Below are 115,343 nucleotides of genomic sequence, written 5' to 3'. Positions count from 1 at the left end.
ATCATCAATTCAATGGTTTCGTTCATTGCCATTCACTCCCAATCCTCGTAGTACGAATTCAATGGTTTGCTCGGCCAGCTCATCTTTATTCATGTGCTGATAGTCAAAGCTAAACCGTGAATTCTTGGCCCGTTTGTGCGCCAAAGCCACACCCATGACCTGAAGCATCGCATAAGACACGGACTCTATTTGGAACACACCCTGCTCCTTGCCTTCACGCAGCAATTCCCTAACTCTGGTCCAGACGGGGTCCAGAAAGCGAAACACGGTATCTGTGCGATGAGTACGAAGTGTAATTTCCAGCTGTACAATATCGCTCATCTCCCGGTCCGTCATCGTGAACTTTACGACTTCACCTATGATTCGTCGGATACCTTCCACGGGGGAGGACATGGACTCTTCAGCCAACTCGTTCATCATATGATCAGGAAAAAAGTGCTCAAATAATGCTTCGAACACCTTTTCTTTGCCGCCAAAATGATATGAGACCAGCGACACATTCGCACCCGCCTCATCACAGATTTGACGAACACTTGTCCCATCATACCCCTGCTGTGCAAAAAGTTTCTTGGCTGCAAGCAGAATCCTCGTCTTGATATCCAATTCCGGTTCCGTCATTCGTTCCGCTCCTCTTGTCCGTTCTATTCATATGCTCCAGCTCACCGGGCTGCAGCAAGACTGCTCTATCGTTTCATTATGAAAGTTTGTGCATCAAAGCGCAAGGTTTGCCGTCTGCAATCCTGCAAAGCTAACTATCTCAACCTACTATTAAACCAAGCACCCCGGTGAAAATCACCGGGGTGCTTGATCATATCCTATGAAGACCATTACGTCTGGAATATTAGCTTAGCTGTTCATTGGAGCCGGGCTTGGTACCCCGGCTGGCATGCGTTGTTTTTTCAACAACGTCACTACCAGGGAGAGGGCTACTGCAATGACCAGTACAATAGCAACCGATCCAGCTGCCGCTTGGACACCAGGTCCTCCGAGCTGAACGCTCAGAATACCTTGTACTGCATACGTTGCAGGCAGATATTGCCCAATGCCGCTGTAGAAGCTGTTCAGCAATTCACGTGGCACCATTGCACCGGAAGATACCAGTTGCAGAGACAGTGAAATGATATTGAACAGGCTTCCCGCCGGTCCGAAGCAGATCAGGAAGAACTGGGAGAAGAACATGAATGTGCAGAGGAACAACGCCTGGAACAACCAGAATGCGATAAATCCTTGCTCAATCTGTCCGCCCAAGGACACAATTAGTGACGATCCCAGCAGGGAAACCACCAGGGCAGACCCAATGTTAATAACCATTCTTGCACCGAACAAAGTCAAACGAGAGTATGTAGTGGACAGCATACCCATCACTGTCTGCAGGTTCATACCCATGATCATGGCTCCTACATAAGAAGCTAGCACCATCATCATCGGAACCATCTGGTTATTCATGCCGTTAACCGGATGGATTGAAGTGGTTGTACCTTCCACACGGGTAGTCAGGTTGGTAGCAGCTTCAGCAGCCTGATCCGCAGGCGCTCCTGCAGCCGTCAGCACGGTCTGTACACCCTGAGCTGTTGCTTGCTTGTTAATCGTGTTCGTCACGCTTTGCGACACGCCTTGCATCATGCTTTTAATCGTAACCGGGTTCGCCTCGTTAATGGTGTACTTAATTTCGGCGGTGGAACCGGCTGTCTGAAGCAGTTCATTAAACCCTGCCGGAATATTCAGCACCATATGAATCTTGCGATGGTCTAACTCATCCAGCGCTTCAGCGGCACTCAGATTAGATACGGTATGAAAAGGAAGCGTCTCGGCCATGCGATCTGCGATCCCCTTGGACTGCTCTCCATCCTCATTGACAACGGCAACCGTCAATTCATTCATCCGGTCATTCACTCCGGAATATGCTGTCATCCAGATCACGCTAAAGATCACTTGGAACATAAGTGCCGTCACGATCCCTACAATTACTGGTGGTTTTTTCAATAACACGCGTAAAGCCTGTAACATAAATAATATCCTCCATTACTAGATAGTTCTAATTTGATTTAAACGTTTGTTTGAATCAAACGATTGTTTTAAATTTTAAATCCATATGTCTATATTGTCAATTAATTTCTGAAAGGTTCAGAAAAAATAAAGATGTGTTTCGCAAACCATGGTCATTCTTTTCATAAAAGGACATCCCTTCATAAGCCCGCTTTCTACTAACAAGGAACTGACTTTTGCTTTAACCTGTTCAGGCCATTTTTTTCAACAAAAAAACACGATCCGTCGCAACGGACCGCGCTTTTATTTATGGTTTTTGAAGATAGAAACGTTGAGCCCTTCCATACAGGGTAATTAGTCATTTCGTTTCAGTTTCATTCGTTGCAGACGTAGCGAATTCAGTACAACCGACACAGAGCTGAAGGCCATTGCTGCACCTGCCAACCAAGGGGCCAGAAAGCCCACTGCTGCAATTGGAATACCAATTACGTTATAACCAAGTGCCCAGAACAGATTCTGCTTGATATTACCCATGGTCCGCCGACTCATCTCGATCGCATCTGCAATACTGTTCAGATCGCCACGCATTAGTGTAATATCCGCTGCTTCCATCGCTACATCAGTCCCGGTTCCAATCGCCATACCGATATCGGCTGTAGCCAGAGCTGGAGCATCGTTGATTCCATCCCCAACCATCGCTACCTTGAGACCGCTCTCCTGAAGTTTCTTCACTTCCGCCGCTTTGCCCTCTGGCAATACCTCAGCCAGTACTTTACCGATTCCAGCCTGTTCTGCCACGGCGCGAGCTGTTCGCTCATTGTCTCCCGTAATCATGATGACATCAATTCCCATGGCATGGAGCCGCTGAATGGCTTCCCGTGAAGTTTCCTTGATGGTGTCAGCCACAGCAACGATCCCTGCCCATTGACCATCCACCGCGATCAGCATCGCAGTGCGCCCTTGTTCTTCAAGGTTGTTCATCTGCTGCATGGTTTCCTCAGAGACATTCACCTTCGCATCAGTAAGCAGTCGGCGTGTCCCGACCAGGATCTCTTGTCCTTGAACCCGTGCCCGCACACCATATCCCGGAATGTTCTCGAATTGCTCTGGCTGGGTCAGTTCCAGCCCCTTACCTCGGATTCCTTCCACAATCGCTTCAGCCAAAGGATGCTCCGAACTCTGTTCTGCTGCTCCCACCCGCTGAAGCAGATCTGCTTCCGTCCAATGTGGAGCTGTTACTACATCCGTAAGGACGGGCTTCCCTTGGGTAACTGTACCTGTTTTGTCCAATACAACCGTCTGGATCTGCTGGGCCGATTCCAGATGTTCGCCGCCTTTGAATAACACACCATATTCAGCCGCACGTCCTGATCCAGCCATGATGGACGTTGGCGTTGCAAGGCCAAGCGCACAAGGACAAGCAATCACCAGTACAGCAATCGCCTTCTCCAGCGAACCGGCAAAATCACCCGGACTCGCGAACAGATACCAGATCAAGAACGTCACTGCCGCAATGCCTACAACAATCGGAACAAAGATACCGGAGATCACATCTGCAATCCGCTGAATGGGCGCTTTGGAGCCCTGCGCTTGCTCAACCACTTTAATAATCTGCGATAACGCCGTGTCCGAGCCTACTCGGGTCGCACGCAGTCTTAATACCCCATTTTTGTTCAGCGTAGCACCTGTAACGGTATCTCCCGGTTTTTTATCAACGGGCAGGCTCTCTCCGCTTAACATGGATTCATCGACAGAAGACTGTCCTTCCTCCACGACGCCGTCCACCGGAATACTATCTCCGGGTTTCACGAGAACCAGATCACCTACCGCGACATACGCCGACGGTACGACAACCTCCTGACCATCACGAATCACTCTGGCTTCACGTGGAGCAAGTTCGATGAGGCTTTTGATCGCCTGAGAGGAGCGCCCCTTGGCTACGGCCTCGAACCATTTTCCCAATAGAATCAGCGTAATCAGAATCGCACTCGTCTCATAATAAAGCTCTACTGTTGGCATGACTGCTGTAGTCATTCCCGCCCCGCCATGATCCATCATGGTCGAAGCTGTACTGCCACTGGTCAGGGTCAGATACAGACTGTAAAAGAAAGCTGCACTTGTACCCAAAGCAACCAGTACATCCATGTTGGCACTGCCATTACGCAGCGCTTTATAGGCGCCCACATAGAACTGCCAGCCAATTACAAACTGTACCGGAGTTGCCAGTACCAGTTGGAACCATGGATTCATGAACAAGTCGGGTACCCATATCCAGGATGTGAACGAGAAATGGCCTACCATCGCCCACAACAGGGGCAAAGATAACAAGGCAGAGATCATCCACTTCCATTTTTTGCGCTGCAACTCACGTTCACGCACCGATTTTGTCTCTTCTTGCGTCTGTTGCAGCTCGGCTCCATAACCAAGTTGCTTGATCTTCGCCGTAATATCGGATGCCTTCAATGCTCCGGCAACGTATTCCACATGCCCTTTCTCCAGTGCCAGATTCACGTTCGCACGGGTTACACCCGGTAAACGTGAGAGGCCCTTTTCGATTCGAGCAGAACAAGCAGCACAGGTCATCCCTGTAATGTCCAGATCCACCGATTCCGTTACTGTACCGTAGCCAAGCGCCTCCACCTTATCCCGCAATGCATTGATGTTCGTTGTCTTCGGATCATAGGAAACCGTTGCTTGCTCTATGGCGAGGTTAACATTCGCCTGATTGACCCCTTCCATTCGGGACAACCCCTTCTCAATTCGTGTAGAGCAGGCAGCACAGGTCATCCCTGTAATTTGCAGTGTTGTCTGTAATCCCGCTGCTTCCGGTGATGGTTCTGAGGCTGATGTGTTTTCCATTGCCGATGACTTATCCATGTTGTTAGCTCCTTTCTTAATAAAATATTTCTACGTGTTCAATACCCCCAAGGGGTATATAAAAGACAAAAAATCAGGCTTAAACAATGAACTCATTTATTGGAAAAGATCTGTTGAGTTCCTTTCCATACAAGGGGAAGTTCAGTTTAAGCCTGCAATGATTAGACTACGTCATACCCTTGATCTTCAATGGCTGCCTTGATCTGATCCACATTGACTTTTTGCTCGTCATATTCAACTGCGACAGTTCCTGCTGCCAGATCAACCTTACCATTCGCTCCCGCATTCTTCACGGCTTCTTCAACCGATTTCACACAGTGATTGCAAGACATTCCTGTAACGTTCAACGTAATATTAGACATGGATAGTTCCTCCTTGGATATATAAATGATGTGTTCATTCAAAAATAATTACTTCATTAACTTCCTTACCGTTACCAACAATTCATCCACGACCTCATGCTCTCCGGCCTGAATGCGCTCAACGATACAGCTCTTCATGTGACCTTCCAGCAACAGCTTGCCAACCGAATTGAGAGCTGACTGAGCCGCAGCGATCTGCGTCAGCACATCATCACAATAGGTGTCCTTCTCAATCAATCCCTTAATCCCGCGAATCTGTCCTTCAACGCGGTTCAAACGGGAAATCAGGTTGCCCTTCATCTCCTGGGAGTGATGGCTCTTGCGCACATGCTTTCCGTCACTTCCTGCCGTATGACATGAATTGGCTTGCTGATCATCTGTCAGTGAAACTTCGTTCACCTCTGTTACGGATGACTCCAAAGGTTCCATGGGATGGCTCTGATGTTCCATCACGAACACCCCTTTTCTTTCGTTCTGTTATAAGAGTAACATACCCCATGGGGGTATGCAAGATTATTTCATTATTTTATTCGAAATGGATGCTTACCATGCTTCCTACGATTGCAGTATTGCACCAGACATCCCCATTAGTCTTCGTACAGGCGGATTATAATATGTATTCCATTCTGCTGCTGCGCACAGCCAGGCCCAATTGCTCATAGAAAGCCTGAGCTCCGGTATTAAATGTAGACACCGTCAGTTCAACGCTGTCGACCTGAATTTCTTTGCCAAGTTCGATTAACTCCTGCATCAACCGTTTGCCTGTCCCATGTCCGCGATGCTTGCTGCCAACGATGATTTCATTGATGTACAGCATCTTTCGATCCTTTAACAAATCCACATTTTGAATAACATTCAGCTGTGCACTCGCATATCCAACAATCTCACCTTGATCCAGCAATTCCGCAACATAGAGATAACGATGATCCGTCTCCATGAGTTGTTCATATTCCTTTTCGCTCATTCTCGTCTGCAGCTCTCTGTAAACGTCTGGCCTAGCTTCTACATGCAACTGATGAAGCTCATCCATTAATGCAGATACTCCCGTGTAATCACCCATGACAGCCCGTCTAATATTAATCTCACTCATCTTCGTATTCTCCTTTCACAAACGTTTCCCATGATTATACAATAAAAAGCAGATACCTTAATGGTACCCGCTTTATTTCAAGCTATATTTGGTTCTACTATTCTTCAGATGATTTACCTTCATCAAATGCTACAGGTGACGGTTTGGCAGACCATTCGTCCGCTTGCGGCTCAATATCTACACCATTCAAAATTTTCTTTTTCTCCATCAAGGAATCCCCGTCTTCATCCAGCTTGTTACGAATTGCAGCCTCATCCTGAGGTTGATTGTTCTGTTGTGTCATGTTGGAGTCCTCCTTCTATTATTTCATCGTTATTATGATGTTCCTATATATAACTTACCCAATTTTTTCATTGTCATTCTGACAAGCAAGTATATCCTCTGATTTTTGTATTTTACTTTGATGAAAAGTGAAATTCGCGATGCAAATTGAATATTTGATTGAGCAGCATATTAAAGCCTATGAAAAGGAGAAAGGCGTTATTAATCGAAGTCCACCTGTTTATCCAAAGTGACTTCCTCCACTTTGTGTTCCAACTCTGGTATAGAAGGAATTAAAGAGAATTGAACGTTTTCCAGAGAAAAAGGCAGGGCAGGAACTACTCGGAAACTCAATTGTGTCTCCCAACCTCCTCCACGACTGCCGTGTCTCATAGTCATATGTCTCTGTCCGCTCAACACCTCAAGAGCCAAGTGTGGCACCAACTGTATACGTTCAGACTCATTTCCCTTATATTGAATTTCCACATATACGAGACTTTCGCCTTCATACTGCATCGAATGTGTAATGATGAACTCACACGAATCTTTAATCGTTTTCTTCATGATCGGCACAACACCTGTTAATTGAAGGGGCTCACGTGGAAAGTAATGCCGTTGTGGCATCGGCTGCACACTACGGAGAACATATCGAATATCTTCCTCCTTCATATCCAATAACTTTACCCATTGATCGATGGTATCTTGAGGGGGCTGATATTGGACAGCTCCGGTTATATTCTTTCTTGCCGCAACCAACTTCAGTAGTTGCCCATCAATCTGCTGTACTTCTTCATTGTATTCATTAGGGATTTCACGAAATTCACTCCAGCCCATATTCAATCACCCTCCTAATTTAATGAAATACCATGCAAATACAATTCGCTATGGTACCTGCATCCCCTCTTCTTTTTCTAGGTTTAACCAAAAAACGGTGAACCTTCCCTTTCAGCTGCAACAGCCGATTCGAGAAAGTTCACCGCATGGCTTTAGATTTTCGCCACCTTGCTGCCCTTTACTTTAACATTCACAAGCAGGATGCTGGCTATGATCATAACGAGACCTGCGATCAGATTAACCGTCACCGACTCTCCCAGGAACAGTACACTGCAAAACAGGGCAATCAGTGGAATCAGAAATGTGAATGATCCTACTTTGCTGGCCTCGCCAGAGCTGACCAGTTTGAAGAACGCGAGCCAGCCCAACGCAATGACGAACACCGAAATAAACAGCATATCCAGTATAAAAGGAAGCACCCACTGTACATCAGCCCAGCTCTCTGTGACCGTACCCGTTAAGGTCAGTACAACTCCACCGATTAGAATCGGAATGGCTGTCATCCAGATTCCATCGACCTTCATTGAAGTTCGCTTCATATATACGGTCCCGATCGCCCAGCTAATTGCACTAAACAGCCCCAGCATAACCCCTTCAGGTGAAACTTTGCCTGTCATGCCGCCTATACTGATCGTAGCCACCCCTGCAAAACCGAGCACCAATCCGGCGATTTTCATTCCATACATGGACTCGCCCAGCCACAACCAGGCCCCAATCCCAAGCAGCACAGGCTGTAGGAACACAATGGATGAAAATAATCCTGCCGGCACTTCCGTCAGCCCCACGGTCTGAAAGCCGTAGAAGAAGATAATATTAAGCACCGCAGATATGGCATAGATATGCCAAGTTTGTTTCAGTCTCAGCGTTTTGTAGCGGGGAAAAGCATACAGCCCAAGCACCAAGCCCCCAATTAACAGGCGCATGCCTGCGAATATAAGCGGCGGTGTAAAATTTAATGCGTATTTGGTCAGGGGCCAGTTTACTCCCCACATGAGTACCAGAAAAGCCAGGACCCAGCCTGCTTTTGCACGTGATAAAGCCATATGTCTATTCTCCTATCCGGCACACTTCTACAGGCGCAGTTTAATCAATCGTCACTTTATCCTGCGCTCTCTCGGTGCCTGCAAACCATTTGGAATCCGATCCAGACCCGTTATACATCTGTTCTTTGATCGTTCCGTTTCTCCATGATACAATAATCATTATAATAATTGAAATGCATGTTAATCATAAGGAGCATACCAAATCTGATATGAACAATTCACAGTTGCAGTTATTCGTGAAAATTGCAGAAACGGGAAGTTTCACCCGTGCAGGCCAGGAACTGAATATGACGCAGCCCGCAGTCAGTCGGGCCATTTCTTCGCTGGAGAATGAACTGGATGTCACACTAATCATACGGGATCGCAGAAATGGCATCGTGCTTACGGATGTGGGACAGCGGATTTTGGTCATTTTCCGCCGGATTTTACAGCAATTTGATAAGGTGCAGCAGGTCGTTGCCGCTGAAAAAGGTTTGGAGATTGGTACGATTCGCATTGGCTCTTTCCCCATGTCATCCGCCCATCTGCTGCCGAAAATTATCCGCTCCATTCGGGACCGCTATCCTCAGATACAATTTGAGCTGCATGAGGGAAACATTCTTGAAATTCAGGAATGGCTAAGCTCACGGGCTATTGATGTAGCTCTCATTATTGCAACCGACAAAGAGCCCATAGATACGGCTTATGAGACACTCCCGCTGTATAGCGAAGAGATGCTGGCTGTGTTTCGGGACGATGAGCCCTTTGCAAATCAGGAGGTATTGCCTGTACAAATGCTGGACAAGCACCCCATGATCATCTGCAAAGGCGGTTACGAAGTGCCGATTGTGGATCTGTTCCATCGAGCAGATGCCGAATTACATTTCGGATTTGTGGTGTATAACGTAAACACTTGTCTGAGCATGATTGAGCAGGGTCTTGGAGCCGCCATGCTGCCTGCCATTTCTCTATCCTGGCTGCCTCCGGGTGTCAAAGCACTCCCGACGGAGCCAAAAGCCTACCGTAATATTGAGATTGCCGTTCCTTCACTTGTTGATGCTTCCCCTGCATCCCGGTTATTTATTGAGACGGCGCAGCAATTGTTTGGACAAGGTTAACGGATCGATTGGCCTTCCAATGTTGAGCCAGTCGCTCCTTGTTGCCAATCAAAAAGGGCGTCCCATCGGTCATGAACATGACCTTATGGGACGCCCTTTTTATATTGTCCACCTCAGATGGACATCATTGAAGTGTTTTGCTTTTTACCAGCAGCAGCAGCACAAAATGCCCTGATGATCTCAGCTTTACGCCTGATCCTGGCGAGCGAGTGCAGCCAGCGCGCGCAGCGCCGCTTCGATCTCACGCTCAACCGCATCGGCTACCGCATTTGTATGCGGATCATACTCTGCCGCCAGGTCGCTGTCTGCAAAACCGTCGATAGCGACAATCGCCCCGGCACGAGCACCGCGCAGTGTGCTTACGATGTAGAGCGCTGCAATCTCCATCTCAGCGGCAAGAGCACCCGCCTGCTTGTACTTGCGGTGAGGAATCTCTTCCACCCCTGTGAAGAATGCATCCAGCGTAACGGTAATGCCCACGCCAACTTTCCCCGCACTCGAAGCATCCGTTCCACTTGCATGCTTACGAGTCGCCTCAATTAACGCTTGTGTAACGCCAAGGTCTGCTACCGCAGGAAAACCATCCGGTACGAGCTGACGTGTCAGCCCGTCCGTACGCACTGCGGCCGTGCTGACGATAACGCTGCCTGCTGGATAATCAGCGGTATACGAGCCCGCTGTACCTACACGAATCAGGGTCGTTACCCCTGCACGGATCAGTTCCTCGAAGCAAACAGCCGCTCCGGGTGAACCTACGCCGTGACTGACCACGGCCATGGGTACACCTTCGTACAATCCAACAAATGTGCGATACTCCCGGCTGAACGCCAGTTCTTTCGCCTGCTCCAGCTTACGGGAAATCTTCTCCGCACGTGCCGGATCACCACAGACAATGCCGTATGCAGGCATATCTTCGGAATGAATTTGCAAAATAGGCATCAACATCTTAATCAAACTCCTTCTTCGTCCATTCGTCTTCCGGAATCGGAATATCTTCACCCGAGAAGCGCTGCTCCTTGAACGGATCGGCAAAATGATGGAAACCATTAACTTCCCAGAAGCCATTGCGGTCTTCTTTCATGAATTCCAGACCCCGTATCCACTTCGCGCTCTTCCAGAAGTAGAGTTGCGGAACCACCAGGCGCAATGGATAACCATGCTTTGGTGTGAGCGGCTCACCGTTAAATTTAAAGGCAAGCAATACATCGTCATGCATCAGTTCTTCGAGCGGAACGTTCGTCTCGTAATCATGATCCGCATGGATCATGACGTATTTCGCTTCGGGTTTGACGCCAAGAAGCTTGATGAAATCCGAGAATCGGATGCCTTCCCACGGTGTATCAAACTTCGACCAACGAGTTACACAATGAATGTCGCTCACCGTGTTCACTTGAGGCATCGCCTGAAGCTCGGCGAAGGAGAACACCTTCTCCTCTTCAACCTCACCGAATACTTTCAAATCCCAGGTCGCGAGGTCGTATTCGGGTACTTCGCCTTCATGCAAAATCGGGAACTTCTCGGTCAGTACCTGCCCCGGCGGCAGCCGGTCTCCGTGCTCAGCACCCGCTTTGGGTGCCGGGCTTTTCGTTTTTTTCAGACGTTCAGCCTTATTATGCAAGTGTGATTCCTCCTTCTTTATATGCTTCCAGCATAACATTCAGGAATTAACGCGAGCTTCCGCCCGCTTTCAGTGCATCTTGTGCATAGGTACGATCTTTGAAAAAGAACATCGCCACCAGTGTCACAATATACGGCAGCATCATGGTAAAGTGAGTTGGCAGCGCGAAGCCCTGCAATCGGATACTAAGTGCTTCCATGAACCCGAACAGCACACTGGACCCCATAACGCCAAGCGGATTCGCTTGACCCAGCATGGTTGCTACCAATGCGATGAAACCGCGACCTGCGGTCATACCCTCAGTAAACATCGTAACCTGACCAAGTGATAGTTGTGCACCCGCCAAGGCGCACAGTACACCGCACATCAGGACTGCACCATATTGAATACCGCGCACCTTGATGCCGATGCTCTGTGCCGCTACCGGATTCTCGCCAACCGAGCGGAGACGGAACCCGGAGACACTTTTGAACAGATAAAATTGCAAGGCAATTACAATAATAATTCCAAGATACACGAGCGGGCTATGCCCTGAGATGACATCACCTACCCACGGAATGTCCTTAATAAGAGGGATATCCCATTTGGGGAGTCCCACCATATCTTTATCGTAGTAAGCACCCTTCACGTCAAAGATCGCCCGCAGTGCAAAAGTCGTCAGTCCCGTCGCCAGAAAATTAAGCGAGATCCCGACTACTATCGCGTTGGCCTTCAGATTAATACTGATAAAGGCAAATAGCGCAGAGAACAACATAACGATCAAAATCGAGAATATGACGGCCAGCAATACATTACCGAACAGATAGTTACCAACAATAGCGGAGAAAGCGCCGATCAGTACGAGTCCTTCCAGACCTACGTTGAACAGACCGACACGAGAGCATAAAGCCCCACCGAGCGCTGCAAGCAGAATCGGCGTCATAATCCGCAGAGTAGAGCCAAACATGGCTGCATCAAACAGTTGTTGCATTGGACTTTTTCTCCTTTCTCCGCTTCAGAAATGAATAACCGATCTGAGCCGATACAAATAACGTCAACACCGCTTGGATGACACTGCCGACTTCCAGCGGCACATCCGTATTCCGTTCCATCCCCATGGCACCTGTCTGCAACGCTGCAAGCAGAATTGCCGCCACAGCTGTTCCTAGCGGATGCGAGCGGGCAAGCAAGGTTGCCATGATGCCGCTCCATGCATAACTTGCGGAGGACAACGAGCCATCAAGGAAACGGTACTGTGTACCCAACACTTCCCCTGCACCCGCAAGACCTGCAAGTCCGCCACTAATGATCATGGACAGCATCATCATGCGAATGCGGCGCACGCCGCCATAGGTTGCAAAGGAAGGGTTACTACCCAGCATGCGGATCTCATAACCCGTTACCGTCTTGTGTGTGAACCAGTAGATGAGAAAAGCCGCTACGATAGCAATGATGAATCCGGCATGCAGTCCCATGCCCTGGAATAGCTTCGGCAGCCAGACACTCTGATCAATCATTGGCGTCTGGGCCATCGCCGCCGATCCGGTGCGGTCTTTGAACGGATAGGATACCATGTACCCTCCAAAATAAATCGCAATATAGTTGAGCAGCAGCGTTGTGATCAACAGATTCATGCCGAAGCGAGCATCCAGCCAACCGGCAAACAGCGACCACACTCCACCGGCAATGATCCCCGCCACAATGGCTGCAATACAGACAAACCAGCCTGGACCCGGCAGGTAGAGCGCCGTCAGCGCTGCACTAAGTCCGCCGAGAACCATCTGTCCTTCGGCACCCATGTTGAAAAATCCGGCGCGGAACGCCAGTGCTACGCCCAGTCCCGCAAGAATAATTGGCGTCGAACGCGCTAATGTGTTGGTGAAGAAGTAGAAGTTGCCGAAGGCCCCTTTCCACATCTCCGCATACGTATCCACCACGGACCCGCCTACGACCAGAATGGCTACAGCACCTGCCAGCAAACCGATGAATACGGCAAGCAGCGGCTGTACGAGTCCGCGAAGTGTTTCTTTTACCCGATTCATATCCGCTCTTTCCCTCCTGCCATCAACAAGCTGATCTGTTCTTCTGTTGCTTCATCTGCCTTCAGTTCCCCAGCGATTCCGCCTTCATACATAACAATGATTCGATCGGATAATTGCAAAATCTCGGACAATTCGGATGAAACGAGCAGAATTCCTGCACCTTCATTCCGTTTGCGCAGCAATTCGGCATGAATGGTTTCCATTGCCCCAATGTCTACACCCCGTGTAGGTTCAGCCGCAATGAGAAACGGTGTATCCTGGGCAAATTCACGAGCAGCAATCAGCTTCTGCAAGTTACCACCGGAAAGGAACTGTGCCTTCGTTTCCGCAGAACCCGTCTTGATGCTGAACTGCTTGATCCAGTTCTCCACCATGGTCCGTGCTGCCTTTGCTTTAATGATACCGCGTGATTGAAGCCGGTGATGATGGCCCATCAAGCCATTCTCACGAACGCTTGCATCCTTCGCCGCTCCCCACATATAACGGTCTTCCGGGATATGGGCAAGTCCAAGTTCACGAATGCGACGCACCGGCCAGTTCGTCGTATCCTGCCCTGACAACAGGACGCGGCCGCTATCCGACTTACGCAGTCCGGCAATGATCTGAATTAGTTCAGACTGACCGTTCCCGGAAATACCCGCGATTCCAACGACCTCACCTTTCCGAACTTCCAAATGAATATCCTTGAGTGCGGAACGGTCCTCTGCCCCTGACAGACTCACTGCTTCCACCTGAAGCACCGCTTCTCCCGGAACGGATGGCTGCTTGTCCATACGTACCAACTCACGTCCAACCATTAAGCGGGATAACTCCTCCACATTCGTATCTTTCGCTTCCAGCGTACCTGTCACCTGACCATCACGAAGAACCGTGATCCGGTCTGCCACATCCATGACTTCCTGCAGCTTGTGCGTAATCAATACAAAAGTTTTGCCCAGCTTGGCTAGAGACTTCATATTCGCGAGCAATTCTTTCACTTCCAGCGGTGTCAGTACCGCTGAAGGTTCATCCAATATAATGATGTCCGCACCTTGATGCAGCACCTTGAGAATTTCAACTCGCTGCTGCATACCCAGAGGGCACTCAAATACTTTTTTCCACGGATCAACTGGCATGCCATACGTTCTGCCCAGCTCATTCACCTGGGCCGCTGCCTGTTTGCGGTCAAATACACCTGCAGCAGACGGTTCACGGCCGATCACGATGTTCTCAGCAACCGTAAAGGAAGGAAACAGCATGAAATGCTGGTGCACCATGCCGATACCGCTTGCCATGGCCTGAGACGGGGTAGCGAAGCTTACCTCACGTCCACGAACTTTGATTGTGCCTGATGTCGGTTGCTCCATTCCATACAACATGCGCATCAGGGTTGTTTTACCGGCTCCGTTCTCACCCACGAGGGCATGAATCTCTCCTTCTCGCAAATTAAAACGGATGTCCCGATTAGCGGTGAAGCCGCCGTATTTCTTCGTAATCTGCTCCATCTCCAACAGCATCTCGCGTTCTCTCCTCTCGGTCTGTATACGTTCAACTAAAGCATATTTACACTAGCCACTACGATGACAGAACAACCTTCCGATCCCCGTTATCCCCAGATTTTTTTATTTTTTCTCCAAAGGGGAAAATCCGGGGATAAAGGCGAACGCTTCGCTTCTCCAGGTTTTTTCTGTCCTCTCCGTTATCGGGTAAATGTTTAGTTGAACATATATAGTTCATTGTAATAGCAGCAAAACCGGCTGCCTGATCGGGCAGCCGGCTGATCAACTCAATTAATCCATTCTATGGAACAAAGATTACTACTGTTGCAAAGGATCTTTCACAACGATTTTGCCGGATACGATATCATCCTTGATCGCTTTAACCTTGTCGATTACTTCTTGTCCAACAAAAGCATTCAATGGAGATTCGCTATCACGTGTTACATAAGTCAGGCCTACGCCATCCTCTTTCAAGCCATAATTTACAGCACCCGCTTTGAAGTTTCCTTCCACGAAATCCTTCACGGTCTGATAAGCAACCGTATCGGTCGACTTCAATTGAGACAATACGATATGTTCTGGATCTTCAACAGTACGGTCCGTATCCTGACCGGAAGTATAGAAGCCTTTTTCCTTCGCGGCTTCGAACACACCCAGATCGCCTACAGCAGATGCTCCAGCAATGAAGTCAGCGCCTTTGCCGAATTGTACTAACGCCAGCTCTTTTGCTTTGGCCGGGTCATTGAATCCACCAACATAGTTCACGAGGAATTCCGCATCCGGGTTAACCGATTCCAGACCGGCTCTGAAACCTTCTGTATATTTCTTGATTAATGGAACGTCCATCGCAGCAATCATGCCGACTTTGTCTGTTTTCGTAGACAATCCAGCAGCTGCACCAAGCAGGTACGCCCCTTCATATTCATGGAAACCAACGCTACGAACGTTAGGCAGGTCAACGGTTGTGTCTACAATGGCAAAGGACTTGTTCGGATTTTCGGCAGCAACCTTTTTCAATGCATCTTCTGCCTGGAAAGTTGCTGTAATAATCAGATCATAGTTCTCAGCTACTGCAGCACGCAGATTTTGCTCAAATGCAGCCGGGTCAGTCGATTCGATCGTTTTGGTGTCTACCTTGAATTCCTCGCCAGCTTTTTTGAAACCTTCATCCATCTGTACGAAGAACGGGTTGACCCCAATTTTTTCAGGAAGGACAAGTGCCATGCGCAGTGATTTTTCACTATCGCCACCTTGAGCCGATTGTTCGTCTTTGGAACCAGAATTTCCACAAGCCGCCAGCAAAATAGCCACCATCATGATCGATAAGACGAACGATAAACCTCTTTTCATTTTGAAATTTCCCCTTTTCACAATTCTTTTTTATAATCCTAGCGGATACTGTCGATCCTTGTCAATAAATCTTTGAGCGTATACACTAAATGGAATAAAATAGCTGATTTACATTCTACAAAGCGTCGGAAGGCGCTCTAAACCAAGGTTTTTTCCGTTGACATCCGAAGCCGCTCCATGCTAAAGTCAATCCAATTATTATATTCAGATAGGTTTTGTCAGAATTATAACGCAAGCTTGTTTATTTTCCTATCCTATTTTGAGGAGGCTATTCATTTGAAAAAAATCACCCAGATCACACTGGCCGCTCTGCTCGCTGCTCCGGTTACACTCGGCAGCCTCAGCTTGCCCGCTTCGGCATCCGCAGCTTCGGCTACTCCCGCCGGACAAACTACCTCACAGGCGGTTAAAGGACCGGTAGCACAAGCTCCTTCAGCCTATACCGAGAGTGCAGCCGATTACGCCCAATTCCTGCAGGCCAAATACAATATCCAATTGCCGCAGAAGTTAACCAAGGGTGACTTCATCAAGGCGATTGCTGCCATCCTTGAAGTCGATCAAGCTGCACCTGCTACAGATGAAACAAGTGACAGTGAAATTAAGGCTCCTGCCTTTACTGATTTGAACTCCAATGATTCTGCGTATAAAGCTGCCGTTTCCTTATATAACAACGGTATCCTGTCCGGTACGGAAGTGCGTGCCAATGACAAACTGAGCACTTATGCTGCAGTCTTCATCGCAGTCAAAGCAGCCGGATTCAAAGAGTTGGCCTATACATATCCTGAAGACAAAACAGCGAAGGCACTTGCTAAACTGGGCATTAGCTCAAGCCGCGTTCAGGGACAAGCCGCGCAGGAGCTTGCCGCTGCCATTGATACCGGTTTGATCCCGGAAAGCCTGTACCCCGCTCTCCGTAAGGGCGGCGAAGCAAGTTCTGATTTTGCCAACATCTTGCTTGGACGGGTATTGACCAGTCAGGGCAAATACAAAAATGAAATTGGTCGTTCCGGCGATACTGACATTTACTCCAAATTGTACGCTGCCTATCGCACCGCTGATCTAATAGAAGCACCAGAACTTCGGACCATTGTGGATCAAGCACTGCGGGATGATCTCGTCACAGGTTACAATCTTAAGGACAGTCGCTTCGACTCCAACTTCATCGATGAACTGACCTTAACTTACGGGCATGATGATATTAAACACGCGCTACAGTTAATTGGATTGTTGCGTAGTGAAGGCATCGATGCGGACGTACAATTCCAGCCGAAGACTTCTGCCTTCATTTATTTGAAGGAATGGGGAGAGCCCAAAGAAACACCGGACTACAAGGTTACCCAGATCGAGAATGGCAACTACATTGCCTATGCCAAAGAATATGACATTCAGTTTGAATTCAATAACACAGCGGACAAAGCCCGCTTCAACGACATTATATTGAAGTATGCCAAAAAGAACAGCGATGACGCCTCTGCCTTAATTCATGCTTCTTGGTGGCAGCCACTGTATTACTCACCAACCGCTCTGGCGGAATATCCAGTCATCGCCAACAATAAAATTTCGCTTGGCAACTATTATGCACAATCTTTCTCCCTTAAGGAGAATTCCAAGGCAATTCAAGAAGGATTCCGTAAGCTGGCCCCTGATGCGGACATTTCCAGTTACACCTTCTGGGTGGACCAGCCGTTCTTCAATTATCTGAACGGGGAATCAGAATAAACTGAACGTATACCAAGTGAATTAAAACTCGCAATTTGACATAATACAAAGCCGTCTTTACCGAACTTTCCCATGGATTCGACCCATTGGTTCGTAAAGGCGGTTTTTGTTTTATTTTTTTGCAAAATTCTTCTCAAAAAAAATAATTTCATTGCAGGATTTACCAGTAAAAGGTCGAATAACATAGGTACACAAACACGCAATTACATTTACACATATCTGTAAGACAGGAGTTAATCATGGTATACGATGGCATTCTGCTCGGCTTGATTGTTGGACTGTTCCGGGGAGGATTTCGGTATGGTCTCCACCAGTTTGCAGCTCTCAAGCTGCGAGGCGGCTGGATATTCCCGGTGCTGCTGCTGGCTCAGTTCTTCATCTTTTACTTGCAGGAAAGGCTTGATTGGGTTGCATCCATCAACGGATACCTGTTTGCTGCCGTTTATGTCACAGGCTTAGCATTTTTGTGGCTTAATCGACATTACAAGGGTTTCACGCTGATCTGGATCGGTGTTTTCCTCAATTTCATCGTCATGGCGGTAAATGGGGGGCGTATGCCGGTTTCCGTGGATGCCTCTGCTGTTCTTGGGCCCTATTATGTGGACATGCTGCGCGAAGGCGGAGCGGTATCCAAGCACTATATGATGGATGCTTCCACACATCTCTCGTTTCTGGGCGATATCATCCCGCTGTCCAGTCCTTATCCGAGGACACAGGTGATCAGCATCGGCGATGTGGTCATGAACATTGGCATATTCCTGTTTATCCAGTACATGATGGTGAATCGAACCGGAGAAGCTTTGAAGCCAGTGAATTCCATCAGGCCTGAAGAGATTCGGACAGACTCCAAGGAAGGGAGGTCTTTTCCATGAAAAAATTCGAAGGCATTAAATATTCTCGTCTCGTTATCAACGCAATCATCGTAGCTTCTGTCGTTGTTGCATTGACTTCGGGATACAAGCTGGGCGGCTAGTACATATACTCGCCAACCACGACAAACAGGCTGCCAGCGGCCTGTTTTTTCTTTCTGGATTTTTGGGAGGTAACTTGTTATGTTATACATCAATATAGTACAAGCCGATATATTCACATCAAGAGCAGACTAAACCAAGCAGGAGAATTTTTATGAACTTTATTCGTAACCTTATCCATAAAGCAGATCGGAGCACCATGTATGTTGTGTTGCTCAGCTGCACGGGCATCGGTATTTTTCTGTATATGAACAAGTTGTCCTATCTCCATCTATCCTCTGACGAATGGGTAATGGTATACACGATGCTCGGTGCGGCGCTGATTTTGGATTACTTCACGTTTCAGATTCCGCCCAAAGGCAATCAGCAATCCATGGACTCTTCCGTGTACCTCGCCTGTATCTTCATGTTTGGTGGTGCATTCAGTCTGTCTGTACTGCTGCCCGTTTCCCTCATACTGTTAATCAAGGATCGCAAACTCGCCTGGTGGAAGCATATCGTTAATTTCAGCATCTACAGCCTCATGATTGCTGGAGCTGCTTACGTATTCACTTGGACTGGAGGAATTCCGGGAGCACTGGATGGATATAACCTGCTGCCCTATTTTGCGGCACTTGCAGCCTACTTCATTATTAATACGATCACGCTAGGGCTGTTCTTTCATTTCTCGACAAAGGATGCATTACAGCAGATGAAGCGTGTGTTCGTCACCGAATCACTGCTCGTTTATTTATGTACATTGATTTTGGCGCTCGTGCTGACCATTCTCGTTGTGCACAACGGTGTTCTCGGCCTGCTGCTCTACCTCAGTCTTAGCATTCTGCTGTCGCATGCGTTCAAACAGCTGTTCGTGATGTATCAGAGTATTGAGGAAAAGGCGAATACGGATCAACGCACAGGTTTGTTCAACCACAGTCATTTTGAAAGTATGCTGGAGAGCGAGCTTGGTAACGCCCGTTCCCAAGGAACCCCGCTTTCGCTGGGACTCATCGATATTGATGATTTCAAAAAGTATAACGACCGCTTCGGTCATCTCCAGGGCGACAGTCTGCTGGCCCTGCTCGGAGATTTCCTCATCCGGAAAACGGAGGGCACTCAGGTCACCGCCTTTCGTTATGGCGGCGAAGAGTTCACCCTGCTTATGCCAGGTATGGATCTGGACGAGGCCTATGCGTTCATGAACAAGTTGCGCAAGCAGCTGAACGACACCCCTTTTGAAGGAGTTGAAGTGTTTCCGCACGGTTGCCTCTCCTTTTCGGCAGGTGTTGCGCGTTATGAGGTTGATATGTACAACAAGTCACAACTCGTGGATCAGGCGGATAAAGCGCTGTATTATGCCAAGAAACAAGGCAAAAACAATGTGCATCGCCACGGCAGCAATGACGGCATGGAGCATGAGATTGATCTGGTCCAGGATGTGCGCGATATTGAGCAGCAGCTCAACTTGTTCAGATATAAGGATATGGATACATTCAAACATTCCAAACGCGTATATAAATATGCCCTCGATTTAAGTGAGTTGCTGGAGCTCGATAATGTGGAAAAGCGAAATTTCGTGCTGGGTGCACTGATTCATGATATCGGAAAGCTCGAAATTCCGTGGTCCATCCTGAATAAGAAAGAAAAGCTTACCGCTGAGGAATGGGAAACGATCAAGGGCCATGTCACCTGGGGCAAAAAGATGGCTATGACCAACGAGCGTTTTGCCGATCTCATTCCCTATATCGAATTGCATCATGAACGGTATGACGGGGCAGGCTACCCTTATGGCCTGAAAGGCTCGGAGATTCCACGGTTGTGCCGGATGCTCACGGTAATTGATTCCTTCGATGCAATGACGACGGAGCGACCGTATCAGGAAACGAAAAATGTGGATGAAGCAATCAAGGAACTGCAGATGTGCTCCGGTTCACAGTTCGATCCCGAGCTAGCCGAGCTGTTCATCCGATATATTCAGAAACGAACCGTGCAACAGCAACTTTTGTAACGCTCACCGAATATCCCCTTATTAAAGCCAAAAGCGCTACCCCCGGTCTGATCGGGGATAGCGCCATTTTCATGTTCATCATGGAATGAATCATGCACGAGACTACTTCATTCTTGTGCAGATTCTGCGTTATCGAGTGGTATTCATTTCGTATGAAGTCTGATGCAGCTCTCTAATCATCTGCTGCAAAAACATGTTATCCTGACGACTGATTCCGTGCTGATTGTCTTGAAGAAGCATTTGATGAATGTTCTTCTTGAGCAACTCGCTGCGACGTTCCAATACCTCTTGATTCATGTTGTTGCGTTCACTCCTTAACATCTTTTGTAATGAATTTGTGTTCTATATAAGTATAGAGGACCTCCTCCAATAGGGAAAATGGATACAGCCCCGCTCATCTGTACTCATCAAGGCTCACCCTGCGTGACATAATTTCACCCCATGTTGTTCTTAGATATCCTTCTAAATGCTCCCTTATCCACCCGAGGTTCCCCCCGAAGAAAGCCAGACTAGGGTCTGAGGCAAGCATGCGTTATAATGGTGCCAACCCTCGAAACGGATACATATAAAGTGGACCTTATATCAAAGGAGTTCTGTATTCATGTCATACAAACAGATTAAATGGATGATTCTGCTGGTCCCCACATTCACGGTTGGCCTCTGGGAATACATCCGTCACCAATTCCTGATGCCCTACCTTTCCATGGATGCGGGTAACTGGCTTACTCCCCTTATCCTTTACCTCATAAGCGTCACCTTGCTAAGTCGCTTATTCAACATGCTGGAAAGTGCCAGGGCTGCTCTGGAACAGGAGCGTGCTTCCAAAGCGGCACTCGAAGCTCGGGATCAACTGGCTCGCGAGCTTCACGACGGCATCTCGCAGTCTCTTTTTCTCCTGTCGGTAAAAACAGACAAGGCCGAGCGCGGCTTGGCCGGCAGCGGTCATGAGAATGAAATCCAGGACATCCGCAAAACCGTACACGAGGTTAACGCCTATGTACGGCAGGCCATTGCCCAGCTTCGCTACGTCCCTGGACAAGCGGCAGTACCAGAGGGAACTTCCCTGCTGTCACAGGTAGAATTGCTTGTAGAAGAGACAGTGCCTTCGGCGCGTCTGGAGTGGAATCTGGACAGCACCTTCTTCTCCCCAAAGGAGCAGGTGGAGCTGCTCGCCTGCATTCGTGAAGCACTGCTCAATGTTCGCAAACATGCCCGGGCTTCAGATACTCGGGTGATTGCAGAAGGAACTCCTTTTGTCTGGTCGATCTTCATTCAGGATAACGGTGTTGGTGTGAGCGGAGATCCGCTTCACTTGAAGGATCGGTACGGCCTGCGAATTACGAAGGAACGTGCAGCTCAGATGGGCTGGTCTTTCGCCCTCGATTCAAGGCCAGGCTACACACGAATAACGATTGGAAAGGGGCATGCTTAATATGGAACTTGTACGGGTATTGGTCGTCGATGATCACGCGCATGCGCGTGAAGCGATCTGCAGTATTTTATCCGAGGATAGCCTGTTTGAAGTGATTGGGACGGCTTCGAATGGAACGGAAGCGCTGGAACTTACCGGGCAATGGATGCCCGATCTTATCCTGATGGATGTACAGATGCCCGATATGGATGGACTCGAAGCCACCCGGCAGATCAAACTGCGCTTTCCGTATGTCATTATCGTCATGGTCACGGTATCGGATGATGTCACGTACCTGTTTGAAGCGTTGAAGCAGGGGGCTCAAGGATATCTGCTCAAAAATCTGGCTCCCTCCACCTGGCTTGAATACCTTCGCGCCATCGTCAGTGATGATGCACCCCTGAGCAAGGAGCTTGCCTATCGAATTCTCCAGGAGTTCCCTGCGCCTCGCACTGAAGATGTACCCGATAATCCGCTGACTACGCGGGAGCTTGAGATTTTGCAATGGGTATCTGCGGGATATACCAATCGTGAGATTGCTGACCAACTCGGCATTTCGGACCAAACGGTGAAAAACCATCTGAAGAATATTTTACAAAAATTGCAGCTCGAAAATCGTGTACAGCTAACCCGCTATGCATTGGAAAGCGGACTGGCGGGTCGTAAGCTTCGGAAATAGCAGAGCATTCATGTTTTTGTCACAATTCTATGGATCATTTCGTTTTTTTATAGCCCAATGTAGTCATACGGTGTTATTTTGGACAAAGTTATAATGGTATAGATTGTGCTTGGTTGACAAAGAATGACTTACAATTCTAGACCTAAGGGTGATGATTTTTTGATTTTGAGTAGATTCACCATGAAATTGGGCAAACGGCACTGGGCACTGATGGTCGCCCTGATGTTATTGTGCTGCCTTGTTATGCCACAATGGGCATCTGCCCATGCTTATATCGTGCAGGCCTCACCGGGTGAAAATGAACTGGTGGCGACTGCACCAGAACGTCTGACTCTGGAGTTCAACGAGTCTTTGCAAACGGCCTTTTTTGATATTAAAATCACCGCACCGGACGGAACACAGGCAGATGACGGGAATGTGCATGTCGATGAGGATCGTCCTCATATTCTGGAGACCGGTCTGCGGACCGGACTTGGAAACGGAACCTACGCTGTGAATTGGAAAGCCGTATCCGCCGATGGTCACCCGATTCAGGGAGCCTATGTGTTTCACATCGGGGAACCATCCGGCGCTCCTGCCGGTTTCGCGGATTTAGCCTCAGGTTCAGGCCAGGCTGGCGGACCGTTAAAATGGATTTTGTCGCTGACCGACTGGATTCAATATCTTGCGTTGTCTGTGATCCTGGGCACACTTGCTTTCCTGCTGTTCCGAATTGCCCCTCAGTCCATGGCGAGGGAGCCGCTGGAAGTACCCGGAAGCTACAGGCTGTTATGGATCAGTTATGGCGCCGCTTCTGCTGCCGCTCTGATAAGCCTGCCCCTGAACACATTGTATGACTCAGGCGTTTCCATCGGAGAGTTCAGCTGGGCATTGATGGGCAGTGCACTCAAATTGACGTCATTTGGCCAGATCTGGATGGTACAAATGCTCATTGTGATGCTGCTGGCGGTTACCATCCTTTCCGGCTATGACCAGGATCGCTCACTGCGTACCCGCATCTGGTCCTCATACGGATCACTCGTCCTCGTTCTTGGCTGGTTGTTCACCCATGCCATGACCGGACATCCGGCTGCGGCAGAACAACGCGCGCTTGCCATCGCAATGGACTTCGTTCATCTGATCGGAGCCGCTTTCTGGATCGGAGCATTAACCGCCATGGCCGTGTGCCTGCCTCCGCTCGCAGATAAACTGCCTTCCACCGTGCGAGGAGAGGTCTATTGGACAGCTATCCGGCGCTTTACAGCCTGGGGCATTGGTGCTGTTGCTGCTCTCGTTGCTACGGGAATATATAGCAGCCTGATTATTTTGCCAGCACCTATACTTACGTCCCTGTTTACAACGGCGTATGGTCTTGTGCTTATCGCCAAAGCTGTCTTGCTTGTTGTGATGCTTGTATTAGCCTGGCGTCATGCCAGAATGGCACGTGCAGGCAGCGGCAACCGACTCGCTGGCAGTTTGAAGGCCGAACTGATTGCCGGAGCCGTCGTTCTTGCGCTGGCTGCCGTGCTGACACATCTGTCTCCCGGACAACCGGCAGCTGTAGGGCCTTATAAAGAAGTGCAGACTATGGATGACGGAACTACGATTACGCTTCAGGTAAGTCCCAATCGTACCGGTGAGAACCAGTTCAAGGTTGACGTGAAGAAACCGGACGGCAGTACTGTCACCGATCTGGAACAGATCACACTGTCACTGACCCACTTGGACATGGATATGGGCATTTACGAGATTACGATTCCAAAAAATGATACTGGCGTATATGAGGCAGAAGAATACATCTCCATGCCAGGACGCTGGAATATCAAGGTGCATCTGCTGACCCGAACCCTGGATTCGCTGGATAGAGAATTTGAGATCGACACCGCTAATCCGTAGGTATACGCGATTCAGATTTGAAACGCGACTCAATCTAAAATCAGTGTCTCAACAAGCTGCAATTGTAGTGAAGGGGACGAAATCGATTCTGGAAAAGTGCAACGTTCGCCTTTATTCCCGGATTTTCACTTATAAAGTGAATCCAAAAAATCTGGGAATAACAGCGATTGAAAGAACGATTCGTAACCGGAACGGTGACTTTGCAGCACATCAGGCACTTATTTTAGAAAATGGGCCGAAACATAAATGATAAGAATTGAGAGGGGTAAATTATTTTGAAAAAAACATCATGGACTTCCAAACTGACATCCAGCCTTACTGCTGGAGCCGCTGCGCTGATGCTGTTCGCCGGATTCGCCAGTGCACACGTTACCGTTAACCCAACCGTGGCACAGACAGGTGCATGGCAGACGTATAGCATCAAGATTCCATCCGAAAAAGAGCTGCCTACCACCAAAGTGACACTGAAAGTACCGCAAGGCGTTGCATTCAAGCAATACCAACCACTGGCAGGCTGGAAAATCTCTACCGAAAAAAATGATTCCAATGAAGTAACGTCGATCACTTGGGAAGTGGACGGAGATAACGAGGGGATTCTGGCTGGGCAATTCCAGCAATTCAACTTCGTAGCACAGAATCCGGATACCGAAACAGAAGTAGCTTGGGATGCATTCCAGTATTACAGCGATGGCAGCATCGTGGAGTGGACAGGCGAACCAAGTGACAGCAACCCGCACAGCATCACAGCCATCAGCCAAGATCCTGCGGCTGCAGGTAATGCTGCTGCAGGCGGAGGTCATGATAGTGCAGGCACAGCTGGTAATGCGGGTCATGATGATAAAGCAGCAACAGGTGACGATACAAAAGCAAACGACGATACCACTTTGGGTGACGCGTTGAACGACACCGTTACGGGTGAGCCAAACAACACGGATTCAGACCCAGGCACATTGAAGCTGCAACAGGCAACACTGATCGTATCGATCCTGGCGTTGATCATGTCCTTCCTGGGTATTGCTCTGGCAACCCGCCGCAAAAAACGTTAAGAGTTAACCTGAAGTCTACTATGTAGATTGAAAAGAAAGGAGCCTTTGGCATACCGGGTCTATTCCCAATGTGCCAAGGCTCCTTTTTGTTATCTGTTTGCATACGCAAATTACAATTCCAAACTCATACTTACGCCCACTGGTTAGAATTGCTTCATTACGCACTTACGGTTATCCTTATGGCTCTTTTCCTTACCGTTCCTGATCCGTCTGGATCATGATTTCAATATATTGCAGCAAGTTCTTCTTCTGTTGTTCAATGGACTGTATCCGTCCAGACAGACCCGCGAAGAACGCTTCAATCTGCTGCCTTGTATAATCAGCCGATTGGCCCTTCCAGTCGTCGAGACGGTTGTATAGGCTTCTTGCCTCCTGCTCATCTGCCTGGAGACGGGCAAGCAGCTGGGTTAATTCCTTTTCAGCAATCCGAAGATCATTCAACTCAACCAGCAATTGACCGCTCACTCGCGTTCCTCCCTCCCTTATGTAATTTCTACTCGCCATACCCTTTGCGCAAAACTCTATTTAAAACTGACCTGACTCTCATCCGCCTGACGGAATGCTTCGGCCTTCTCTTCAATAAAGTTCAAGAACTGGCTCGTATGCTTCATATGCCATGTGCTCAATTCGTTAATAGATGCATCCAGCTGGGTGACGATAGGTTCGAGCCTGCGGCTTCGGCTGGAATGCAGGTATTGGGCCATCCGACTTCGCACCTTATTCAACTCTGCATTGCACTGCTGTGCATTCTGCTTCCATCGGCCTGCAACACTTTTGAGTTCTTCTGGCGTTACCTGAATCAGGCCAGATACCCCTGCTGCTGCGCCCATGCTTCTTGCAAGGCTGCCTGCTTGCCCACCCAGATTCCGCATGAATGCCGCCAGATCAGACAGGACATTGGACGGCTGACGTGGTGAATAACTGATTTGCTCGCCTGTAACCGGATCATATAGATCGTTGGAAATATAGCCGTTCTCGAACTTGTACTGTTTCAGGCCGTGATACTCTTCGCCACCAAAGGTGTTACTGATTTTATCCCACATGCCCATGTCATCATTCATATCCTTGTAGTTGGAATTGATGTAATACATGGATCCTACATGACGATCGTATCCACCAAAAAATCCGCTGGTTACAAAATCTCCGGGATGCCCATAGTTGATGATTTGACTATCAAAACCACCCTCTTCAGCCTTTCGTTTCGCCTCTGGCGTGAGACTGGATATCACGGATGGCGCGCTGAACGTCACCGCGGATAGTCCTGTGTAAGCAGCTGCATACTGGGCATTCCCTCCGCCAAGCGAATGTCCTGTAAGTGAAAAATCCAAGTCCTTGTACTTTTTCTGCATGTCTCTGGCGTAGTCTTCCGCTTCATACATTTGATTGGGGCCCAGTCCGATGGTCTTATCGAGCTTTTTATCCAGTTCCCCCACAGCATTCTCTACCGTAGTGATCCCGGTAACATCTCTTACCTTCTGGATTCCATGAGCCAGCCAATCTGGCGTCAGGTTTGTACTTTGTTCGATCTTTCGGCCAAGCTCAGGCAAACCAATTTGAGCATCTGCATAATAATCTGGGGCACTGCGATCCAACGACGCACTTCCCTCTGTGCCCCGATATGCGATAACCGCCTGTTTGGTATCCGGATTATAGAATGTTACTGCATCGAAACCGGATTTTTTGTTTCCGTGTGTATCCTCCAGGACTTTCCATCCAGGAAGATTCTCGAACTCAACACCTGATTTCAGATTCTCGTAAGCTAATTCAGACATCTTGTTGTATGTTTCATCATCAATCTTCGGTGATTTACTCACAACCGCTGCACCTCCAAGAAAATCCATCCTGAATTATGATTTTATTTGTTAAACGGGTCATAGCCCTTAGCGATGATGGCTTCCTTTATTGCTGGACTCATGCCAAAGTTTTTGATTTTTTTGTCCTCATAGTCATACGAGATCGTAAATTCTTGCTCTTCATGTTCCACCACATGCCCTTCCATAGCAATCGAATCAAGTGCCATCTCAGGTAACAACTCTTTATTCGTGATGACTACATCCAGTTCATATTTATTTTTCAGATATGTTACAGCTTCGGCTTCCGCTTCTTTAAAAAAGGCCTGTTTTTCACTTTCCTTCATATTCTGACACCCTCCCAAAATGAAAGTGGATAGTATGGTCAACAAAAATACACATGCGAGTTGTCGCTTCAACCTCATATCAATCACCTTTTTCTTTTCTATTCATGAATGTCCATATCGAACTAACTTCTGGTCCCATTTCTCGCAGAAGCTTCATCATGATGTAGCCTATGCAATAAGGAGCCAGCGTATATCCACCCTTTTCTTCTGTTAACTGCATCATAGTACAAAATCAACAGGATCACATCGGCTGTTGGCATCGTTTTTATGTAACTTTGTTCCTAAATGATTCCAATAGGGCATTTCGGTGTACATTACCCATTTCCCTGGATTTTGTATCAGTTCCATGATTTTTTATTTTGCTTATACAAAAAAAGAGCCTGCTCCAGAGAGCGGCCCTAAACTTGCCATTATCCATGCTTTACTCCAATACCATCCGCAGCGCAGTCAGTGCAATCCCGATCACAAAGCCGGTAACGGCCCCGTTAATCCGAATCCATTGCAGGTCCTGTCCTACCTTATCCTCAATCAACGAGATTAATGAGGCATTATCCATTTTGTCGACATTTTCACGCACGAGATTGCCGATCTTGGAATGGTTTTTCTCCAGCAGCGTCGTTACGCCTTCCACAATCTTGGCATTCAACCCTGCTAACAATGCTTCATCGGAGCGCAGATCAGACAATACTCGCTCAATCGCAGGCAGCGCATACGTATCCACATACTGACCATCTTCCATCGCAGTAAGCGCCTTATCCCTCAATTCGACCAGTTTGTTCAGCACGGTTTCCTCTGCGTTCCATCCGTCCAGCATGTTGTTTTTCCAGCCGTTGACTCCATCCTGCACATGCTCACTCATCGCCAGCCGGACCACCTGGGTTCGCATTAGATCAAGCACTTTATAACGAATGGCGCTGCCTTCCCGCTTCATGTCCTCTACCCGATCAAATAGATACCCTTGCAAAATGCTGCCCATACGCTCCTCGTTCAGATAGCCCATGAACGCATTCATCGCAAATTGCATTAATCCGTTCATCTGGATTCCGCTGATCGCCTTTAAGCCGCTTTCGCCTAAAAACATGATGGTCTCCGGTTTCACCAGCCACTCCTCAGCCTGTTTCAGACCGTAGTCCAGCGCTTTGGCATCATATCCACGCTCACTCATCTGGATCGAAGCCCGTTCCAGAATCGGACCCAGGTCGAAGGCACCCGCCTGTGATTTGATCTCACCCGCAACCAGTGGAGCGATCTGCTCCAACGGCAGGCCTGCAAGGATACGTTTACAGAGTGTATCGATCATACTTTTGACTCCATCGTTGTGAAGTTCCCGTTTCATGGTGTCCAGAACGATTTCTGCCGCCTTGAAACCCGCAATTTTCTCGGTAATACTATCCTTGTTCAACAAGTTATTTTCCACTGCGGAAACGAGGCCTTCCGTCAATTTGTCCCGATTTTTGGGCAGCAATGCCGTATGGGGAATCGGAATACCCAGTGGATGACGGAACAACGCTGTTACAGCGAACCAGTCCGCAAGTCCACCTACCAACCCCGCTTCAAATGAGCCTACCAGCAGTTTACCTACAACACCGCCCTGAAAAGGCAACGACGCTGCAAAACCCGCCCCCATAACGACGAGAGACCAAGCTGCTGCTTTTTTGGTTTGTTTAGGTTTAGCCATTGTATTCTTACTCCTTTATCGTTAATCACACGGGTTCAATGACACCCTACGTTCCCGTGCTCCTCTGTTCTTTATGTGAGCTCTTCAATAGGAAAGCTTCTGTTTCCATATTTCGTATACTTCATCTTATCACCCGTACGCGTCAAATCCAAACCTCTGGCTGGTGAAAAAGGATAAATGAGGGGTTTTTCCTATCGAAATGGTCGTATTCTTTTCCATTACCAAAAAGGTTTTAGTATAATCAATACAGACGGCCTTCCATTTAAGATTGGCTGGCGATCAGCAGGGTAATTACATAAGGAAATAAAGAATGAATCAGAGGAGGAATTTCGGACCATGAAACACGTGCAGGACACAACGACACTTTACAACGGAGTCAAAATGCCTTGGCTGGGTTTTGGCGTATTCAAAGTTAAAGACGGAGAAGAAGTGGTTGAAGCGGTTAAAACGGCCATTCAGGCAGGTTATCGCAGTATCGATACAGCGAAAGCGTATAACAACGAAACGGGTGTAGCTCAAGGTATTCGTGAATCCGGAATCGCCCGTGAGGATCTGTTCATTACCACCAAAGTGTGGAACGGGGACCAAGGTTACGAATCCACACTGGCCGCTTTTGAAGCAAGCATGGAACGTCTCGAACTGGAATATCTGGATCTCTATCTGATCCACTGGCCTGTCAAAGGCAAGTACAAGGATACATGGAGAGCGCTGGAGAAGCTCCATAAGGAAGGACGCATCCGCGCCATTGGGGTGAGTAACTTCCAGATTCACCATCTGGAGGACCTGATGACCGATGCCACCATTAAACCTGCTGTGAATCAGGTGGAACTGCATCCGCTGTTGATCCAAACAGAGCTTCGGGAGTATTGCAGCAAACATCAGATCCAGATTGAAGCCTGGTCTCCACTGGGTCAGGGACATCTGCTGGAGCATCCGCTTCTTCAGGATATTGCTGCCAAGTACAGCAAGTCACCCGCACAAGTGATTCTGCGTTGGGATCTGCAAAATGGCATCGTGACCATACCTAAATCCATCACACCACAGCGCATTCGCGATAATGCGGACTTGTATGATTTCGAGTTGACCACGGAAGAAATGGAACGTATTAGTCAACTGAACGAGAACAAGCGCTTTGGTTCCGATCCGGACAACTTTAACTTTTAACATATAATCAGGATATCAACCATCTAAAAATCCCGATTCGGATGCACACGCACCTGATCGGGATTTTGCTTGTTCATTCATGGTTATATTAACCCTTGGAAACCAATTTGAAATCATCAAAATGGAAACCTGGCGCTACAACGCACGTTACCAGTACAGGCTCATCACCGAGGGGACGTGCTGTTTGCCATACTCCGGCTGGAACGAGCACCTGCGGTGATTGCCCAGCAGCAATATCCATACCCAGCACGTGTACTTCTTCATTTCCTGGGTTTGCCCCGTTGCCGCCCAGTTTCAATTCAATTGGACTGCCGCTATGCCACAACCAGAGTTCATCGGACAAAACGGTATGCCATTCCGAAACTTCATGTGAGTGCAGCAGGAAGTACGTCGAACTTGCCGAGAAGCGAGGGCCTGAGTATGTATCCGGCAATACGGATTGCGGAATCTGATACGATGCCTTCCATTCTTCCTTATACCAACCACCTTCAACATGTGGCTGCATATTCAGTGCAGCAACGAGTGGCGATAATTCATGTGTCGTCATATTCTATTTCCTTCCTTCCAAATCAAATTGGAGACACTCCTATCCAGAGTTTAGCCTCACTTCCCCTACTGTAAAACATGAATAGACTTTTGTCACCTTTACAGCATATATAGGCTTGCCCAAAATCATTCCAATAACAATCACAACCAGCTCTATTCATCAAGCCCGGGTGGCCTATCATCCAAATGATAGCGTTTACAACAAACTGGATTTTCCGTTATGATATGGATATTAACCGTAGATCAGCTGGCGCAGAGGGGAGACGGGTTATGAGTGTTATAGAAGATCGGATTGGACCCAAATATCGGATTGGCGAGAATTCATTCACCATTGAACACATGAGCAGACACGATGGAAACGCTATGCCACAGCCTCACGCCCATCCTTTTTACGAACTGTATTATCTGCTTGAAGGAGAACGGGTTTATTCCATGAATGGTCAGCTTCTTACCGCCCGCAAAGGTGATTTGATCCTGATCAATCCCCATGATGAACATACAACATCCAAAGGAAACATTCCCGGCTTTGAACGAATTCTGATCGGATTCTCGCCTTCATTTGCCACCGGGATGGAGCTCGGAATATGTGGTCTGCTTCCTTTTGATCGTTCAAGGATGCTGCATTTTCCTGATGTGGAACAAGCCGAGATCGAACGAATGCTGTGGCAGATGCTGCAAGAATGCAAGGAGCGCCGGCCTCATTACGAAATCGTGGTGAGAAGCCTGCTCGCCCAGGTCCTGATCCTCATCTACCGGGTCGAAGAGCATACTCGGCAGTCCTCTCCGGTTTCGCCTCATCCCATGCAGGATAAAATCAGTGAAATCGTTACTTACGTGAACAATCATTATACCGAGCCCCTTACATTGGAAGAGGCAGCAGCACGATTTTATATCAGTCCATCCTATTTGAGCCGGATGTTCAGCCGTTTTACCGGATTTCGCTTCAGCGAATATTTGCGTGTTACACGGGTTCGGGAGGCACAGAGACGTTTACTGTCCACTCAGGAGCGGGTGCAAATGATAGCGGAGAAGGTTGGATTTGAGCATACAGCCCATTTTAATAAAACGTTTAAACAGGTGACCGGGACTACGCCGCTTCGCTATCGTAAAGAACATCGATAGGTCGTTCCAGCGACTGGCGAATCCGGACGACTGACATATGACAACCTATCATGACACCGCGCGCCAGAAAATGCCCGCGGTGATATGCTAAGTCGAAACCTTCTTACCTGCGAATCAATACACCACTTCTGACTTCAGGACCCACGGAGATCTGGCGCCCCTCTGTATCTGCATCACTTTCCCGGCATACGATTCCTGCCGATTCATGCCCCGTCACCATCAGAAGTCGACCATCTGCGCCCACACCCTCAATCGCCTCCAGCTCCGCACCCTTACACTGATGCAAATGAATCAACGGTCCTTCAGTAATTTGAGCAGTCATTTCGGCGATTCGCAGATGCTTCGCATGAGCGCACTGCACCCCGTTACGGGCCGCCACCGTATATCCCTGGATGATCAGACCGTCCAAAGGCATCTCCGGCAGGCCACTCACCAACAACGCCGTCTCCGCCCCTGCACAGACCACATCCGAAATTCGAATATCCCGGAACACCGGGGTCTCTTCGCTGACTTCCTGGGACAGATCGCTACCGCGAGCCGAACCCTCCTGATTGGCATAGAAAAAGGAAAACGAGATAGCTTCCATGATGATATCCTTCATATAGATGCGCTCCACCTGGATATCTTCAACAACCCCGCCGCGCCCTCGTGCGCTTTTGAAGCGAAGCCCAATATCCGTTCCAATAAACGTACAATCCGAGACCCGCACATGCCGCACGCCACCGGACATCTCGCTACCGATTACAAAGCCGCCATGACCGTGATACACGGTGCAATCCCGAATCGTAATATACTCCGAGGGCAGACCGAGCTCACGGCCTTCAGCATCCTTGCCGGATTTCAGGCAGATCGCATCATCCCCCACATCGAATACACTCTGCTCGACAATGACATGACGGCAGGATTCGATGTCCAGCCCATCCCCATTCTGGGAAAACCATGGATTCCGCACACTAACGTTACGAATCGTAACATGCTCGGATGCCCAAGGATGCAGATTCCATGCCGGCGAATTCTGGAACGTCGGGCCGTCCAATAACACCCGTTTACACTGGCGCAAGCTAACCATGTTGGGACGCAAAAAATCTCTAACTTCCTCATAAGCAGCCACATCATTCACTTGCTCCAGATGCAGACGATTGGCAATCACACCGCCTTCAAGGGCAGAAGACGAGGGCCACCAAATGGCTTCGTCTCCGTCAGCATGCTCCACTACACCGCCCGAAGAAACCAGTCGACTCCACTGCGATGCGGTCATCTTGGATCGTTTCACCGGACGCCATGCCTCTCCACCGCCATCCCAAATCCCCTCACCCGTGATCGCAATATCCTCCAGATGCTCACCATCAATGGGCGACTGACACCGCACCGCCTGCCAACCTTCGAAGCTGGACGTAATCAAGGGATATTGGTCGAAATTGCGGCTGAACGTAACCAGGGCACCCGCCTGGACATGAAGCTCAATCCGACTGCGCAGCACAATGGGACCTGTGAGCCAGACGCCCGCCGGGATGACAATCCGACCACCACCCGCTTCTGAACATGCTGCTATAGCCAACCGAAATACCTCCGTATTATCCGTCAAGCCATCCCCTACCGCTCCATAATCCGTAATCTGAAAATCTCCTGCAGGGATGACAGGTAAACTCACTTCATAAGCCTTCATATCGGATCCAATACCTTCTCCTGTACCAAGTGGGGAATAATATGTATTCATCGTTCAGAACATCCTCTCTACCTATAATTGGATCGGACTGTCTTTACTATTGCACAACTTCCTGGTAAGCGCATTCTCGCTCCATCATATCAATGGTGCAGAGCGTAAGGTTGAGCTTTTTTGCCATGTAGGATGAAAAATTTGATGTTATTTGTTTTATAAACAGAGTCATAAAGTAAACACCCCTTTCAGTATACTATATACATCTATTCCAATGGTTGTAAAAGAACTAGGAGAATCGATTCATTTTTCTGTCAGGATTCGTCACAACGACACCAACAATATGACAAATATATAACATAGTTTCTGGCTATAGCCCTATAAAACCCATTACTTATGTCATGTTTTATCACAAACCAATTGCCTTTAGCAGGATGAGTATGTATGATTAAATAACTAGTTTCAATTTATTCCTTAATATCCCTTTTCAAACAGACGTTGCAGAAAGGATGGGGTACTCTTGATTGAATTTAGGGGTGTTCAGAAGCATTTCGGTCATTTTCATGTCCTCAAGGATATTCATCTTCACATTGAAGAAGGAGAGGTCGTTGTCATTATCGGCCCTTCCGGCTCAGGCAAAAGCACCTTGCTGCGCTGTATCAACCGTCTGGAAACGATTACCGAAGGTGAACTTGTCGTCAGTGGTGTCCCTTTACATCAGAAAAAGGTGGACATCAACCTCTTCCGCCGTGACATCGGCATGGTATTTCAACACTTCAATCTCTATCCTCACAAAAAAGTCATCGATAACATTACCCTTGCACCCATGAAGGTGCGTAAACAACCCAAAGCACAGGCAGCCTCTACGGCAATGAAGTATCTGACCCGGGTGGGCATTGCCGACAAAGCAGACAGTTATCCTTCCCAGTTGTCCGGTGGACAACAGCAGCGTGTAGCCATTGCAAGAGGTCTCGCCATGGAGCCCAAAATCATGCTTTTTGACGAACCCACCTCTGCGCTCGACCCCGAAATGATCGGGGAAGTTCTGGATGTCATGCGCTCGCTCGCCCATAACGGGATGACAATGGTCGTTGTTACACATGAGATGGGATTTGCCCGCGAGGTCGCAGACCGGGTCATCTTCATGGATGAAGGCCGAATTGTGGAAGAAGCCGCCGCCGCTGAATTTTTCGACAACCCGAGAGAAGAACGGGCCAAGCAATTCCTGAGCCGTCTGATTCACCACTGAGAATAATCCATTTTGAAAGGGGTCTTTACCAAATGAAAAATGTATTAAAGTGGCCGTCGTTTATGCTTGTTTTGATTCTATCCCTTGTATTGTCCGGTTGTAGTACCGGAGAGGAAAACAGCAGCGGTGGTTCTGGTGGAAATACGGAAGCCAAAGGCACGATTGAACAGATTAAAGAGCGCGGCAAGCTCATTGCCGGCGTGAAATACGATACCAAATTGTTCGGTTTGAAAGACCCCGCAAGTGGCGAAGTCGAAGGTTTCGATATTGATATTGCCAAAGCCCTTGCCAAACAGATTCTTGGAGACGAAACGAAGGTAGAACTGAAGGAAGTAACGTCCAAAACGCGCATTCCAATGCTGCAAAACGGCGACATTGATATCATCATCGCTACGATGACGATTACGGATGAACGCAAGGAACAAGTGGATTTCAGCGATGTCTATTTTGAAGCTGGGCAGTCCCTGCTTGTGAAAAATGACAGCGCGATTACCGGTCTGGAAAGTCTTGGCGGTGTGAAGGTGCTTGCCGTTAAAGGCTCGACTTCTGCACAAAATATTCGCGAAAAGGCCCCGGATGCCGAAGTGCTCGAATACGATAACTATCAGGATGCCTTCACAGCCCTCAAAGCAGGTAAAGGCGAAGCACTGACGACCGATAACATTATCCTGATCGGCATGCAGCAGACCGATAACAACTACAAGCTGGTTGGTGGCAATTTCACCAGTGAACCTTACGGCATGGCGATTCGCAAAGGCGACACGGCCTTCGTCGAAGAAGTAAACAGCCTGCTCAAAAGCATGAAGGACAGCGGTGAATATGATACGTTGCACGAGAAATGGCTGGGCAGCAAGCCCGAGTAAACCCGATTAATGATGATTAAGCGGCGACTTCGCCTGTGATATGCGATGCATGGGCAGAGCGCAGTCGCTGTTGCTACATCTGGAGAACGGAGGCTTCGCCTACATGGGCAAATTGGACTTCAGTATACTGATCAAACACTCGGATCGATTTCTGGAAGGTTTCCTCAATACCATCCAGGTGAGCATCATGGCCCTGATTGGCAGCTTTATTCTTGGGGCTATTATGGCCATCTTTCGCATCTCGCCGATCAAACCACTCAACTGGATCGGCACGGCCTTTGTGGAGTTCATCCGTAACATCCCCCTGCTGCTCGTCGTGTTTTTCTTCTATCTCGGATTGCCTGCAATGGGCATTTCACTGGATGGATTTATCTCGGGTACACTTGGCCTGACAATCTATACAGCCGCTTTCATTGCCGAAGCAATCCGGGCAGGCATTCAGACGGTCCCTCGCGGGCAGCTGGAAGCCGCAAGATCTTCGGGTCTGTCCTACGTACAGGCCATGAACCTGGTCATTCTGCCGCAAGCAATCAAAATTGTACTGCCGTCCATTGGCAATCAATTTATCAATCTGGTCAAAAATTCATCCATCCTTGCGGTTGTAGCTGGTATGGATCTGATGTATTTTGCCGATCTGATCAACTCGGATACATTCCTGCCGCTGAGCGTTTACACCATTGTTGCCCTGTTCTACCTGGTGTTGACCTTACCGCTCAGCTTCCTGGTTCACTATATGGAGCGAAGGTTCGGACAAAGTGATGCTGACGCCAGCCGCACCAAAGGCAAACCGAAAAAGACCAAACCGACGGGTCAGGTCACCTTGTAACACTCAAGCTATTTCTCTCTGTGTTCAGCACACCCGTTCAAGCTGTATCTCTACTCTAATATGTTATGCAATCATTGTTCCAAATATTTACATTTTATGTCCGCACACAGAAGGAGGCTGATGAATCATGGACTTTAGCGGGGCCTACGCCTGGCCCAACCTTCGTTTCCTGCTGCACGGATTCCTGATTACCCTGCAAGTGGCAGGGTTGTCGATTGTATTCAGCTTTGTACTCGGCACGGTGCTCGGTACCGTTCGATACACCCGAATTCCGGTCCTGTCACAGATTGTGGCCGTTATCGTGGATACGATCCGGAATCTGCCGCTGCTGCTGATCATTTTCTTCATCCATATCGTACTGCCCCAGCTGGGGATCAAAATGTCCGTCTTCTGGTCCACGGTTGTTGGACTGAGTCTGTTCGAAGGTGCCATGATCGCGGAGATTGTCCGCAGCGGCCTCAAATCGATTGAACGCGGTCAGGTCGAAGCGGCCCGTTCCTCTGGCCTGAGCTATATGCAGACACTCGGCGGCATCATCATGCCCCAGGCTTTGCGGCGCATGTCACCACCGATGGTGAGCCAGTTCATCTCTTTGTTGAAGGATACGTCACTGGCGATCATCATCTCCCTGCCGGAGCTGATGCATAATGTGCAGATTCTCGGAGGTCAGAGCTTCGATTACGTCATCCCTGCCCTGCTGCTTGCAGCCGTATTGTACTTTGTTATTAACTACACGCTGTCCATTGTGGCGCGACGACTTGAAGCACGAATGACTTGATGATCGGAAGGAATAAGGCATGAAGGAAAGAACCAAATTAACGACAAGAATGAAAGCACTCCAAAAAATCCCAATCCACGTATGCAGTGGATTGGGATTTTTTTGGGGACCTACAGTTATGCTCATAAATTCACGAACTTCCCACCCATTTCTAACGAACTGAGGGAAGCTTATTTAGCGATTGTTGAGACCGTTTCTAATCAAACGAATCGTAGACGCTCTATTCCTCCGATTCCCCCCGCTATTACCCGCTAATTCAGCGTTTTGAGTAAAATAGCTTCACTGAGATTCGTTACATTTTTTATTTCAGCTTATATCCCCAAATTAGACGTCTCAGGTTCGTTAAAATTTTACGACCCTGTGATTAAATAAACACCCACACCACTTCCACTACTCCATTACTACTTCGCCCATAATCAGCTCATCCCTTAGATCTCCGCTCCGTTACGGCGTAGTTCCTTCTGTAGCACCGCTATCGGCAGTTCCAACGGATCCAGCTTCATCTGCACAGCTAAAGCAGCGGCCGTTCCCGCAGCTTCCCCTGTAGCCATGCAGCTTGGAGTCAGCCTTGTCGTTGCATGAGCCTCATGTGTGGTGGAAAGGCAGCGCCCTGCCGCCAGCAGATTGCGGATATTGCGGGAGATCAGACAGCGGTACGGAATATCGTATGCTCCATCTCCTTCGATAAAGGCCGCTACGACACCCTGACCCGAGGGATCATGGATATCAATCGGATAGCCGCTTCTGGCAATTACATCGTCAAATTTTCGCCCTGCAACCACATCCGCCTTGGTCAACGCATAATGCCCGATGATTCGTCTGGATTCACGGATACCGATCTGCGGCGCTACCGCTGAGATGGAGGCCCGTTCGAATCCAGGCACATCGCGCTGCAAAAACTCAGCGATCATCAGCACCTGCTTCCTGCCTTCCTGTTCAGCAGAGGTCAGATCCTCTGCATCCGTCGCATCGAGTCCCTGCACCCGGGTACAGTTAATCAATACTTCATCTTCAGCTGGTCCGGTAAAAAACAATACCTGATCGCGATTAATCGGCACACCTGATTTTTTCCATTGGGAATAGAAGCCGCTCACCCCGGTTAACGGAATGTTGTCCAGTTCTGCGAACGGGGTCTTGGCATAGAAATCTTCCGGGTGCTCCTGCATATATTGCTTCACTCGTCCAAGGTCCACACCACGCATACGGAATTTCATGGTCATTGGCTGTGACTGGTTGTCCTCATCCCGTCCCTTTGCAACAGCAGCGCCTGCAAGATAAGCCGCATCCGCATCACCGCTGGTATCCACGAATACGTGCGCTTGGATCTCCATTCGACCGGACTTGTTGGTCAGACGTACCGCCTCCACCCGATCATTCACAACAACCACTTCATCCACGAAGCTGTGCAATAACAACCGGACACCTGCCTCTTGCAGCATATCCGCTGCCACGACTTGATAAATAGCCGGGTGGTAAGGCGTGACGGTATGTACAAACCCAACCGTATCACGGAGATGGCCCGGGGAACCGCCGCGCGCCTGCAGCCGGTCTACGATCTCCTGGGCGATGCCTCGAATCACCTGTTCACCACTCTCCGTATGGAAGGTCATCCAAGGGTAGACCATGGCGGCGGTCGACATCCCGCCAACGAAACCGTACCGTTCCACTAGCACCGTCCGCACACCCTGCCGTCCAGCAGCAATGGCAGCCGCTATGCCCGCCGGACCCCCTCCCACAATAACTACATCCGCATCTTCCTTTTTCAACCTCATCCGTTCACTCAAGTGTTATCACTCCTTCCGTTCTATTGCACGGGTTACTCTTTCAGGCCCGTCATCGCCACTCCCTCAATGAATCGCCGTTGTGCCAGGAAAAAGACAATTAGCAGTGGCAGGGTCGCCATGACGGTGGCGCTCATGAGATATTGCCAGGCGGTACCCACTTCATCCGTGAACAGGGATAACCCAAGCGGCAGCGTCATCAGTTCACGCGAGTTAATGAAAATCAACGGATCAAAAAACTCATTCCAGATCGTCACAAAAGTGAAGATCGTCAGCGTAGCCATACCGGGCTTGGCAATTGGCAGCATAATTCGCGCATAGATCCGGAATCGGTTACAGCCGTCAATCATCGCCGCTTCCTCCAGCTCGGTCGGCACCGTAATGAAGAACTGCCGCATCACAAAGATGCCAAACACGCCGCCTGCGCCAAAGATCGGCAGTAAAATCAGCGGAAGATGTGTATCAATCCACCCCAGCTGCCGCATGAACAGAAACATGGGAATTGCCGTCACCTCATGGGGAATCATCATCGCACTCAGCAGGATAAGAAATACCACATTCCGTCCCTTGAACGGAATTTTGGCAAAGGCGTACCCGGCGAGAGATGCAAAGAATACCGTACCCACCACAACCACGGCAGCAATATATACACTGTTAAAATAAAAACGATGGAACGGAATCAATCGAAAGACATCGATGTAGTTCTGAAACCGGAACGTATCCGGTATCCACTGCGGTGGATAGGTGAATATGCTCTGAGGCTCCTTGAATGACGTCGATATCATCCAGATAAATGGAACAATCATGATCAGCGAGATCAGTGTGAGTAATAAGTACGTACCAAGGGCACTACCTGTCTTGCGAAACGAAGAACTAGGCATCGCCTTCATTGAATACCCACCTCTTTCGAAGCTGCCATTGCAGCAGTGTCAGGATTAGCACGATAAAGAACAGCACATACGCAAGCGAAGAGGCGTAGCCGAACTGAAATAACTTGAATGCTTTTTCCCAAATATAATAGACCAATACCTTTGTGCTGTTGCTCGGCCCGCCCTGTGTCATGACGTAGATCTGTCCAAACACCTTGAGCGAGCCAATCACGGTCATTACCATGGTTAGAAACACCGTTGGTGTAATCATGGGCAGCGTGACGTTAAAGAAAGTTCCCCTTCTCCCCGCACCGTCCAATGTTGCCGCTTCGTACAGTGAACGTGGTACCTGCTGGATTGCTGCAATGAACAGCACCATATTCAGACCCACATTTTTCAGTACACTCGTCACGATAACGGCAGGCATCGCCAGATCCTGATTGTAGAGCCAGGCCGGACCTTTGATGCCCATCATCAACAGAAGCTGATTGATTAGTCCCGACTCCGTTGCATACATCAGCTTCCATACGATGGACCATACAATCAGCGAGGTCATGACCGGAACGAAGATGGCTGTTCGGAAAATTCCGATGCCGCGCAGGCTTCTGGATAGCAGCAATGCGAGCAGCAGAGCGAGCACAATATTCAGCGGTACAAGCCCCGCCGTGAAATAGACCGTATTGGCAAGCACCTTCCAGAACATAGCGTCTGTCATCACATTCCGGTAATTTTCCAGTCCAATAAAATGATGCTCCCCCAGCAGCGGCCAGTCGGTCAGGCTCATGTATAGCGCCAAACCCATGGGAAACAGCAGCAGCAGTGTAAACCCGAGCACCATTGGTGATACGAACAGCCACCCCGCGATCTGGGCCTCTCTGGCGAGCGGACCTCTTCCTGTACGCTTGCGTGAATGGGTCACAGTTTGGCCCCCCTTTTTTATCAAATTTCTTCCCTGAAACTGAACTCAGTGACGATTCTATATAAGTTGACCTATACATATACACAAGAACGTAGAGAACAGAAAAACCTGAAGAAGCGAAGTGTTCGCCTTTATCCCCGGATTTCCCCTTTATAAAAGGATTCAAAAAAATCTGGGGATAACAGCGATCGGAAGGTTGTTCTGGTATCGGAGTGGCAAGTGTAAATATTATTTAGTTCAATTTATATAGTCTGGACGGTTCAGATTGTCCACTGCATTGCGGAAGCCGTTCACAGCCCTTCGCAGCTGTTCCTCCGCTCTGCCTGTTACAACTGCTCCAAGCATGATCGCCTTGACCCCGGTATCGTGTAGCACCCGAACGTCTTCCGGCACCAGCTTACGCTGGGAAGGAACCAATACCGGAATCTGCGCCTGCAAAACCAGACGGCGATACTTGAGCACATCCGCGAAGCTTAGGGGTGTACCATACTCACTCCCGGGCACAATGGATGCCTCCAGGGCGGTGAAGCCGTAATGAGCCGCCGACGTGACGAGGGAAAGTTCATATTCGTCATTGATCGCAAACGTTGGGTCCAGTCCCAGATCATCCAGCATGAAGGACGGCAGGTGATGTGCATAGATGGAATAGAAGTCCAAACCCAGCCCCGAAAGGCGCTCCACATCCTCCCGCCTTGCTCCATCAATACTGCCGGACGGTACAACGCCCATCGGACCGCCAAACTCGCTGCGGATCGCCCGGAATACCTCGACATAATTATCCAGTGGACCAAATTGGTTTCCGCTTGCGCGATGACCGACATTATAATGCACCTTCAGTGCATCAGCTCCCTCTTCGATTGCTGCACGGGCCAAAGACAGATCGTTCTCGGGCAAGCTGACCACAAGTGATAGCGATTTCCGATCAAGCAATTCCTTGAATTTGCCCATCATTCTCACCCTCCAGTTTCTATAAAAATTTATTGTTGCAGCACGCTTTGGACCTCTTCCTGCATTTGCTTCAGATTATCCTCGGGTTTCGCTGAACGGGCGAACAGGCGGTCAAATCCCTGCAACACCGCATTGTCGATATCCTGCCAACGGATATGGCCGGGAAGCAGGCGCGCTTTTGGCATTTCATCAATCACCGCCTGCACAATATGCTCCTTGCTTGGATTATTCGGCTGATTAATGAACGCATCGGAGTTCAGAACAGAGGTCCGTGGAGGCACAAAGTAGGTGGCCGTCGCCTGAATACCCTGCTCACTGGCGAAATACTTCAACAGCTTCTTGGTTTCCTCTGGATGTTTGCTATCGTTGAACATGGCATATCCAGCCTGCCCCAGCATCGGTACACTGCCCTGTGGGCCGGAAGGCATCGGAGCGATACTCCATTCAAAATCCGTAATCTCCCTTGCTTTGGAGACATAGCTGTAGTTATCGAAGAACATGCCCACATTACCAGCATCGAAGCTGACCTGCTCGCCCGCTTTCGGATGCGATTCATCGGTGAACATCATTCGCTCCAGCAGTTCAAAGGTCTGTACGCCATAGGCGTCATTCCATGTGAACTTCGTCATGCCTTCGTCGAATGGACCGCTTCCATTAGACCAGGAATAGGAGGAAAGCACCGCCCAGGTCTTCCAATCGCGAAAAAAATTGGCGCCATAGATGCGGTTGGTCGCCTCCTTGCTCGTGATCGCCTTGGCGGATTTCTCAAACTGTTCCCATGTCCATTGTCCTTGAGCGGCTAGTGTGTTGGGATCGGTCAGGCCAGCTTTGTCGAACAGCGTTTTATTGTAGAACATGACCACCGGAGGTGTGGAAAAAGGCAGCCCCAGCAGCTGATCGCCGTCACGGAACAAATCCAGCGTACTTGGAATATAATCATCCAGCTTAAACTGTGCATCATCCTTAAATTCGGATACATCGGCCAGAATGTGATTGGATTTGAATTGTGGTACCATCCGCTCCGACACCCAGGCAATATCCGGGAGGGAGCCCCCAGCGGCAAGCACAGATATTTTTTGTTGGTATTCCGCAAATGGCACGGATTCCATCGTTACCTTGATGCCTGGATTTTCCTTCGTGAAGCCATCGATCAGCTTGTTGTATACATCCATATGTGCCTGATTGCCCCACATCATGAACTTCAACTCAACCTCTCCATTCTCTGAGGCTCCATTACCAGGATCAGTGCCTGAACTGGAGTTTGTGCATCCGATCAAAGCAAAAATCATGAATACGAGCATAAGCATCAGTACTGCTTTTTTCATGAAAATCCCCCTTAAGGCTTAGTGGTATAGATGTGCAACCAAAGTATAACGAAGGTATCGACCGCCCATAAATCACGTCAATTACAGAAATGGTATGGTTTTTCAAGACGTTGGAATAAATAGCCTGCGCCCGGCTATTCCTTCTCGTTGCTTTCCCGTCCAGCCATGCTGAATCGGTCACGATATTCGCCTGCTGTCCATCCCACCTGCTGCTTGAATACCAGCATGAAGTGCTTGGGACTCTGATGCCCGGATAACCGCGCTACGTCATAGATTTTGAGTCCCGTGTTGATCAGCAGCCACTTGGCCCGCTCCATGCGTGCCTCGGCGATGTATTCGGAGTAATTGGTTCCTGTTTCATTCTTGAACAGCTGACTTAGATAGGTGGGGTTCAGATTAACAAGTGCTGCTATCGTCTGAAGTCGCAGATCGCCATCGGGGTGCTGCTTGATGTGCTCCTTCACATCTCGGATAATCTTCCGTGTATCTCCGCCAGCGTGTTCCTCTTTGCCAGATGACTCCGTGATTGGAAGGGTTGAAATGCCGTACTTGCGATCCAGCAGTAATTGAATTTTTTGGATGCATAATGCCAGTTCATGACGTTCAATCGGCTTCAGCAGATAGTTCAACACCCCGTACTCCATCGCCCTGCGTGCATATTCAAACTCCCCGTAGCCGCTAATGATGATCATCAGCAGTTCAGGGTACATATCTCTCGCTTTGGATACCAATGTCAATCCGTCCATTTCACGCATGCGAATATCCGTGATTAACACATCCGGCACTTCACATCTCAGAAAATCCAGTGCCTCGGCTCCGTTCGAAGCTTCACCTGTTACTTGAAACTGAGGAGCCGCCTGTACAATCAGCTCTCTCAGTCCCTGACGGATAACCGTCTCATCCTCCACCAGCAATACTTTATACATGCGCTTCATTCCCCTTTCGGTTGAAGTTGAATGGATATCGTGACCGCCAGCCCCTGCCCGGGACTGCCATCGACGCTCAGGCTGCTGCCTTCTCCATACATGAGTCGGAGCCTTTGGGCGATATTGTTAAGCCCCAGCCTGTCCCCGGCATGGCAGCGCAATGCCTCACTGGAAGGCTGTCGAGCAATGGATTCATTTAATTCATCAACCTCTGCTTGAGCCATGCCTTTGCCATTGTCACGCACAATAATCAGCAGCTCATCAGCAAATTTCAAGGCAGATACCCAAATCACCCCACCATCCGCCTGCCCTTCAATGCCATGGTAGACCGCGTTCTCCACCAGCGGTTGCACGACCAGCTTGGGAATCAGATACTCCGTCACAGCCTCATCGATGTCATAGATTACCTCTAGCTTGCCGTCATAACGTACCTGTTGAATGCGTACATAGGATTGTACAAAAGCTAATTCTTCCTGCAGCGGAACCCTCCGGTCCACCTTATCAATCGTATAGCGCAGCAGCTTGCCAAGTGCCGTCACCATATCAGAAACCTCCGCGTGCTTCTGGCGCACCGCCATCATGTTGATGGATTCCAATGTGTTGTATATAAAATGGGGATTGATCTGGCTCTGCAATGCTGACAACTCCGCCTCCCGCTCTTGAATGCCCAGCAGAAACACCTCGTTGAACAGTCGATTAATCTCTTCCATCATTCGGTTAAAGCCCCGGCTAATCTGCCCGAACTCATCATTGCTGAAATGTGCTACGCGCTGGCTAAAGTCTCCCTGCTCCACCCGAATCATATTGTGCTTCAGTCGAATCAGGGGCCGAGTTATACGATAGGATAAAAGAACCGCGAGAATCGCTACGGCCGCCATACATAGCACAGCGAATCCAAACGTAAACGTAAGCATCTCGCCTGATTCCTTCTGAATAACGGCAATAGGCGTAAGGCTGATCACCGAAAGTCCTGAATAGCTGGAATGGTGCTGTACGTAGAGATAGGGCTTCCCATCAAGGACAACCTTCTGGTTTCCTGCGTAGCCTTGAAGCTGGCCATGCGTTAACAGTTGGTCGTATGCGGACAGACCTCCGGTTGAGGTGCGTTCGAACAGAAGACGCTGCTTGCTGTCGACAATCATCAGGCTCGCATTTTGCTCAAAGTTCAGATTGGATAAGAGCTGGCCGAAGGCTTCCAGCCGGATGTCGATTAGAATGTAGCCCAGTCGCTGGAGTGTACCCGGATCACGAATCTCACGGGCAACCGATATATACGGCTCTTCCTGACTGCCTGTGTAATAGCTGGGTTCGTGCGGAGGAAGCAGACGCCATTCCCCTTCCGAGCCGTCAAGCTCTGCAAACCAATGATCTGGTCTGCTGTCCCATACCGGCTTGACCACTAACGAATCCAGATTAGAGAATAGAATGCCGCTGTTGCTGATCAGATGGATGCCACGGATTTCCGGTCGGTCGTAGGCTTGACCGGACGTGTAGAGCTTCATTTTCAGATAGTCATCGGACCTCGCCCATGTACCCGATCCCATCGGAGCATTGTATTTGCCCAGAATGCCGAGCACCATCTGATCGTAGAGCGGCAAGAGCGACAACCTCTCGAAGTCCTTGACCAGCCGATTCAGATTGGTATTAATCTGGCGAACAATATCAATGGTGAACTGCTCCGTCTTGCGGTCAATCGTCTGCGAGAAGTGCAGGTAATTCACCACTCCCTGCAAGCTTAGTGGCAGCAAGGTTAGCGCCAGGAACAACAGGAGCAGCTTGGTACGCAGATTGATGCTTCCTCCGAAATAACCCTGTACCTTGTCCATCATTTCCGTTTATCCCTCCCTCTCCCGATCATTGTATGAGCTCCCCTCACAGATCAATCTGGATATAACTGGGGTTCATCATATCCAGTTTCAATGATCGTTGGCTATCCTGCCAACCATGGGATTGGTACGGAATTTCAAGATTGAAGCGCAGGTTTCGGGGAAACGCAAAAAAGCCGACTGCATCTCTGCAGTCGACTAATCATCTTTTGCATAAAAAAACCGATTGCATTAGGCAATCGGCTGTCTTTTCATAAAGTGTTTCTTATATTTGAAGCGATTATATTCATTAATAAGTTCGTCCAATACCATGGACTGTTGAAGGACTTTGTAGTCTTGCATGCCATGATGTTCCGCCAAACGACTTAACACTTGCCTGTTCTGTTCGATTTGGTCTCTGATCTGTTTTGGTTCTCTCACAGCATGCACCCCCTCTTTTTAAAACATTTTAGGATACATTGCCAAAAAATTCATATTTTATTCCTTTGCAAAATAAAATGTTTGTTTACAAATAGATACTTTCATAACACAGCATTTTGCATTAATCCGTGAAAACTGTCACAGCCACAACATGTAGGTATATATTTAAATATCCGTCTACATATCGTTTTTACATGAAATTGAACTTATATTATAGAATGAAGAAATTAAAATTTATTATAAATTTTGCTCCATCGGCTGCTATATCTTACTCGTTCTGGAGCCCGTCATACGCTGTTCCCCCTGTAATTTGCTTGATTTAATGCTATAAGCATAGCAGGGAGAACACCGCTCTAGCGTCCACAAGCAGGTGGATTATAGACAAGGAGACGAACCTTACTTCTTCAAAGTATTCAATTTATATTACCTTTCGTTTTAAGTTGAATATATTTATTAATCAGTTCATCCAGTACCATAGACTGCCTGAGGACTTTATCACTATGCATGCCATGCTTCTCCGCCAACCGACGCAAGTTTTGCCTATTCTGCTCAATCTGGTCTTTAATCTGTTGGATTTCTCTCACAGCATGCACCCCTTTTTCAAACTATTTTAGGGTACATTTATCTAAAAATTCATAATGGAATGCTTTGCAAAATTTTGTATTAGATCTTTTAGAAAAGCTGGTATTTCAAACACACTAGCTCTCATTGGTTATACACTTTTAATTTTACTCCCAAAATTTTGTGAGCTCAGGCCCTCCATTAACCTAGTGTACTGCTCGTCCTGCTGGTTCGTTACATGCCTTCTGAATTTCCCATACAAATCAATAGATTTAATAGACATTAGGTCATCGTTGCTTAAAGATGATAGTTCCAGGCTCATGAGCAAAGTTTCAATCCCAGTTGCGTATCTTTGTTGATTAAGTCTGTACTTCGCTAATTCATAATAAAAGCGAATATATCTATGATTCAACATTTGGCTATTGTACGTCCCTTTTAAATGCATATCCGTGTTGAATTGTTTAATATAAGGATCAAACCTATCCAATGCAGAATCAATATCCAGGGAGTGCTGGTTAGCAGCCTGAACTATATTCACGAATGCTGTTAAAACCTCATGAGGATTAGCGTCAAGGTAATTCAGATAAGGCTCAATAACCTCATGGTTCCCATTCATCAAATGGTATAAATACCGATTCCCCTCTGCCCATCCTTTGAAACGTTCTATTAATTCTTGCTCTTCTTCCGTTGGATTAGAGATTTCAATAATATTCACGTAAACATCTGTATACTCCAGAGCTTTTTCATATTCTTTACGCACTTCACATACACTTGCCTTCAATAGATTCGCATATGCTTTGTATGTAAATATGGGATAAAAGGCAATTCTTTTTTTATTTTTGCGCCTTCGAGATTGAAGTTCAAGTTGAAAGTCAACTTTTCGTTCCAGTTCCTCTGCCAAATCATAAACCTTATCCCAGAGATGCATTGTATTATAAACATTCGCCAAATCCTTAATAGCATCCAATTGTATTTCTTCATCTAATTTCTCAATATAAGGTTCCAATTGAACCGCTGCTGCTAAATTATCGAATTTGCTCATCGTTTTATGAAGCAAAAAAATACGGTACTGGCATAACGCCAACCGTTCCGAGTGCTGATATTTCTCACCTGCGGCTACGCATTCATATAAAATAAGCGCCGCTTCATTCATTTCTCTGGAATACAGATTCTCTGCCATTTCAAATAGTTCTGAAATATAGGAACGATCATCTGTAACCTGATAAACCACCTTTTTAAAACAGCCTAGCTTGCTAAGTTCAGCGCAACGATACAGGAACGGTTCCAAACGCCTCCAATGAGGTGCAGCTTCTACAAAACATTCCACGCTGTACATTTCGTAAAAGTACCCCTTCTCCAAACCCATTGCAGATGTGATTTGATCCAACTGATTCATAGCTAGAGGCCTGCTACCCTTAAGGATGGCACTTAAAGTCCCAACGTTGACACCCGTGATATCTGAGAATTGCTGTAGTTTATATCCTCGTTCTCTTATGTGATTCTCTATATATGTGCGTATCGTAGGTGCAAGTTTCAATTCTCCCACCCCCATCAACCAAACTAACTTAAGGATTCATCAGCTCTTATTAAATGTAATTTTAATCCTGAATTTTACAATGGTCAATCTGGGCAAAATAAAAAGCAGTATCGTCCTAAGGTAGGATCAATACCGCTTACTTAGTTTGGAAATTCAAATATGATGCAATGCAATTACAATCCTGCACCACCATGAGTGTTTGGACTATACATTATAGAATTGCTGGGAATAGGTTGAGGATACAAACTAAATAATAAAACAGCACTAAACAAAACTGCGATCAAAGCTGCTTTTTTTCTCATAATTACTGTAAACCTCCTCAATTAAAGTTTTATACTTATTTTCTAATTCTATTGAAGCTCTGACTCTATGTCTTTCAAATAGAGCTACACACTGTATAATGATGGATTCACTCTTCATACTTTTGGCTAGAGCCAAACAGTTTAACAAGTACTGAAAACCTGTTTTGTATCTTTCTCTCTGAAGTTGGTATATTGCTACCTCTTTAAGGAATTGCACATATCTTCCACTCGTAATCTGTTCCGTATAGCTTCCGATATCCCCATAAGTTTTGGCGTACATTGAAATGTACGATTCCAACCGATTGAGAACTGCATCAACATCTATATTATGATGGTTCGCTGCTTCCATTATTTTGACTAATGCAGGCAAAATCTCTGCCTCATTCTTTTCAATAAAGGCAATATAAGGCCGTATGACTTCAGAATCACCCATCATAAGTCTGTATAAGTAATGGTTTACCTGTGCCCATCCATTAAATTTATTAATGAATATGAGATCTTCTTCATTCGGTTGTTCAATTCTAATTAATTTAGAGTACGCCTCAGTATACTGGAGGGCTTCAGAGTATTCTTCCCTTCCATCACATGCGGCTGCCCTTAGCAAATTTGAATATGCGGAATATACAAAAATAGGATAGGATGCAATTCTTAGAGTTTCCGACTTTCTCTTTTTATAAGAGTTTAAGAAACTTGTTTTCTGTTCCAGCTCTCTCCCAAGATCGGACACCTTGTCCCAATATCTCAAAGCCAAGTATGTATTCGCCAGATCTTTGATCGCATCCAGCTGCCGCTCTTCATCCAGCCGATTAATATATGGCTCAAAATGAACTGCCGCCCTGAGATTTTCATGCTGATCCTGACCCAGAGATAGTGTGAAAATACGATATTGGCACAACGCGAGACGTTCCGAGTGTTGGTATTTCTCACACTCCGCGACGCATTCATATAACATGCGGGCCGCATTCTTTTGTCCTCGCTCAATCATGCCCTCGGCCATCTCGAACAATTCGGAGATATAGGATCGGTCATCCGTCACTTGCTGGATAACCCTCTGAATACATTCGAGCTTGTCCAGCTCGGCGCAGCGTTGCAGAAAAGGCTCTAGTCTTCTCCAGTGCGGTGCAGATTCCACAAAACACTCAGCGCCGTATATTTCGTAGAAATGACCCTCCTCCAGCTTCATGCCTTGGGTAATCAGATCCAGTTGAGCCATGGCGATTGGCCGCGTCCCTTTGATGATCGCACTTAACGTTCCAGCGTTCACACCCGATATATCGGCAAAGTATTGCAGGGTATAGCCCTGTTTCCTGATGTAGTCCTCAATAAAGGAGCGTATCGTAGTTGTAGGTTCCATGTCTCCCACCTCCACAATGAAAATCCATAAATTTGAATTTATATGATATGCACAATTTTAATCCTAAATTTTACAGCGGTCAATAAAAATCGTGGCAACTTCCTGCCCATATGTACAGGGGGTAAGAGGCTTTAATCCGCCTTATAGAAAAAATCCATTAGAAGAATGCATGGCAACATGGTAAAGTTAGTTTCAGCTTAAATATCCTACTATTTCCATAGGATTAGACAACTCAGGTGCTTTTCAATCCAATCCAAGGGGATGGTTAGATGAAATTTGCCTTATTTAGTCTCATGATGAATCTTCCAAATGCCGTAACCGGTGAATCACTAACGACACAACAGAAGTTCCACAATATTTTGGAACAAGCCAAACTGGCCGAACGGCTGGGATTCGATGCATATGGGATCGGTGAGCGGCATGGTGCACCTTTTCTGTCTTCCTCACCTCCCGTCGTACTGACCGCCGTAGCTGCTGCGACTTCACGTATCCGGTTGCTAACAACGGTCACTGTTCTCAGTATACTTGATCCGGTACGGGTTGCCGAGGATTATGCCACACTGGATCAATTATCGGGCGGACGGCTGGAGATGATCATCGGGAAAGGTAATGACCCTCGGCACTATCCCCTGTTTGGCATTAGTGAAGAGGAACAATGGGATTCACTCGGTGAGCGCTACGAACTGCTGAAACGGCTGTGGACTGAAGAGAATGTAACCTGGCAGGGAACGTATCGCCCTCCCCTTCAAGAGGTTACTACTCAGCCGAGACCGCTTCAGCAATCCATTCCGATCTGGCATGGCAGCGCATCGAGTACCCGTTCTACCGAGCTTGCAGCTAAGTATGGCGAACCAATATTTAGCTCGAACTCCTTCCACCCTCAGGCAAAATATAAAGCGTTACTTGACCATTACCGGGAACGTCTCGATTATTATGGTCATGATGCGAACCGAGCGGTGGTCGGCTCCGGAGCAGGTAGCCTGTATCTCGCGAATACACGTGAAGAGGCCATCCGTCGTTATACGCCTTATTATGAGGCGTTTCATGCTACGGCCGCTGCGCAGCACAACCAGTCACCCTTTAAGGACCTGGAGGATAACATTGCGCATGGGCCTGTACTGATTGGTAGTCCGGAGCAGGTCATTGAGAAGATCCTGAATTACCATGCCGCATATGGACATCAGGTGCTGAGCATTAGCGTGGATGGACTCAGCCATACGGAGCAGCTGGAGCAGGTAGAACGCTTTGCCCAGGATGTAGCGCCTGTGTTACGACGCGAAATCCCCAGTTTCATATGGAACGAACCCCCGCTCTTGAACCAGTCACTTCCCTTTTCCTCTTCCACTTCACATTCTTCCGATTCATGGCCCCCAGCCATCTCACCGATCTTCCAGGTATAGTTCTCAGTTCTTCACGTACTCCCCATTCATCAGTTTTTGCATCCAGGGTGATTCTTGCGAATCGCCCTATCCCTCCCCCAAGATGCCTTTCACTATGATTAAGACTTAATGCCTTCAAACAAGGAAATCAACGCACGCAGCACGAATTCAGTATCTAACGGTTGGCCAGTCACCAGCATGCGGTAGAACATCGCTCCATAGACGAGGTCTATGCACAGTCCGATGTCACAATCCTTTTTCAACTCTCCCCGTTCTACACCTTTTTCAAAAATTCCCCACGCTTCACGCCGACGAGGCTGAATGTATCTGGTTCGGTATTCTTCTGCAAGCCCTGGATCAGACTGTCCCTCTCCGACAATCTGTGTGATCACTTTTCCTTCCCGGCTGATCAAAAAATCAACCAGATTGCTCGCATGAATGCGCACATCCTCAAATACCGATCCTGTATCCGGTACAGGCAATCTTGCCGTTGCCGCAGACATGTACCCATCCATAATGACAGCACCTTTGTTAGGCCACCATTTATATATCGTTGCTTTGCTCACCTTAGCACGCTCAGCAATTTTTTCGATTGTAACCGCTCCGAAACCGTGCTCCAGTAATAATTCATAGGAAGCTGCAAGAATCGCATTCTGGGTTTCCACATTGCGGGGACGCCCTCTTTTGGCAGTCATCATAAGCCCTCCTTGGCATAACAAAACCATCTATGTTTCATAAAAACGATACGTTCATTATACTAAATCACCGATAAATTAAACAATTTCAAGCTCACTTTACTTCGATAATACAAAAAAAATATCTGTGCCTATTTACAATACTGAACGTCTAGTATATTATATGTTTGTGATTAGTAAACGCATCGTTTAGTAATTAACATTTTGAATATACGTATACATTAATGAAAATGAATTTAAGAACATGTGGAGGTTGATGATTATGCATATGCCAAACGAAGTGAAGGCTAACCCGGTTCCAAGCTGGTTGATTTTACTTTTGGCTGCGGCATGCGGGCTAGTTGCTGCAAACCTGTATTATGCTCAGACCGTCGTAGGACCAATCAGCGTTACAACAGGGCTTTCCTCTGCTGCTGCTGGATTGATTGTGACGTTAACACAGATCGGTTATGTCATTGGGCTGCTGTTTATCGTACCGCTTAGTGATATTGTGGAGAATAAACGGCTGGTCACTTTTTTCCTCATCATATTGGTCGTTGGGTTGATCGCCGCCGCCTTCTCTTCCCATGCCGTATTATTTCTGATTGCTTCTCTCGTTATCGGTATCAGCTCAGTCGTTGCACAAATTCTGGTCCCTTATGCCACCTACCTCACTTCGGAGGAGCAGCGCGGACGGGTCGTCGGGAATGTGATGAGTGGTCTGCTGTTGGGCATCATGCTGGCTCGACCTGTCGCAAGTTTTATTACGAGCCTGCTCGGGTGGCAAGCGGTCTTTGTCTTCTCCGCAATCATTATCGTTTTGCTGACACTGCTTCTGTCCCGTGCACTTCCTACACGTCAGCCACAACCTGCGATGAAGTACGGACAATTAATCCTGTCATTAGGTACCCTGCTCAAAACATTTCCATTGCTCCGCCGCCGAGCCCTCTATCAGGCCAGTTTGTTTGGTGCCTTCAGCCTGTTCTGGACTACAGTTCCCTTACAGCTCGCCAATGAATATGGCATGTCCCAGCAGGGGATTGCCTGGTTTGCACTGGCTGGTGTTGGGGGTGCTATCGCAGCACCGATTGCCGGAAGATGGGCGGATAAAGGGTTAACCCGCATATTAACCGGAGTCGCCATGATCATCGCGGTTGTATCTTTTGGGCTTGCCTATCTGTTCCAGGGCCACTCTACCGCTACCCTAATTCTGCTTGTGATCGTTGCCATCACGTTGGATATGGCAGTCTCGGGCAATCTGGTGCTGGGACAGCGCATCATTTATTCGTTGAGTGAAGCAAGAGGACGGGTAAATGGGATCTTCATGTCGATCTTTTTTGTAGGGGGAGCGATTGGATCATCTCTTGGCAGCTGGTCGTATGCACACGGAGGTTGGAGTCTCACCACATTGATTGGTCTGATCATGCCTCTGCTGGCACTCGGATATTATTTAACGGAAAAGAAAACTGCCGTCGTCAGCAAGGCTTAATTGGACTTCATATGTAAGCAAAGGGCAGACTGATCTCAACAATCAGCTCTGCCCTTTTTCTTTTATTTCATAACACTGAATTTCTTAGTCGCGGTTCGAACTACATCATCCGCTCCCCAGACAATAACGCCGACGACTTTGGTGGCTTCCAAGTCCATGGACGCAATCTCACCTGCATACTGTTCAAAGGCATTGTTGAGCGATTGTCCCGTCTGTGAGAAAACAACATGGTTTAGTTCTTCGTTCTCAGTTGAACAGGATTTGGTTAAGTTGATGAGTTGGTTCTCACCAGCCTTCAGGATGACCGTACTAAACCGGATACCCGCATGCTGATTACCGCTCTGATCCAGTACAGGTGCATCCGAATACAATCCGGGTTCCCTTAAGGCTGCTTGTCCCATTAATAATGCGGCAACATTCGCTGCTGCACCAATTTCGAGATTTTTCTCCAGTATGATAGCTATCCTCTTCATATGAGTGCGTTCACCCTCTGCATACTTTTTGTAAAACATACCCACGGCATGTTGATTCCCTCTCGCAATACTTTGTAGGTCACTAACCCATAATGATCGGCACAGAGCTGATTCGTGAGTGCAATGGAACCCTCCGCATTGTGCATGACCTTTCTGCAAGCTTCAGGGTTGGACGATACGGTGCTGTTCTCTCTATAGGTCGTGCTGATCTCTGTTAACAAGTATGTAGTAGCCGGATGATGGAATATAATATCAATCTGATCGGGACATACCGCATGGGAACCGCATAGCACCAGTGCCGGAATCTGCTCTACAAAACTCTCCGACACCACCAATTCGGAATCCATGATGAAGCTGTTTAGCTTTGGATAAGCCCCGGGAACCAACAAGCAGGAAATTGCCCCTGATTTCAAGTCTTCCGCTGCGGCTTCAAATTGCGGATATGGCTTGATTAGATCAGAGTTGTTGAGCTTCTTGGCGATATGCATGCTGCAAGTCAGAAATCCTTCGTCGTCTCCCAGTGTTCCCAGTATGGCATATTTGCTTTCAGTAATCTCCATTTTTTTCTATTTCCTCCCTTTTATTCAAATCCGGTAAGATCGTATACCAAAAAATATCTGTTGTCAATTAACACTTTAACGCAACAAAAATATGTTCTATTATGCATATATTTTACAAAAAACTGTATTGAAAATGGAAAATATTGAGCTATAATGTTATGAAATGTATTTTTTCAATATTACTTTTTCCTTGAGGGAGGAATTATGAAAACCATCGTATACATATCAGATTTCAGGCTTCCAATTAGCTTAAACTTTGTGAAACCTTTGAAGGAATTAGCTAATTACAAGAAAATTTTGATCATCGAGCGATACAATCTGCATAACGAGGATGTACTCAAAGACTTCTTCGACGAAATCAGATATATCGACCACCTGGAATCCGTGGACTTCATCAGGGATCATATCATTGATATTCGAAAGTCCCATTCCATTGCTGCCTTGTTAACTCCTGGCGAGAATGCCATCGAGATTGGCGGCCAAATCCGATCCGAGTTTGGCATCCCCGGCATGCAGCGCAATCAGGCCGAAGCCGTTCGCAACAAATGGATTATGAAACAAATGCTTCATCAACGCGGGATTCGGACTTCGGATATTGCAATTGCCCTGAATGAAGAGGACTACCTCCAATTCACCGATAAACACGGGTTCCCGATTATTGTAAAGCCGCTCAGCGGATATGGGAGTATTAATACGTTTAAACTTTCCAGCATGGAAGAATTGATCCATTATCTCCGGCACTCAAGACAAGAGCAGCAAAAGGACTTGCTGGAGGAATTCATCAGCGGTAAGGAATTTCACTGTGATTCCATTGTCTCCAAGGGCGAAGTTGTGTTCTCATCCGTCTCCCAGTACCTGTATAACTGTCTGGACATTGCCACGAACCAGAAGCCACCCGCCAGTATTACATTTCCGGAAGGTTCCAGTGAGGACTTCATTCAACAGATCAAAGAGGTTAACCAACAGGTGATCGCTGCACTCGGAATCAATCATTCCGTAACACATGCCGAATTGTTCCTGACTCCTCAAGGAGAAGTAGTATTTGGCGAGATCGGTGCGAGAATCGGGGGTTCACAGGTTATGCCGCCTTGTATCAAGAACACACACGGCGTTGATTTCTTCAAGGCAGTCACTGAATTGGAAGTTGGCATATATGAATTCAGCAAACAAGAGACGAGTAACAAGTATACAGGCATGATTTGTTTTCCTTCACGCTCAGGAATCATTCGGAATATTTCCGGAATAGAGGATTATGAGGATATCTCCGGGATTATTGAGTTCCATGTAGCTTACCAGGTGGGACAACGCGCCGGAGACGTGAGTGATACGATGACCCGATCAGGCTTTGCGATTGTGGAAGGTGATTCGTTTGAGGAATTGCGTCATACATTGCTGGATATGTACGATCGCTTCCACATAGAAGTTAATGTTGCCGAAACCGTATAGGCTGTCTGGGAAGAACGGATAAGCCTATAGCTGGATGGACCGTTTCTGGGGAGGTTTGGATGTATTGTCTTTATTCAAAACATACGCGGGGTTAAGCCGCGAAATATATTATCTTTGTTTGGCCCGAACGATTAACAGCACAGGGGATTTCGTATTTTCTCTCATTACCCTGGTTCTGACTTTGCAGATGGGGATGAACGTTGTCAATGCAGGCATATTTGTTTCAATGGCAGCCTTGATCAGCGGGCCAGGCGTACTCCTTGGGGGATATTTGAGTGATGTCATGGGCAAAAAAACCATTATCGTTACCGGACAATCGCTTGCCGCCATCATAATCATCTGCTGCTCGTTCTGGTCGGGCACTATTACGGTTGGATATTTGCTAATTGCAGTGATGTTCTTCATCAGCATTACCCGGCCTGCCTATAACGCGTTGATCATTCAATTGTCTCCGCAGGAAACAGGGCGAAAATCCGCCTTCTCTCTGATGTATTTGGGAGCCAATCTGGGTATAGCCATCGGGCCGTTGGTGGCCGGCTTTTTCATCAAGGATTATCTCAACACGGTCTTTATAAGTATTGGCTCCGTGTTTCTGCTATCCACCTTCATCATCATCAACCGGGTAAAGGTGAGTAAACCCAAGGATTTGGACTCAACAGGCAGCCAACATGCTGTCCAACAACAACCAAGCCAACCGCCTTCTCCATTATTCAGACTGTTGCTGAAAAATCCGCTCGTCGCCTTCTTTATCGTGGTGTCATTCCTTAATTATTTTATCTATATGCAATACTCGTTTAGCCTTCCGCTGCAAATGAATTATTCGTTCGGAGAGAACGGCGCGGCATATTACGGCTCTGTCATGACTATTAATGCCATCAGCGTCATCGTTCTGACAACCTTAATCCTGTCCGTTACACGCAAATTAACCGCGCTAAACTCCATTGCCATAGGGGCACTCTTCTATGGAATCGGATTTGGTGCGTTGAGCTTGATGGGTTACTTTCCCTATTTCACCCTTGTGGCCATCTCTACGGTGCTGTGGACCATTGGGGAGATTTTGGTGCAGACCAATATCAATCTGTATATTGCTTCGCGTGTACCGGACACGCATCAGGGGCGGTTTAACGGCCTGCTGCTGTTCGTAGGTTGCCTGGGCTATACACTCAGTCCGTATTTGACCGGGATTTTTATCAAAAGCATGGACATGGGAAGCGTATGGATCATTATTCTGGCCTTTAGCTTGTTCTATGCGCTGTGCATGATAATCCTGTGGTATATCGAAAAAAACTCAACCAGAAAAAGTGAAATTGAACCGTTGGATTTATCACAAAGTGTTTGAGCATCTGACCCAACCCTCCGTAAGTTGCTGCAACATTAAAGACCGTCAACCATGGTCCGTCAGCATCCAAAACAGACGAATTTGTATACGATTGGTTAAACTACGGGCAGAGTGATCCACAGGATCAGCTTCTGCCCTCTTCCCTTTACATTCATATCAACACAGTCAGATGTGCATTGGCATCATACTCAACCAGCTTCTGCCCCGTGCGCAATTTTTGTACCAGATCGGGATTGGCGATAAACGGTCTGCCGAACGCTGCCAAATCAATACTCCGATCATGCACAGCCTGCTCTGCTGTTATTGCCTCAAGATCCCCTACGCCAATGATGATGCCTTCCCACTGCTCCCGAATCGCCTTATGGAAATTCTGTTCCCCAGTCCAGACTGTGGTGTATCGATCTGTTGAAGGATGCAAGATCGTAATGCCTGTCTCGCGGAACAGATTCAGATAGGCGTTCAGCACGCCAGCCTTGTCTGCCCAGACATAGGAAGGGTCATCATCTTTTTTCTCGGAAAATCGTACCGATATGCGATCCACGCTGATTTCTTGTTGGACTGCAATGATGATTTCCTTCAGAAAACGCAGTCGTCCCTGGATATCGCCTCCGTATTCGTCTGTTCTGTGGTTCGTCTTCTCAATAATAAACTGGTCGATCAGATAACCATGTGCTGCATGCAGCTCAATTCCGTCGAATCCAGCCAGTACCGCATTGCGGGCAGCCGTTTGAAATTGTTGAATGGTATCCCGGATATCCTGCACCCCCATAGCTTGAGGTATCTGATACGGCTTATGCAATTTATGAACTCTTCCTTGAGCCGGAATGCTTGAAGGTGCCTGCGGCGGAGTACCGATCAGATCGGAGTGAGACAGTCTGCCCACATGCCACAGCTGAGCGATGATGGTCCCTCCTTGTTTATGGACGGCATTCGTTACTTTCTTCCATGAAGCGGTCTGTTCAGTCGTATATAATCCGGGGATACCATAGGTTCCTTTGCCTGCCAGCGAGGGATTAATGCCCTCTGTAATGATCAGCCCCACGCCATCCCGGGCACGTCGCTCGTAATACGCCACCATCTCTTCCGTCACGGTACCATCCTGATCATTAGCAAACCCTCGGGTAAGGGGTGCCATCACCAGTCTGTTTCTCAAATGCCATTCGTTTATCGTCACCGGGCTCAGTAATGTAGACATATTATTCATCACAACTCCTTCTCCATTGTCGGCATTTTGCATGATTCCATTTGCTCTGTAAAATGCGCTGTTGATAACGATATTGTAAGCCGGCATATATATATCGTAAAATGATTGAAATATATAGATGTATCTCTCAAAGAGATATCTAACATCTCATCTCATTACAACTCTTATACAGAGTGAACCATATAACAGGAGGCCAGAGCCATGGAACTCTCGGATATCGATATTATTCTCGCAGTGGCACGGTCCGGCAAAATCTCACAGGCCGCCAAAGAACTGAATTACGCACAATCCAATGTCACCACACGCATCAAAAAGCTGGAACAGGAATATCAAGTGCAGTTGTTCAACCGTTTCCCCAAAGGGGTGGTGCTGACTTCAAAAGGAGAACAGTTTGTCCAATATGCGACACGCATTCGAGACCTGTTAAACGATCTGGAGCAGGAAATGACTGATCCGGGAGAACCCTCGGGTACACTAAAAATCGGGATTGTAGAGACGGCGGCATCCAGCCGGTTTATGGAGATTCTCAATGAATACCAAGTGACATATCCCGAAGTCTCCATATCACTTGTTAATGCCACTTCACCCAAAGTGCTGCGCAAGAAAATACAGGAGTATGAGATTGATGGTGCTTTTATCAGTGGTGCTTGTGTGAAAGAGGGTTTGAAGGTGGAATATGCAATGCAGGACACAGTGCATATCATCTCTAAACGGATGGACGTACCACCCGAAAGCCTGTGTCAGGTTTCGTGGGTTGTTTTCCCAAAAGGCTGCCCATACCGTGAAATTACGGAGGAATTTTTGCAGGAAGAAGGTTTGTCTGCTCGCAATATGATTGAAGTCAGCACGATGGATAACTTGCTTAGCTGTGTGGAGTCAGGAGTTGCTTTTACTATTATGCCTTGCAGCGTTATTCACAAGAAACCGGATGAGTTCTCCGTATATGATCTTGCCGAACGATTCACACATACCACAACGACCTTTGTCCGTGGCGAAGATCGATATGTCAGCAGCGCGCTGGATCGATTTGTGAAGCTGCTTAACCAGAAGTGCATTACATTTTGAAATAAAATTTCGATTTTTCCTGTATCCTGCTCATCGCTTATGTAGGGCCGGAGAACACAAAAAGAGAGATGCGATCTTTCGCATCTCTTCTTCTGGTATTATCTATAAAGGCTTTTTCTTACTCTTCACTAAAATGAACAGCAGGGATAGGAAAAACAGAAACTCTGAAATACTGACCAACAACCTCATGCCTTCCCCTAAATCCTTTAATCCAAATAGAAATATGGATCAGCGAAATCATTCCCGTAATTACAGCGACCACTACAGCCAAAATCAGCATGCATTAATCCCCTCAAATTTATTTTAAATTTTAATACTACCAAACCATTCCTTTAAATTACAAATAATGATAGATTAAGAGAAGTCAGATATGGATATACATTCCAAAGGAGGATATTTATATTGATTAAATCTATTGTTCTACGTTGTGTCTTAACCTGTCTGTTATTTCTGAGTTCATTATCTGCTCTGTCCACCCCAGCCAATGCAGAAGCTTCAGCGGCTGCCAATGGGCGCAATCCGATTGTTCTTGTACACGGTATTGGAGGCGCAGGATTTAACTTTGCCAGCATCGAAAGAGCGCTAATAAACGAAGGCTATTCCCGAAGTGACCTGTACGCCATCGATTTTCTGGACAAGTCGGGAAACAATGTCACCAATTCACGTCAGTTATCTGCCTATATTGATGATGTCCTGCGGAAGACCGGCGCCAGCCAGGTCGATATCATTGCCCATAGCATGGGCGGAGCCAACACCCTGTATTATATCAACAACCTCGGTGGTGGTAAAAATATAGACAAAGTCGTTACGCTCGGTTCTCCCAATCGCCTTGTAGCCCGTTCCGCTCCAAACGGTATTGATTATACCTCCATCTACAGTACATCGGACTTTATTGTAAATAATACGTTATCCCCTCTGAACGGGGCGAACAATATTCGCATTTTCGGGGTGACCCATATCGGCCTGTTGACTGACCGTGGTGTTCAAAGCCATATCATGAACGCTTTAAAGTAAAACCAAAATATAAAGAAGGCGGGTATCCATACGGAAACCCGCCTTTTATTTGTACTTTCACTTTATCTGTGCTTTTCTCGGAGCATTCGGGCAGAACGGTTCAGGAGACGTTAGCATTTTTTCTAAGGAACACAGAATGTCTTATTTGGTCCCCAGACCCTCTTTTTCAAACGTAAAGAACACCAGAACGCGTTATTTCCTAGAATCCCCCTAAAAAAACGCTAAAAACAGCTTCAAATTCCGATAAAGTTTACCCGCGCAGTCTCCGGGAACTTAGCGCGTGATGACCATTTTGCAGGAACGTGCTGCGTGTATTCTTCATCAATTCAATCCGGCGTTCAGCCAGACGATCTGCGGCAATATACGTTGCGATGCCTTCGGTCCGTGACGTGTCGAAAATTTTCTCCAGATTATTGTAAATCTCCCCAACCTTGCTATACGCTCGATCCGCGTTATAGCCGTTCAACTCGTCCGCAATATTGATTACGCCGCCTGCATTTATCACGTAGTCTGGTGCGTATACAATCCCCATCTCATGCAGCTTGTCACCATGACGCGGCTCAAGCAGCTGATTGTTGGCACAGCCTGCCACAACCTTGGCCTTGAGCTGTTTCAACGTATCATCATTAATTGTCCCGCCCAAGGCACACGGAGCATAAATATCACAATCCACTCCAGTAATGTCGGCAGGGTCTACCGCCTTAGCACCGAATTGATCCACAGCCTGCTTCACGGAATCCTTACGGATATCGGTCACAATCAGATGCGCACCTTCTTCGTACAAATGTTTGCACAGACGCATCGCCACGTTGCCCACACCTTGTACAGCCACGGTTTTGCCTTCCAGCAGATCTGTGCCGAAGGCTTCCTTCGCCGCGGCCTTCATGCCCTGATATACCCCCCATGCTGTTGCCGGGGAAGGATTACCGGAGGAGCCGTAGCTTGGCGATATGCCTGTAACATAGTCAGTTTCCTGATAGATCAGATTCATATCTTCTTCAGTTGTTCCCACATCCTCTGCGGTGACATAACGTCCGTTCAGTCCCTGAATGTATCGGCCAAAGGCCCGGAACATCGCTTCATTTTTGTCACGGCGCGGATCTCCGATTATTACGGCTTTGCCTCCGCCCAGATTCAGTCCGGATACCGCATGTTTATATGTCATTCCCCGCGCAAGGCGCAAGGCATCTTCAATGGCAGCTTCCTCCGAAGCATAGGTCCACATCCGTGTGCCTCCCAGCGCAGGACCGAGTGTTGTATCGTGAATAGCAATAATTGCTTTTAATCCAGAGGCTCTATCCTGGCACAGTACCAGTTCCTCATAATCGTGATGTTCCATTGCTTCAAACCAGTTCATGTGTTAACCGTCTCCTCCAACCATTTTTGCGATCCAATTCGCCTTCTTCAGTTCGTCTTCCATCCTCTATTGTACCCATGAATATCAAGTTTGTGCAAAATCACATCTGGATGTAACAAAAAGACCTTTCTCCCTCCACAGGGAAAAAGGTTCATATAATCCAGCTCAGCATGGCATTGTTAAAAGGGGTGTATCAACATGTAATCATGACAAGGTTTCAACCACGTTAATGGGATGCAAATCCCCACTCACGGCGAATGACGCTTGCCCGGTCTCTTCCGAGACCACCAGTACAACCGCATCCGTCAGTTCACTCAATCCGAGAGCAGCCCTGTGCCTTGTGCCAATCTTCCGTTCACGCGCAATCGCCTGTGACAAAGGCAGTACATTACCCGCAGATACAATCTGATTGCCTCGAATCAGTACAGCCCCATCATGCAGAGGCGCACCCGGTATAAATAAAGACTCCAGCAATGCATGAGTAACCCGGGCATCGACTGCAACTCCTGAATGGATAATCGGTTCAAGCGGCACTTCCCGTTCAATCACAATGAGAGCACCATATCTGCGATCAGACAAATGCTGTATACTGGCAGTCAGTTCGGCAAATTTCTCCGTGAAGGGTGACAGATAACAATCCAGATAAAAGGAAGACGCAAGCACCTCGATCTGCTTGATCTCGGCCCGAATCTCCGCAAATTGGCCCAGCAAACACACACTGTCATTATCAAAGGTGGATAACGTCAGATTCATTCGCTCTGCCACACGATGAAGATCTCCTTTGAGTTTCTGTCTCATGGACGAGCTGTCGCAGTCTGCTTGCCGTTTCATCATGGTCTTCCTCCTCACCTTGGCATCTCGCTCATCATTCATAATTACCCATACGTTTCCCTCAGCTCCGGGCATTTATGCAAAATAAAGCCTGTCCGCAATGATTGCGGACAGGCCGATTATCCGTATATTTACCTTACTGCTTATCTTATTGCGCTTTACCGTACGAACCTGCCTTGAACGTTGTAGGATCATACCATTTGTATCCGGCAGCCGGTACAGCCCATGGCTCCGTTTGCGGCTCGGTGGATGAAGCTGGAGCTTCAATCGCAAGCAGACTGGTCGGTGTGTCCAAGGTCAGTCCAGACACCTGAGCCAGACTCGTATAGCTTTCTTTTACAGCAAGCCATTTCACGGTATTCACAAGGAATACACCATCGTTCACTTCTTTGAAGCCGTTATACGTTGTTTTGGCAGCGCCTGTTTCTTCACGAAGATATTTGGGAGTGGCATCTTCAACAGGTGAGGAGTCACCAATAAATGCCGCTTTACCTGCTCCTACCTTGGCAATCGCTGCGTAGGCTCCTTCAGCCCGTCCGCCCCCATTGTATACGCCCTGATCGACTGCGTTGCCCCATTTGGATACACCGCTAGGCACATATACCAGGCCTTTAGCTTTGTTTGGATCAATAATAGCAAGGGTAGAACCTGCATGCATGGCTACAGCACTCACTCCGGTTGTAATGCCGAACGACTGCGAAGGTGCAACGATATCCGTTGCATTCACGTCACCCAGTGCATTGTAGCGGAAGCGAATGCCGAAGTTGGATGCCAACCAGTCGGAGCTGGTCACGCCTTGCATGGCTGGAGATTCGGCTTCTGCCGACGACATGCCTTTGGCCGGATTCAGGAATGCACCAAGGCGATAGCCGTTGAACACTTCGGAGGAATCCCAGCGGTTTTTGTTCCGGTCTGCATTATAATGATCGGCAATGAAGAAGACGCTGCCACCATTCTGCACATACTGCAGCAGTGCTGCCTGCTCAGTAGCTTTGAACGGCACGTTCGCTTCGCCGATAACGAAGACATCATAATCTTTCAATTTATTAAAGGTGATGGCTTGCTCACCGAAGGTATACGGGATGCTGCGTTCCAGCTGATCCACGGTAAAGCCTGCGTTTCGCAAACCATTCGCAAAATCCGAAAATGCCCCATCAATAACCCAGTCCGCAGCCCCGGCTGTCTGAGCATGCGCGTTGTCGAACAACACTTTCTTCCCTGTACCATCCGGCAGCGTTGTGCCTGGATCAGGATTAGGATTCGTTGTTCCAGAGGAGAGCGCGATTGAGGTCGGATTCTTCACCCCGGCATAGCTGTTATACGCACCCAGCGTTCCGGTTACGATTACCTTCTGCCCTACAAGATTCGGGTTGGAGGCCAGTCCATATTGCGAACGGTACGACGCTGGAATTTGCACGTCGAGCAGCTTCGCGTTAGTCTTCTCTGTCGCTGAATCTGCAATCAGGAAGTTGAAATCATTGGCGTATGGAGATGTAAATTTGGCTGTAAGCGATCCGGTAGCATGTCCAACAATATATCCTTCCACCGTTGCTGTTGCTCCGCCGCTCTGGGCAGCGATGGCTTGCGATACCGTAATTGGTGCTGCTGCCGCCTGAACAGGACCTTGCGAACCAGGTTGAAGCAGTGCTGTTGCCATCATAATAAAGATCAGGAATGTTCCGATCCAATGCTGCCATACCGCTTTCTTCATACTTGCCTTCTCCTCCTCATAATTACCTGATAATGGGTTATCCACCTTTAATTTAATCGTTCATATGCTGAATTCCTCTTTCTTTTTGTAAAATCTTTGAAAAAACTTTTGGGAATCATGACCATTGCCCATACTGATTAACAAAAGTACGCCAAAGGAGATTTCGTATAATGAAGCTTCTATTCCTTCTGCTTCTGCTGATTGTTCCGCTTATTATGGCTTTTGTTGCGCTTCGATCCCGGACGGTGACCCGTATTTTTCACGTACTTGCCCTGCTCTGCTTTTATAGTGCGGCCACTGTCATTGCAGGCGATGTGTACGCTACTAATGCCCATATGACAACATTCACCACGGAAATCCATCATTTTCTGTTGAATAGATGGTTTCTTTATCCGTCCGCATACCTGGGTGTGTACATTCCATATTTGCTGTGGATGAGCCTTTTTTCGAAAAAAAATTAAGGAAATTCAAGCTTGGCATTGCATTTTGTCAACGTTCATTGCATAATGATAATATAACTGTGATAATGATTATCATTCTTGAGCTTGTCTCAACTCTTCTGCCTACTGTACATGACTTAACGATTTTATAGATAAAGGGGAACGAACATCGAATGAACACAACTCTGCAAAAAACGGATCTGCAGCTCGACGATTATTTGGATCTTCTGAACCTGGCAACCAATCTGGGTGATACCAAATGGCAAAAGGAAATTATTCGTAAGCTGGCTTACACTTATCCCGCAGTCGAATGTAAACAACCACAATAGCATTTCTACATTTACATAGCTCATAACCCCTCCTTTACACGGATCGGTTATTGGGCTATTTTTGTTTTACTAGGAGGGAATAGCGATGCAACTGGAAACCGAACGACTTATCATCCGGGATATTCTGGAGACTGACTGGGAAAGTATACATAGCTATACATCCATGACAGAGGTTACTAAGCATACGGCATGGGGACCGAATACGGAAGAAGATACGCGGGCTTATGTGGAGTTTGTACTGAATTCACAGCAAACAGAACCACGAGAGGGCTTCGAACTGGCAATATGTTTAAAAAATGAGGGCATCCTGATCGGCGGTGTTGGCCTTCACATCGAAAAGACGAACGCAGAGATCGGTTATGTCCTCAATCCCGTTTATCAGGGGAAAGGGTATGCTGCCGAAGCAGCCCGAGCCATACTTGGCTTTGGCTTCAATACACTTGGCATACACCGGATATATGCGAAATGCCGCCCGAACAACAAGGCTTCAGAGAACGTTATGCAGAAGATTGGCATGCAGCGTGAAGGTCTGATGCGGGAGCATTGGTTCTACAAAGGGAAATATCATGATTCGTGTCTATATTCGATTCTAGTAAAGGAATATGCGGACTCGAATGTTGGATGGTAATCCCCCGTGCGGCGGGCTGCTATCTCAATCGTGGGGTATCTGAGTGAATAACCTGGGTATGATGCAGGGAGGGCGTTAACGCATCCTCGCGCCCTCCTTTTTATCATGTATTAGTTGTCTTGGATGGGAGTCATTAACCATAAGAAAAACCACCTCATGATCAGGTGGCTAATACGGCTATCGTTTCCCGTTACTTTAATGACGCTTCGCTTTGCATGATCTCTTCTAATATTTTTTTACCTGTAAAGTCTATCATCGTTCCTTGAGAAGGTTCTTTTTTAGTAATCCATTTTTTTAATTGATCAACATAATTATCTATAAGAGAATTTGAGAAAAAAGAATAATTGGATAGCAATACAACTCCTACACGGAGTTCCTTGTTGAAAGCTAGATAACTATTAAAACCAGCTGAACCCCCGTTATGCCAAAGGATACCTTTATCTAGAAGTTGATCCTCACCCCAGCCAAAATAACGGTTTGAATCCCCGATCCATATAGGGAGATGACTTTTTTGTAGAGTAGCGGCTATCGGACTATCATCCTTTAGATTGGCTTGGACAAATAAACTCAAATCCCTAACCGATGACTTAATACCCCCAGCACCTTCATGTATAGCAAGATCCCAATGAGGGACTCTTTTCCCAGTTGAAGCATGTCCATTCAAAAACCTGCCATTCTGTTCTGAATTAAGCATAACAGCTGTCTCATTCATCCTTAATGGGCTTGTGATATATTTTTTCAACAAGTCGTCATACGTACTTCCTGACACCTTACATAGTATGTATCCTAGTAAACCCACACCGATATTGGAATATCCAAACGAACCCATGCTATCCGTGTAATCAGCATTCGATAAAAAAGCAGTTAAATCTTGCTCGGTATACATTGAATAAGGATTCGATCTTTTTTTAGCCAAATTGTGGTTGGTTGCCAATATCGGTAATCCAGAGGTATGAGTAGCAAGGCTTCTCAAGGTAATCTTATTCAAATAATCGTTTTCAACGTTTTGCACGAACTTACCAACCACGTCATCCGAGGAAAGCAATTTTTCCCGTTCCATTTCTAATAAAAGTATGGATGTAAAAACTTTGGTTATGGAGCCGATCTCAAACAACTTATTCTCAGGAGGGATCAACCTTTTCTTTTTATTATTATCAAATGAATAGTATTCAACATCTCCCTCCCTAACAATCCCGATAACAAGCTGTAAATGTTTCTTATCTTTTGTGTAATCTGAAACACAACTTTGTAAATCCTTCATAGTAAAATTTACTCCTTTTTTATGAATCATTCATTACTATAATGTTGAAATCACGTTAATCAACCTATTTTGGGCAACCAAACTATGTATTCGTTTCCAATTCCTGATTTTCCTGCCCCGTTAGCTTAACAAGATTACTTCATTAATGTTAACCACGCCAAAAAAAAAGCTGACCCCGAGTAACTCGGACATCAGCTTTTTTCACCTCTCCGTAACGACCCCAATCGCCATCGAAGGTACAACCCTATTCAACTTGCTTTCATTACAATCGGCACAGCTCTACTGGGCAGCTTGGAAATGTAGGACATCCGCACATGCAGCGCAAGGCTGCCAGATCCCGAATCATCAATTTTCCATCCATGGTGTCCACCGTCCCCTGTTCTTTCCAGGCTCCCAACATACGCGTTACACTCTCCCGCGTCGCACCAATCATCTCCGACAACTCGGTATGATTCAGCTTCATGTCGAGCACGATGCCATCCGGCGTAACTCTGCCATACGAGTTGCTGGCACGAATCAGCGTCGATGCAAGCGCACCTGCCTTGCCATAGAGCAGCAGGTCACGGAAACGCGACTGGGTGATGCGCTGGGAGAGCGCCATCCATTGCAGGAATTTCAAGGCAAGATCGCCATGCTTGCTAAGCACACTTTCCAAGTCACTGAGCGATACGATCCCCAGCTCTCCTTTGCCTGTCATCTCTGCACTGTAGCTATGAGTCAATCCGCCGATACCGCCAAACTCTCCAATCAGATCCCCGGTTTGCTGAATCGATAAAATGATTTCTTTCCCATCCTCAGTCGACTTGGTCAGCTTCACTCTTCCCGAGCGAATGTAGTACAGGTATCCGGCTTCATCGCCTTCCAGAAAGAGACTATACCCCGACTTTACCCGTTTTGGCTGCATCTTCGCTTCGATCAAGCCCCATTGTTCAGCTGTCACGAACGAAAGGATTCCACCAGTCTCCCGTGTCATCTTGCTCGCCTCCGTCTGTTCATGTTGTGTCGCCTGGGTTGTTCTTTCTTTAAATACCGTACCCATTACCATCGTCCCCCTCGTTGTTTCCTTATGTATCCATCATACCGCGAATTTAGCGTGGGGGTTATCGGGGGATTACCTGAACCTCACCGGGAAACTCCCTGAATTTGCTGTGAGATAAATCACACTAATGAGGCACCTTTACGACTCCACAATCGAAAAAAGCCTTGCCCTACACGGCCTGGATGCCGGTCCATACACAGGATCAGCAAATTACAGAATGGAAATAGGGGTTTTCCCTGAATTACATTACGGAAGAAAGGGGCTACAATAGAAGCAGTGGCGAAATACCCTTATTTTAAGATGTTCCCTGACTACAGGTTAACGATATTGATAATGATTACACCGTAACGTACGGTATGATTCCAAAAAAGGAAGTGTCCTCTCATGCATGATGAACTGCCATCCGGCATTCAGGAGATGATCGACGGCCTGCGCCTGAATACCTCCAGCGATTTTTGCGGACTGGCCTGCCTGTCCGGGACGATGCTGCGCTGGAAGTATACATCCGGCGCCAGCAACGAACGGGTGAAACGCATGGAGATGCGTCCCGGACAAGACCTGGTTGGCACAGCGCTTCGGACTGGACGCACCGCTCTATCTGATGCACAATCCACCGGGAAGCATACACCCGGCCGTTGTCCATTAATGCTTGCGGAGCGGTTGGTCTGTGCCATAGCAGTCCCTGTGTTCCAGCAAGGAAGCGTACCTTGTGCTGTGCTGCTCGTTGGCAGCAGACTGCCTTGCGCGTTCTCCCCGGAGATTGTCCGTCAGACTGAACAGGTCGCTATACAGTTGCAGCCAAAAGTATTTGGATAAATACAGTTGACAGTAATACGCTAAGAAGTCTTGTTATTCCCTTATGGGAGAAGTAGGCGTATAAAGAATCGAAGCTATTCAGAGATTAACTCTGAATAGCTTTCTTTTTTTGGTATGATAAAGAAAGAACTGTGGAACCGGACAGGAGGAAAATGATGTGATTCAATTATTAGTGGTCGACGATCATGTAGTTGTACGCTCCGGGCTGATTGCCCTGCTCGAAGGAAAGAATGATATACATATTGTTGGAGATGCGGCCGACGGTGATGAAGCTATTGCCAAGGCACAAGAACTGAAGCCGGATGTGGTCTTGATGGATTTCAGCATGCCGCCAGGCAAAGATGGTCTGACCGCTACCGCTGAATTGAAGAAATTGATGCCGGATATCTCCATTCTGATACTGACCATGCATGACGATGAAGAATATCTGTTCCGCGCCATCCACGCTGGAGCCTCCGGATATATTCTCAAGAGTGCGCCACATGAAGAATTGCTCGCCGCTATTCGTTGCGTAGCAGAGGGTAGCGCCTATCTGTATCCAAGTGCAACCAAGCGGCTGATGAGTGAATATCTGGACAAAGCGAAGCAGGAGAACGCCGGACCGTATGACACGTTATCCGAACGGGAGAAAGAGATTTTGTCCTGGATTGCCAAAGGTTATGCCAACAAGGAAATTGCTGAACTTCTGGTGATCAGTGTCAAAACGGTCGAATCCCACAAAAGCAATCTGATGGAGAAGCTCGGTCTTCGAACCAGACCGGAGCTGGTGAAGTTTGCGATGAAAAAGGGGTTGCTGAACTTTGAGTAGCACACGTGAAAACAGACTTAGCGGTTTTGCCGACCAGCCTGTGCGTCAATTGTTGGAGGAAATCGACAGTCACATTACAGATACTGAATTCCGCAGCAGACTGAAAGGTTCTCTGCATCAACTCAGTGATCTGAAGTTTGCCCTGGATGAATCGTCCATTGTAGCCCTCACAGACCGCAAAGGAAAGATCCAGTATGTGAACGATAAATTTTGCGAAATCTCACAATATGATCGGGAAGAATTGATCGGTCAGGATCATCGGATCATTAATTCGGGGTATCACGGCAAAAATTTTATGAAAAATCTATGGGAAACCATCTCTTCCGGACGAGTGTGGAACGGAGAAATCCGCAACCGTGCCCAGGATGGCAGCCATTATTGGGTGAATACAACCATCGTGCCTTTTCTCGATAATGATGGTGAGCCCTATCAGTATTTGGCCGTACGTAGTGAGGTCACCAAGCTGAAGCGGGTCGAAGCCGAGTTACAGACGATGATGACCCAGGTCATGAACATTCAGGAAGAAGAACGACGTCGCATCTCCCGCGAGCTGCATGATGGCATTGGACAGAGTCTCTTCTCCCTCGTCATTCAGATGGATCGACTGCTTGCGGATCAGCCCCAATCTGGTGTGGAAGCACTGCGGAAACAGGTCACGGGTATTATGGAGGACGTACGCGGCATGGCATGGGAGCTGAGACCCTCTGTACTGGATGACCTCGGCGTCGTTCCGGCCATTCGCACGTATATCGAGAACTATACCCGGCACTACGGAATTGAAGTGGAATTGGAATGCAATCTGCGAAAAAGGCTGGAGATGAACCGGGAGATCGCGATGTATCGCATTATCCAGGAGGCATTAACCAATGTGGCCAAGTACGCCGATGTGTCAGAAGCTCATGTGACGGTGAAAGATTCGGAAGAGGGCACTCTTGTGAAAATTGAGGATCATGGCGCAGGGTTTAACGGTACAACGGCTGGCAACGGCGTTGGTCTGTTCAGCATGGAGGAGCGAGCACGCGGAGCCGGAGGTACACTAACGATATCTTCGGAGCCTGGGGAAGGAACTGTAGTTACCCTTTGCCTACCCAAAACCGTTCATTAACTCGATCCAACCTGCACTTTATATAGAAGACTGTTTACGGATGAACTCCGTGAACAGTCTCTTTTTCGTTTATGACTACATACCGCTCCTCTTTCATCATCTTCCGATTGGTAAAAATGACAAAATGAAAGCTCTGAATCGGATAAATTCAACATTTACAATAAATATATTGACTCCAATTACGATTCGTCATTAAAATATGAATGCTACATACACATTGTACGTAGATCCTATTATAATTTTGTATTCTATATAGTTAAAAAAAAGGATGGTCAATCATGTCAGAGAAACGCTCCTCCAAAGGGGGAGAAATCCCGCAACTGCACAATCTGGATGCAATCGATCGTAAAATCATTGCCGCTCTTCACCAAAATAGCCGGATATCCTACACCGATCTGGGTGCACAGATCGGCTTGTCCCGTGTGGCCGTTCAGGCCCGCATTAATGCTTTATCCGAAAAGGGAATCATTGAACGCTTCACCGTGGTCATCAATCCGGGCAAAGTTGGACTTCAGGTCTCTGCCTTTTTCAATGTCGATGTAGAACCGCAATTTCTGGATGAAGTAGCCGCGAAATTGGACGAAGAACCCGCAGTAACCAGCCTCTATCATATGACAGGCCCGAGTACCCTGCACATGCATGGTATTTTTACAGATATGGAAGAGATGGAGCAGTTCCTGCTGGAGAAGCTCTACAAGATGCCGGGCATCGTCAAGGTAGAGTCACAGCTGTTGTTAAAACGATATAAAAGCCGAATGGGCATGAGACTCTAGGAGGAAATCAGCATGAGTTGGAAAGATTACAACGGTCTCGTCATCGGGATGGTACGAACCGGAATTTTGGGATATGGCGGCGGTCCTTCGGTTATTCCGCTGATCCGTTATGAAGCCGTTACCCGTTATAAGTGGGTAAGCGATGATGAATTCGGCGAGATTTTGGCCATTGCCAACGCCCTGCCGGGTCCCATTGCCACCAAGATGGCCGCATATCTCGGGTATAAAACGAAGGGTGTGCTGGGCGCAATTGTCTCGGTCCTGGCCCACATTTTGCCGACGAGCATCGCCATCATTGCGCTTCTTGGTTCCATGTACGCGCTGCGCGAATCAAAAATCGTAGCAGGCATGGTGGCAGCTGTTCGCCCGGTTATTTTTGTCATGCTCGGCATGATGGCTTACGAATTCGCCAAGAAAGCATGGAAGGGACTCGGCACAACCTTTGCCGCCCTGTTCGGTGTTCTTGCATTTGTACTGTTGCAGCTGCTCGATATTCACCCCGGTATTGTCATTGCCGTCTTCCTCGGATATGGCGTCTTTCATCTGGATGTGGTCCAGCGTTTCAAATCCAGGGGCAACAGTTCCGATAAGGGGGTGTCCTAAGCGATGCTTCAGACATGGTGGGAATTGTTTTGGGGATTTTTTGTAGCCAACATATTGGGATACGGGGGCGGACCTGCCTCCATTCCGTTAATGCAGGAAGAAGTGGTCAATCACTATAAGTGGATGACCACGGAACAATTCGGGGATGTACTCGCCATCGGCAATGCACTTCCCGGTCCGATCGCGACCAAAATTGCCGCATTTGTCGGTTATCAGGTGGCTGGCTGGTTTGGTGCATTTATCGCCAGTTTTGCCACAGTTGTGCCTTCGGCTGTTGCGTTAATTTTGCTGCTCCGCTTGCTGAACAAACATCGTACTTCGCCAAAGGTGAAAGGTATGACCTTGCTCGTACAGCCGGTTATCGCCGTACTTATGATCTTACTTACATGGGAATTCGGTCAGGTATCCACCAATTCTATCGGCATTTGGCAGACGCTGATCATTGCAGGTATCTCGCTCTGGGTCATGACCAAGACCAAGCTGCATCCAGCCATTCTGATTCTCATTGCTTTTGCATATGGTGCGCTGGTTCTGTCTCATACGATGTAATTCATTCATAAACATACTAAAGGGACGTTCTGGAACAAAGGATGCACTTTCATTGTGAGGTGCATACAAAGGTTCCGGGATGTTCCTTTTTCTTATTTCCTTTTTTTAAGCGGCACCATCGCATTTCAATGTCGTTTACTATAAATAAACGGTGATAACAGCATTTAAGCTGTCATCACCGTATAGGGGATTGCTTGTTTTACCTTCGTACTTGATAAAGTTATTATTTCGCTTCAACAACTACAGCCACTTTGGTTTTCACACCTGCATAAGTCACCGTAATGGTTGCTTTACCTTTACCATTGGCCTGAATGACGCCATCCTTCACCGATGCTGTCGCAATACGGGATGATTTCCAAAGCGCTGGTTTGGATACGTTCGCTTCGCTGCCATCCGCATACGTTGCTGTAGCAACCAGGGTGACCTTGTCACCTGGCTTCATGGTCAGGGTGACCTTATCGGTTTGCAAATATTTCAGTGTATCCACTTCGACTGCAACCGTTACCGTCTTGCTGCCGTACTTCGCTGTAATTTTTGCTTTACCTGAACCTGTTGCTTTTACTTTACCTTTAGTTACCTGTGCTACTTTGTAGCTGTTGGTTTTCCATTCCGCTTTGTCCGTGACATCACGCTCACTGCCATCGCTCAGATATGCAGTAACTGTAAGATCAGCAGAATCACCGGTTTTCAGGGAAAGAGCCGGTTCGGATGCTTCAATACGTGAAATAACGTCCACTTCAACCTGAATGGTCACTTTGTTGGAACCATATTCAGCCGTGATATTGGCTTTACCGCTGCTGTTCGCAGTGATAACCCCTTTTTTCACGTCGGCTACGCGGGAATTGCTTGATTTCCATGTTGCATCGGAGGACACGTCCTTGGACAAGCCATCTTCATCCGTTGCTGTGAGTACAATCTGCTGTGTTTCCTTGGAGGACAACACCACAAAGTTCACATCTGCCTCCAGCCCGCTAGCCATACCTACTTCAACAGGCAGCGTCAACGTTTTGCCTTCAATCTTGGCTGTGATGGTTACTTTACCTGTTGCAATACCCGTCACGACACCTTTGCTGTCCACTTCAGCGAGTTTTTCACTGCTGCTGCTCCAATCCGCATCTTCGGACACGTCTTTGGATGTATCACCGTATACGGCCAATACTTTCACAGACAATGTGCCACCAACGGCTACAGAACCTTTTTTCTTGTCCATTTCATACTTGTCTGGAACATCTACATTTACGGTGAATTTAACGGTTTTGCCGCCGTATGCCGCAGTGATGGTCGCTGTTCCTGATTTATAGGCGATCAAATCGCCGCCAGATACATATACAACATCCGCATTGCTGGATGTCCAAGTTGCTTTGGAAGTTACGTTCTCTGTACTTGCATCAATATATTCTGCATTGGCTACCAGTTTCTTGGTTTTGTTATCACCTGTAACACTCATTGCCAATTTATCTTCGATACCCACAATGTCCAAATATCTTGCCGTATCCACGTCAACCGTGATTTCCACCGTTTTGCCGCTATACGTTGCCTTGATTGTCGTAGAACCCGCACCAATTGCTGTAACCTGTCCCTTGAATACCGTCGCAACCTTCTCGTTGCTGGATGTCCATGTTGCCTGATCCGTTACATTTACATCAGCACTATTCGGGTAAGAGGCAGTCAATACGACATTTGCTGTTTTATTGGACTCACTCAAACGGAAGAAAATGCTCTGTTTCTCCACACTCAGTTTGCTTGTCAAATCCACATCCACATCGACCGATACGGATTTTGTTCCGTATTTGGCAGTAATTTTGGCAGAACCCGCCGAATAACCTGTGATTTCACCTTTTAATACGTCTGCTACTTTTTCATTGCTTGACGTCCACTCGGCCAGATCCGTTACATCTTTGGTTGTGCCATCTGGGTAGGTGGCTGTCAGTTTTACAGTTTCACTTTTGTTCAACAGCAGATTGACCTGCTTCTTGTCCACATCTACACGTTTAACAACCTCAACGTTAACATCCACAGTCACACTTTGACTGCCCACTTTACCTGTGATAACGGCTGTACCGGCGCTTTGTCCAGTAACTTTACCATTCACAACCGTTGCCACTTTCTCATCATCGGATGACCACTCAGCAACTTTGGATGCTTCTGCATTCGTCGTGTTATCACTGTAGGTTGCCGTCAAAATAATGTCTTTGCTATCTCCTGTGCGCAAGTCCAGCGACTGCACGTTTTTGGAAAGGGCTTTGACCTTTTTGGTTACATTCACCTGAACCGTCTGACTCTGACTCTGATACGATGCTGTAATGGTCGCCGTACCTTCCTTTTTGGCAGTGATGGCACCATTATATACAGTCGCTATCGAAGTATCACTGCTACTCCAGGATGAACTAATTGTCACGTTAGCGGATGTATTATCGCTATATACTCCTGTCACCGTAACCGAACTGGAATCACCCACTTCGAGCGACAGCTCATTTTTGGAAACTACAATTTTGGACAGTTCTTTATCTGCCGCAGCGGCCAAGCCTACGTTGGAAATACTCAGCACCAATACCAGCATCATCACCATGTACTTGGTCAATCTTGGCTTTAACATCATTTCCCCCCGATTCTTATCATTTTGTTCCTTAGGTTTAATGTCGGCAAGTTCTTTCCAGATGTTTAGACTTTCAGGGGATTTTAAGGGGAATTCGCGGGAATTCATCCTTCCGACCTATCGAATTCCAAAGGATTCATACCCGCAAATATTACGCATAACCTATGTATAGTTACTGAAATTTGGACTTTATTTCATAGGATCGGGGGAGAGACATGAGTCAGTCTTTTGATTACAAAGGATATTGGGAACAAACGTATAGCTCAGGCGAAACATCAGGAAGAGGTTCCTATGGTGTACTGGCTGAATTCAAGGCAGAGGTAGTAAACGGACTGATTCAGCGTGAGGGTATCTCCAGCGTCATTGAATTTGGTTGCGGGGATGGAAATCAACTGCAGTATATGAATTATGAGATGTATCTGGGTGTCGATGTGGCAGGTTCGTCGGTACGACTCTGCGCCTCCAAGTTTGCCAGCGATACCTCCAAGAGCTTTATGTTATACACGCCAGGTCTGTGGATTAACCGCGGTTTCCTTCAAGCGGATCTTACCGTCTGTCTGGATGTGCTCTATCATATTACAGATGAAACGGATTTTCGCAATACCCTTTACGACATCCTGCACGCTTCGTCAGAGTTGGTCGTGCTGTACACTCGATTGAAAGAAAACGGGAATCCAGGGGTTAGCACCATTCAGGACCGAAATATTTTTGATTATCTGTTCGACTATCCCGAGTTTAAAGTGCAGGAGATTATTCCTCAACGATATCCCGATCAGTCCTCGGCCGACTTTGTCATCTTAAGACGCACCCCTGAAATCAAAAATAAATCTGTGTGATCTAGCATGTGAACCGGAGCCATTGAATCTCTACCAGGTCATTTCTAATAGAAACAAAGAATTAGCCCGGTGGCCTATCTATAAGATCCCTTCCATTACAGCTTCTACTTAGGTATGCTCCGCCTCCAAGACAGAAATACCTTTTCCCCCTGGGAGGCAGGCACACTCGAGCAGTTGTATGACGGGCCGCATACTCATCCCCCACGCATACTCGCTGCTCGACGTGTGATGTTCTTAAATTTTGTTTTTCTAAAATAAACCCGGACAGCCACGCAGCTTCGCCAGCGCCTCCATATAGAAATAATCGCCGTATATAATCGGCACATTCAAGCCTCGACCCTCTGGATAATGCACGGTTCCCTGCATGATCAGACCTTCTTCCGCTGCTGTCTCACCAGAGCTGTAGTTCTCATGCAGCCCGTGGAGGATACGCTCTGCCGCGGCTCTGTATTCCTCACCGCGCGGCGACAGCTTCGCCAGCTCCAACAGACCGCTTGCGGCAATCGCCGAAGCGGACGAGTCCCACGCCACCTGATGCTCGGCAGGTGCGCGAAAATCCCACAGCGGCACGATGTCTTCGCCAAGCACGGCGAGGAAGAAATCGGCCGCTCGCTCCGCTGTCTCCAGATAGCGGGCTTCGCCCGTATACCGGAAAGACAGCGCAAACCCGTGCAGCGCCCAGGCGGTGCCCCGCGCCCAGGCGGAACCTGGAGCATGGCCCTGCCCGCCATGCTCCTGCACCTTCTGCCCCGTGAGTGGATCGAACTCCACCACGTGGCAGATGGACCCGTCAGCGCGGACGAACTCGCGCGCCACGGTGTCCGCATGCGCTTCCGCCAGCCAGCGGAAGCGCGGGTCGCCGCTCTGCTCGGATGCCCAGTAGAGCAGCGGCAGGTTCATCATGCTGTCAATGATGGCTACGCCGCGCGTATCCATCGTTGACGAGCTGAAGTTCCAAGCGCGGATATATTGACCGCGCACGTTGAAGCGGGCAGCGAGCAGATTGGCGGCGAGCATTCCCCGCCGCCGAGCATCCGCGCTGCCTGTCTGGCGGTAGTTGGCTACGCCACTAAGCAGCCAGATGAACCCCAGATCGTGATCCACCGATTCGGGATCACGCAGACAACCCTCCAATTGCCGCTCACAGCTTTCGGCAATGCGGAATAATGGAGCGACAGCTTCGCTCTCCGGCGACTCGCCATAGACAAGCCATAACAGCCCCGGCCAGAAACCGGCGGTCCACCATTCAGGATCATTCTGGTCATACTTGCCCTGCGGGGCGGTGTGCGGAAATGTATCCTTGATGCGCTGCGCATTGCGAATGATTTTGGCTGCTCCCTGCCGCCATGCTTCTTCAACCCATATTACCGATGCTGATATATTCACGAGCACTGCCTCCTCTTTTCAAATCCTGCCTAGACGAACTGTAAATGTAATCCTCTGACTGCCGCTTACTACCATGCGTGCTTCCTTCAAGACACCATTGCGCGAAGCCACCTTATGGTCATGAAGGTGAATTTCTGCTTCTTCATCAAGCACGGTTGATTCCACGTAAGCTCCACAAAATTCACAGCGAACATGATCACCGGAGACCGTGATGACAGCTTGATCCTCCCCATCGCTGTACATGAGCGGGATCACAGCCCCAGCCGCTTCAATCTCTCCTTCGAACTCATACGTGACCGTTAACAAACCCGGCTGCTGCGTATAATACGTCCGAAGTGCCTTTAATCCGATCAATGGGCCAACCCAGTCTACTGTGAATGTGTTGCTTTTCTGCCCCTGATCCTCCGCTACGTTAAAGACGACTGCTCCCCCTCCATCAGAAGGGTTGATTCCGGCATCCCGATTATATTCAACTCCGCAAGGAATGCCTGAAGCCAGGCTGTGCCACTGCCCATCCGGTGTCCGCCAGGCCGGACAATAACTGATCGCCTTCGTCTCACCCTCCGAAAATTCAGTGAATCCAGACTCGGCATGCCCAGCAGCAGCGGGACCAATGAGTCCCGGAAGCCCCTGCTGATGAATCCGCACTAATCCGGGTACGGTATATGGGTCATTCAGAGCTGTATGTAACACGATTTGTTGGCCCGGTACTGAAGCCGTGATGGTCTCAAACCAGCCATCCATTTGAAGGACTCGACTACCAATCTCGGACGGAATGGGCAATTCAGCCACTTCATCCCCGGGATCGCACAGATACGCATTGGCTAGTGCCGCAACCGTCCACAGGTTATAACACGTATGGTTGGTATAGATCTCGTATCCGTGGCGAACGGCCGGAGCATACCGATTCCGAACGATATTCAAACGGCCGTCCTCCATTTTCCACCGATCCACGGCTGCAAAACACAGATTGGCCGCACGCGTAAATACGCCTGACATCACCAGATCACCGATCTGCTTTGCAGCTGAGGCATGACTGGAGAACACGTATGCAGCCGCAGCTTCATTCCATTGATGCTGTGAGCTGCGTCCTCGCGGAGGAATTTCGCCCAGCGGAGATAGCGTAAGGAGCGAAGTGAAAGCTCCGCGCCGAATGTACTCAGCCAGAGAAGACGAACAGCTGCCGTCATATCCGGCATCCAACATAACACCCAAGTGATAGCGGGTAGCGATATCATACGCGAGCGGGCTGTTTGGCCGATCCAGTGGACCATCCTGATACAGGCCAAGTGCTGTAAAACGCGGCAGGTGGTAGCTCTCCAGGTACTGATCCATCCATTCAATCCCTTCACTCGCCAGCTGCTCGCGGTAGCGAAGGTATTCTCCCGAGATCATGATGGCATTCCAGTTAATCATCCGGTTTGGGTTATTCATTTTGGACATCGTAAATACATAGGTTTCTTCCGGTTGAATCCGTTCCAGCTCAGCTGCCCATTGAGTCGCTTGCTCTGGCAATAGCGGCTGGAGCAGCATATAGGCTCTCAACATAAGTATGGGGAAAAAGTCGGCATGATCGTCCGGAACCTCGCCACGAACCACCAATGAGATACTGTGGGTCAGAGCTGCTGCAGCCGAGGAGAGCAGATCGGTCCGCCCATGCTTGACCAGAACCGCAGCTGCAAATGCATAAGCGGGAGTTGAATAGTAGCGCTCCCGATCAGAAAAGGGGTCCCTAATGGCACCATTCTCCTGCTGATACACCGAGTAGGCACATACAATGTCTTCGATCAGTGCTATTTTGCGCGATCGATCCCATCCGCTAGGTTTTGCAAGTTTAGCCTGCTCCGCGTCGGTCCGGAACCTTTCCAGTTCACTTCTCCATGGATATGCTGAATCCGATGTATACGCTAACAAAACAAATCACCCTCATTTCTGATCCCGACTTCCATCTGGGATTGAATTGGTTCGAGTCGTTTCTGGTTCCTGCTGCATTAATCCGTATTCATCGTTACTTCTGATTTTTTCTCCTTACTTTGGATGGATGGAGAATTTCAATCTGCACCATGTCTCTTTTACGGAGTGATTCCTGGAATTCCCCTCTTCATATGCCGTTTGCCGCAAGAATAATGCCGTCCGATAAAATGTCAGGGGCAGGTGATCGTGATCCACCGTCTCTACCTCTTCCACCTGCGCATCCCAGAGTTCAGCATCATAATGCATCGTCACTACAGCCTTGCTCCCTTCCCACTGGACCCATGCTTCCTGTACGACAGGATGAATTCGACTCATGAAATGCTCAACGACTGGCGGCTTTTCGGTCAGGTGCTCTTCTCCACACGTACCCAAAGGTTGCTGCCACTGATAATAGTCTTCAAGGAAAAGCTCAGCTTCGGAAGCTTCAGGCGGACAGTTCCAACTCAAATGCCTGGTATACCTCGCCAGTGTCGGAGCATTTGGGTAAGCCGACGTCAAATCAAATGCAGCCTCTATCCCCTCCGGAAATAATCGCTTGATATGCAGTACTTTCGCCTCTGCTTGCCGTCCGGATTGCTGACCCGCTCCTTCGATGACCGGAACGCTATGCCCCTGAGAACCAATTTGAAAAATACTTTCCCGCCCAGGTGCGAAATAGGCCTGAGTATACTCGCCTGAACCTGGGTCACAGAGAATATTTTCTCCGCCGCCATGAAGGATAAAATGTCCCAGATCATTATGATTATGGGGCTCTGCGTTATGACCGCCCTTTACGGCAAAGGCTGCAGTCATTTCCTTTTGTTCTCCCGCTGCCAGTACTCCTCGGGCTATCCCCCATGACAGGTCTTCCAGATAAACTGAGGCTGCCGGCAACTTCCTTTCACTTCCTCTTTTATATCCGGCAGGTTTACTCCAAAGTATATTACGCAAAGCATGGGCCCATCGACGGCAGGGGTCCTCTGTCAGAAGCGGTATACGATGTTCCAAATTGACTTGAATCTGCTGCCGCTCGGACAAAAGAGAAAGCAGGCCAGGCGGAATGATCTCCCGTTCGCGACTGTCCGAAAAATTGACAAACACCCCGCCTGACAAGTGAATATTTCCGGGGAAAGCAGCGATCGCTCTCGTTAGGGGATCGGACATCATATCCAGTTTGCCTGAACTGGAAATTCGCAGCATCTCTGCAAAATACGTATAAAAACCGAACCCGTAAACCCAGTAACCTACGCCTTCAGCACATCCCCCATCCACCCCATACCCCTTCAAGAAAGCGTTCATGGAATGAAGGGTCTGCTGTACGGCCTTGGCCCTAAGGTGCTCATCTTCCAACAGAAGGAGAGCCGCAATTCCACAGCTGCCGCTGCACACCGCTGACCAATTGTGCTCTGCGTTCTCCCAGCCGTATATCCGCTGCTCTCGGTACAACGGGGTGAATATCCTGCACTCGATCTCAGCCCGCACTATCCGCATCACACGTTGATCCAAAACGCCATTTAACATGATGATCATCTCTGCGAGCGTTTGTGCTGTTTCTGCAGCGAACAGGTCAATGTGTTCTCTTACGCCCGCTTCTTTCCCTTCAGGTACATGAGCGGGCAGACACCAGGTTGGTTCGTTACAGACACTCCAGATCAGGTCTTCCAGCAATTGCAGTCGCTCGGCTGATGGCGATGCCGCGGCGAGCAGCCCCAATGCAGCGAGCCTCCCGCGCCGTTCGAAATATGCCAGCTCATACGATTGGCGCTCACCTGTCTCCCTGAATTGACGATATAAGGAAAAAGATAATTCAGGCAGGTTCTCCATTCTCGCTTTGTCCTCATATACTTGTAGATCTGACCAGAAAGAAGCATAGTCGGGATCATTCAAGGTGTCAGCCAGTCTATCTTTCCATCGACAGATGTACTTCAGAACACTACATGCATCATGCCTCATGGCCATCTCGATATCATCAGCTGTCCAATTCCATCCAGGGTGAATCGTCATGAGAATTCCTCCCTAATTTTGTAACCGATTTCATTTTAGCCCATCATCTACTAAAAATGAAGGGAGTTCGGATTAATGTTGTATAAAAAAATAAATAATGAAAATAAATGAAACTTTTCAGAGATTTTTCTCGTAAAAGGGTTGTCGGACTCATGGCATATGTATTTTCATTCCATTATGAGGACAGGTGAACCATACTGAATACTGAATTATTTAATCAGGCTGTTACTGAACTGCTGCATCGCTCCAATAGCCGTGTGTTTGTCCAGGTTGAGCCCCATTTTCCGGATAGTCGTCTCGTCGGTGGTAAATATCACATGGGAAGCCACACCGTGTATCTATATAAAAAAGAAATTATGGAGCAATGCCAAATGCTGTTTGGCTCTTTGGCTCCATTAAAGGCCTATATTTATGTCATTCTGGCTCATGAACTGGGACATGCCGAAGATGTAGAATTGGTGGATTTGTCAAACCTTCTGCATGGACCTCATACAGCTCCTGAGCAAGCTGAAATTCGGCTGCGTATCGAAGAAAATGCTTGGCGTTACGCAGAATCCCTGCTCTTTGATATAGATCCCATTTTCTTGCGTACCATCATTGACGAATCCCTATACAGTTATCGTCAAGCGATCGAACCACATATTGCCTGACCTGTTAGTGCAACAACGCTCATAAAAAACAAGGCCAGACTCACCCTTTTCCACAGGTGAAATCTGGCCTTGTTTGCTTGGACTAAACAGTGTTCCTATATCAATGAATTAATTGTTCCGATTACGGGACCGAGCTTGTCCGCCCTTGCGTCCTGCCTCTTCACGGCTCATTTTGCCATCTTGATCATCGTTCCCATCATTGTTGCCCCGGGCGCTTCCGCCCTCCCGGCCAATTTCTTGATAGAACTCGCGGTCGTGGGATTTCGATGTTGCTTCCCCACCCTTACTGCCAATCTCCTGATAAAAATCTTTGTCGTGGTTCTTCGCGGTTGCATCTCCGCCCTTGCTTCCAATCTCTTGGTAGAACTCCTGATCATGATTCTTGGAGGTTGCTTCTCCACCCTTACGTCCTGCTTCTTCACGGCTCATTTTTCCGTTTTGGTTATTTTGTGCCATTTTGAATTCACTCCTTATCGGGTATTGAGTATAGTGTGCTACGCTTTTTATTTACCCTCTCATTTGGGATTAAAACATATATATTCTAAATATGTCATTTTCCCTTAGATTTTTTTGTTATATAAAAAAAGAGCACAGGATCTGTACAGACCCCATGCTCCATTTTTATTGAATTTTAAGTGGACTGTCCTGTACAACAGACAACCATTGACGCGCGATAAGCTCATGACCCGCTGCCGTTGGATGCACACCATCCCACAACCAGTAAGCAGCGTCAGCCTTTTCAGTGGCCTGATTAAACACATCCTGCAATGGAACCAGCACAGCACCGAATTCTGTGGCAAGTTCAGCAACAAGGCGCTGATACAGTCCAATCCGCTCCTGCCAAGTGTCCCAACGCTCCACTGTAGCTCCGGTTTTAAGAATGAACGGCTCCATTAAAACCAGCCCAGTATTCGGCATCACTTCACGTGTTTCCTCCAGCAAATGACGATATGCACGTCCAAGACGATCCGTCACACCACTGGGTTCGCCATTCATGGTACGCCAGGCATCATTAACACCGATGAGAATGCTGATCAGATCCGGCTTCAGACTAAAGGTATCCTCATTCCAGCGTGCATACAGATCGGAAGCGCGATCCCCGCTAATTCCTCTGTTATAGAACGTCGGCTGCTTGGCGGCCAGTTCCACGCCCAGTTTGCTTGAGATCAGATACGCGTAGCCATGCCCGAGAAAATGATTCGGATCATCATTGCGCGATCTCCCCCCGTCTGTAATGGAGTCTCCCTGAAAAAGTATAACGGATGAATGTGTACTCATGATCAATAACCGTTCCTTCCTGTATGTAAAATGAAAACCTCAACCCTTCAGTCTCCATTTTATCCCTTTCGGACGCAATAGAAAATAGCGTTTTCAGAACGGTACTTTTCAGTCTTTCGGGTCTTTCGCCACATATCCTCCACCCTGATATTCCGTCTCGTCTTGCTTATCCGGCGTTCCCTTGCGTTTCGCTTCGGCCCATAACTCTGCCGCATCATCCTCCGGGTGGTACCCAATCATCTGCTCCAGATATCCAATATCATAATAATTGTCCGTATTTGCTGAAGTGCCATATAGATTAACATATTTCATGCTCGAATCCGCCTCAATGCAGCACTCGGCAAGCTGCACCATATCTCTGGGCGAGATCCAGATGTGTGCCGAACGCTCAGAATGCGGATACGCATCGCCCGAGAAATTGCCAATTCGAATGTTGAATGACGATAGACCATGCTTATCGACGTAATATCGTCCCAGCAGTTCGATATAACATTTGCTAAGTCCATAGAAACTGTCTGGCCGATATGGATCATCCACTACAATATCCTCTCCTGTTGGATAGAACCCTGTCGCATGATTTGAACTTGCAAAAATAACCCGCTGTACACCGTTCAACCGTGCAGCTTCATACACATGGTAGGCCCCTGTTACGTTGATCGGCAGAACTTTGCCCAGAAAATCTTCTTCGTCCTTAGCCCAAGCAATGTGAAGCACTGTCTGAACACCCTGCATGAGCTCGTTCAGTCGTTCTCCATCTGTCACATCCATTGCCACAATCCCTGATTGAGGATCATCATGAAGGTCGGCAGCCACGATATCATACTTGCCCTTTTCCCTCAGTCCCTCCAGCAAACTGTGACCAACGACTCCCGCCGCTCCCGTAATCAACAGTCTGTGCTTCGTTTTACTCATGGATCTAACTCCCTTCGCCCTATTTACTACGGTCTTATAGGACATTATTAACCGTAAGGGCGAAGGATTTACCTGATCCAATAAAGACCGCGTATATTAACCCATCAAGTACCGTAAAATCATCATTGCCACCATACCGACAAGAACCGTTCCGAGCAGACTCCGGGTCCAGATTGCTACGGCAATGGTAGGTAATGCTGCCCAGAGGGCTGCATTTTGCGTAATCGGCACCAACTGGTTGTCCGCCATAAACAATTCCTGACCGATCAGTGCCGCCATCACCGCTACGGGTACATATTCAAGCCAGCGTAACAGCCACATCGGAATCTGTATCTTGCTGAACAGCATGAGTGGCAATACACGCGGAATGAACGTTAACAAAGCCGAACCCATAATAATCCAAAATACATCCCATCTTACTTCCATCGTTCCATCACTACTCCCATCGTTGCCGCAATGACCGCAGCCACAATGACACTCATGCTGCCAAGCGAAGCCATGCTGGCGAAGATTACACAGACAACAGCGATGATCGCCACATTGATGTGTAATTTTTTGTTTTTGCGCTGCATCAGCTGAAGTACGACCAGACCGATAAACATCGCAGGCAAGGCAAAATCCAGCCCAAGCCGCTCCGGATTAGTTATCCAGCGACCAAAATAAGCCCCCGCCATATTCGCCACAAACCAGTTCAGATATGCTGTAATGTTCAGACCGTGCATCCAGCGCTCACTCAGCGTTTTCCTACCAATCGCACGCGTCATCGCCACGCCAAAGGACTCGTCGGTGAGCAGCGAGCCGATCCACATATTTTTAAGCGGCGTCAGATGACGGAAGTACGGCGATACGGCTGCACTCAGCAGCAAATGACGCAGATTCACGAAAAATATGGTGAAAATAATGGCCGTCGCTGAACCATTTGGTGCCAGCATGCCTGCGGCAATAAACTGGGCCGATCCCGCATACAGAATCAGACTGAGCAGAGCCGTTTCCGCCAGGCTAAGACCTGCCGTCATTTCAATGACACCCGCTGCAAAGCCAATACTCAAATAACCAAGCAGGGTTGGAATACAATCCTTGACCCCTTGCATAAATGTAGCATCATCCTGCACCTCTTCGGTATTTGCGGGCCCGGATGTCAGTGGTATTGATTTGTCCAAATCCGGTGCATCCCCTTTCCATCTCAATCCACATCCTGCGGATTACTTTTAATTTAGAAATATACCACAGGATGAGACGTTCCGGGAGAGACAGATCCCCTTTTACAGAACAGATCCGCTACGAATCTTCATAATTCGATGATTAACGAAGTACACCAACAAGAAAAAGACTGCGGGGTTATACCCCACAGTCTTCGAGAATGGCTATTCAACTATAATTTGAATCGTTCAATCATGCTTTGCAGATCTTCAGCCATACGGGACAACGCCGCCGAGGACGCCGCAACCTCTTCCATTGTAGCCAGCTGCTCCTGTGCAGCCGCTGACCCATCTTCCGTTCCTGAGGCAATCTGATTGGATAATTCAATCGTCTCATTGACTTCCTTGGTCACATAACTCATTCCTCCATCAATCTGACGGGAAGCTGCCGATACTTCTCCAGCTTGAGCAGCAACCAATTGCACGGCACTACGGATATTTTGAAAAGCCTCTCCCGCTTCGGTAATCATTTGGGAACCCTTGATCATGCCTTCTCCCGTACGGGCAAAGGTAGATTGTACCGCATTCGTTTTCTCATGCATCTCACGCATCAGTTCATTAATGCGCTCGGCCGCACTGCCCGAATTGTTGGCCAGCAACTTCACTTCATTGGCAACCACGGCGAAGCCCCGACCCTGTTCACCTGCTCTGGACGCTTCAATGGATGCGTTCAAGGCAAGAATATTGGTCTGCTTCGCAATAGCAGTAATTTCGGCTACAATCTCAATGATCTCTTCATTTTTCGCTCGAAGATCCTGAATAACCGCAGCCATGGCTTCACTCTCATCATTCACCTTCTGAATATGAGCAACCGCCTCTTCCACTGTAACCATACCCGCTTCGGACTTGGTAGATGCTTCAACAGCGATGCGAGCGGCCTCTTCGGCACTCGATGAGATTTCTTTGACCCCAATAGACATTTCACCCACAAGTTGCCCCGTTGCGGCGAGACTGGCGTTTTGTTTGTTCGTTCCTGACGCTGCATCCTGCATCAGTTCAGCAACCTGTTCGGTTGCCCTGGATGTCTGTTCAGAACTCGCCATCAGCTCCTCAGAGGATGCCGCCAGCTGGCTCGATGTATCATGTACTTCGCCCAGAACGTTGCGCAGCGAGGAGGTCATAGTATCGAAGCTTGCCCCGAGTTGTCCGAACTCGTCGCGACGCTGCAAGCCCACCCGAACTGTCAGATCCCCTGCGCTCACTTTCGATGCTGCCTGTGTTAGCTGCAACAATGGACGGTGTATGCTTCGAATAATGAACACAAGCAGAATAATACCTATGATCAGTGATGTTCCAACAAGAGTGTATGCACGGATCAAGATCGGTCTTACGGCATCGGCTGCTTCGGAAGGAACGATCTCACCAACAATTTTCCAACCCGTCGCGGGATTCGTAAAGAACACAGCTTCCAGCTCTTGTCCATCATACGTGTACTTTACAGTTCCTTGGTCTTTCGTATACATCTCATTAATGTAGCTCTCATTGGACTGCACACCGGATTCGATATTGTAATGGAACAGAAACTTTCCGCCGTTGTCCAGCATATACAGTTTTCCTTTTTCACCAATATGTATCTTATCAACAGATTCTTTTAAGTGGTTGAGACTTACATTGGCTCCGAATACTCCTTTGCCATCGGACAGTTTGGCAGCTGCGGTGACGACCCATTCTCCCGTGGTTACCGACTGGAACGTATCTGAGATAATCGGCTCATCCTGTGACATCCCCATCGTGTACCAGCTGCGTTCCCGTGGATCATAGATCTGCTGTCCGGGGTCAGGCGATTTCATCCAGCTGCCATCTTCGGCACCTGCAGTGAGCACACCCAGTTCTTTGTGGTTTTTGGACATCCGATCCATCTGCCTTTGAAGAGCAGGGGATTTATTAATAATATCTGCTGAAGTAATACCGGCGGCGAACTGCGCTGCGTTATCCTTCTCCATATCCAACATCTGACTAATCTGCAGACTGAGCATTTCCGTTTTGGCCTGTGCAGAATGAATAATTTCTTCCCTGACCTGGTCTGCTGCTTTTAAATAAGATAACCATCCCACGCTAATGCTCGGCACTATCAGGAACAGAAGCAGTGCAGCGATCAGACGTTTCTTAACCGTTAATGTAAACCAATTGCGAATCCTTTTCTTCATTTAAATATCCCCCATCATCTTCTTCACCCTTTTTTATCGGACAAACGTAGTAAAAATATTATGTATGAATATTAAAATCAATCGAAATTACATTATTTTTGTTAGGATAATAGAAAATGATGCTCATTCCCCCTTTTGACCCTCTCTACGAGATCGTTTACAATGCTCATAAGCTGGTTATCTATGAAACGATTGGAAGGAGAGGATTCGAATCTTACGCAAGTCACATGTGCAACAACCTGTATCCAGATTATATTCATCCATGTTCCGTATTCTGTTCGCCCTCATTCTTTGTGCAGGACCTGTTCTAGGACAAACCAGTTTCACAGCAGCCGCAGCACAAGAGGCGCAAACAGTTCACATTGAAGTGAATGGTCAAGAGCAATCGTGGAAAAACGCCCCCCTCGTATTGAAAGGTACAACGTATGTTCCACTGCGAGATGTTGTTACCTCTGTAAATGGCACCTTGAAGTGGGAAGCTCGTACCAAAACGGCCACCATTACCGTTGGTCAAGACAAGCTGGTTCATCAGGCGGGCAGTGACTTCATCCAAGTTAACCATGTTCGTCTGTCCTCCGGTGTCGAATCTCGCACGATTAACGGCACCCTGATGTTACCTGTCCGCGCACTTGCCAATGCACTCAAGGCAGATATTAAAGTACAACGTACAGCCTCTGGTCAGATGAGTGTTAATATTGAGACGGACAAAGTAAGCCTATTAAACAGTCAAGTCGCCAGTGTAGACAGCTATTTGCGCGAAATCGATTTTCCAGGCATGGCTCTGATTGCCCGCAATGGAGAAGTCCTTCTTCGCCAAGGCTATGGACTGGCGGATGAACAGACGCTCAATCGTCCAGATCAGAAGACCAGAATCGCCTCTCTGAGCAAATCTTTCACTGCAGCCTCCATTCTCAGCTTGGTGGAAAAAGGAAAGCTACATGTGCAAGATCCGATCTCTAAGTACATCACCGGTATACCCAAGGGAGATCAGATCACGCTCCATATGCTGTTATCCCAGACTTCGGGTCTTCCATCCGCCTTCGGACGGGGTGAAGGCACTTCATTGGAAGAAACGGTAGAAGAAATTCGGCACAAAACATTAAAATTCGAACCCGGTAGTGCCTATTTGTACAGTAATAGTGGTTATGTTCTGCTGGCCTATGTTATTGAACAGGTGTCCGGCATGAGTTATGCCGACTATGTGCAGCAGACCATTTTGAAGCCGCTCGGCATGAAGAACTCTGGAGAAGCTTCCCGTAAGGTCCATACGAATAGCGGATTCGTTGCGAAGAATAAACAGTGGGTGCCTGCGCCTTATTATGTTTCACAATCAGGTTCAGGAACGATCTACTCCACCGTAGACGATCTCCTGAAGTGGGATCGGGCGCTGTACACGGACAAAATTTTGAGTCAGGATACGATTGAACAGATGTATGAGCCGTATTCGGATAAAAATTATGGCTACGCCTGGATTCTCAAGGAAAACGATCAGAATCGTACTGTCTTCCACAACGGCAGCGGTGGTGGTTTTGCCACAGCCTTCTCACGTAATTTAACAGATGATATTACGATTATTCTTCTCGGTAATCATGCGGGTATGGATATGACTTCACTTATGGATGAGGTCGAGGCTAAGACAGCTCAGGCACTGAATCTGCAATAATATCCTTTTACTCATTAGATAATAGCAGAAGGGACGGTCCATTATTGGATCGTCCCTTCTGCTATCTATGTCTTCAAATTCAGAATCATACTTCGCTTCGATCGTCGTTTAACGTCTGTCTATTTTATGGATACGGGGAGCTTCCCGGCAAAAGGAATATGTCCCATCAGTGCCCGAGCGACGCTATCCATGGCAAGCGGGCGGCTCTCGTACGCAGCCACATAGACCTGCACCTCCGGAATTGCCAGCAGATCATAGGGGCTGCGAAGTGCCACAATAGCCAGCGGCTTGCCCAATTGCTGCAGCCAGCCGATCAGCCTGCATTGTGGATCACCAGAGGCACTGCCTGCATTATACGTTCCCACTATAATCTGGCGAATGTCATCCTCTTCCGCAGCTTGAAGCAGACGGGCAGAACGAATGGCAACTTCCTCTGGCGTGACGGTTACATCGACCACATCCAGACCGCAATGTGACAAAGCGGAGCCTAGGGTAACCACCTGAGTCAGCTGTTCGTCGGCAATCGTCGTTACAGCTGTAGCGACCGTAATGACCAGTGTACGTTCCGGCTTCAAAGGCAGCATATTCAATTGGTCACGAACCAGCGTGATGCTGTTCTCACTGATTCGTCGGGCCACCTCTTGGTGCAACGAATGGTTACGCTCTTGGTGCTTGAATGAAGCTGGATCAGTTAATGCCTCAGCGGAGAGCGAAGTCGCTACCTCATCATCTTCATCATTACCTGCGCCCATTCCATTCTCCAGCAGACCTCGTTTCGCCTTGTACTTCAGCAACCGAGTTACAGATTCGTCGATGCGAGCCTCACTGATTCGCCCGCTCTGGACGGCTGCCAGCAGCGCTTCAAACGCCCCTGCCTGAAGATGAGCTGTGTGGCTGATCAACACCAGATCCGCGCCGGCCTCCACCGCCATCACAGCTGCATCAACAGTGCCATAGTTGGCGGCAATCGCGTCCATCTCCATGCAGTCTGTCACAATCATACCTTCATAACCCAGTTCCTGACGAAGCAACCCACTTAAGACGGCCCGCGATAGCGTTACAGGCAGACGCTCCGGCTCAAGGGCCGGAAAATAAATATGTGCTGACATCATTGCATCAACACCTGCCGCTATAGCAGCCCGGAACGGAATCAGTTCCACACGATCTACCCGTTCCCGAGTATGGGTGATGACCGGAAGATCCAGATGTGAATCCGTATCGGTATCCCCGTGCCCCGGGAAATGTTTGGCTGTCGCGGAAATGCCAGCATCCTGTACTCCTGTAATGCTCCTTGCTCCATACGCTGCGACGGACTGCGGTGATTCCCCAAATGAACGCACACCAATTACCGGATTGGCAGCATTATTGTTTACATCCAGAACCGGAGCAAAGTTCATATTTATGCCCATGGATCTTAGCTCCACCCCACTGATGTAGCTTGCCTGATATGCATCCTCGATGGAACCTGCTGCGGCAATTGCCATCTGTCCCGGCATCAGGGCGATCCCTTCGGTGATCCGGGCTACCATGCCGCCCTCCTGATCAATGGATATCCAGAGCGGCACATTACCGCTATCGACAGCAATCCGTTGCAGGCCCGACGATAGCCGCTCCACCTGCTCCGGTGACTCCACGTTACGCGCAAAATAAATCACTCCGCCGATGGGATACTTTCGGAGAAAGTCATCTACATCACCAGCAGCTTCAGTGCCATGAAAGCCGCAAAGCAGCATTTGACCGATTCTCTCGCGCAGGGTCATCTGTTCCAGCTTCAATGGGTATAGCTCGTTTTGCCCACTCATTCCATGCCCCCTCCCAATGACAAGCATCCATGATTCATTACAAGATATCCTTCCCATGGACCTTACTTTTATGGATATAGCAAAAACGGCTTCCGCCGCTCCTTCCATTCCTCTGCTTGAACTCTCCACGATTTAATTAAGCCAATTACTCTCTCCCGGTCATGAATGATTTCCCTAACTTCCCTGCCTCCGGTCAGCAAATCAATAAAATATCGGGAACCTGACTGTGGAGGCTCCAACCATTGAAATTGCTCTGGATAAAGCGAAGCCAGTTCATGTAAAAGGATCAACCCTGTATCTACTGGTCGGAATACGCTACTGTCCGTCACGAATATCCTTACACCCCCGCACAACTCTCCTGCATGTTTGGAAAAGGTCGGCGACATGTACACGGGGTGCACATGCACTCCCTCCAAGTAGTAATTACGAAAACGTTCCGCCACCCGTTCACCATCTACCCACGGTGCTCCAATCCACTCGAATGGGCGGGTCGTACCTCTGCCCTCCGATACATTGGTACCTTCAAACAGACACGTACCTGCATACACCCGCACACTGTCCAGTGTAGGCATATTGGGAGAAGGCAGCATCCAGGGCAAATTACAGTCCGTAAACTCCATAGAGCGCTGCCATCCTGCCATCATAATTACATCCAGATCGCAGGGCACCTCCATCTCACTGTTCACCAGCAGGGCCAACTCACCGACCGTCAATCCGGTGCGGACGGGGACACGCCAAGCGCCAACGAGCGATTCATAACCCGCGCTCAGCAAGCCGCCTTCCACCACATCCCCGCCCAACGGATTGGGACGGTCCAGCACGAGCAGTCGTTTGCCCGTTTCAGCACAGGCCTGCATCATGTGAAACAAGGTCGATGCATAGGTGTAATACCGGACACCCACATCCTGAATGTCATACAATACGGTATCCACACCGGCCAGCATTGCAGGCGTGGGTTTCTTATGTTCCCCATAAAGGCTGAACACCGGAATACCCAACTTTGAATGCATCGTATCCCCAAATCGGACACCAGCCTGAAGCTCACCATCCAGCCCGTGCTCACAAGCATAGAGCGCCGTAAGTTGGGTATTTGCCAACCCGGCACAAACATCCACTGTCGAGATAAAATCCGCGGTAATTCCGGTCGGATTCGTTATCAGACCAATTCGTGAGTCCGTTAACCATGGGTGAGAGAGCCCTCCCGACAGAAGATCAACTCCAGTTCTGACGCCCATTACACATTCCCCTGGCTGATCCACCCTGTATGCTGGTGGTCATTGCCGCCAGATGTGGCTGATTCCTCTTCGGGCTCCAGTACATTAAGGGCGACCTTATACTGATAGATGGCAAACATGCCCGCGAACAGCGCTCCGAAGCCAACCACCGTCAGCATCAGCAGAGCCGTCAGACACAGCGCCTGAAAACAGGCTCCCATCGTGTACCCCGGATGACGGAAAAATAATTTCACACTTTCCCCCATCGCCTGAATGATGCCCATGTTCTTTTGCAAAACAAGCTGCCAGGTATAGAACTGTGACATCAACGCCATGAGAACGAAGAACGTTTGGAACATGCTCACCGCTGTACCTGTAATCCCGCCCTGTCCGCCGTAATACCACCAGGTTGACCACAGAATGAAGCCAAGCACCGCGAAAAGTACACCTACTGCCCCTCCCGGGATGAATCCCTTCTTCGTTCCGTTCCAGATGTCCTTGAGCCCATTGCGGCGTTCCTTGCGTTCCAGCCTATGATGGACGGCATAACTGACGCCGAATAGGATTGGCATATAAATCACGGTCAAAAGCAGCACCGCGATCGGCAGCGGAGCAAACATCAGAATGGGCACCATTATGATGGAGCTGACAACACTGTACAGGGCCACCGGAATAATATCCCGATAGATTTCCGCCCCAGACTTGACCAACACTTCACTCAGCTTACGCATTTTTATTCTCCCTTCTATATAAATTGGACTAAACATTTACACGATAACGGAGAAGGCAGAACCAATCCGAAGAAGCGAAACATTCAGCTGATATAGCTTACTCCCGTCCAATCGCCAGTTCCGTCTCCGGGTCAAAAAAGTGGGCCTTACGTAGGTCTAGCACAAAATTTTTGTCCATTCCTACATAAGCATGTGTTTCCGGGTGAACCTTGGCTGTAACGGTACGGGCACCGGAATGGAAATACACCAGATTCTCTGAGCCCAGATGCTCCACGACTTGAACCCGCGCCTGCAGCATATGGTCTGTCGGAATATTCGGAGCAACATCGTCACCAAAAATATGCTCTGGACGCAGACCCATAATCACCGACTTGCCCTGATAGCTCTGAAGACGAGCGAGTACATCCTCTGGCAAGGTGAATGATGCCCCATCCACGACAACCTGCGTGCCTTCAATCCGGGCATCAATGAAATTCATCGCCGGGGAACCGATGAATCCGGCAACAAACATATTACGCGGACTCGCATACAGTTCTTTCGGTGAAGCCACCTGCTGAATATCTCCATGATTCATAACTACGATGCGCTCCCCCAGTGTCATGGCCTCCACCTGATCATGCGTAACGTATACAATTGTGGCACCGAGCCGCTTATGCAGCTCGCCCAATTCTACCCGCATCTGCACCCGCAGCTTGGCATCCAAATTGGAGAGCGGTTCGTCGAACAGGAATACCTGCGGATCACGGACGATCGCCCGACCCACCGCCACACGCTGACGCTGACCACCGGACAGCTCGCGCGGTTTGCGCTCCAGCATCGCTTCCAGCCCCAGGATGGAGGCCGCGTTCTGTACCTGTTCATCAATATAGGATTTTGGCTTCTTAAGGTTTTTCAGACCGAAAGACAGATTTTCGCGGATCGTCATATGTGGATACAGCGCATAATCCTGAAATACCATCGCGATATCGCGATCCTTCGGATGCAGATCGTTCACAACCCGTTCCCCGATGACAATGTCTCCACTCGTCTGCTTTTCCAGTCCCGCAATCATCCGCAGTGACGTTGTCTTGCCACAGCCCGAAGGACCCACAAAAACCACGAATTCCTTATCTTCTATAACAAAGTCCGAACCGGCCACAGCCGTGAACGTTCCTTTATGATCGTCTTTGAATTCTTTGCGCACTTGGCGAAACTCCACGCGTGCCATAGGTAGATCCCCCTTTACGTTGTCGCTAGTCCTGAACTATATAAGTTCAACTAACGAATATTTACACTGCCACTCCGATGACAGAACAACCTTCCGATCGCTGTTATCCCCAGATTTCTTTGATTCCTTTTTAAAAAGGGGAAATCCGGTGATAAAGGCGAACGCCTTCGCTTCTTCAGGTTATTTCTGCCCTCTCCGTTATGGTGTAAATGTTTAGTTGAACATATATAGGAATTAACCTTTTACCGCACCGATGGTAATACCCTGTAAAAAGTAGCGTTGCAGCGAGAAAAACAGAATAATCATCGGCAGCGCGCCAATCGTTGCCCCTGCCATCATTGCGCCGAAGTCCGTTGATTCGGCAAATACGAACGAGGCCAGCCCCACCTGAACGGTCCGCATCTCGTTGGAATTGGTAATCAGGAATGGCCAGAAAAATTCGTTCCATGAAGCGACAAACGTGAAAATCGCCAGTACCGCGATCCCCGGCTTTGCCATTGGCAGAATCACTTTCCAGAAGATGCCGAACTCGCTGCATGCATCAATACGTGCCGCATGAATTAGCGATGTAGGCAGCGTTGACATGAACTGTTTCATCAAGAAGATATTGCCCACGCTGACGGCAGCAGGCAGAATAATGGCCGTATACGTATCCCCCAGGTCAAACACGTTGACCATCAGAATGTACAAAGGAATCAGCGTTACCTGTGCAGGAATCATCATCGTACCCAACAGGGTCCAGAATACCGCCTGACTTCCCGGAAATTTCAGTTTGGCGAACGCATATCCCGCCAGGGAGGCGAAGAACACATTCGTCACAGTCAGAATGACAGCGATTAGCAGCGAGTTATATAGCCAGCGCCAGGCATCGGTTTTGGCAAAAAAACGCTCATATGGTGATAACGACAACTGCTCCGGAATCATCTGCGGTCTAAATGAAGCCGACATCGCGCTATCCTGCACCGAGCCAACGAGCATCCAGTACATCGGAATGACCGTCACCAGCGCCCAGGCCACCAGCAGAATGGATGCAACGACAAGCAGTGTCTTTTTCTGTGTTGATTTCATGGATTTCATTCACCCCCGGATGCTTAATGCAACGCGCTTAAAGCTTAGTACTCAATATCGCTGGAGAAATATTTGAACTGAATGACGGAGATGACAATGATGATGATCGCCAATACGAACGACTGTGCAGAAGCCAATCCGAATTCATAAAATTTGAATGCCGTCTCGTATATCAGATAAGCAATCGTCGTTGTCGCAAAGTTCGGTCCACCCTGTGTCATCAGATATACCGAGATGAACACCTGGAAGGACGTAATCACACCCGTCACAAGCAGATACAGCGTCGTTGGTTTGAGCAGCGGCCATGTAATCTTGCTGAACTGGGTCCAGCCGCTGGCATGATCAATATCCGCCGCTTCGTACAGTGATTTCGGAATACCGCCCATGGCTGCCAGATACAGAATGATACCCGCGCCGTGCGATCCGAGCCAGTTCATCAGAATGAGTGAAAAGAGTGCCGTACCTGACTGACCCAGCCAGATTACCGGATCAAGGCCGAACAGACCGAGGAAGCGGTTCAACAGACCCGAATCCGTCGGGTCAAAGATCGCCAGCCATACGATGGAGATGGTTACCCCCGATGCTACCGCAGGCAAGTACAACGTTGCTTTGAAAAAAGTCTGCCACTTGCTTTTCATCTGGAAGATGAAGTAGGACAGCACAAATGTAATAAGAATGTTGACCGGTACCGTACCCACAGTAAAGATAAGTGTGTTCTTAATCGACTTCCAGAACGTCTCATCCTTCACCAGCCGCTCGTAGTTGTCCAATCCAATCCACGTCGAATTCATGATGTTGTATTTCTGGAAGCTCATCACGAGAGCCGTCAGAACGGGATACAGTGTGAAAATGAGAAACAGCAGGACAGGCGCCAAAATGAACAAATACGCCCACCCGTAGTCTCGCCAAAACCGGGCAACCCGGGAAGTCCGGGGTACAGACGGTTTTGGCGCAAGGGCGGTCTGCATGGCGAATCCTCCTCTCCTAATCAGTGTGGTTTTGCGTTATGTTTATTGGTCAGAGTTATTGTCCGAACATCTGCTGGCCTTTGCTCTTGAAGTCTTCTGCGATCTGCTCCGGTGTTTTCTCACCCGAGAACAGCGCCTGAATGTTAGGCTTCACAACCTGTTCCTTGAATTGTTTTTGCTGTGATGCTTTGTCGATATCAAGTTCCAGTACAACCGGCATAGCGATATTCTCTGCCATTACTTTCGCAGCAGCCAGATTATCCGGTTGACCAAGCTCTTTTCCTTTAAACAGATCCGCCTGGGATTGTCTTACGAATGGGAGCGCCAGTTCATTGGCCGAGTTTCCTGCTTTGGCACCACTAAGTGCCTCCATCACGAGGAATGTATTTTTGGCATGCTGTTCGCCCTTATCCTTCTTCTGCTTGAAAGCTACGTACCCTTCGCCGCCCATCGTTGCTGCCGCAGCTTGATCGTCGTTATGCGGTACAGGCAGCAGGACAAAATCAATTTTCTCCCCTTGTACCTTTCCGTCATCAATGTCCTTGTTGCGGTTCTGAATCATGACATCATAATAAGGAATCGCTTTGGAGATGATTGCCGTTTCACCCGCGTAGAACATATCCGTCCGTTTTGCTGGAGCAAGAGCTGCCGTTTCCTTCGGCATATAACCTTGATCCATCAGGTTTTTGATAAAAGAGAGCGTATCGAGAATGCGTCCATCATTCCATTGGAACGTGCCGTCTTTGTCGAGAACGTCAATCATGCCGTTGTTTCGGGACAGCATTTCAATGAAATCAAGCGAGGTTCCGTCGGTCACCAGTCCATACTGTTTAGCCCCGCCATCCAGCGTTTTCGTCAGCTTGGCTGCGGCAGCGTTGAATTCGGACCAAGTCCAGCCATTTTGCTGAATGGATTTCCAGTCAATACCCGCTTCCTCCAGAATGCGTTTGTTACCACCCCATGCCCATTGGAATTGATACAACGGCAATCCGTACTGCTTCCCTTGGATCTGGCCCAATTCAAGCGTACCCGGCAGATAGTCATCCTTGATCTCAGGTGTCAGGTAGCTATCCAACTCAAGCGCCAACCCCGTATTTACATATGTGCCATCTACACTATGAAAGTAAAGATCCGGCGGGTTGCCTGCGTTCAGAGCGACATCGAATTTTTTGGGCCCTTCCGCCCAGGAGAGCATTTCCGTCTTCACGGTAATGTTCGGGTGTTCTTTATTGAAATCAACGATCAGATCCTTCAGTTCATCTTCATACGTCCCATGCACCGGATAAGTCCATACCGTCACCGTATCTTCCGCATCGGGATCATCTGAAGCAGCACCACCACTATTCCCGCAGGCAGTAACCCAGACCATCATCAACAACATTGCCCATACCAGACCCTTCTTTTTCATCCCTTCATCTCCTTCGCGTGTCGTCTCCCGAATTATTGCATTGCCTAACCATGCTACCCCTTTTGAAATCATCCATCCTTAAACGGCATAACTGACTAATGAGCGTGACAGTAAGGAAAATGCACCTCCCTTATGGATTAGACCTGAACGTACACAGGATTAATCTCTTAAATGCAATATTAACGTCAACTTAGTTGACATCAACCGTATTAATTCCTTCCAAAATTGTAGATTGAATTCATTATATGAGCTATGAAATAAAAATTCAACATTATTTTTTATTCTAAAATTTAATTTTACTTTTTCTTTTTATGCCTCTATACTATGTAAAAAGAAAACTCAAGCAAGCGAGGTGAGCCACTTTGCGAGTATATGTTGGCGTAGATGGAGGCGGTACCAATACTGATGCAGCAATCATTTCTGAATTCGGAGAAATTCTTGCCCGGCTCAGCGGCGGTCCCACGAACCCTCACAGCGTACCACCTGAACAGGCCCTTTCTGAATTGCAGCGAGTGCTGGAACAGCTATTTAATCTAGTAAGTGATTTATCGACAAATTGTGAAGGTATATGCCTCGGCATGTCAGGTGTTGATACGATCCAAGAACGGCAACTTATAGCCGACGCAGTAAATAATTATATGAAGAACAGTAATCGACACAAATCAGATGCCTGTCCAGTCTGGGTTGTATCCGAAGGAGAGATCGCCCTGATGGCCTCTCTCGGACATACTCACGGTGTATTGTGCATCTCTGGAACAGGGTCTATCGTGTACGGTTTTACGCTGGAAGGAGAACGATACCGGGCAGGAGGCTGGGGACATCTGCTCGGAGATGAGGGGAGTGGCTATCGCATTGGACAACGTGCACTGCAAGTGGTCATGCAGAGCTATGACGGCGTTCTTCCTCCAACCGGTTTAACTCCGCTTCTTATAAAGAAGCTGAACCTTCGGGATATATCGGAGCTAAAAGCACGGGTGTATCAATCGGACTGGGGCAAAACCGAGACCGCATCCATCGCCCGTCTTGCTATAGAAGCTGCTGAATCCGGGGATGAGGCTGCCCGGGCGCTGATCATCGATGAAGCCGGACAATTGGCAATTACGGCAAAAGCACTGATTGCCCGTCATCCCGAATTTGCAACCACTCAGGTTGTCCTGTCCGGATCACTGTTCCGATACGCTGCGCTTTTCCGAAATACATTTATCCAGAAGCTGTCAGGATATTATGAAGAATTGGACTTTGTATATCGTGAAGATGCCCCTGCTCCAGCGGTAGGTGCAGCACAACTGGCAAGAAGACGCTGTTCCTTGAAAGATTGAAGAATCATTTTAAAAGAGAGAAGGAGGCCATACGGATGAACCACATGCTGAACTCATTATTAACGGAACAACCCAATCCACTAACGGATCATATAGATGAATTGCCCTCGGCAGAAATTATGGAACTGATTAATAAGGAAGATCAACGGATTGCGGAGCTGATTCAGCCCCTGATCCCGGTCATTGCCCAAGCGGCGGACCGAATCTTGGAGGCATTTCAGTCGGGCGGCAGGCTGTTCTATGTAGGTGCAGGCACCAGTGGACGATTGGGAATACTTGACGCTTCAGAATGCCCGCCTACCTACGGAACCCCTCCCTCCATGGTACAGGGTATTATTGCAGGGGGATTTCGGGCGGTGAAGGACCCGGTGGAAGGTGCTGAGGATAGCGAGGAATTGGGGGCTGCAGATCTGGATGAGCATGGAATAGACGAAAACGATGTCGTAGTTGGTATCGCAGCCAGTGGGCGAACGCCATATGTGCTGGGTGCGATGAGACACGCCAAGGAGATCGGAGCTACTGTGATCAGCCTGAGTAACAACGCAGGTACGCCAATGACCCTTTTAGCTGATGTAAGTATTGAAGCTGTTGTCGGCCCGGAGGTTGTCATGGGGTCAACACGCATGAAGGCAGGCAGCGCCCAGAAGATGATTCTGAACATGCTGACCACTACCGCCATGATTCGTCTGGGCAAGGTCTACCGTAATTTCATGGTCGATCTGAACCCTTCCAACGAAAAGCTTGTCCATCGGGCCAAACGCATGATCCATCTGGCAACCGGAGCGAACGAAGCGGACATTGAACAGGCTTTTGCCGGTGCAGACGGTCATGTGAAAACGGCAATCGTTATGCTGATGACAGGCGTGGACGCCGTGGAAGCTCAGCGCAGACTGGATCTGGCTGACGGATTCGTCCGCAGCGCCATTATGGGGCCTTCCTGAACCATGCAGGGCGCATAGCTCTTGAAGTTGAAAGAGTCCGACATAGGTGTCTGGGCTCTTTTTTTGATTTTTTCATACTACAAGTGGATATCATCCATCAAAAAATCCCCTCCTGTATAAACAGAAAGGGATACATATCGTTCAAATTCACTTATGTTCCAGAATAGCCTGCCGGCTCTTCTCCAAATATTCCACCGACTGGTTGTAGTCGCGGCTGGCAATCGCCAAGTACAAAATGTCGATGACGTTCAGCTGTGCAATGCGTGACGACGTTGCTCCGCTCCGGATATCGCTTTCGGTGGAAGTAATCATCAGGGGTACATCCGCCAGACTGCTGAGCGTATTGCTGCCCCACTTGGTAATGCTAATCGTTGCAGCGCCGCCTTCACGGGCATGCTTCAGACAGGAGATCACGTTCGAAGTCTCCCCTGAATACGAGATACATACCACCGCATCATCTTCGCGAAGCGTCGTTGCGGACGAAATCTGCATATGCGGATCGGCGAACGAAAAGCTTGTACGATTGATTCGCATGAACTTGTAGTGTGCATCCAGCGCAATCAGGTTGGAGGCCCCCACCCCGTAGAAAAAGATTCGTTTCGCCCGATGAAGCACATCCACCGCCTGTTCCACCAGACGTGGGTCCAAAATATGAACCGTATCCTTCACCGACTGAATATTGTTTGCGGACACATGCTGAATAATGCTCTCCATGGAGTCCTGGGGACGAATCTCCGTATATTGATATTGTTCACCTGTCTGCAAATCTCCGGCAATCTTCAGCTTCAGCTCCTGAAAACCCGTTACACCCAGTGATTTGCAGAGACGGATAATAGCAGCCGGGCTGCCACCGCTCCGTTCAGACAGCTGTGCCACCGAGGACTGAACCGTTTCTTGGGGATGATCGAGAATGTAGGCTCCGATCTTCCGTTCCGACGGAGTCAAGTCATCCATTAATGCGCGTAAACGTACAAGTCCACCCTTCATGCCTTCCATCCGCTCCTCCTTCCCGTACTGCCTTCATGTACAAGCATTTTATCCTATAATTGCAATGGAGTCTAATCGGTTAAACGCTCTTGCATAGCCAAATCATTCAAAAACCAGGACTCACTACAGTGTCAGATTGCCCGATATTACTGCGTGTTTCGCGCCGGTTACTGCCGGGAGTGTGTTGGTTCTTCCCATGAGTGCCTCATGGCCAAGGAGGGCAAATCATCCGATCGCTTCGCGGGCATCATCCGGTATGCCATAGTCCGCTGTTCGTTCCAAACGAATGCCTCCCGGTAGTCGCTGACGGATCATCTCAATTAACGTGGCATTGGAAGTGCCGCCTCCGCAGGCCAGCATGGCCGATATTTGTACCTTCGGCAGGATAAAATCCTCCACTGCCCGCACGATCGTCTCCGCAGTTAGACAGGTGGCGGTAGCCAGCGTATCTTCCAGGGATAAGGAACGCGCAGCAGCCATCCCCATCAGGCGCGCTGCATATGCCGCACCGTACACTTCACGTCCCGTGCTCTTGGGAGGGAGTCTTTTGAAATAATCATCGTCCAAACACAGATCCACCAGACCCTGATCAAATATCCCTTGTGCGGCCATGCTTCCATTCGGATCATAATGCTGCCGCCCACCTGTCGCCTGGCGTACAATCGCGTCCATTACCATATTCCCTGGTCCCGTATCAAAAGCCGAGATACCTTCGGCAGATGACGCTGCCGGGAGCACCGTGACGTTGCCAATGCCGCCGATATTTTGTACCAGCCGCCCTTCCGTTGGGCTACGAAACATTAACGCATCGGCGTAAGGCGTTAGAGGCGCTCCCTCCCCGCCAGCCGCCATATCCCGTGCCCGCAGATTAGCGATCACTGGCAGGCCCGTTCGTTCACGCACAACGGCGCATTCGCCAATCTGGAGCGTGGACACCACGGGAAGGCTCGCGCCAGTTGGCCCCGGAAAATCCGAAGCAACAGGTGCGTGCCATACGGTCTGCCCGTGCATGCTGATCGCATCCACCAGCCCGGATGAGATTCCTGAGGATCGAATAAGCTCTGTGACACTGTGTGCATACCACTCCGATACGCCAAAATGTGCAGCCGTTAGCTCATCCACGCGTGCCGTCTCCGGTGAGCATAGTCGAATCAGCACTTCTCTCAATTCATTGGAGTACGGTACGCAGACGAAGTCAACCAGATCGATCTTTTGCAATGCCCCGCTGTCATCTGTCAGAATCCGCACCAATGCCGCATCCGTCCCGTCGAGGGACGTGCCTGACATCAATCCAATGATATAATGCTCCCGTTTCAAGCGATATTGCTCCCACATCGGATAGCTGCCTGTATCCATCCATTCACAACCTCCCGCCAGACCCGATGAACACGTCATCCTGCCATAATTTCACCCAGTATATGATATAAAATTTCACAAGTCAAATATTTAATGAAATTAAATTACACACTTCAACTATAGCTACTTTTTGTCTGAACTGGAATCCTCACGACATGCTTTCTATAAATAAAAATAGATAAATAACGATCAAAAAAGAAACATTTTTACAATTTTACCGTTTATATAATGGAGGTATATTTTGGAATAGAAATATAGAACGAAAATAGTAGAGGTGCATAATGAAAAAAACGATTTTACTCCTGTTTTTGAGCCTGTTTTTTCTAGCTTTACTCCCTAGCCAGGGAAACGCCGCTGCAAGCACGTCAAAAATCTTCTTGGACGGCGAGGAATTAATCCTCCCAAGTGACGTTCAGGTGACCATCGTGAATAAGAATGTTATGATTCCGATTCGTGTCGTTGCCGAAAACCTGAAATTCAAAGTGGATTGGAATCAAAATACACGTAATGTAAAGATTCAGCAAAATGACAAGACGATTTCTTTAACCGTTGATCAAAAGCAAGCCATGGTTGCGGACAAGCAAGTCACCCTGAACACAGCCCCACTCATTTTGAATAACACCATGGTGGTACCTATTCGATTTGTCAGTGAGCAAATGGGACTCAACGTGAAATGGAACAACAAGGAGAAGATTGTATACTTAATCAACACCGACACCAGTAAGCAGCCCACAGATGAACCGGGTAACGGTTCAGGAAACGGTAGCCCAACATCGCTAACCCATGTTACGGATATCCAATTTGCTAACAATCAGCTCGTCGTGTCTATGGATGGTCAATCCAAACCCGTGATGACAACTTTGAAGAACCCCGATCGTCTGGTCGTGGATCTGCCCGGAGCAGTGTTTGGTGATCTATCACAACCTTTGAATCAAAACATGAATGGCAAATTGGATGTGGAAGCATACCCCAATATAACGGAAGTTAGATATTCTCTTTTTAAACAAGACCCTGGTCAAGTCCGAATTGTCGTAGAATTGAATCATGTGAAGGATGTCCAATACAGCCAGAACCTGATTGCCGATAAACTGATTATTGATCTGAATGTTTCGGGCGATAACGTCACACCTGTTCCTGTCATTCCTGGAGGCGATTCAGGACGCAAGGTCGTTGTCATCGACCCAGGCCATGGTGGTAAAGATCCAGGAGCAACCAGCATCACCAACAAACCCGAGAAAGAATATAATCTGGCATTGGCTCTCAAAGTACAAGCACTGCTTCTCAATGAGCCGGATATCGAATTGGTGATGACTCGTGACGGTGATACTTATCCCACCCGCCCGGAGCGTGTTCAGCTCGCCAATCAATTAAACGCGGATGTATTTGTATCTATCCATGGCAATAATGTGGAGTCCTCACCCCAGGCGACAGGTACGGAGACGTTCTACTATCAACGCAGTAGCAGCAAGGAATTAGCCAATATCATTCACCAGCGTTTGGTTAAAGCCATGGGGCTCAAAGACCGTGGTGTGAAAAATGGTAACTTGGAAGTGATCAGAGACACGACCATGCCTGCAGTACTTTTGGAAGTGGGATTCCTGAGTAATGTTATGGATGAAGAACTAATGTCGTCCGATGTCGTACAGATGAAAGCTGCTCAAGCGATAGCAGATGGGATTAAGGAATATCTGGGAATAAATTAAAGGATAGAACATAATGTAAATACGCTGGAGGATGTGATCCATTGAAAACGAAATTGGGATGTGCACTCGTCTTGTCCTTCTTTATGATAGTTGCCATTGGTTGTGCTCAGAAGCCAGTCAGTGAATCGGGATCGGCCGAACCTGCTGTTCAGGGGGGACAGTCACCAAACCCATCCGAAGCCAAGGTGGACCTGGGCACAATGAACACACAAGCGGTTGATGTGTATTTCGCAGATTCACAGGTACTGGAACTGGAGAAAAAAGAGCAGGAAATTGAATATAAGGACGATTCCGAGAAATATAAAAAAACATTTGAAGCTTTACAAAACAATACCGATTCGGAGCTCGTATCCCTCTGGGAGAAGGTTGAATTGCTCTCCATACAGTACGACGAGGGCAAAGTCACTCTGGATGTTCATATCCCGGATGAGGCCAAATTGGGAACCAGTGGCGAACTGCTTGCATTGGATGCACTGACCCAGACGATGTTTCAATATGATGAAGTAGAAAGTATTGATATCCTGGTGGACGGTGAAGCCCTGGACAGCTTGATGGGCCATTCAGAGCTGGAGCATCCTATTCAGCGCCAATCCTAATTTTAAAAAAGGCACCGGCTGATTCTCTCCTTGAATCATCTCCCTTGCATGATGAGAAGCATAATTTCTCATCATGCATTTTTATTTTTATAAAAATCAACATTCAAAAAGACGTCCCCAGGGACGCCCTACATAGATCCAATCCTTATAAAATTCCTATCTACAGATACAGCTCATCTCCGGGAGATAGCGAATGTAGTATTTCCTTCCCCGAGACCCATTTTTCGCTGAGTAAGCCTTCTCTTAGTTTATCCGTCTCTGCCCGATCCGCATGCACAAGCACCGTATGCCTTGCAGGAACCTGGTGCAGCATCGTCTCAACATCCTTCCAGCCCTGGTGTACCTTATAACGTATTTTACGTACTTCGCACGCGCCATACTTTGCAGGATTATGAAAAAGCCTGTGAGCGTATGTGCCAGCAGAGACATGTCCGGTGAGCAGCACCAGATTATTTCCACCGTCCGCAAACTGGCTATAGTACCACCGAGCAAGAGAGGACTGCATCATCCCGTCTGGAATGAACCACAAAGAAGCAGCATGGTGATTCAGTAGCCGCTCTCGTTCTTCCTTTGTCACAGGCAGCTCCCAACCTTGACCACTCAGAAAACGCGCAATCGCATCCTTCACAGAACCAGGTATGTGTTCTTCCTCTTCCTTTAACCAGTATGGAGCACGTAAAAGCTGCTTTAGTCCATCCACCAAGCCTTGTTCCACTACAATCGGAACGTCCGGGAACTGCTGCTGTGCCCACAGCATGATTTCCTGACCACGACCCACCGAAGGCATAGGCATCAGCACCTTTCCACCCCGGGCAATCGCCTCACGGATGACATGCTCCAGTTGCTCCAGCTTGTTGCCCTGTGTATCGCGATCTGTACCGTATGCGGCATCCACAATCGCCAAATCCAGCAGGCTGATTGGAGTTGCTTTGGTCACTTCTGCTTCCTTCGATGTGGAATTGCCAAGCCGTTGCTCTACAAACCTTCCTGCTGATACCGATGATCGCAACACCCCTTCGGATGAAGCAGAGGCCAAGGTATGCGATGCGGATGGCTCTCCTGCCACAGCATGCCCACCATTCACGGCGGTTAGTGTATCCAGCTTCCAACGTGTAGTAACTGAAGCATCAAGGCCCCGCTTGTTCCGTGGTAACCTTGCCTGCCAGAACGCATCGGCTGGACAATCCTCCTGCAAAAGCATGGACTCTGACGTGTAGTCGCCGGAATAAAATATCCGCTTATCTTCCATTTCCAGCCCGAACCATACCGATCCTGCAAGGTGTCCACTGCGCCCCCAGACCGCCGAGACGCCAGGGAAAAGTTCAAACCAGGTCCCACCCTCGGCTTCATCCTCCAGAAACCGATAACGAATCAATTGTTCATCGCCTTCTTCGTAAGGCAGGGCATGCCCTGCTCGTTCCATATTCCTGCGCCAAGCTCTGAAATAGGTGTCCAGCTGCTCCCTGGTTTCCCGCGTCGTCCATACTTCGCCCTGATACCCCAGCCTATAGAGCAAGGGAATAGCGACAGAATGATCCTCATGGGCGTGAGACAACAGCACTACATCCAGCTTCTTAACAATTTCCGGTTCGATCAGCGGGTACTCGCCAGCTCCTTCTTTTTTCACGCCACAATCCAGTAAAAGCTGAACCCGGCTCCCACTCAGCAGATAGGCGGAACGTCCATGTTCCCCAGCACCGCCCCATACCTTCAGTTTGATCATGATGCATTCCACTTTCTCTTCGAATTCAGAACTTCAATACCAAGCAGCATCAGTACCGTCATGCCGACAGTAACCACGGCCATCGCCATCCCCAATGAGACCTGACCTTGTTCAAATTGTGCAAAAATATACGTAGCCGAGGTCTGCATCGATGGAGGTAAAATCAACAGCGACCCTACCAGTTCCCGTGTAGCAATCGTGAATGTCATCATCCACCCGGCCAGCATGCCGGGAATGATCAGTGGTAGAAGAATGCGCCGCAGAATATACAGCGGCTTTCCGCCAAAGACCTGACCCGCTTGGAATAACGTTCCGTCAATCTGGGTGAAGCTTGATTTGACATACTGCACCGTGTACGGCAAGAAGAGCACCACATACGTCAGAACAACCATTCCGTACGAGTTGTATAACGTGAACGGCATCCATGGTGAATTCCAGAAGAGGATCAGACCCACCACCATGACAATGCCCGGTACCGTATTCGGCAGCAGACTGAACAGATCAATGACACGCTGCATAAAGGAAGATGATTTACCAATCGTCAGTGCAAAACCTGTACCGATAATAACCGCAACCGTCGAAGCTGCCAGTGACAGTCCCAGACTGTTCCCGATTGCTTTCATACTGACCGATCCCCAGGACAGTAATTCCCGGTAATGATCCAGCGTCAGATTATCGAAGGACAATCCCGCCCCGCGCAGCTTCATCGTCGACGCCGCAATAATGGAGAAATACGGAATGCCCACTGACAGAATTAGCAGCAACGCGAGATACAACCCGCACAACCAGCCCGCTCCGCCTCGTAGGGAGTACCGTTTGGAACGCTGTCCTTTGCCCCCTACCAGACGGTATGTGAACTTGCGACTCATGGCAGACTGCATGTACCACATCACCAGACAGACCGACAGCAGCACGGAAGCGAGCGAAGTCGCCTTGCCAAAATCAATCGGCCAGCTGGAGATATACTTGTGGATTTCAGAGGTCATGACATAATAGCCAATCTTGCGGCCGAAGGTTGCTGGCGTTCCGAATTCTGCGATCGTTTTGACAAAGACGAGCATGATCCCCATGCCATAGGAAGACAACAGCAGTGGTAAAATAATGCGTCTGAATCGGTATCCCGCACGTCCCCCGTGCACCGCTCCCGCTTCTTCCAGATTGCCTCCAATACGAATGATGGCATCCCGAAGCAACAAGTACAGGAAGGGGAACAGGTGCAGACTCATAATGAGCACCATGCCCCAGAAGCTGAAGAACAGCTCACTCCAGCTTGCAGCGGAGGGCACCCATTGCTGCAGGTATCCCCCTTTTTGCATAAACAGAATCCAGCCCATAGAGCCGATATACGGCGGAGTCATGAACGGAATCATGAGGATTACGTCCACCCAGCGATGCTGTCCCATGCGAGTCTTCGCCATCATCCAGGCCAGTGGCAATGCCAGCAGCGTTGTTACAGCCACCACGCAGATCCCCAACCATACGGAATTCAGCAGCACCCCGGATAAATGCTGTCCGGTAATGGTCCGAATCGGAGCCATCCAATCCCATTGCCCGTCCGGATACACACTTTGCCAGAAAATTAGTAAGAGCGGTACACCAATGCTTATCATTAGCAGAAAGAGGGCCAGAATCACGCCCACTCTCCGAAAAATACGGTTGTTGTCTACTACAACAGGTTTCACTACGATTTCACCTCACATGACTTCCACAAGACAATCGTCTCTTCACTCTAGTTGCTCGATTTGCTCGTCATTCTAATCTGCTTATTTAAAAGTCTCGGAGAAACGTGCCGCTGTCTCATCTCCGTGTTCACTCATCCAGTTCCAATCCACTTTAAGCTGTGGGATGTCTTTCAGATTCGCCCGGTTAGTCGCCTCGATGTCTTCACGTCCAGGAATCAGATAAGCATCTGCAACGAGCTTTTGTGCTTCATCGGACAACAGGTAGTCGATAAACGCTTTGGCATTCTCTACATTCTTACTTGATTTCAGGATCGCTGCCGGTCTCGGACTGATTACAGTCCCTTCCTCTGGATATACGATGTCCAGTGGTTCACCTTTGGCTTTGGAGGAATACGCCATGTAATCCACACCAGCTGCTACGATGCTCTTTGCTCCGGTAATAACCGGATCAAGCGCTTCCTGATTCGCTCCTGCCATCGCTACACCATTTGCTTTGTAGCTTTCCAGCAAGTCCCAGCCCTTATCTCCGTTCGCACTCAGGTATCCTGTAATGAAATCCAGCGCCGAACCAGACAGCGTAGGATCCGGGATGTTGACTAGGTCCTTCCAGGCAGGTGCTGCAAGTTCAGCCCAACTGGTTGGTGGCGTGGACACCAGCTTGGTGTTGTAGACAATTCCGAGCGCAGAAGCACTGGAACTAAAATAGTTACCTTCAGCATCTGACCAATCCTTGTTCAGCTTGTCTGCATTCTCGGCATCAGCATACGGGAGTGTTAGACCATCCGCTTTCAGTGCTTGTGCCGAAGGCAGGGAGGCCAGGATAACGACGTCCGCTACAGGATTGGATTTCTCAGCTTCCATCCGAGCCAGAATTTTACCTGTTGTACCTTGGAACATCTCCACTTCAATGCCCGTCTTGGCTGTAAATCCGCTGATGATGTTATCCGCCAGCTTCTGTGGTCCTGCACTGTACACTACCAGCTTGCCGCCGGCTGGTTTTGTCGTTTCCGCCGATGCAGTAGCCGCACTGCCTTCACCTGCAGCTTGACCCGCATTCCCGGTGGTTGAATTACCTGTGCTGCATCCGAACAAACTGATACTCATTACCGCTGATAACAACAGCATCGCGCTTCTTTTCCGTGTTTTCATACCCAACATTTCATTCCATCTCCCTTGGTTTCTGATTATATTTTTATTCAAGTTTCTGCAAACTCACGCTGTTTACGCTATGGTTGCTATTCGTTGCTACTCGTTGCTATGGTTGTTATGTTTGTTTGATTGCTATTGACACCAACACATGCCTCTCTTTATGAGACTGAACGGTGATATGATCTCAGGAAGGTACGTTTCCTTCATAATTCACTTTCTAGAAGTTACACTTCCTTGATAATCCGTTTCATTACTTAAGGATATGATCCTCTTCATGGCCCATTTCCTGATCCGTGGCCTTTATACTCATCATGATCAGTTGGCTGCTGCAATGAACTCTCTTGGCTTTACTTTAGGAGTTTCTTCCCCATTCATTCGGCAAATCCGCTCCGGGGATACATAGAGCTGAATCTTCTCCCCTACACGCACTCTTTGATCCAGATAGGCTGTCCATACCCCCAGCCCTTCCATCTGCACCCGAATTTCATAACGTTCTCCTACATAACTGACGCTGAGCACCACTGCCTGATAACACAGATCATCATGACCTGTTTTGTTCCAGGAGACATGTTCCGGTCTCACCATGGATTGATTGGGCGTAAGCCAGTTGGACTTTCCGATAAACGAAGCAACAAAGGGATCGCTTGGCGATCCGTAGATCGTTTCCGGGGTTCCTTTTTGCAATATCCGCCCCTTCTCCATCACCACAATCTCATCCGACATCGACATCGCCTCAACCTGATCATGGGTGACGTACAGCGCGGTCAGTCCCATATCCCGCACCAATGACATCATCTCAATCCGCATCTCTTCCCGCAGCACGGCATCCAGTGCACTTAGCGGCTCATCGAACAGGATAATCCCCGGTCTCACCGCTACCGCTCTGGCAAAAGCGACCCGCTGCTGCTGTCCTCCCGACAGCTGATGAGGATAGCGATCCTCCATGCCTTGCAGGCGAACCATACCAAGTGCTTCGGTCACCTTCTGGCGCAGATCCGATTTTTGCTTTCCGGCCTTCAGGCCGAACGCCACATTTTCGTACACCGTCATATGCGGCCATAATGCAAAATCCTGAAACACCATGCCCAGATTACGCTTATGTGTCGGTACATCTATCCGCTTCGTCGCTGAGTAGAAACTCTTGCCATCCGCGACGATTTCTCCCGCATCCGGCTGCTCCAGCCCGGCCAGCATGCGCAGCAGTGTCGTTTTGCCGCAGCCGGATGGGCCAAGCAGCGTCGTAAACTGTCCATGCTGAAGCGTTAAATCCGTGGGCAGCAGTGCGGGAGTGCGATTGAATGATTTTTGAATTCCCGTAATTTCCATTTTCATAAGCATCCCTGCCTGTCTTCTTGTACTGTTCTCAGTCTAACGTCCGCTTTCGCGAGTTGTATGTTAGAAATGTAAAATTGGAATTAACTTTTTAGATGAATTCTGTTGATGTTCATAGATTAAATCTATATAAGGTGATTCAAATGAATTTTTCATTTTGCTACTCCGATTACAGCACCATCTTCCGATCGCTGTTATCCCCGGATTTCCTTGATTCCCTTTACAAAGGGAGAAATCAGGGGATAAAGGCGAAGCGTATGCTTCCGAAGTAGTTTTCTTTCAGAAAGCTTTTAGCTTCGCTTCTTCAGATTTGTCCTGTACTCTCCGTCTTTATGAAAACAAGCATTAAATCATCTTATATTATGGAGCCCTGTATAAGGGAGAGGAGTGTTGAGTTCGTTGAACCTGATTAAACTGCAAATTGTTGAACTCATTGATAAGCATCATCATATGACCAGTGTGGCCGAGGTTCTCGGCATCAAGCAGCCTACTGTTACCTTTCATATGAAGTCTCTGGAGGAAGAGATGGGGGTACGATTATTCGAATCGCGTAGTGGAAAGACGTTTCTGACCGAGGCTGGACAAGCCCTTTTACATTATTCCGTCAAAATCAATGCCCTGACCCAGGAAGCACGCAGAGTCGTACAGGAATATGACAGCCTGTATCGGGGCACCCTGCACATTGGAGCGAGCTATGTACCTGCAACGTATCTGCTGCCACCTATTTTGAACACATTTTCTCAGGAATTCCCCGGTATTCGAATTATGTTATCGGTCAAGCCTTCACCCGTTATCCGCGAAATGTTGATCCGCCACCAGATTGATCTGGGTGTGATTTCTTCCGAACCATTTGTGGGTCCGGTATTGCAGGCAGAAACGCTGTGTGAAGACGATCTGGTATTAATCTGCTCACCACAGCATGTCTTGGCCCAGAGGGATGTACTGAAACCCGAGCATATGGCACAGGTTCCTTTTGCGCTCCATGGGAATGAATCCAGCACTCGCCGTTTAACCAACCAATGGCTGGAGCAACATGATATTCGTCTGCGGAGCACTGTGGAGATGGATTCTCTGGAAGCAATCAAGCAGCTGGTTTTACTTGGCGGTCATATCTCGTTCATGTCACGAATGGCCGTACAGTGGGAAGAACAACATGGGCTCATCAAGGTGCTACCCATTCCGGGAGAGCAGGCTCCACGGCACATTTACACCGTTCACAACAAGGATCGTCATCCTTCAGTTCAAGTTAACCGCTTCAAAGAAGTGTTGCGGGACAAGAGCCATAGTTTCTCTCTTTTCAATTCATAATCCTGCTATCCCATATAAACTATCGCTTGGCATTCATCAAATCTATGCAGGGTTAACGCAACGAGCCCTTCCATTTAATCGCTTTCATATACTCGGACGATAAAGTGGGTCTGTACGTTAATCCAGCCTAGGGAGTGATTGGTTTTGAAAAAATGGAAAAAGGTAACCGCCTCATTCATGTTGAGTATCGTGACATTGGGAAGTGGACTGACGTTTCTGGAAGCACCACAGGTTTCAGCAGCAGCTAATGCTGTTCCTGCCTATGAAGTGAAGTTCCTGGCTAAGCCGGAGCTGGTATTGAACACAGATGGGACACCACGCAGTGAAGTCATTCAGACGCTTGGCTTAAGTTCCACAGCAAAAAACATTAGCGCAGAATATTTCGACACCAACGCGCTGAATCTTGATCAACAGGGATGGAACGTCCGTTTTCGGAAGAAAGATGACAAGAACAATTATGAACTGACTTATAAAAAGCGCTATCCTGTTATCAATGGTGATGTTAATGCGGCTTTGACTCTGGCTAACCAAGAGGGATTTGATGCGTCAGACGATAATTATGAGGCTGAAATTGACTGGGGATATGGCAAACAAACATTGAGCTTCTCCAACACCAAAAAGGTGGATACCAAAGCTACAGGCGTACAACTTCCATCACAGCAAGAAGCATTAAACATGTTATTGGACAAGCTGCCTGGCAAATTAAAAAATTGGTCCTCCTCCAACTGGGGTAAACAACAACTCACACAATCCCGTGCTTACGGCCCAGTAACGTTCCAACGTTATGAAGGCACATGGAATGGACAAGAACTTACCCTTGAAGTATGGCCTATTCGTAACGCAGCAGGCACAGGAGTAGAGAATATTGTCGAGATTTCATTTAAAACAACAGATACTTCTTCTGTTTCCGGACTGCGCACCCAACTGATGCAAGTGCTTCAGAACAAAAACTGGCTCATTCCTGCCGATGGTCTGAAAACTCAACTGATCCTGGAAAGATACTAATTGGTAGTTGTTGTCTATACCTTATGAGTCTACGTAACTGCCTCTAGCGGCTTTAAGGGCAACGGGGAAAATGGGCATTGCTATGTTCTTAGTGAAGAGAAACAGATCATGGCCGTTACCCTTCCCTTACCGTATCGCTTAAACATACAAAAATATGCTTGGTTTATCTGCCCATTAGAGCTAAATCCCATTTCATCCAAAACAAAAGGAGATCAGCAGGAACATTCTGCTGATCTCCTTTGTATTTATTATCTTTACAGTTAGTATATTTTAAAGGTTTGGGCGGTTTCGATCCCAAGTGCACTTTGGATAAACGTATTGGCGACCCGCTCCACAGGCACCGGATTAAATCCGATAAACACACCCTTATATTTCTCTGCGGATTCAACAAAAAGGTTAGGACTAACGGAATTTAAACGTATACCTCGAGGAAGCTCATACGCTGCTGCTTTGGCAAACGAATCAATTGCACCGTTGACCATAGCACTGGATGCACCTTTCAAAATGGGATGGTCCTGTATAATGCCACTGACCAGCGTAAAGCTTCCCTTATCGTTGATGTAGTGCTGTCCAATCAAGACGATATTCACCTGACCGAGTAATTTGCCCTGCACACTAATCATATTGTTCTCCGGGGTCAGTTCTTCCAACTTCGCATAATGAGTCTGGCCTGCTGCAACAATGACGTAATCAATATTAGTCACCGTTTCAAAGAGGGCTGTAATACTTTCTGTCGAGGTCATATCCACCTGGTAATCGCCGGATTGCCTGCCGGCTGTAATTACCTCAACGGAATATTCCTGAAGCTTCGCAACAACCGCCTTGCCTAATGTGCCATTTCCTCCAATAACCAGAGCCCTTTTCATACTACGCCTCCTTTACATCAGTAAAAGCATGAAATTGAAATTGTACATTCATTGATCTCTTCATTTAAACAAAGTTCATTCACATAATCAAACTCACTTCACTATTAAGCCTAATAATCCAACAAAAGAGGCTGCCTGAGAATCTGAAATGATGCATCCGTCCAGATCCTCAATATCTACATGTAACCTTTCAAAGCTACAATCACTAAGGTCCACTCCCTTAAGCTTTACACCTGACAAAAGAGCTTGGTCTATATTGCATTCAGAGAACTCCAGTTTTTGGGGTGCAGCTTGAAAGAAATCGCCACTCACCAGAGAGCATTCGGTGTACTTCACCTGTTTAAACTTGGAGAAACGGAATAAAGAAAGGTCAGCAACACAACCCTGAAAGCTTACATTTTGGAGCCTGCTATTTGCAAAATTGGTACCAAGTAATTTACAGTTTCTAAATTCCGTCCGGTGGAGGAAAGAGCCGTTTAAGTTCATATTGGACAAATCACATTTATCAAAAATCACATCGGTAAGCTCGACTTCCGGTAATGAGGACTCACTAAAGATCACGTTCTCAAAAACCACTTTATCGAATGATACCCTGCTGGCGCTCTGATTCTCAATAGCGATATTACTGAATCGCCCATGCTTGATTTCTTCTTTACTCTCCCATGCTTCTAAAGCCAACGATAAGTCTTCAAGCTCCAGAGGAATCTTTGGCGTTTCCATTTTAGTTTTCATAAGTCCTCCCACTATTTTCTTATATAAATTACTATATCAAAAAGAGCCCTTGCAGTAAGCAAGAGCTCTCTTTGATATTACCATAAAGCGGGTGATGGGAATCGAACCCACGCTATTAGCTTGGAAGGCTAAAGTTCTACCATTGAACTACACCCGCATATAAAAATCGGGATGACACGATTTGAACATGCGACCCCCTGGTCCCAAACCAGGTGCTCTACCAAGCTGAGCTACAT

107 protein-coding genes and 1 tRNA gene (1 of these 108 running past the window's edge) are annotated in these 115,343 nt (G+C 48.1%); 38 read left to right on the top strand and 70 right to left on the bottom strand.

Features of this window, described 5'->3' with window-relative positions; translation table 11 throughout:
- From nfsA to QP794_RS22660, 10 genes are all read right to left on the bottom strand, one after another.
- Positions 1-26, bottom strand: the 5' portion of a protein-coding gene (nfsA, locus tag QP794_RS22705) for an oxygen-insensitive NADPH nitroreductase (protein WP_285079008.1). 718 nt of this gene lie to the left of the window's left edge; 26 of the gene's 744 nt are visible here — the first part of the coding sequence; the start codon lies at positions 24-26; its stop codon lies off the left edge, out of view.
- A complete protein-coding gene (locus tag QP794_RS22700; protein ID WP_285079007.1) occupies positions 10-618 on the bottom strand; it encodes a TetR family transcriptional regulator in 609 nt (202 codons plus the stop codon). The genes nfsA and QP794_RS22700 overlap by 17 nt, the downstream gene beginning before the upstream one ends.
- A 228-nt stretch (positions 619-846) precedes the next feature.
- Positions 847-2,007 carry a YhgE/Pip domain-containing protein gene (locus tag QP794_RS22695; protein WP_285079006.1) on the bottom strand — a complete coding sequence of 387 codons (1,161 nt, stop codon included), beginning with the start codon at positions 2,005-2,007 and terminating at the stop codon, positions 847-849.
- 333 nt (positions 2,008-2,340) lie between these two features.
- On the bottom strand, positions 2,341-4,845 hold the full coding sequence (locus QP794_RS22690; RefSeq protein WP_285079124.1) for a heavy metal translocating P-type ATPase: 2,505 nt from the start codon (positions 4,843-4,845) through the stop codon (positions 2,341-2,343).
- A gap of 179 nt (positions 4,846-5,024) precedes the next feature.
- Entirely contained in the window at positions 5,025-5,225 is a 201-nt protein-coding gene (locus tag QP794_RS22685; RefSeq protein ID WP_079348675.1) for a copper ion binding protein, read from the bottom strand.
- A 48-nt stretch (positions 5,226-5,273) separates the two neighbouring features.
- Positions 5,274-5,675 carry a metal-sensitive transcriptional regulator gene (locus tag QP794_RS22680; protein ID WP_285079005.1) on the bottom strand — a complete coding sequence of 134 codons (402 nt, stop codon included), beginning with the start codon at positions 5,673-5,675 and terminating at the stop codon, positions 5,274-5,276.
- A gap of 157 nt (positions 5,676-5,832) precedes the next feature.
- The gene (locus tag QP794_RS22675; RefSeq protein ID WP_285079004.1) at positions 5,833-6,315 is read right to left on the bottom strand and encodes a GNAT family N-acetyltransferase; all 483 of its coding nucleotides are present in this window, start codon (positions 6,313-6,315) and stop codon (positions 5,833-5,835) included.
- Positions 6,316-6,412: 97 nt separating this feature from the next.
- Positions 6,413-6,598: a hypothetical protein gene (locus QP794_RS22670; RefSeq protein ID WP_024632276.1), complete on the bottom strand. Its 186-nt coding sequence runs from the start codon at positions 6,596-6,598 to the stop codon at positions 6,413-6,415.
- A 200-nt stretch (positions 6,599-6,798) separates the two neighbouring features.
- The gene (locus QP794_RS22665) at positions 6,799-7,410 is read right to left on the bottom strand and encodes a hypothetical protein (protein ID WP_285079003.1); all 612 of its coding nucleotides are present in this window, start codon (positions 7,408-7,410) and stop codon (positions 6,799-6,801) included.
- Positions 7,411-7,562: 152 nt separating this feature from the next.
- Positions 7,563-8,453: a DMT family transporter gene (locus tag QP794_RS22660; protein ID WP_024632278.1), complete on the bottom strand. Its 891-nt coding sequence runs from the start codon at positions 8,451-8,453 to the stop codon at positions 7,563-7,565.
- 209 nt (positions 8,454-8,662) lie between these two features.
- Here QP794_RS22660 and QP794_RS22655 point away from each other — a divergent pair, with 209 nt between their 5' ends.
- Positions 8,663-9,550 carry a LysR family transcriptional regulator gene (locus tag QP794_RS22655; protein WP_285079002.1) on the top strand — a complete coding sequence of 296 codons (888 nt, stop codon included), beginning with the start codon at positions 8,663-8,665 and terminating at the stop codon, positions 9,548-9,550.
- Between the two features lie 186 nt (positions 9,551-9,736).
- Here the strand turns inward: QP794_RS22655 and QP794_RS22650 are convergent, their stop codons facing one another.
- From QP794_RS22650 to QP794_RS22625, 6 genes are all read right to left on the bottom strand, one after another.
- A complete protein-coding gene (locus tag QP794_RS22650) occupies positions 9,737-10,495 on the bottom strand; it encodes a nucleoside phosphorylase (RefSeq protein WP_285079001.1) in 759 nt (252 codons plus the stop codon).
- A 1-nt stretch (position 10,496) separates the two neighbouring features.
- Complete coding sequence (locus QP794_RS22645) at positions 10,497-11,168, bottom strand: sulfite oxidase-like oxidoreductase (RefSeq protein ID WP_079348664.1); 672 nt, start codon at positions 11,166-11,168, stop codon at positions 10,497-10,499.
- A gap of 46 nt (positions 11,169-11,214) precedes the next feature.
- Positions 11,215-12,138 (bottom strand): ABC transporter permease, encoded by a 924-nt coding sequence (locus tag QP794_RS22640; RefSeq protein ID WP_285079000.1) that lies wholly within the window; start codon positions 12,136-12,138, stop codon positions 11,215-11,217.
- Entirely contained in the window at positions 12,122-13,189 is a 1,068-nt protein-coding gene (locus QP794_RS22635) for an ABC transporter permease (protein WP_285078999.1), read from the bottom strand. The genes QP794_RS22640 and QP794_RS22635 overlap by 17 nt, the downstream gene beginning before the upstream one ends.
- Positions 13,186-14,685, bottom strand: coding sequence for an ABC transporter ATP-binding protein (locus QP794_RS22630; protein WP_024632284.1), 1,500 nt, complete (start codon positions 14,683-14,685; stop codon positions 13,186-13,188). The genes QP794_RS22635 and QP794_RS22630 overlap by 4 nt, the downstream gene beginning before the upstream one ends.
- Positions 14,686-14,985: 300 nt before the next feature.
- Positions 14,986-16,017 (bottom strand): BMP family lipoprotein, encoded by a 1,032-nt coding sequence (locus QP794_RS22625; RefSeq protein ID WP_285078998.1) that lies wholly within the window; start codon positions 16,015-16,017, stop codon positions 14,986-14,988.
- 276 nt (positions 16,018-16,293) lie between these two features.
- Here QP794_RS22625 and QP794_RS22620 point away from each other — a divergent pair, with 276 nt between their 5' ends.
- From QP794_RS22620 to QP794_RS22610, 3 genes are all read left to right on the top strand, one after another.
- Positions 16,294-17,736 carry a hypothetical protein gene (locus QP794_RS22620; protein WP_285078997.1) on the top strand — a complete coding sequence of 481 codons (1,443 nt, stop codon included), beginning with the start codon at positions 16,294-16,296 and terminating at the stop codon, positions 17,734-17,736.
- Positions 17,737-17,975: 239 nt separating this feature from the next.
- Positions 17,976-18,608 (top strand): DUF5317 domain-containing protein, encoded by a 633-nt coding sequence (locus QP794_RS22615; RefSeq protein WP_024632288.1) that lies wholly within the window; start codon positions 17,976-17,978, stop codon positions 18,606-18,608.
- 253 nt (positions 18,609-18,861) lie between these two features.
- Positions 18,862-20,694 (top strand): bifunctional diguanylate cyclase/phosphohydrolase, encoded by a 1,833-nt coding sequence (locus QP794_RS22610; RefSeq protein WP_285078996.1) that lies wholly within the window; start codon positions 18,862-18,864, stop codon positions 20,692-20,694.
- A 129-nt stretch (positions 20,695-20,823) separates the two neighbouring features.
- Here QP794_RS22610 and QP794_RS22605 read toward each other — a convergent pair whose 3' ends face one another.
- Positions 20,824-20,991, bottom strand: a complete 168-nt coding sequence (locus QP794_RS22605; protein WP_285078995.1) for a hypothetical protein — start codon at positions 20,989-20,991, stop codon at positions 20,824-20,826.
- 304 nt (positions 20,992-21,295) lie between these two features.
- On the opposite strand from QP794_RS22605, the gene QP794_RS22600 reads away from it, so the two are divergent.
- From QP794_RS22600 to QP794_RS22585, 4 genes are all read left to right on the top strand, one after another.
- Positions 21,296-22,126, top strand: coding sequence for a sensor histidine kinase (locus QP794_RS22600; protein ID WP_285078994.1), 831 nt, complete (start codon positions 21,296-21,298; stop codon positions 22,124-22,126).
- 1 nt (position 22,127) lies between these two features.
- Positions 22,128-22,784 (top strand): response regulator, encoded by a 657-nt coding sequence (locus QP794_RS22595; RefSeq protein WP_024632291.1) that lies wholly within the window; start codon positions 22,128-22,130, stop codon positions 22,782-22,784.
- Positions 22,785-22,964: 180 nt separating this feature from the next.
- Positions 22,965-24,659 (top strand): copper resistance CopC/CopD family protein, encoded by a 1,695-nt coding sequence (locus QP794_RS22590; RefSeq protein WP_285078993.1) that lies wholly within the window; start codon positions 22,965-22,967, stop codon positions 24,657-24,659.
- Positions 24,660-24,934: 275 nt separating this feature from the next.
- Positions 24,935-25,705, top strand: a complete 771-nt coding sequence (locus QP794_RS22585; protein WP_285078992.1) for a YcnI family copper-binding membrane protein — start codon at positions 24,935-24,937, stop codon at positions 25,703-25,705.
- 192 nt (positions 25,706-25,897) lie between these two features.
- On the opposite strand, the gene QP794_RS22580 is transcribed toward QP794_RS22585, so the two are convergent.
- The 4 genes from QP794_RS22580 to QP794_RS22565 form a co-directional block, all read right to left on the bottom strand.
- On the bottom strand, positions 25,898-26,170 hold the full coding sequence (locus QP794_RS22580) for a hypothetical protein (protein WP_024632294.1): 273 nt from the start codon (positions 26,168-26,170) through the stop codon (positions 25,898-25,900).
- A gap of 56 nt (positions 26,171-26,226) precedes the next feature.
- Complete coding sequence (locus QP794_RS22575) at positions 26,227-27,477, bottom strand: Tle-like phospholipase domain-containing protein (protein WP_483311945.1); 1,251 nt, start codon at positions 27,475-27,477, stop codon at positions 26,227-26,229.
- Positions 27,478-27,560: 83 nt separating this feature from the next.
- On the bottom strand, positions 27,561-27,842 hold the full coding sequence (locus tag QP794_RS22570) for a hypothetical protein (protein WP_024632296.1): 282 nt from the start codon (positions 27,840-27,842) through the stop codon (positions 27,561-27,563).
- 421 nt (positions 27,843-28,263) lie between these two features.
- On the bottom strand, positions 28,264-29,520 hold the full coding sequence (locus QP794_RS22565; protein ID WP_285078989.1) for a DUF445 domain-containing protein: 1,257 nt from the start codon (positions 29,518-29,520) through the stop codon (positions 28,264-28,266).
- Between the two features lie 336 nt (positions 29,521-29,856).
- Between QP794_RS22565 and QP794_RS22560 the strand changes: the two genes are divergently transcribed.
- The gene (locus tag QP794_RS22560) at positions 29,857-30,684 is read left to right on the top strand and encodes an aldo/keto reductase (protein ID WP_024632299.1); all 828 of its coding nucleotides are present in this window, start codon (positions 29,857-29,859) and stop codon (positions 30,682-30,684) included.
- Positions 30,685-30,772: 88 nt separating this feature from the next.
- On the opposite strand, the gene QP794_RS22555 is transcribed toward QP794_RS22560, so the two are convergent.
- Positions 30,773-31,231: a cupin domain-containing protein gene (locus QP794_RS22555; RefSeq protein WP_285078988.1), complete on the bottom strand. Its 459-nt coding sequence runs from the start codon at positions 31,229-31,231 to the stop codon at positions 30,773-30,775.
- 269 nt (positions 31,232-31,500) lie between these two features.
- Here QP794_RS22555 and QP794_RS22550 point away from each other — a divergent pair, with 269 nt between their 5' ends.
- On the top strand, positions 31,501-32,352 hold the full coding sequence (locus QP794_RS22550) for a helix-turn-helix transcriptional regulator (protein ID WP_285079123.1): 852 nt from the start codon (positions 31,501-31,503) through the stop codon (positions 32,350-32,352).
- 103 nt (positions 32,353-32,455) lie between these two features.
- On the opposite strand, the gene QP794_RS22545 is transcribed toward QP794_RS22550, so the two are convergent.
- Positions 32,456-34,069 carry a glycoside hydrolase family 28 protein gene (locus QP794_RS22545; RefSeq protein ID WP_285078987.1) on the bottom strand — a complete coding sequence of 538 codons (1,614 nt, stop codon included), beginning with the start codon at positions 34,067-34,069 and terminating at the stop codon, positions 32,456-32,458.
- A 460-nt stretch (positions 34,070-34,529) separates the two neighbouring features.
- Between QP794_RS22545 and QP794_RS22540 the strand changes: the two genes are divergently transcribed.
- The 4 genes from QP794_RS22540 (at position 34,530) to QP794_RS22525 (ending at position 37,725) form a co-directional block, all read left to right on the top strand.
- Entirely contained in the window at positions 34,530-35,258 is a 729-nt protein-coding gene (locus tag QP794_RS22540) for an amino acid ABC transporter ATP-binding protein (RefSeq protein WP_024632303.1), read from the top strand.
- A 32-nt stretch (positions 35,259-35,290) separates the two neighbouring features.
- Positions 35,291-36,121, top strand: coding sequence for an ABC transporter substrate-binding protein (locus tag QP794_RS22535; protein ID WP_285078986.1), 831 nt, complete (start codon positions 35,291-35,293; stop codon positions 36,119-36,121).
- Positions 36,122-36,224: 103 nt separating this feature from the next.
- Positions 36,225-36,947 (top strand): amino acid ABC transporter permease, encoded by a 723-nt coding sequence (locus QP794_RS22530; protein WP_094939313.1) that lies wholly within the window; start codon positions 36,225-36,227, stop codon positions 36,945-36,947.
- Between the two features lie 127 nt (positions 36,948-37,074).
- Complete coding sequence (locus QP794_RS22525) at positions 37,075-37,725, top strand: amino acid ABC transporter permease (protein WP_063566273.1); 651 nt, start codon at positions 37,075-37,077, stop codon at positions 37,723-37,725.
- A 428-nt stretch (positions 37,726-38,153) separates the two neighbouring features.
- Here QP794_RS22525 and QP794_RS22520 read toward each other — a convergent pair whose 3' ends face one another.
- From QP794_RS22520 to QP794_RS22475, 11 genes are all read right to left on the bottom strand, one after another.
- Positions 38,154-39,509, bottom strand: a complete 1,356-nt coding sequence (locus tag QP794_RS22520) for an FAD-dependent oxidoreductase (protein ID WP_483311942.1) — start codon at positions 39,507-39,509, stop codon at positions 38,154-38,156.
- 32 nt (positions 39,510-39,541) lie between these two features.
- Entirely contained in the window at positions 39,542-40,387 is an 846-nt protein-coding gene (locus QP794_RS22515) for a carbohydrate ABC transporter permease (RefSeq protein WP_483311944.1), read from the bottom strand.
- A complete protein-coding gene (locus QP794_RS22510; RefSeq protein WP_285078983.1) occupies positions 40,380-41,294 on the bottom strand; it encodes a carbohydrate ABC transporter permease in 915 nt (304 codons plus the stop codon). Before QP794_RS22510 ends, QP794_RS22515 begins: the two co-directional genes overlap by 8 nt.
- Positions 41,295-41,531: 237 nt before the next feature.
- Positions 41,532-42,245 (bottom strand): beta/alpha barrel domain-containing protein, encoded by a 714-nt coding sequence (locus QP794_RS22505; RefSeq protein WP_285078982.1) that lies wholly within the window; start codon positions 42,243-42,245, stop codon positions 41,532-41,534.
- A 26-nt stretch (positions 42,246-42,271) separates the two neighbouring features.
- Positions 42,272-43,567, bottom strand: a complete 1,296-nt coding sequence (locus QP794_RS22500; RefSeq protein WP_285078981.1) for an ABC transporter substrate-binding protein — start codon at positions 43,565-43,567, stop codon at positions 42,272-42,274.
- A gap of 134 nt (positions 43,568-43,701) precedes the next feature.
- On the bottom strand, positions 43,702-44,493 hold the full coding sequence (locus tag QP794_RS22495; RefSeq protein ID WP_285078980.1) for a response regulator transcription factor: 792 nt from the start codon (positions 44,491-44,493) through the stop codon (positions 43,702-43,704).
- Positions 44,494-44,498: 5 nt separating this feature from the next.
- Positions 44,499-46,322 carry a cache domain-containing sensor histidine kinase gene (locus QP794_RS22490; RefSeq protein WP_285078979.1) on the bottom strand — a complete coding sequence of 608 codons (1,824 nt, stop codon included), beginning with the start codon at positions 46,320-46,322 and terminating at the stop codon, positions 44,499-44,501.
- Positions 46,323-46,550: 228 nt separating this feature from the next.
- Positions 46,551-46,739, bottom strand: coding sequence for an aspartyl-phosphate phosphatase Spo0E family protein (locus QP794_RS22485; RefSeq protein ID WP_024632314.1), 189 nt, complete (start codon positions 46,737-46,739; stop codon positions 46,551-46,553).
- A gap of 413 nt (positions 46,740-47,152) precedes the next feature.
- Positions 47,153-47,323 (bottom strand): aspartyl-phosphate phosphatase Spo0E family protein, encoded by a 171-nt coding sequence (locus QP794_RS33215; protein WP_161634207.1) that lies wholly within the window; start codon positions 47,321-47,323, stop codon positions 47,153-47,155.
- A gap of 128 nt (positions 47,324-47,451) precedes the next feature.
- Positions 47,452-48,696, bottom strand: coding sequence for an XRE family transcriptional regulator (locus QP794_RS22480; protein WP_285078978.1), 1,245 nt, complete (start codon positions 48,694-48,696; stop codon positions 47,452-47,454).
- Positions 48,697-49,101: 405 nt separating this feature from the next.
- Positions 49,102-50,493, bottom strand: a complete 1,392-nt coding sequence (locus QP794_RS22475; protein WP_285078977.1) for a transcriptional regulator — start codon at positions 50,491-50,493, stop codon at positions 49,102-49,104.
- A gap of 269 nt (positions 50,494-50,762) precedes the next feature.
- Between QP794_RS22475 and QP794_RS22470 the strand changes: the two genes are divergently transcribed.
- Positions 50,763-51,893, top strand: a complete 1,131-nt coding sequence (locus QP794_RS22470; RefSeq protein ID WP_285078976.1) for an LLM class flavin-dependent oxidoreductase — start codon at positions 50,763-50,765, stop codon at positions 51,891-51,893.
- Positions 51,894-51,991: 98 nt separating this feature from the next.
- Here QP794_RS22470 and QP794_RS22465 read toward each other — a convergent pair whose 3' ends face one another.
- Positions 51,992-52,567 carry a TetR/AcrR family transcriptional regulator gene (locus tag QP794_RS22465; RefSeq protein WP_024632319.1) on the bottom strand — a complete coding sequence of 192 codons (576 nt, stop codon included), beginning with the start codon at positions 52,565-52,567 and terminating at the stop codon, positions 51,992-51,994.
- Positions 52,568-52,829: 262 nt separating this feature from the next.
- On the opposite strand from QP794_RS22465, the gene QP794_RS22460 reads away from it, so the two are divergent.
- Entirely contained in the window at positions 52,830-54,035 is a 1,206-nt protein-coding gene (locus QP794_RS22460) for an MFS transporter (protein ID WP_285078975.1), read from the top strand.
- Between the two features lie 62 nt (positions 54,036-54,097).
- On the opposite strand, the gene QP794_RS22455 is transcribed toward QP794_RS22460, so the two are convergent.
- Both QP794_RS22455 and QP794_RS22450 read right to left on the bottom strand, forming a co-directional pair.
- Positions 54,098-54,508 (bottom strand): DUF2000 family protein, encoded by a 411-nt coding sequence (locus tag QP794_RS22455; RefSeq protein ID WP_285078974.1) that lies wholly within the window; start codon positions 54,506-54,508, stop codon positions 54,098-54,100.
- Complete coding sequence (locus QP794_RS22450; protein ID WP_285078973.1) at positions 54,505-55,068, bottom strand: type 2 periplasmic-binding domain-containing protein; 564 nt, start codon at positions 55,066-55,068, stop codon at positions 54,505-54,507. Before QP794_RS22450 ends, QP794_RS22455 begins: the two co-directional genes overlap by 4 nt.
- Before the next feature lie 204 nt (positions 55,069-55,272).
- Between QP794_RS22450 and QP794_RS22445 the strand changes: the two genes are divergently transcribed.
- Both QP794_RS22445 and QP794_RS22440 read left to right on the top strand, forming a co-directional pair.
- Positions 55,273-56,514, top strand: a complete 1,242-nt coding sequence (locus tag QP794_RS22445; RefSeq protein WP_285078972.1) for an ATP-grasp domain-containing protein — start codon at positions 55,273-55,275, stop codon at positions 56,512-56,514.
- Between the two features lie 64 nt (positions 56,515-56,578).
- Complete coding sequence (locus tag QP794_RS22440) at positions 56,579-57,853, top strand: MFS transporter (protein ID WP_285078971.1); 1,275 nt, start codon at positions 56,579-56,581, stop codon at positions 57,851-57,853.
- Between the two features lie 151 nt (positions 57,854-58,004).
- On the opposite strand, the gene QP794_RS22435 is transcribed toward QP794_RS22440, so the two are convergent.
- Positions 58,005-59,048, bottom strand: a complete 1,044-nt coding sequence (locus tag QP794_RS22435) for an oxidoreductase (RefSeq protein ID WP_285078970.1) — start codon at positions 59,046-59,048, stop codon at positions 58,005-58,007.
- 210 nt (positions 59,049-59,258) lie between these two features.
- On the opposite strand from QP794_RS22435, the gene QP794_RS22430 reads away from it, so the two are divergent.
- Positions 59,259-60,122, top strand: coding sequence for a LysR family transcriptional regulator (locus QP794_RS22430; RefSeq protein WP_285078969.1), 864 nt, complete (start codon positions 59,259-59,261; stop codon positions 60,120-60,122).
- 118 nt (positions 60,123-60,240) lie between these two features.
- Here QP794_RS22430 and QP794_RS22425 read toward each other — a convergent pair whose 3' ends face one another.
- On the bottom strand, positions 60,241-60,402 hold the full coding sequence (locus tag QP794_RS22425; protein WP_285078968.1) for a hypothetical protein: 162 nt from the start codon (positions 60,400-60,402) through the stop codon (positions 60,241-60,243).
- A 125-nt stretch (positions 60,403-60,527) separates the two neighbouring features.
- Here QP794_RS22425 and QP794_RS22420 point away from each other — a divergent pair, with 125 nt between their 5' ends.
- Positions 60,528-61,136, top strand: a complete 609-nt coding sequence (locus QP794_RS22420; RefSeq protein WP_285079121.1) for an esterase/lipase family protein — start codon at positions 60,528-60,530, stop codon at positions 61,134-61,136.
- A gap of 250 nt (positions 61,137-61,386) precedes the next feature.
- Here the strand turns inward: QP794_RS22420 and QP794_RS22415 are convergent, their stop codons facing one another.
- The 3 genes from QP794_RS22415 to QP794_RS22405 all read right to left on the bottom strand — a co-directional run bounded on the left by QP794_RS22415 (position 61,387) and on the right by QP794_RS22405 (position 64,984).
- Positions 61,387-62,493 carry a Glu/Leu/Phe/Val family dehydrogenase gene (locus QP794_RS22415; protein ID WP_024632323.1) on the bottom strand — a complete coding sequence of 369 codons (1,107 nt, stop codon included), beginning with the start codon at positions 62,491-62,493 and terminating at the stop codon, positions 61,387-61,389.
- Positions 62,494-62,697: 204 nt separating this feature from the next.
- Positions 62,698-63,327, bottom strand: a complete 630-nt coding sequence (gene cdaS, locus QP794_RS22410; RefSeq protein ID WP_285078967.1) for a sporulation-specific diadenylate cyclase CdaS — start codon at positions 63,325-63,327, stop codon at positions 62,698-62,700.
- A gap of 145 nt (positions 63,328-63,472) precedes the next feature.
- Positions 63,473-64,984 carry a DUF6359 domain-containing protein gene (locus QP794_RS22405; RefSeq protein ID WP_285079120.1) on the bottom strand — a complete coding sequence of 504 codons (1,512 nt, stop codon included), beginning with the start codon at positions 64,982-64,984 and terminating at the stop codon, positions 63,473-63,475.
- A 221-nt stretch (positions 64,985-65,205) separates the two neighbouring features.
- Here QP794_RS22405 and QP794_RS22400 point away from each other — a divergent pair, with 221 nt between their 5' ends.
- The 3 genes from QP794_RS22400 to QP794_RS22390 all read left to right on the top strand — a co-directional run bounded on the left by QP794_RS22400 (position 65,206) and on the right by QP794_RS22390 (position 66,432).
- Positions 65,206-65,496, top strand: a complete 291-nt coding sequence (locus tag QP794_RS22400) for a hypothetical protein (protein ID WP_285078966.1) — start codon at positions 65,206-65,208, stop codon at positions 65,494-65,496.
- 152 nt (positions 65,497-65,648) lie between these two features.
- Entirely contained in the window at positions 65,649-65,804 is a 156-nt protein-coding gene (locus QP794_RS22395; protein WP_179132754.1) for a hypothetical protein, read from the top strand.
- Between the two features lie 85 nt (positions 65,805-65,889).
- Positions 65,890-66,432, top strand: coding sequence for a GNAT family N-acetyltransferase (locus QP794_RS22390; protein WP_285078965.1), 543 nt, complete (start codon positions 65,890-65,892; stop codon positions 66,430-66,432).
- A gap of 190 nt (positions 66,433-66,622) precedes the next feature.
- Here QP794_RS22390 and QP794_RS22385 read toward each other — a convergent pair whose 3' ends face one another.
- Complete coding sequence (locus QP794_RS22385; protein ID WP_285078964.1) at positions 66,623-67,693, bottom strand: serine hydrolase domain-containing protein; 1,071 nt, start codon at positions 67,691-67,693, stop codon at positions 66,623-66,625.
- Positions 67,694-67,955: 262 nt separating this feature from the next.
- Positions 67,956-68,732 (bottom strand): Crp/Fnr family transcriptional regulator, encoded by a 777-nt coding sequence (locus QP794_RS22380; protein WP_285078963.1) that lies wholly within the window; start codon positions 68,730-68,732, stop codon positions 67,956-67,958.
- A 384-nt stretch (positions 68,733-69,116) separates the two neighbouring features.
- On the opposite strand from QP794_RS22380, the gene QP794_RS22375 reads away from it, so the two are divergent.
- From QP794_RS22375 to chrA, 6 genes are all read left to right on the top strand, one after another.
- Positions 69,117-69,548 carry a GAF domain-containing protein gene (locus QP794_RS22375; RefSeq protein ID WP_285078962.1) on the top strand — a complete coding sequence of 144 codons (432 nt, stop codon included), beginning with the start codon at positions 69,117-69,119 and terminating at the stop codon, positions 69,546-69,548.
- 157 nt (positions 69,549-69,705) lie between these two features.
- Entirely contained in the window at positions 69,706-70,356 is a 651-nt protein-coding gene (locus QP794_RS22370) for a response regulator (RefSeq protein ID WP_024632331.1), read from the top strand.
- Positions 70,349-71,461, top strand: a complete 1,113-nt coding sequence (locus tag QP794_RS22365; protein ID WP_285078961.1) for a PAS domain-containing sensor histidine kinase — start codon at positions 70,349-70,351, stop codon at positions 71,459-71,461. The genes QP794_RS22370 and QP794_RS22365 overlap by 8 nt, the downstream gene beginning before the upstream one ends.
- 278 nt (positions 71,462-71,739) lie before the next feature.
- Positions 71,740-72,234 (top strand): chromate efflux transcriptional regulator ChrS, encoded by a 495-nt coding sequence (chrS, locus tag QP794_RS22360; protein ID WP_285078960.1) that lies wholly within the window; start codon positions 71,740-71,742, stop codon positions 72,232-72,234.
- Between the two features lie 12 nt (positions 72,235-72,246).
- Positions 72,247-72,837, top strand: a complete 591-nt coding sequence (chrB, locus tag QP794_RS22355; RefSeq protein WP_285078959.1) for a chromate efflux transporter ChrB — start codon at positions 72,247-72,249, stop codon at positions 72,835-72,837.
- 3 nt (positions 72,838-72,840) lie between these two features.
- On the top strand, positions 72,841-73,386 hold the full coding sequence (chrA, locus tag QP794_RS22350) for a chromate efflux transporter ChrA (RefSeq protein ID WP_285078958.1): 546 nt from the start codon (positions 72,841-72,843) through the stop codon (positions 73,384-73,386).
- A gap of 223 nt (positions 73,387-73,609) precedes the next feature.
- Here chrA and QP794_RS22345 read toward each other — a convergent pair whose 3' ends face one another.
- Positions 73,610-75,967, bottom strand: a complete 2,358-nt coding sequence (locus QP794_RS22345; RefSeq protein WP_285078957.1) for an Ig-like domain-containing protein — start codon at positions 75,965-75,967, stop codon at positions 73,610-73,612.
- A gap of 230 nt (positions 75,968-76,197) precedes the next feature.
- On the opposite strand from QP794_RS22345, the gene QP794_RS22340 reads away from it, so the two are divergent.
- Positions 76,198-76,818, top strand: coding sequence for a class I SAM-dependent methyltransferase (locus tag QP794_RS22340; RefSeq protein WP_285078956.1), 621 nt, complete (start codon positions 76,198-76,200; stop codon positions 76,816-76,818).
- Between the two features lie 249 nt (positions 76,819-77,067).
- Here QP794_RS22340 and QP794_RS22335 read toward each other — a convergent pair whose 3' ends face one another.
- The 3 genes from QP794_RS22335 to QP794_RS22325 form a co-directional block, all read right to left on the bottom strand.
- Entirely contained in the window at positions 77,068-78,198 is a 1,131-nt protein-coding gene (locus tag QP794_RS22335) for a glycoside hydrolase family 88 protein (RefSeq protein WP_285079119.1), read from the bottom strand.
- Between the two features lie 24 nt (positions 78,199-78,222).
- Positions 78,223-80,118: a glycosyl hydrolase gene (locus QP794_RS22330; protein ID WP_285078955.1), complete on the bottom strand. Its 1,896-nt coding sequence runs from the start codon at positions 80,116-80,118 to the stop codon at positions 78,223-78,225.
- 114 nt (positions 80,119-80,232) lie between these two features.
- The gene (locus QP794_RS22325) at positions 80,233-82,161 is read right to left on the bottom strand and encodes a heparinase II/III domain-containing protein (protein WP_285078954.1); all 1,929 of its coding nucleotides are present in this window, start codon (positions 82,159-82,161) and stop codon (positions 80,233-80,235) included.
- A 257-nt stretch (positions 82,162-82,418) separates the two neighbouring features.
- On the opposite strand from QP794_RS22325, the gene QP794_RS22320 reads away from it, so the two are divergent.
- A complete protein-coding gene (locus tag QP794_RS22320) occupies positions 82,419-82,811 on the top strand; it encodes a hypothetical protein (protein ID WP_285078953.1) in 393 nt (130 codons plus the stop codon).
- 108 nt (positions 82,812-82,919) lie between these two features.
- Here the strand turns inward: QP794_RS22320 and QP794_RS22315 are convergent, their stop codons facing one another.
- From QP794_RS22315 to QP794_RS22290, 6 genes are all read right to left on the bottom strand, one after another.
- The gene (locus QP794_RS22315; RefSeq protein ID WP_285078952.1) at positions 82,920-83,267 is read right to left on the bottom strand and encodes a KGG domain-containing protein; all 348 of its coding nucleotides are present in this window, start codon (positions 83,265-83,267) and stop codon (positions 82,920-82,922) included.
- 165 nt (positions 83,268-83,432) lie between these two features.
- The gene (locus QP794_RS22310; protein WP_285078951.1) at positions 83,433-84,089 is read right to left on the bottom strand and encodes an SGNH/GDSL hydrolase family protein; all 657 of its coding nucleotides are present in this window, start codon (positions 84,087-84,089) and stop codon (positions 83,433-83,435) included.
- 108 nt (positions 84,090-84,197) lie between these two features.
- On the bottom strand, positions 84,198-85,001 hold the full coding sequence (locus QP794_RS22305; protein ID WP_285078950.1) for an NAD-dependent epimerase/dehydratase family protein: 804 nt from the start codon (positions 84,999-85,001) through the stop codon (positions 84,198-84,200).
- Between the two features lie 96 nt (positions 85,002-85,097).
- Entirely contained in the window at positions 85,098-85,427 is a 330-nt protein-coding gene (locus tag QP794_RS22300; RefSeq protein ID WP_024632343.1) for an AzlD domain-containing protein, read from the bottom strand.
- Complete coding sequence (locus QP794_RS22295) at positions 85,418-86,092, bottom strand: AzlC family ABC transporter permease (RefSeq protein WP_285079118.1); 675 nt, start codon at positions 86,090-86,092, stop codon at positions 85,418-85,420. The genes QP794_RS22300 and QP794_RS22295 overlap by 10 nt, the downstream gene beginning before the upstream one ends.
- A gap of 281 nt (positions 86,093-86,373) precedes the next feature.
- A complete protein-coding gene (locus tag QP794_RS22290) occupies positions 86,374-88,347 on the bottom strand; it encodes a methyl-accepting chemotaxis protein (protein WP_024632345.1) in 1,974 nt (657 codons plus the stop codon).
- Positions 88,348-88,576: 229 nt separating this feature from the next.
- On the opposite strand from QP794_RS22290, the gene QP794_RS22285 reads away from it, so the two are divergent.
- On the top strand, positions 88,577-90,010 hold the full coding sequence (locus tag QP794_RS22285; RefSeq protein WP_285078949.1) for a serine hydrolase domain-containing protein: 1,434 nt from the start codon (positions 88,577-88,579) through the stop codon (positions 90,008-90,010).
- A gap of 119 nt (positions 90,011-90,129) precedes the next feature.
- On the opposite strand, the gene nagZ is transcribed toward QP794_RS22285, so the two are convergent.
- The 7 genes from nagZ to QP794_RS22250 all read right to left on the bottom strand — a co-directional run bounded on the left by nagZ (position 90,130) and on the right by QP794_RS22250 (position 98,408).
- Complete coding sequence (nagZ, locus tag QP794_RS22280) at positions 90,130-91,812, bottom strand: beta-N-acetylhexosaminidase (protein ID WP_285078948.1); 1,683 nt, start codon at positions 91,810-91,812, stop codon at positions 90,130-90,132.
- Between the two features lie 68 nt (positions 91,813-91,880).
- A complete protein-coding gene (locus tag QP794_RS22275; protein ID WP_285078947.1) occupies positions 91,881-93,047 on the bottom strand; it encodes an exo-beta-N-acetylmuramidase NamZ family protein in 1,167 nt (388 codons plus the stop codon).
- Positions 93,047-93,757: a hypothetical protein gene (locus QP794_RS22270; protein ID WP_285078946.1), complete on the bottom strand. Its 711-nt coding sequence runs from the start codon at positions 93,755-93,757 to the stop codon at positions 93,047-93,049. Before QP794_RS22270 ends, QP794_RS22275 begins: the two co-directional genes overlap by 1 nt.
- A gap of 97 nt (positions 93,758-93,854) precedes the next feature.
- Positions 93,855-94,964, bottom strand: a complete 1,110-nt coding sequence (locus QP794_RS22265) for an ABC transporter ATP-binding protein (RefSeq protein WP_285078945.1) — start codon at positions 94,962-94,964, stop codon at positions 93,855-93,857.
- Between the two features lie 234 nt (positions 94,965-95,198).
- On the bottom strand, positions 95,199-96,032 hold the full coding sequence (locus QP794_RS22260) for a carbohydrate ABC transporter permease (RefSeq protein ID WP_053780049.1): 834 nt from the start codon (positions 96,030-96,032) through the stop codon (positions 95,199-95,201).
- 44 nt (positions 96,033-96,076) lie between these two features.
- Positions 96,077-97,000 carry a carbohydrate ABC transporter permease gene (locus QP794_RS22255; RefSeq protein WP_053780048.1) on the bottom strand — a complete coding sequence of 308 codons (924 nt, stop codon included), beginning with the start codon at positions 96,998-97,000 and terminating at the stop codon, positions 96,077-96,079.
- Positions 97,001-97,055: 55 nt separating this feature from the next.
- Positions 97,056-98,408, bottom strand: a complete 1,353-nt coding sequence (locus QP794_RS22250; RefSeq protein WP_285078944.1) for an ABC transporter substrate-binding protein — start codon at positions 98,406-98,408, stop codon at positions 97,056-97,058.
- 362 nt (positions 98,409-98,770) lie between these two features.
- Here QP794_RS22250 and QP794_RS22245 point away from each other — a divergent pair, with 362 nt between their 5' ends.
- Positions 98,771-99,727 carry an N-acetylglucosamine kinase gene (locus tag QP794_RS22245; RefSeq protein ID WP_285078943.1) on the top strand — a complete coding sequence of 319 codons (957 nt, stop codon included), beginning with the start codon at positions 98,771-98,773 and terminating at the stop codon, positions 99,725-99,727.
- Between the two features lie 35 nt (positions 99,728-99,762).
- On the top strand, positions 99,763-100,668 hold the full coding sequence (gene murQ / locus QP794_RS22240) for an N-acetylmuramic acid 6-phosphate etherase (RefSeq protein WP_285078942.1): 906 nt from the start codon (positions 99,763-99,765) through the stop codon (positions 100,666-100,668).
- Between the two features lie 147 nt (positions 100,669-100,815).
- Here the strand turns inward: murQ and QP794_RS22235 are convergent, their stop codons facing one another.
- On the bottom strand, positions 100,816-101,655 hold the full coding sequence (locus QP794_RS22235) for a MurR/RpiR family transcriptional regulator (RefSeq protein WP_079348896.1): 840 nt from the start codon (positions 101,653-101,655) through the stop codon (positions 100,816-100,818).
- A gap of 225 nt (positions 101,656-101,880) precedes the next feature.
- Positions 101,881-103,011, bottom strand: coding sequence for an anhydro-N-acetylmuramic acid kinase (locus QP794_RS22230; RefSeq protein ID WP_285078941.1), 1,131 nt, complete (start codon positions 103,009-103,011; stop codon positions 101,881-101,883).
- Between the two features lie 281 nt (positions 103,012-103,292).
- On the opposite strand from QP794_RS22230, the gene QP794_RS22225 reads away from it, so the two are divergent.
- Together QP794_RS22225 and QP794_RS22220 are read left to right on the top strand one after the other, a co-directional pair.
- Positions 103,293-104,714 (top strand): N-acetylmuramoyl-L-alanine amidase family protein, encoded by a 1,422-nt coding sequence (locus QP794_RS22225; protein ID WP_483311941.1) that lies wholly within the window; start codon positions 103,293-103,295, stop codon positions 104,712-104,714.
- 41 nt (positions 104,715-104,755) lie between these two features.
- A complete protein-coding gene (locus tag QP794_RS22220) occupies positions 104,756-105,310 on the top strand; it encodes a GerMN domain-containing protein (protein ID WP_285078939.1) in 555 nt (184 codons plus the stop codon).
- A gap of 160 nt (positions 105,311-105,470) precedes the next feature.
- Here the strand turns inward: QP794_RS22220 and QP794_RS22215 are convergent, their stop codons facing one another.
- From QP794_RS22215 to QP794_RS22200, 4 genes are all read right to left on the bottom strand, one after another.
- Complete coding sequence (locus tag QP794_RS22215; RefSeq protein ID WP_285078938.1) at positions 105,471-107,033, bottom strand: MBL fold metallo-hydrolase; 1,563 nt, start codon at positions 107,031-107,033, stop codon at positions 105,471-105,473.
- On the bottom strand, positions 107,030-108,643 hold the full coding sequence (locus QP794_RS22210; protein ID WP_285079116.1) for an ABC transporter permease: 1,614 nt from the start codon (positions 108,641-108,643) through the stop codon (positions 107,030-107,032). The genes QP794_RS22215 and QP794_RS22210 overlap by 4 nt, the downstream gene beginning before the upstream one ends.
- A 153-nt stretch (positions 108,644-108,796) precedes the next feature.
- Positions 108,797-109,873 carry an ABC transporter substrate-binding protein gene (locus QP794_RS22205; RefSeq protein ID WP_285078937.1) on the bottom strand — a complete coding sequence of 359 codons (1,077 nt, stop codon included), beginning with the start codon at positions 109,871-109,873 and terminating at the stop codon, positions 108,797-108,799.
- A 306-nt stretch (positions 109,874-110,179) separates the two neighbouring features.
- Entirely contained in the window at positions 110,180-111,196 is a 1,017-nt protein-coding gene (locus QP794_RS22200; protein WP_285078936.1) for an ABC transporter ATP-binding protein, read from the bottom strand.
- A 399-nt stretch (positions 111,197-111,595) separates the two neighbouring features.
- Here QP794_RS22200 and QP794_RS22195 point away from each other — a divergent pair, with 399 nt between their 5' ends.
- Both QP794_RS22195 and QP794_RS22190 read left to right on the top strand, forming a co-directional pair.
- Complete coding sequence (locus QP794_RS22195) at positions 111,596-112,504, top strand: LysR family transcriptional regulator (RefSeq protein WP_029881557.1); 909 nt, start codon at positions 111,596-111,598, stop codon at positions 112,502-112,504.
- 144 nt (positions 112,505-112,648) lie between these two features.
- Complete coding sequence (locus QP794_RS22190; protein ID WP_285078935.1) at positions 112,649-113,509, top strand: CYTH domain-containing protein; 861 nt, start codon at positions 112,649-112,651, stop codon at positions 113,507-113,509.
- A gap of 260 nt (positions 113,510-113,769) precedes the next feature.
- On the opposite strand, the gene QP794_RS22185 is transcribed toward QP794_RS22190, so the two are convergent.
- The 3 genes from QP794_RS22185 to QP794_RS22175 form a co-directional block, all read right to left on the bottom strand.
- Positions 113,770-114,375 (bottom strand): short chain dehydrogenase, encoded by a 606-nt coding sequence (locus QP794_RS22185; protein WP_024632367.1) that lies wholly within the window; start codon positions 114,373-114,375, stop codon positions 113,770-113,772.
- Positions 114,376-114,468: 93 nt separating this feature from the next.
- Positions 114,469-115,107 (bottom strand): pentapeptide repeat-containing protein, encoded by a 639-nt coding sequence (locus QP794_RS22180; RefSeq protein WP_285078934.1) that lies wholly within the window; start codon positions 115,105-115,107, stop codon positions 114,469-114,471.
- Between the two features lie 86 nt (positions 115,108-115,193).
- A tRNA-Gly gene (locus QP794_RS22175) sits at positions 115,194-115,264 on the bottom strand.
- Positions 115,265-115,343: the final 79 nt, after the last annotated feature.

The sequence above is a fragment of the Paenibacillus sp. UMB7766-LJ446 genome (assembly GCF_030226665.1).
In the GTDB taxonomy this organism is placed as follows: Bacteria; Bacillota; Bacilli; order Paenibacillales; family Paenibacillaceae; genus Paenibacillus; species Paenibacillus vandeheii.
Note: the sequence above shows the minus strand (reverse complement) of the source record. Positions and strands in the feature narration are given on the sequence as shown.

What these genes read in the sequence shown, in the direction of transcription:
- QP794_RS22695 (WP_285079006.1), bottom strand. Translation starts at nt 2,007, where the DNA reads ATGTTACAGGCTTTACGCGTGTTATTGAAAAAACCACCAGTAATTGTA.
- QP794_RS22680 (WP_285079005.1), bottom strand. Translation starts at nt 5,675, where the DNA reads ATGGAACATCAGAGCCATCCCATGGAACCTTTGGAGTCATCCGTAACA.
- QP794_RS22405 (WP_285079120.1), bottom strand. Translation starts at nt 64,984, where the DNA reads ATGATGGCAACAGCACTGCTTCAACCTGGTTCGCAAGGTCCTGTTCAG.
- QP794_RS22205 (WP_285078937.1), bottom strand. Translation starts at nt 109,873, where the DNA reads ATGTTGGGTATGAAAACACGGAAAAGAAGCGCGATGCTGTTGTTATCA.
- QP794_RS22495 (WP_285078980.1), bottom strand. Translation starts at nt 44,493, where the DNA reads ATGTATAAAGTATTGCTGGTGGAGGATGAGACGGTTATCCGTCAGGGA.
- QP794_RS22260 (WP_053780049.1), bottom strand. Translation starts at nt 96,032, where the DNA reads ATGAAATCAACACAGAAAAAGACACTGCTTGTCGTTGCATCCATTCTG.
- QP794_RS22445 (WP_285078972.1), top strand. Translation starts at nt 55,273, where the DNA reads ATGAAAACCATCGTATACATATCAGATTTCAGGCTTCCAATTAGCTTA.
- QP794_RS22610 (WP_285078996.1), top strand. Translation starts at nt 18,862, where the DNA reads ATGAACTTTATTCGTAACCTTATCCATAAAGCAGATCGGAGCACCATG.
- QP794_RS22295 (WP_285079118.1), bottom strand. Translation starts at nt 86,092, where the DNA reads ATGCAAGGGGTCAAGGATTGTATTCCAACCCTGCTTGGTTATTTGAGT.
- QP794_RS22690 (WP_285079124.1), bottom strand. Translation starts at nt 4,845, where the DNA reads ATGGAAAACACATCAGCCTCAGAACCATCACCGGAAGCAGCGGGATTA.
- QP794_RS22605 (WP_285078995.1), bottom strand. Translation starts at nt 20,991, where the DNA reads ATGAATCAAGAGGTATTGGAACGTCGCAGCGAGTTGCTCAAGAAGAAC.
- QP794_RS22455 (WP_285078974.1), bottom strand. Translation starts at nt 54,508, where the DNA reads ATGAAGAGGATAGCTATCATACTGGAGAAAAATCTCGAAATTGGTGCA.
- QP794_RS22325 (WP_285078954.1), bottom strand. Translation starts at nt 82,161, where the DNA reads ATGACGATTCACCCTGGATGGAATTGGACAGCTGATGATATCGAGATG.
- QP794_RS22575 (WP_483311945.1), bottom strand. Translation starts at nt 27,477, where the DNA reads ATGTCTGAATTAGCTTACGAGAATCTGAAATCAGGTGTTGAGTTCGAG.
- QP794_RS22655 (WP_285079002.1), top strand. Translation starts at nt 8,663, where the DNA reads ATGAACAATTCACAGTTGCAGTTATTCGTGAAAATTGCAGAAACGGGA.
- QP794_RS22500 (WP_285078981.1), bottom strand. Translation starts at nt 43,567, where the DNA reads ATGAAAAAAGCAGTACTGATGCTTATGCTCGTATTCATGATTTTTGCT.
- QP794_RS22215 (WP_285078938.1), bottom strand. Translation starts at nt 107,033, where the DNA reads ATGATCAAACTGAAGGTATGGGGCGGTGCTGGGGAACATGGACGTTCC.
- QP794_RS22200 (WP_285078936.1), bottom strand. Translation starts at nt 111,196, where the DNA reads ATGAAAATGGAAATTACGGGAATTCAAAAATCATTCAATCGCACTCCC.
- QP794_RS22555 (WP_285078988.1), bottom strand. Translation starts at nt 31,231, where the DNA reads ATGACGACACATGAATTATCGCCACTCGTTGCTGCACTGAATATGCAG.
- QP794_RS22250 (WP_285078944.1), bottom strand. Translation starts at nt 98,408, where the DNA reads ATGAAAAAGAAGGGTCTGGTATGGGCAATGTTGTTGATGATGGTCTGG.
- QP794_RS22450 (WP_285078973.1), bottom strand. Translation starts at nt 55,068, where the DNA reads ATGGAGATTACTGAAAGCAAATATGCCATACTGGGAACACTGGGAGAC.
- QP794_RS22415 (WP_024632323.1), bottom strand. Translation starts at nt 62,493, where the DNA reads ATGAACTGGTTTGAAGCAATGGAACATCACGATTATGAGGAACTGGTA.
- QP794_RS22615 (WP_024632288.1), top strand. Translation starts at nt 17,976, where the DNA reads ATGGTATACGATGGCATTCTGCTCGGCTTGATTGTTGGACTGTTCCGG.
- QP794_RS22375 (WP_285078962.1), top strand. Translation starts at nt 69,117, where the DNA reads ATGCATGATGAACTGCCATCCGGCATTCAGGAGATGATCGACGGCCTG.
- QP794_RS22640 (WP_285079000.1), bottom strand. Translation starts at nt 12,138, where the DNA reads ATGCAACAACTGTTTGATGCAGCCATGTTTGGCTCTACTCTGCGGATT.
- QP794_RS22670 (WP_024632276.1), bottom strand. Translation starts at nt 6,598, where the DNA reads ATGACACAACAGAACAATCAACCTCAGGATGAGGCTGCAATTCGTAAC.
- QP794_RS22515 (WP_483311944.1), bottom strand. Translation starts at nt 40,387, where the DNA reads ATGCCTAGTTCTTCGTTTCGCAAGACAGGTAGTGCCCTTGGTACGTAC.
- murQ (WP_285078942.1), top strand. Translation starts at nt 99,763, where the DNA reads ATGAACCACATGCTGAACTCATTATTAACGGAACAACCCAATCCACTA.
- QP794_RS22265 (WP_285078945.1), bottom strand. Translation starts at nt 94,964, where the DNA reads ATGGCACGCGTGGAGTTTCGCCAAGTGCGCAAAGAATTCAAAGACGAT.
- QP794_RS22570 (WP_024632296.1), bottom strand. Translation starts at nt 27,842, where the DNA reads ATGAAGGAAAGTGAAAAACAGGCCTTTTTTAAAGAAGCGGAAGCCGAA.
- QP794_RS22480 (WP_285078978.1), bottom strand. Translation starts at nt 48,696, where the DNA reads ATGAATCAGTTGGATCAAATCACATCTGCAATGGGTTTGGAGAAGGGG.
- QP794_RS22470 (WP_285078976.1), top strand. Translation starts at nt 50,763, where the DNA reads ATGAAATTTGCCTTATTTAGTCTCATGATGAATCTTCCAAATGCCGTA.
- QP794_RS22315 (WP_285078952.1), bottom strand. Translation starts at nt 83,267, where the DNA reads ATGGCACAAAATAACCAAAACGGAAAAATGAGCCGTGAAGAAGCAGGA.
- QP794_RS22700 (WP_285079007.1), bottom strand. Translation starts at nt 618, where the DNA reads ATGACGGAACCGGAATTGGATATCAAGACGAGGATTCTGCTTGCAGCC.
- QP794_RS22380 (WP_285078963.1), bottom strand. Translation starts at nt 68,732, where the DNA reads ATGGGTACGGTATTTAAAGAAAGAACAACCCAGGCGACACAACATGAA.
- QP794_RS22290 (WP_024632345.1), bottom strand. Translation starts at nt 88,347, where the DNA reads ATGAAGAAAAGGATTCGCAATTGGTTTACATTAACGGTTAAGAAACGT.
- QP794_RS22550 (WP_285079123.1), top strand. Translation starts at nt 31,501, where the DNA reads ATGAGTGTTATAGAAGATCGGATTGGACCCAAATATCGGATTGGCGAG.
- QP794_RS22275 (WP_285078947.1), bottom strand. Translation starts at nt 93,047, where the DNA reads ATGGGCGTCAGAACTGGAGTTGATCTTCTGTCGGGAGGGCTCTCTCAC.
- QP794_RS22600 (WP_285078994.1), top strand. Translation starts at nt 21,296, where the DNA reads ATGTCATACAAACAGATTAAATGGATGATTCTGCTGGTCCCCACATTC.
- QP794_RS22565 (WP_285078989.1), bottom strand. Translation starts at nt 29,520, where the DNA reads ATGGCTAAACCTAAACAAACCAAAAAAGCAGCAGCTTGGTCTCTCGTC.
- QP794_RS22390 (WP_285078965.1), top strand. Translation starts at nt 65,890, where the DNA reads ATGCAACTGGAAACCGAACGACTTATCATCCGGGATATTCTGGAGACT.
- cdaS (WP_285078967.1), bottom strand. Translation starts at nt 63,327, where the DNA reads ATGATGAAACGGCAAGCAGACTGCGACAGCTCGTCCATGAGACAGAAA.
- QP794_RS22400 (WP_285078966.1), top strand. Translation starts at nt 65,206, where the DNA reads ATGAAGCTTCTATTCCTTCTGCTTCTGCTGATTGTTCCGCTTATTATG.
- QP794_RS22230 (WP_285078941.1), bottom strand. Translation starts at nt 103,011, where the DNA reads ATGGATACAGGCAGCTATCCGATGTGGGAGCAATATCGCTTGAAACGG.
- QP794_RS22425 (WP_285078968.1), bottom strand. Translation starts at nt 60,402, where the DNA reads ATGCTGATTTTGGCTGTAGTGGTCGCTGTAATTACGGGAATGATTTCG.
- QP794_RS22225 (WP_483311941.1), top strand. Translation starts at nt 103,293, where the DNA reads ATGAAAAAAACGATTTTACTCCTGTTTTTGAGCCTGTTTTTTCTAGCT.
- QP794_RS22595 (WP_024632291.1), top strand. Translation starts at nt 22,128, where the DNA reads ATGGAACTTGTACGGGTATTGGTCGTCGATGATCACGCGCATGCGCGT.
- QP794_RS22560 (WP_024632299.1), top strand. Translation starts at nt 29,857, where the DNA reads ATGAAACACGTGCAGGACACAACGACACTTTACAACGGAGTCAAAATG.
- QP794_RS22395 (WP_179132754.1), top strand. Translation starts at nt 65,649, where the DNA reads ATGAACACAACTCTGCAAAAAACGGATCTGCAGCTCGACGATTATTTG.
- QP794_RS22430 (WP_285078969.1), top strand. Translation starts at nt 59,259, where the DNA reads ATGGAACTCTCGGATATCGATATTATTCTCGCAGTGGCACGGTCCGGC.
- QP794_RS22460 (WP_285078975.1), top strand. Translation starts at nt 52,830, where the DNA reads ATGCATATGCCAAACGAAGTGAAGGCTAACCCGGTTCCAAGCTGGTTG.
- QP794_RS22650 (WP_285079001.1), bottom strand. Translation starts at nt 10,495, where the DNA reads ATGTTGATGCCTATTTTGCAAATTCATTCCGAAGATATGCCTGCATAC.
- QP794_RS22210 (WP_285079116.1), bottom strand. Translation starts at nt 108,643, where the DNA reads ATGATAAGCATTGGTGTACCGCTCTTACTAATTTTCTGGCAAAGTGTG.
- QP794_RS22675 (WP_285079004.1), bottom strand. Translation starts at nt 6,315, where the DNA reads ATGAGTGAGATTAATATTAGACGGGCTGTCATGGGTGATTACACGGGA.
- QP794_RS22535 (WP_285078986.1), top strand. Translation starts at nt 35,291, where the DNA reads ATGAAAAATGTATTAAAGTGGCCGTCGTTTATGCTTGTTTTGATTCTA.
- QP794_RS22635 (WP_285078999.1), bottom strand. Translation starts at nt 13,189, where the DNA reads ATGAATCGGGTAAAAGAAACACTTCGCGGACTCGTACAGCCGCTGCTT.
- QP794_RS22530 (WP_094939313.1), top strand. Translation starts at nt 36,225, where the DNA reads ATGGGCAAATTGGACTTCAGTATACTGATCAAACACTCGGATCGATTT.
- QP794_RS22590 (WP_285078993.1), top strand. Translation starts at nt 22,965, where the DNA reads ATGAAATTGGGCAAACGGCACTGGGCACTGATGGTCGCCCTGATGTTA.
- QP794_RS22385 (WP_285078964.1), bottom strand. Translation starts at nt 67,693, where the DNA reads ATGAAGGATTTACAAAGTTGTGTTTCAGATTACACAAAAGATAAGAAA.
- QP794_RS22525 (WP_063566273.1), top strand. Translation starts at nt 37,075, where the DNA reads ATGGACTTTAGCGGGGCCTACGCCTGGCCCAACCTTCGTTTCCTGCTG.
- QP794_RS22270 (WP_285078946.1), bottom strand. Translation starts at nt 93,757, where the DNA reads ATGCGTAAGCTGAGTGAAGTGTTGGTCAAGTCTGGGGCGGAAATCTAT.
- QP794_RS22310 (WP_285078951.1), bottom strand. Translation starts at nt 84,089, where the DNA reads ATGAGTACACATTCATCCGTTATACTTTTTCAGGGAGACTCCATTACA.
- chrA (WP_285078958.1), top strand. Translation starts at nt 72,841, where the DNA reads ATGCTTCAGACATGGTGGGAATTGTTTTGGGGATTTTTTGTAGCCAAC.
- QP794_RS22435 (WP_285078970.1), bottom strand. Translation starts at nt 59,048, where the DNA reads ATGTCTACATTACTGAGCCCGGTGACGATAAACGAATGGCATTTGAGA.
- QP794_RS22255 (WP_053780048.1), bottom strand. Translation starts at nt 97,000, where the DNA reads ATGCAGACCGCCCTTGCGCCAAAACCGTCTGTACCCCGGACTTCCCGG.
- QP794_RS22300 (WP_024632343.1), bottom strand. Translation starts at nt 85,427, where the DNA reads ATGGAAGTAAGATGGGATGTATTTTGGATTATTATGGGTTCGGCTTTG.
- QP794_RS22685 (WP_079348675.1), bottom strand. Translation starts at nt 5,225, where the DNA reads ATGTCTAATATTACGTTGAACGTTACAGGAATGTCTTGCAATCACTGT.
- nagZ (WP_285078948.1), bottom strand. Translation starts at nt 91,812, where the DNA reads ATGAGTGGGCAAAACGAGCTATACCCATTGAAGCTGGAACAGATGACC.
- QP794_RS22505 (WP_285078982.1), bottom strand. Translation starts at nt 42,245, where the DNA reads ATGATGGGCAAATTCAAGGAATTGCTTGATCGGAAATCGCTATCACTT.
- QP794_RS22625 (WP_285078998.1), bottom strand. Translation starts at nt 16,017, where the DNA reads ATGAAAAGAGGTTTATCGTTCGTCTTATCGATCATGATGGTGGCTATT.
- QP794_RS22490 (WP_285078979.1), bottom strand. Translation starts at nt 46,322, where the DNA reads ATGATGGACAAGGTACAGGGTTATTTCGGAGGAAGCATCAATCTGCGT.
- QP794_RS22660 (WP_024632278.1), bottom strand. Translation starts at nt 8,453, where the DNA reads ATGGCTTTATCACGTGCAAAAGCAGGCTGGGTCCTGGCTTTTCTGGTA.
- QP794_RS22665 (WP_285079003.1), bottom strand. Translation starts at nt 7,410, where the DNA reads ATGGGCTGGAGTGAATTTCGTGAAATCCCTAATGAATACAATGAAGAA.
- QP794_RS22545 (WP_285078987.1), bottom strand. Translation starts at nt 34,069, where the DNA reads ATGAATACATATTATTCCCCACTTGGTACAGGAGAAGGTATTGGATCC.
- QP794_RS22235 (WP_079348896.1), bottom strand. Translation starts at nt 101,655, where the DNA reads ATGAAGGGTGGACTTGTACGTTTACGCGCATTAATGGATGACTTGACT.
- chrB (WP_285078959.1), top strand. Translation starts at nt 72,247, where the DNA reads ATGAGTTGGAAAGATTACAACGGTCTCGTCATCGGGATGGTACGAACC.
- QP794_RS22465 (WP_024632319.1), bottom strand. Translation starts at nt 52,567, where the DNA reads ATGACTGCCAAAAGAGGGCGTCCCCGCAATGTGGAAACCCAGAATGCG.
- QP794_RS22630 (WP_024632284.1), bottom strand. Translation starts at nt 14,685, where the DNA reads ATGCTGTTGGAGATGGAGCAGATTACGAAGAAATACGGCGGCTTCACC.
- QP794_RS22180 (WP_285078934.1), bottom strand. Translation starts at nt 115,107, where the DNA reads ATGAAAACTAAAATGGAAACGCCAAAGATTCCTCTGGAGCTTGAAGAC.
- chrS (WP_285078960.1), top strand. Translation starts at nt 71,740, where the DNA reads ATGTCAGAGAAACGCTCCTCCAAAGGGGGAGAAATCCCGCAACTGCAC.
- QP794_RS22475 (WP_285078977.1), bottom strand. Translation starts at nt 50,493, where the DNA reads ATGGAACCTACAACTACGATACGCTCCTTTATTGAGGACTACATCAGG.
- QP794_RS22305 (WP_285078950.1), bottom strand. Translation starts at nt 85,001, where the DNA reads ATGAGTAAAACGAAGCACAGACTGTTGATTACGGGAGCGGCGGGAGTC.
- QP794_RS22340 (WP_285078956.1), top strand. Translation starts at nt 76,198, where the DNA reads ATGAGTCAGTCTTTTGATTACAAAGGATATTGGGAACAAACGTATAGC.
- QP794_RS22185 (WP_024632367.1), bottom strand. Translation starts at nt 114,375, where the DNA reads ATGAAAAGGGCTCTGGTTATTGGAGGAAATGGCACATTAGGCAAGGCG.